Annotated in this window: 103 protein-coding genes, 3 tRNA genes, 1 other RNA gene and 1 riboswitch (1 of these 108 running past the window's edge); of the genes, 34 read left to right on the plus strand and 73 right to left on the minus strand. The window is 51.2% G+C overall.

Features of this window, described 5'->3' with window-relative positions:
- Positions 1 to 788 precede the first annotated feature (788 nt).
- The 3 genes from PsAD37_RS25165 to PsAD37_RS25180 form a co-directional block, all read right to left on the minus strand.
- A complete protein-coding gene (locus PsAD37_RS25165) occupies positions 789 to 1,154 on the minus strand; it encodes a hypothetical protein (protein ID WP_063298426.1) in 366 nt (121 codons plus the stop codon).
- A 198-nt stretch (positions 1,155 to 1,352) separates the two neighbouring features.
- Positions 1,353 to 2,729 (minus strand): sodium:solute symporter, encoded by a 1,377-nt coding sequence (locus PsAD37_RS25170; protein ID WP_063298427.1) that lies wholly within the window; start codon positions 2,727 to 2,729, stop codon positions 1,353 to 1,355.
- A 263-nt stretch (positions 2,730 to 2,992) separates the two neighbouring features.
- Entirely contained in the window at positions 2,993 to 5,278 is a 2,286-nt protein-coding gene (locus tag PsAD37_RS25180) for an FdhF/YdeP family oxidoreductase (protein WP_063298429.1), read from the minus strand.
- 479 nt (positions 5,279 to 5,757) lie between these two features.
- Between PsAD37_RS25180 and PsAD37_RS25185 the strand changes: the two genes are divergently transcribed.
- Entirely contained in the window at positions 5,758 to 6,813 is a 1,056-nt protein-coding gene (locus tag PsAD37_RS25185) for a helix-turn-helix domain-containing protein (protein ID WP_063298430.1), read from the plus strand.
- Here PsAD37_RS25185 and PsAD37_RS25190 read toward each other — a convergent pair.
- The 10 genes from PsAD37_RS25190 to fliI form a co-directional block, all read right to left on the minus strand.
- A complete protein-coding gene (locus PsAD37_RS25190; protein WP_063298431.1) occupies positions 6,810 to 8,645 on the minus strand; it encodes an SLC13 family permease in 1,836 nt (611 codons plus the stop codon). The two genes, PsAD37_RS25185 and PsAD37_RS25190, sit on opposite strands and share 4 nt — an antisense overlap.
- Before the next feature lie 449 nt (positions 8,646 to 9,094).
- Positions 9,095 to 10,141: a 4-hydroxyproline epimerase gene (locus tag PsAD37_RS25195; RefSeq protein WP_063298432.1), complete on the minus strand. Its 1,047-nt coding sequence runs from the start codon at positions 10,139 to 10,141 to the stop codon at positions 9,095 to 9,097.
- A gap of 86 nt (positions 10,142 to 10,227) precedes the next feature.
- Positions 10,228 to 11,463, minus strand: coding sequence for an FAD-binding oxidoreductase (locus PsAD37_RS25200; protein ID WP_063298433.1), 1,236 nt, complete (start codon positions 11,461 to 11,463; stop codon positions 10,228 to 10,230).
- Positions 11,445 to 12,362: a dihydrodipicolinate synthase family protein gene (locus PsAD37_RS25205; RefSeq protein ID WP_063298434.1), complete on the minus strand. Its 918-nt coding sequence runs from the start codon at positions 12,360 to 12,362 to the stop codon at positions 11,445 to 11,447. Before PsAD37_RS25205 ends, PsAD37_RS25200 begins: the two co-directional genes overlap by 19 nt.
- 192 nt (positions 12,363 to 12,554) lie before the next feature.
- Positions 12,555 to 14,054 carry a glycerol kinase GlpK gene (gene glpK, locus PsAD37_RS25210; RefSeq protein ID WP_063298435.1) on the minus strand — a complete coding sequence of 500 codons (1,500 nt, stop codon included), beginning with the start codon at positions 14,052 to 14,054 and terminating at the stop codon, positions 12,555 to 12,557.
- Between the two features lie 326 nt (positions 14,055 to 14,380).
- A complete protein-coding gene (gene glpD, locus PsAD37_RS25215) occupies positions 14,381 to 15,904 on the minus strand; it encodes a glycerol-3-phosphate dehydrogenase (protein ID WP_063298517.1) in 1,524 nt (507 codons plus the stop codon).
- 307 nt (positions 15,905 to 16,211) lie between these two features.
- A complete protein-coding gene (locus tag PsAD37_RS25220) occupies positions 16,212 to 18,485 on the minus strand; it encodes a mechanosensitive ion channel domain-containing protein (protein ID WP_063298436.1) in 2,274 nt (757 codons plus the stop codon).
- Positions 18,486 to 18,623: 138 nt separating this feature from the next.
- Positions 18,624 to 19,064 carry a paraquat-inducible protein A gene (locus PsAD37_RS25225; protein ID WP_063298437.1) on the minus strand — a complete coding sequence of 147 codons (441 nt, stop codon included), beginning with the start codon at positions 19,062 to 19,064 and terminating at the stop codon, positions 18,624 to 18,626.
- A 237-nt stretch (positions 19,065 to 19,301) separates the two neighbouring features.
- Positions 19,302 to 19,709, minus strand: coding sequence for a flagellar export protein FliJ (gene fliJ, locus PsAD37_RS25230; RefSeq protein WP_063298438.1), 408 nt, complete (start codon positions 19,707 to 19,709; stop codon positions 19,302 to 19,304).
- A gap of 30 nt (positions 19,710 to 19,739) precedes the next feature.
- The gene (fliI, locus tag PsAD37_RS25235; protein ID WP_063298518.1) at positions 19,740 to 21,065 is read right to left on the minus strand and encodes a flagellar protein export ATPase FliI; all 1,326 of its coding nucleotides are present in this window, start codon (positions 21,063 to 21,065) and stop codon (positions 19,740 to 19,742) included.
- 373 nt (positions 21,066 to 21,438) lie between these two features.
- Here fliI and ctrA point away from each other — a divergent pair, with 373 nt between their 5' ends.
- Positions 21,439 to 22,128 carry a response regulator transcription factor CtrA gene (gene ctrA, locus PsAD37_RS25240; RefSeq protein WP_008551652.1) on the plus strand — a complete coding sequence of 230 codons (690 nt, stop codon included), beginning with the start codon at positions 21,439 to 21,441 and terminating at the stop codon, positions 22,126 to 22,128.
- Between the two features lie 154 nt (positions 22,129 to 22,282).
- Positions 22,283 to 23,128, plus strand: a complete 846-nt coding sequence (locus PsAD37_RS25245) for a DMT family transporter (protein WP_082827065.1) — start codon at positions 22,283 to 22,285, stop codon at positions 23,126 to 23,128.
- 3 nt (positions 23,129 to 23,131) lie between these two features.
- Here PsAD37_RS25245 and PsAD37_RS25250 read toward each other — a convergent pair whose 3' ends face one another.
- From PsAD37_RS25250 to PsAD37_RS25285, 8 genes are all read right to left on the minus strand, one after another.
- A complete protein-coding gene (locus PsAD37_RS25250; RefSeq protein ID WP_063298440.1) occupies positions 23,132 to 24,136 on the minus strand; it encodes an MBL fold metallo-hydrolase in 1,005 nt (334 codons plus the stop codon).
- 314 nt (positions 24,137 to 24,450) lie between these two features.
- Positions 24,451 to 25,377: a protein-glutamate O-methyltransferase CheR gene (locus PsAD37_RS25255; protein WP_063298441.1), complete on the minus strand. Its 927-nt coding sequence runs from the start codon at positions 25,375 to 25,377 to the stop codon at positions 24,451 to 24,453.
- Positions 25,374 to 26,630 carry a chemotaxis response regulator protein-glutamate methylesterase gene (locus tag PsAD37_RS25260; RefSeq protein ID WP_063298442.1) on the minus strand — a complete coding sequence of 419 codons (1,257 nt, stop codon included), beginning with the start codon at positions 26,628 to 26,630 and terminating at the stop codon, positions 25,374 to 25,376. Before PsAD37_RS25260 ends, PsAD37_RS25255 begins: the two co-directional genes overlap by 4 nt.
- A gap of 3 nt (positions 26,631 to 26,633) precedes the next feature.
- Positions 26,634 to 26,999: a PleD family two-component system response regulator gene (locus tag PsAD37_RS25265; RefSeq protein WP_057461955.1), complete on the minus strand. Its 366-nt coding sequence runs from the start codon at positions 26,997 to 26,999 to the stop codon at positions 26,634 to 26,636.
- 31 nt (positions 27,000 to 27,030) lie between these two features.
- Positions 27,031 to 27,528, minus strand: coding sequence for a chemotaxis protein CheW (locus PsAD37_RS25270; protein ID WP_057461956.1), 498 nt, complete (start codon positions 27,526 to 27,528; stop codon positions 27,031 to 27,033).
- A complete protein-coding gene (locus tag PsAD37_RS25275; RefSeq protein WP_063298443.1) occupies positions 27,525 to 30,278 on the minus strand; it encodes a hybrid sensor histidine kinase/response regulator in 2,754 nt (917 codons plus the stop codon). Before PsAD37_RS25275 ends, PsAD37_RS25270 begins: the two co-directional genes overlap by 4 nt.
- A 149-nt stretch (positions 30,279 to 30,427) precedes the next feature.
- Positions 30,428 to 31,084, minus strand: a complete 657-nt coding sequence (chpT, locus tag PsAD37_RS25280; RefSeq protein WP_063298444.1) for a histidine phosphotransferase ChpT — start codon at positions 31,082 to 31,084, stop codon at positions 30,428 to 30,430.
- A 92-nt stretch (positions 31,085 to 31,176) separates the two neighbouring features.
- The gene (locus PsAD37_RS25285) at positions 31,177 to 31,650 is read right to left on the minus strand and encodes a hypothetical protein (protein ID WP_208860350.1); all 474 of its coding nucleotides are present in this window, start codon (positions 31,648 to 31,650) and stop codon (positions 31,177 to 31,179) included.
- Positions 31,651 to 31,893: 243 nt separating this feature from the next.
- Here PsAD37_RS25285 and PsAD37_RS25290 point away from each other — a divergent pair, with 243 nt between their 5' ends.
- Positions 31,894 to 32,490 (plus strand): DUF1134 domain-containing protein, encoded by a 597-nt coding sequence (locus PsAD37_RS25290; RefSeq protein WP_153039858.1) that lies wholly within the window; start codon positions 31,894 to 31,896, stop codon positions 32,488 to 32,490.
- Positions 32,491 to 32,595: 105 nt separating this feature from the next.
- Entirely contained in the window at positions 32,596 to 33,915 is a 1,320-nt protein-coding gene (locus PsAD37_RS25295; protein WP_063298446.1) for a hypothetical protein, read from the plus strand.
- Between the two features lie 152 nt (positions 33,916 to 34,067).
- Here PsAD37_RS25295 and PsAD37_RS25300 read toward each other — a convergent pair whose 3' ends face one another.
- Positions 34,068 to 34,880: a DeoR/GlpR family DNA-binding transcription regulator gene (locus tag PsAD37_RS25300; RefSeq protein WP_063298447.1), complete on the minus strand. Its 813-nt coding sequence runs from the start codon at positions 34,878 to 34,880 to the stop codon at positions 34,068 to 34,070.
- A gap of 304 nt (positions 34,881 to 35,184) precedes the next feature.
- On the opposite strand from PsAD37_RS25300, the gene PsAD37_RS25305 reads away from it, so the two are divergent.
- Positions 35,185 to 35,442 carry a hypothetical protein gene (locus PsAD37_RS25305; RefSeq protein WP_063298448.1) on the plus strand — a complete coding sequence of 86 codons (258 nt, stop codon included), beginning with the start codon at positions 35,185 to 35,187 and terminating at the stop codon, positions 35,440 to 35,442.
- 190 nt (positions 35,443 to 35,632) lie between these two features.
- Here PsAD37_RS25305 and PsAD37_RS25310 read toward each other — a convergent pair.
- The 4 genes from PsAD37_RS25310 to PsAD37_RS25325 all read right to left on the minus strand — a co-directional run bounded on the left by PsAD37_RS25310 (position 35,633) and on the right by PsAD37_RS25325 (position 36,445).
- Positions 35,633 to 35,707, minus strand: a tRNA-Glu gene (locus tag PsAD37_RS25310).
- 69 nt (positions 35,708 to 35,776) lie between these two features.
- Positions 35,777 to 35,851 (minus strand) — tRNA-Glu (locus PsAD37_RS25315).
- A 72-nt stretch (positions 35,852 to 35,923) separates the two neighbouring features.
- A tRNA-Glu gene (locus PsAD37_RS25320) sits at positions 35,924 to 35,998 on the minus strand.
- Positions 35,999 to 36,088: 90 nt separating this feature from the next.
- Complete coding sequence (locus tag PsAD37_RS25325) at positions 36,089 to 36,445, minus strand: hypothetical protein (RefSeq protein ID WP_063298449.1); 357 nt, start codon at positions 36,443 to 36,445, stop codon at positions 36,089 to 36,091.
- Here PsAD37_RS25325 and PsAD37_RS25330 point away from each other — a divergent pair.
- From PsAD37_RS25330 to PsAD37_RS25340, 3 genes are all read left to right on the plus strand, one after another.
- Positions 36,444 to 37,493 carry an RluA family pseudouridine synthase gene (locus PsAD37_RS25330; RefSeq protein ID WP_063298450.1) on the plus strand — a complete coding sequence of 350 codons (1,050 nt, stop codon included), beginning with the start codon at positions 36,444 to 36,446 and terminating at the stop codon, positions 37,491 to 37,493. The two genes, PsAD37_RS25325 and PsAD37_RS25330, sit on opposite strands and share 2 nt — an antisense overlap.
- A 150-nt stretch (positions 37,494 to 37,643) precedes the next feature.
- On the plus strand, positions 37,644 to 38,537 hold the full coding sequence (gene rpoH / locus PsAD37_RS25335; RefSeq protein WP_063298451.1) for an RNA polymerase sigma factor RpoH: 894 nt from the start codon (positions 37,644 to 37,646) through the stop codon (positions 38,535 to 38,537).
- 261 nt (positions 38,538 to 38,798) lie between these two features.
- Entirely contained in the window at positions 38,799 to 40,862 is a 2,064-nt protein-coding gene (locus tag PsAD37_RS25340; protein ID WP_063298452.1) for a CHASE2 domain-containing protein, read from the plus strand.
- 72 nt (positions 40,863 to 40,934) lie between these two features.
- Here the strand turns inward: PsAD37_RS25340 and PsAD37_RS25345 are convergent, their stop codons facing one another.
- The 4 genes from PsAD37_RS25345 to PsAD37_RS25360 all read right to left on the minus strand — a co-directional run bounded on the left by PsAD37_RS25345 (position 40,935) and on the right by PsAD37_RS25360 (position 46,117).
- Positions 40,935 to 41,873, minus strand: coding sequence for an ABC transporter substrate-binding protein (locus PsAD37_RS25345; RefSeq protein WP_063298453.1), 939 nt, complete (start codon positions 41,871 to 41,873; stop codon positions 40,935 to 40,937).
- Between the two features lie 26 nt (positions 41,874 to 41,899).
- On the minus strand, positions 41,900 to 42,610 hold the full coding sequence (locus tag PsAD37_RS25350; RefSeq protein WP_063298520.1) for an ABC transporter permease: 711 nt from the start codon (positions 42,608 to 42,610) through the stop codon (positions 41,900 to 41,902).
- 173 nt (positions 42,611 to 42,783) lie between these two features.
- Positions 42,784 to 42,891, minus strand: a riboswitch (TPP riboswitch).
- A gap of 129 nt (positions 42,892 to 43,020) precedes the next feature.
- On the minus strand, positions 43,021 to 44,787 hold the full coding sequence (locus PsAD37_RS25355; protein ID WP_063298454.1) for a hypothetical protein: 1,767 nt from the start codon (positions 44,785 to 44,787) through the stop codon (positions 43,021 to 43,023).
- A gap of 37 nt (positions 44,788 to 44,824) precedes the next feature.
- The gene (locus PsAD37_RS25360) at positions 44,825 to 46,117 is read right to left on the minus strand and encodes an adenylosuccinate synthase (RefSeq protein WP_063290209.1); all 1,293 of its coding nucleotides are present in this window, start codon (positions 46,115 to 46,117) and stop codon (positions 44,825 to 44,827) included.
- Between the two features lie 367 nt (positions 46,118 to 46,484).
- Between PsAD37_RS25360 and PsAD37_RS25365 the strand changes: the two genes are divergently transcribed.
- Entirely contained in the window at positions 46,485 to 47,405 is a 921-nt protein-coding gene (locus PsAD37_RS25365; protein WP_063298455.1) for a DMT family transporter, read from the plus strand.
- 68 nt (positions 47,406 to 47,473) lie between these two features.
- Here the strand turns inward: PsAD37_RS25365 and PsAD37_RS25370 are convergent, their stop codons facing one another.
- From PsAD37_RS25370 to ruvC, 18 genes are all read right to left on the minus strand, one after another.
- Positions 47,474 to 48,520 (minus strand): M42 family metallopeptidase, encoded by a 1,047-nt coding sequence (locus PsAD37_RS25370; protein WP_063298456.1) that lies wholly within the window; start codon positions 48,518 to 48,520, stop codon positions 47,474 to 47,476.
- A gap of 144 nt (positions 48,521 to 48,664) precedes the next feature.
- A complete protein-coding gene (serA, locus tag PsAD37_RS25375) occupies positions 48,665 to 50,263 on the minus strand; it encodes a phosphoglycerate dehydrogenase (RefSeq protein WP_063298457.1) in 1,599 nt (532 codons plus the stop codon).
- Positions 50,264 to 50,392: 129 nt separating this feature from the next.
- On the minus strand, positions 50,393 to 51,565 hold the full coding sequence (locus PsAD37_RS25380; RefSeq protein ID WP_063298458.1) for a phosphoserine transaminase: 1,173 nt from the start codon (positions 51,563 to 51,565) through the stop codon (positions 50,393 to 50,395).
- Between the two features lie 282 nt (positions 51,566 to 51,847).
- A complete protein-coding gene (locus tag PsAD37_RS25385; protein WP_063298459.1) occupies positions 51,848 to 52,639 on the minus strand; it encodes an outer membrane protein in 792 nt (263 codons plus the stop codon).
- Between the two features lie 268 nt (positions 52,640 to 52,907).
- Positions 52,908 to 54,257: a phosphoglucosamine mutase gene (gene glmM, locus PsAD37_RS25390; RefSeq protein ID WP_063298460.1), complete on the minus strand. Its 1,350-nt coding sequence runs from the start codon at positions 54,255 to 54,257 to the stop codon at positions 52,908 to 52,910.
- 254 nt (positions 54,258 to 54,511) lie between these two features.
- Positions 54,512 to 56,434: an ATP-dependent zinc metalloprotease FtsH gene (gene ftsH, locus PsAD37_RS25395; protein ID WP_057461975.1), complete on the minus strand. Its 1,923-nt coding sequence runs from the start codon at positions 56,432 to 56,434 to the stop codon at positions 54,512 to 54,514.
- Positions 56,435 to 56,704: 270 nt separating this feature from the next.
- Positions 56,705 to 58,030 (minus strand): tRNA lysidine(34) synthetase TilS, encoded by a 1,326-nt coding sequence (tilS, locus tag PsAD37_RS25400; RefSeq protein WP_063298461.1) that lies wholly within the window; start codon positions 58,028 to 58,030, stop codon positions 56,705 to 56,707.
- Positions 58,014 to 58,901: a tol-pal system protein YbgF gene (ybgF, locus tag PsAD37_RS25405; protein ID WP_063298462.1), complete on the minus strand. Its 888-nt coding sequence runs from the start codon at positions 58,899 to 58,901 to the stop codon at positions 58,014 to 58,016. Before ybgF ends, tilS begins: the two co-directional genes overlap by 17 nt.
- 218 nt (positions 58,902 to 59,119) lie before the next feature.
- On the minus strand, positions 59,120 to 59,602 hold the full coding sequence (gene pal / locus PsAD37_RS25410) for a peptidoglycan-associated lipoprotein Pal (RefSeq protein ID WP_063290216.1): 483 nt from the start codon (positions 59,600 to 59,602) through the stop codon (positions 59,120 to 59,122).
- 141 nt (positions 59,603 to 59,743) lie between these two features.
- Positions 59,744 to 61,081, minus strand: coding sequence for a Tol-Pal system beta propeller repeat protein TolB (gene tolB, locus PsAD37_RS25415; RefSeq protein WP_063298521.1), 1,338 nt, complete (start codon positions 61,079 to 61,081; stop codon positions 59,744 to 59,746).
- Between the two features lie 55 nt (positions 61,082 to 61,136).
- The gene (locus PsAD37_RS25420; protein ID WP_153039859.1) at positions 61,137 to 61,457 is read right to left on the minus strand and encodes a cell envelope integrity protein TolA; all 321 of its coding nucleotides are present in this window, start codon (positions 61,455 to 61,457) and stop codon (positions 61,137 to 61,139) included.
- A gap of 94 nt (positions 61,458 to 61,551) precedes the next feature.
- Complete coding sequence (locus tag PsAD37_RS25425; protein ID WP_063298464.1) at positions 61,552 to 62,493, minus strand: hypothetical protein; 942 nt, start codon at positions 62,491 to 62,493, stop codon at positions 61,552 to 61,554.
- Positions 62,494 to 62,499: 6 nt separating this feature from the next.
- A complete protein-coding gene (gene tolR / locus PsAD37_RS25430; protein ID WP_057461980.1) occupies positions 62,500 to 62,958 on the minus strand; it encodes a protein TolR in 459 nt (152 codons plus the stop codon).
- A gap of 3 nt (positions 62,959 to 62,961) precedes the next feature.
- Positions 62,962 to 63,747, minus strand: a complete 786-nt coding sequence (gene tolQ / locus PsAD37_RS25435; protein WP_063291532.1) for a protein TolQ — start codon at positions 63,745 to 63,747, stop codon at positions 62,962 to 62,964.
- Between the two features lie 245 nt (positions 63,748 to 63,992).
- Positions 63,993 to 64,454, minus strand: a complete 462-nt coding sequence (ybgC, locus tag PsAD37_RS25440) for a tol-pal system-associated acyl-CoA thioesterase (RefSeq protein ID WP_063298465.1) — start codon at positions 64,452 to 64,454, stop codon at positions 63,993 to 63,995.
- Between the two features lie 9 nt (positions 64,455 to 64,463).
- The gene (gene ruvB, locus PsAD37_RS25445) at positions 64,464 to 65,510 is read right to left on the minus strand and encodes a Holliday junction branch migration DNA helicase RuvB (protein WP_063298466.1); all 1,047 of its coding nucleotides are present in this window, start codon (positions 65,508 to 65,510) and stop codon (positions 64,464 to 64,466) included.
- Positions 65,510 to 66,124 (minus strand): Holliday junction branch migration protein RuvA, encoded by a 615-nt coding sequence (gene ruvA, locus PsAD37_RS25450; RefSeq protein WP_063298467.1) that lies wholly within the window; start codon positions 66,122 to 66,124, stop codon positions 65,510 to 65,512. Before ruvA ends, ruvB begins: the two co-directional genes overlap by 1 nt.
- Positions 66,121 to 66,621, minus strand: a complete 501-nt coding sequence (ruvC, locus tag PsAD37_RS25455; RefSeq protein WP_063291571.1) for a crossover junction endodeoxyribonuclease RuvC — start codon at positions 66,619 to 66,621, stop codon at positions 66,121 to 66,123. The genes ruvA and ruvC overlap by 4 nt, the downstream gene beginning before the upstream one ends.
- 144 nt (positions 66,622 to 66,765) lie before the next feature.
- Here ruvC and PsAD37_RS25460 point away from each other — a divergent pair, with 144 nt between their 5' ends.
- From PsAD37_RS25460 to PsAD37_RS25470, 3 genes are all read left to right on the plus strand, one after another.
- The gene (locus PsAD37_RS25460; protein ID WP_063298468.1) at positions 66,766 to 67,521 is read left to right on the plus strand and encodes a sulfite exporter TauE/SafE family protein; all 756 of its coding nucleotides are present in this window, start codon (positions 66,766 to 66,768) and stop codon (positions 67,519 to 67,521) included.
- Positions 67,522 to 67,708: 187 nt separating this feature from the next.
- Positions 67,709 to 68,470, plus strand: a complete 762-nt coding sequence (locus PsAD37_RS25465; RefSeq protein ID WP_208980554.1) for a sulfite exporter TauE/SafE family protein — start codon at positions 67,709 to 67,711, stop codon at positions 68,468 to 68,470.
- 130 nt (positions 68,471 to 68,600) lie between these two features.
- Entirely contained in the window at positions 68,601 to 69,098 is a 498-nt protein-coding gene (locus tag PsAD37_RS25470; protein WP_057461985.1) for an Lrp/AsnC family transcriptional regulator, read from the plus strand.
- A gap of 4 nt (positions 69,099 to 69,102) precedes the next feature.
- Here PsAD37_RS25470 and PsAD37_RS25475 read toward each other — a convergent pair whose 3' ends face one another.
- From PsAD37_RS25475 to ssrS, 5 genes are all read right to left on the minus strand, one after another.
- Positions 69,103 to 69,687, minus strand: a complete 585-nt coding sequence (locus PsAD37_RS25475) for a hypothetical protein (RefSeq protein WP_063298469.1) — start codon at positions 69,685 to 69,687, stop codon at positions 69,103 to 69,105.
- 158 nt (positions 69,688 to 69,845) lie between these two features.
- Complete coding sequence (locus tag PsAD37_RS25480; RefSeq protein ID WP_063298470.1) at positions 69,846 to 70,589, minus strand: YebC/PmpR family DNA-binding transcriptional regulator; 744 nt, start codon at positions 70,587 to 70,589, stop codon at positions 69,846 to 69,848.
- Positions 70,590 to 70,824: 235 nt separating this feature from the next.
- Positions 70,825 to 71,661 (minus strand): TIGR00282 family metallophosphoesterase, encoded by an 837-nt coding sequence (locus PsAD37_RS25485; RefSeq protein ID WP_063298471.1) that lies wholly within the window; start codon positions 71,659 to 71,661, stop codon positions 70,825 to 70,827.
- Positions 71,662 to 71,903: 242 nt separating this feature from the next.
- Positions 71,904 to 72,497, minus strand: a complete 594-nt coding sequence (locus PsAD37_RS25490; RefSeq protein WP_063298472.1) for a 5-formyltetrahydrofolate cyclo-ligase — start codon at positions 72,495 to 72,497, stop codon at positions 71,904 to 71,906.
- 157 nt (positions 72,498 to 72,654) lie between these two features.
- Positions 72,655 to 72,814: non-coding RNA, 6S RNA (ssrS, locus tag PsAD37_RS25495), on the minus strand.
- Between the two features lie 268 nt (positions 72,815 to 73,082).
- Here ssrS and nagE point away from each other — a divergent pair.
- Complete coding sequence (nagE, locus tag PsAD37_RS25500) at positions 73,083 to 74,501, plus strand: N-acetylglucosamine-specific PTS transporter subunit IIBC (RefSeq protein WP_063298473.1); 1,419 nt, start codon at positions 73,083 to 73,085, stop codon at positions 74,499 to 74,501.
- Here nagE and PsAD37_RS25505 read toward each other — a convergent pair.
- The gene (locus PsAD37_RS25505; RefSeq protein ID WP_063298474.1) at positions 74,498 to 74,935 is read right to left on the minus strand and encodes a cell division protein ZapA; all 438 of its coding nucleotides are present in this window, start codon (positions 74,933 to 74,935) and stop codon (positions 74,498 to 74,500) included. The two genes, nagE and PsAD37_RS25505, sit on opposite strands and share 4 nt — an antisense overlap.
- Before the next feature lie 5 nt (positions 74,936 to 74,940).
- Complete coding sequence (locus PsAD37_RS25510) at positions 74,941 to 75,237, minus strand: DUF4164 domain-containing protein (protein ID WP_063298475.1); 297 nt, start codon at positions 75,235 to 75,237, stop codon at positions 74,941 to 74,943.
- Positions 75,238 to 75,793: 556 nt separating this feature from the next.
- Here PsAD37_RS25510 and tkt point away from each other — a divergent pair.
- The 9 genes from tkt to PsAD37_RS25555 all read left to right on the plus strand — a co-directional run bounded on the left by tkt (position 75,794) and on the right by PsAD37_RS25555 (position 84,797).
- Positions 75,794 to 77,794, plus strand: coding sequence for a transketolase (tkt, locus tag PsAD37_RS25515; protein ID WP_063298476.1), 2,001 nt, complete (start codon positions 75,794 to 75,796; stop codon positions 77,792 to 77,794).
- A 124-nt stretch (positions 77,795 to 77,918) separates the two neighbouring features.
- Positions 77,919 to 78,926, plus strand: a complete 1,008-nt coding sequence (gap, locus tag PsAD37_RS25520) for a type I glyceraldehyde-3-phosphate dehydrogenase (protein ID WP_057461993.1) — start codon at positions 77,919 to 77,921, stop codon at positions 78,924 to 78,926.
- An 81-nt stretch (positions 78,927 to 79,007) separates the two neighbouring features.
- Positions 79,008 to 79,418, plus strand: a complete 411-nt coding sequence (locus PsAD37_RS25525) for a hypothetical protein (protein ID WP_063298477.1) — start codon at positions 79,008 to 79,010, stop codon at positions 79,416 to 79,418.
- Positions 79,419 to 79,559: 141 nt separating this feature from the next.
- Positions 79,560 to 80,750, plus strand: a complete 1,191-nt coding sequence (gene pgk / locus PsAD37_RS25530; RefSeq protein WP_063298478.1) for a phosphoglycerate kinase — start codon at positions 79,560 to 79,562, stop codon at positions 80,748 to 80,750.
- A gap of 213 nt (positions 80,751 to 80,963) precedes the next feature.
- Positions 80,964 to 81,605 carry a thiamine phosphate synthase gene (locus tag PsAD37_RS25535; RefSeq protein WP_063291524.1) on the plus strand — a complete coding sequence of 214 codons (642 nt, stop codon included), beginning with the start codon at positions 80,964 to 80,966 and terminating at the stop codon, positions 81,603 to 81,605.
- Between the two features lie 4 nt (positions 81,606 to 81,609).
- Positions 81,610 to 82,692 (plus strand): tetratricopeptide repeat protein, encoded by a 1,083-nt coding sequence (locus PsAD37_RS25540; RefSeq protein WP_208992087.1) that lies wholly within the window; start codon positions 81,610 to 81,612, stop codon positions 82,690 to 82,692.
- A gap of 177 nt (positions 82,693 to 82,869) precedes the next feature.
- Positions 82,870 to 83,082, plus strand: coding sequence for a hypothetical protein (locus PsAD37_RS28975; RefSeq protein ID WP_208980557.1), 213 nt, complete (start codon positions 82,870 to 82,872; stop codon positions 83,080 to 83,082).
- Between the two features lie 285 nt (positions 83,083 to 83,367).
- Positions 83,368 to 83,934 (plus strand): elongation factor P, encoded by a 567-nt coding sequence (efp, locus tag PsAD37_RS25550; RefSeq protein ID WP_057462058.1) that lies wholly within the window; start codon positions 83,368 to 83,370, stop codon positions 83,932 to 83,934.
- A 68-nt stretch (positions 83,935 to 84,002) separates the two neighbouring features.
- Positions 84,003 to 84,797 carry an inositol monophosphatase family protein gene (locus PsAD37_RS25555; protein ID WP_057461997.1) on the plus strand — a complete coding sequence of 265 codons (795 nt, stop codon included), beginning with the start codon at positions 84,003 to 84,005 and terminating at the stop codon, positions 84,795 to 84,797.
- A 130-nt stretch (positions 84,798 to 84,927) separates the two neighbouring features.
- Here PsAD37_RS25555 and PsAD37_RS25560 read toward each other — a convergent pair whose 3' ends face one another.
- The 4 genes from PsAD37_RS25560 to PsAD37_RS29560 all read right to left on the minus strand — a co-directional run bounded on the left by PsAD37_RS25560 (position 84,928) and on the right by PsAD37_RS29560 (position 89,315).
- Positions 84,928 to 87,447, minus strand: coding sequence for a hypothetical protein (locus PsAD37_RS25560; protein ID WP_208992088.1), 2,520 nt, complete (start codon positions 87,445 to 87,447; stop codon positions 84,928 to 84,930).
- A gap of 22 nt (positions 87,448 to 87,469) precedes the next feature.
- Positions 87,470 to 87,919: a hypothetical protein gene (locus tag PsAD37_RS25565; protein WP_208985877.1), complete on the minus strand. Its 450-nt coding sequence runs from the start codon at positions 87,917 to 87,919 to the stop codon at positions 87,470 to 87,472.
- A gap of 246 nt (positions 87,920 to 88,165) precedes the next feature.
- Positions 88,166 to 88,582 (minus strand): SAM-dependent methyltransferase, encoded by a 417-nt coding sequence (locus PsAD37_RS25570; protein ID WP_063298480.1) that lies wholly within the window; start codon positions 88,580 to 88,582, stop codon positions 88,166 to 88,168.
- A 10-nt stretch (positions 88,583 to 88,592) separates the two neighbouring features.
- On the minus strand, positions 88,593 to 89,315 hold the full coding sequence (locus PsAD37_RS29560) for a DMT family transporter (RefSeq protein ID WP_342633604.1): 723 nt from the start codon (positions 89,313 to 89,315) through the stop codon (positions 88,593 to 88,595).
- A 261-nt stretch (positions 89,316 to 89,576) separates the two neighbouring features.
- Here PsAD37_RS29560 and PsAD37_RS25580 point away from each other — a divergent pair, with 261 nt between their 5' ends.
- Positions 89,577 to 90,173: a TetR/AcrR family transcriptional regulator gene (locus PsAD37_RS25580; RefSeq protein ID WP_063298481.1), complete on the plus strand. Its 597-nt coding sequence runs from the start codon at positions 89,577 to 89,579 to the stop codon at positions 90,171 to 90,173.
- A 134-nt stretch (positions 90,174 to 90,307) separates the two neighbouring features.
- On the plus strand, positions 90,308 to 90,832 hold the full coding sequence (locus PsAD37_RS25585; protein WP_063298482.1) for a DUF2938 domain-containing protein: 525 nt from the start codon (positions 90,308 to 90,310) through the stop codon (positions 90,830 to 90,832).
- 90 nt (positions 90,833 to 90,922) lie between these two features.
- Here PsAD37_RS25585 and PsAD37_RS25590 read toward each other — a convergent pair whose 3' ends face one another.
- Together PsAD37_RS25590 and PsAD37_RS25595 are read right to left on the minus strand one after the other, a co-directional pair.
- Complete coding sequence (locus PsAD37_RS25590) at positions 90,923 to 91,390, minus strand: MarR family winged helix-turn-helix transcriptional regulator (protein ID WP_063298483.1); 468 nt, start codon at positions 91,388 to 91,390, stop codon at positions 90,923 to 90,925.
- Positions 91,383 to 92,489, minus strand: coding sequence for a hypothetical protein (locus PsAD37_RS25595; RefSeq protein WP_063298484.1), 1,107 nt, complete (start codon positions 92,487 to 92,489; stop codon positions 91,383 to 91,385). Before PsAD37_RS25595 ends, PsAD37_RS25590 begins: the two co-directional genes overlap by 8 nt.
- A gap of 233 nt (positions 92,490 to 92,722) precedes the next feature.
- On the opposite strand from PsAD37_RS25595, the gene PsAD37_RS25600 reads away from it, so the two are divergent.
- Entirely contained in the window at positions 92,723 to 93,493 is a 771-nt protein-coding gene (locus PsAD37_RS25600) for a metallophosphoesterase family protein (RefSeq protein ID WP_063298485.1), read from the plus strand.
- A gap of 206 nt (positions 93,494 to 93,699) precedes the next feature.
- Here the strand turns inward: PsAD37_RS25600 and PsAD37_RS29340 are convergent, their stop codons facing one another.
- From PsAD37_RS29340 to PsAD37_RS25615, 3 genes are all read right to left on the minus strand, one after another.
- A complete protein-coding gene (locus PsAD37_RS29340) occupies positions 93,700 to 94,020 on the minus strand; it encodes a hypothetical protein (protein WP_063298486.1) in 321 nt (106 codons plus the stop codon).
- Positions 94,021 to 94,552: 532 nt separating this feature from the next.
- On the minus strand, positions 94,553 to 95,500 hold the full coding sequence (locus PsAD37_RS25610) for an IS110 family transposase (protein WP_063298487.1): 948 nt from the start codon (positions 95,498 to 95,500) through the stop codon (positions 94,553 to 94,555).
- Positions 95,501 to 95,805: 305 nt separating this feature from the next.
- Positions 95,806 to 96,519, minus strand: a complete 714-nt coding sequence (locus PsAD37_RS25615; RefSeq protein ID WP_063298488.1) for a hypothetical protein — start codon at positions 96,517 to 96,519, stop codon at positions 95,806 to 95,808.
- Between the two features lie 308 nt (positions 96,520 to 96,827).
- Between PsAD37_RS25615 and PsAD37_RS25620 the strand changes: the two genes are divergently transcribed.
- Positions 96,828 to 97,826, plus strand: coding sequence for a hypothetical protein (locus PsAD37_RS25620; RefSeq protein ID WP_063298489.1), 999 nt, complete (start codon positions 96,828 to 96,830; stop codon positions 97,824 to 97,826).
- Positions 97,827 to 97,829: 3 nt separating this feature from the next.
- On the plus strand, positions 97,830 to 98,864 hold the full coding sequence (locus PsAD37_RS25625) for a peptidoglycan -binding protein (RefSeq protein WP_063298490.1): 1,035 nt from the start codon (positions 97,830 to 97,832) through the stop codon (positions 98,862 to 98,864).
- A gap of 445 nt (positions 98,865 to 99,309) precedes the next feature.
- Here the strand turns inward: PsAD37_RS25625 and PsAD37_RS25630 are convergent, their stop codons facing one another.
- A complete protein-coding gene (locus tag PsAD37_RS25630; protein WP_063298491.1) occupies positions 99,310 to 100,419 on the minus strand; it encodes an NADH:flavin oxidoreductase in 1,110 nt (369 codons plus the stop codon).
- 97 nt (positions 100,420 to 100,516) lie between these two features.
- Between PsAD37_RS25630 and PsAD37_RS25635 the strand changes: the two genes are divergently transcribed.
- Positions 100,517 to 101,419 carry a LysR family transcriptional regulator gene (locus PsAD37_RS25635; RefSeq protein ID WP_063298492.1) on the plus strand — a complete coding sequence of 301 codons (903 nt, stop codon included), beginning with the start codon at positions 100,517 to 100,519 and terminating at the stop codon, positions 101,417 to 101,419.
- A 470-nt stretch (positions 101,420 to 101,889) separates the two neighbouring features.
- On the opposite strand, the gene PsAD37_RS25645 is transcribed toward PsAD37_RS25635, so the two are convergent.
- From PsAD37_RS25645 to PsAD37_RS25660, 3 genes are all read right to left on the minus strand, one after another.
- Positions 101,890 to 102,132 carry a hypothetical protein gene (locus PsAD37_RS25645; protein ID WP_063298493.1) on the minus strand — a complete coding sequence of 81 codons (243 nt, stop codon included), beginning with the start codon at positions 102,130 to 102,132 and terminating at the stop codon, positions 101,890 to 101,892.
- A 797-nt stretch (positions 102,133 to 102,929) separates the two neighbouring features.
- Complete coding sequence (locus PsAD37_RS25655) at positions 102,930 to 103,649, minus strand: DUF1013 domain-containing protein (protein ID WP_057462016.1); 720 nt, start codon at positions 103,647 to 103,649, stop codon at positions 102,930 to 102,932.
- Positions 103,650 to 103,834: 185 nt separating this feature from the next.
- Complete coding sequence (locus PsAD37_RS25660) at positions 103,835 to 104,842, minus strand: NAD(P)H-quinone oxidoreductase (protein ID WP_084408122.1); 1,008 nt, start codon at positions 104,840 to 104,842, stop codon at positions 103,835 to 103,837.
- Positions 104,843 to 105,007: 165 nt separating this feature from the next.
- On the opposite strand from PsAD37_RS25660, the gene PsAD37_RS25665 reads away from it, so the two are divergent.
- A complete protein-coding gene (locus PsAD37_RS25665; RefSeq protein WP_063298495.1) occupies positions 105,008 to 105,202 on the plus strand; it encodes a DUF1192 domain-containing protein in 195 nt (64 codons plus the stop codon).
- 444 nt (positions 105,203 to 105,646) lie between these two features.
- Positions 105,647 to 106,171: a DUF1465 family protein gene (locus tag PsAD37_RS25670; RefSeq protein WP_063298496.1), complete on the plus strand. Its 525-nt coding sequence runs from the start codon at positions 105,647 to 105,649 to the stop codon at positions 106,169 to 106,171.
- A 117-nt stretch (positions 106,172 to 106,288) separates the two neighbouring features.
- On the opposite strand, the gene rpmE is transcribed toward PsAD37_RS25670, so the two are convergent.
- A complete protein-coding gene (gene rpmE / locus PsAD37_RS25675) occupies positions 106,289 to 106,513 on the minus strand; it encodes a 50S ribosomal protein L31 (RefSeq protein WP_008551475.1) in 225 nt (74 codons plus the stop codon).
- Between the two features lie 262 nt (positions 106,514 to 106,775).
- Here rpmE and PsAD37_RS25680 point away from each other — a divergent pair, with 262 nt between their 5' ends.
- On the plus strand, positions 106,776 to 108,578 hold the full coding sequence (locus PsAD37_RS25680) for an ABC transporter transmembrane domain-containing protein (RefSeq protein WP_208992089.1): 1,803 nt from the start codon (positions 106,776 to 106,778) through the stop codon (positions 108,576 to 108,578).
- Between the two features lie 103 nt (positions 108,579 to 108,681).
- Here PsAD37_RS25680 and PsAD37_RS25685 read toward each other — a convergent pair whose 3' ends face one another.
- Both PsAD37_RS25685 and PsAD37_RS25690 read right to left on the minus strand, forming a co-directional pair.
- Entirely contained in the window at positions 108,682 to 109,473 is a 792-nt protein-coding gene (locus PsAD37_RS25685; protein ID WP_063298497.1) for an SDR family NAD(P)-dependent oxidoreductase, read from the minus strand.
- Positions 109,474 to 109,575: 102 nt separating this feature from the next.
- Positions 109,576 to 111,489: a propionyl-CoA synthetase gene (locus PsAD37_RS25690; RefSeq protein WP_063298498.1), complete on the minus strand. Its 1,914-nt coding sequence runs from the start codon at positions 111,487 to 111,489 to the stop codon at positions 109,576 to 109,578.
- A 203-nt stretch (positions 111,490 to 111,692) separates the two neighbouring features.
- On the opposite strand from PsAD37_RS25690, the gene PsAD37_RS25695 reads away from it, so the two are divergent.
- The gene (locus PsAD37_RS25695; protein ID WP_063298499.1) at positions 111,693 to 112,451 is read left to right on the plus strand and encodes a sulfite exporter TauE/SafE family protein; all 759 of its coding nucleotides are present in this window, start codon (positions 111,693 to 111,695) and stop codon (positions 112,449 to 112,451) included.
- 85 nt (positions 112,452 to 112,536) lie between these two features.
- Here the strand turns inward: PsAD37_RS25695 and PsAD37_RS25700 are convergent, their stop codons facing one another.
- A complete protein-coding gene (locus tag PsAD37_RS25700; protein ID WP_063298500.1) occupies positions 112,537 to 113,109 on the minus strand; it encodes a hypothetical protein in 573 nt (190 codons plus the stop codon).
- Positions 113,110 to 113,577: 468 nt separating this feature from the next.
- Here PsAD37_RS25700 and PsAD37_RS25705 point away from each other — a divergent pair, with 468 nt between their 5' ends.
- Positions 113,578 to 115,224: an acyl-CoA synthetase gene (locus tag PsAD37_RS25705; protein WP_063298501.1), complete on the plus strand. Its 1,647-nt coding sequence runs from the start codon at positions 113,578 to 113,580 to the stop codon at positions 115,222 to 115,224.
- 62 nt (positions 115,225 to 115,286) lie between these two features.
- On the opposite strand, the gene PsAD37_RS27950 is transcribed toward PsAD37_RS25705, so the two are convergent.
- Positions 115,287 to 115,343, minus strand: partial view of a YdcH family protein gene (locus tag PsAD37_RS27950; protein ID WP_082596622.1) — the 3' portion only. Its footprint extends 114 nt past the window's final position; 57 of the gene's 171 nt are visible here — the last part of the coding sequence; its start codon lies off the right edge, out of view; its stop codon occupies positions 115,287 to 115,289.

Raw genomic sequence — 115,343 nt, forward strand, 5'->3', positions numbered from 1 at the left:
CTTTGGTGTTCTGAAAAACGTAAACTAAGTCAGCTATTCCGTAACAGTGACTTGTTACCAAACCACTCGCGAATAACCGCCGTCCACGTTTCTCTTTCTTCTTCCGTATTCAATTGTCAATGAACAGAGACTTACGCCTCAATATCCAGACTTACAAGATCTCTTAAAAACCCCGTAAATCCTTCTGTTTTTGTGCCTCCAGAACCGCGCCTCAGTGGCCCGCCCCGGTGGCGTGAAGCGGGTTATAGGGATACCAGACCGACCCGTCAACACGCAAACTCCAAAAAAACAAAACAATCGGGCAAAAACTAAAATTCAAACAATTCAATAACTTCATATATCAACCCACACACCACCACCAGACACCCTAAAACCGCAGAAACAAGCCAATAACAACCAAACAAACAACAAAAATTAACAAAAACAAAATTTGCACAGACGGGGATATCCAACTTTTTCAAACGAAACTCACACCCTCAGCACACCAAACCACCGCAAACGTCCCTCTGATACTTCAGCGACTCGCTCAGCCGCCCGAAACCGCCCTTCACCGGGTTTGCGTTCTTATGCGTTAGTCTTCGTTATTTCGGTGTGAGACGCGCGATCTTGCGTTCCTATGTCAGCAATCGAGGCAAAAGCCCGATCCAGTCGCCCGCGCCTACAGCTCCAACCGATCCCAACTTATGCCCCTCCTCGTCAGGCCCGCCCCAGACAGCCCAAACCCGACTTATGCCCGCCTCACCAAAATCTACCGCAGACCATGGCCGCCTGTCCCAGCAGAACCAGCCTCACCGCCCCGGCAGGTCCACGGTTACCGTCTCACCGCCATACCCATGAACACTGTCCCTGGCACGAACCACCACCCGCGACATCCCTGCCGGAATCTCAACACCACTCAACGAGCGTGTGAACGGCTGCTCATTCACATGCGGATGCGCCAGCACCCGCACGGCCAGCACTTTACCGTCTTCCGAAAGCACCTCCCATGCATCGGCATAGTGGTCCCATCCTTCATCACCATGGCGCACGGTCACATCAAACCGATAGGACCCATCCGCTTGCGGGGTCACATCCGCTTTCACCACATCGGCTTCACCCGCCAAAACCTGTGTCGCCAGCAAACTGAGGAATAGTCCAGAAAGAACAGCACGCATAAAAGCCTCCTTTAGAGCGCGTTCCGGTTGTATGGCTTCCATCAAACCCGATGAACTCGCTCCACCAAATAAATCAATGCATGACGCGCGACTATAAAGGCACGCATCAAACTCCAAGTTTGCAGCGAGGCTAATGCACCACCGCCAACCTGCAAGCCACAAAACCTCAAAATATCTTGAGCAACCAGCCGCTCTCACTCAGTCATGTATATAGATGGGAGATTTGGGCACGGATAAGAACACAACCAGATTGGCGAACACACCAATCACCAGTCCGGGCAGATCAAAAGGCGAGTTGAGCCCGCTCTGCCACAACACCGTAGCAACCACTCCGGTCACAGCACCTGCAAGAAAAGCCGTGGTCCCACGGCGCGTGCCATAGATAGCAGCCACCAGCGGCACCAGCACAATCGGCGCCCAATAATTGTAGGCGTAAATCAGAATATCCAGAATGCTCTCTATAGAGACGGCAAACACAATAGAGAGCAGCCCCACAACCAGCGTTACCAGCTTGGCGATGAACAGCAGGTTCTCCTCACTCATCGCCTTGCGCTGCAAAGGCCGCCAAACATCATTCACAAACGCAATACTAGCTGAGTTGAGATAAGAGTCGGCGGAAGACATCACAATCGCGATCACACCGGAAAATACCAGCCCCTTCAGCACAGGCGGCATAACACTCACAATCACAAAGCTCATGGCATTGTTAGGGTTCAAATCCGGGTCCAGCGCAAAGGCCACCAAACCAATGGCTCCGGTGATCGCGAAGAACAGAAAAGAGAACAGCCCGGAATAGAGCGTACCCCGCGCCGCAGCGCTCGCCGTCTTCCCCGCCAGCAACCGCTGCATATAAGGAGGCACAAGCGTCTCGCCAAACATAAAGACTAGAATAAGCCCGATCAGCCCCATCCAGCCAAAGTCCGGCCCGGGCAGAGCAAGATGGTCCGGCGGCACCGCCGCAAACAGCGCATCAAAACCGCCAATCTGATAAATGCCAAAGCCCAGCACCAGCGGCATCCCAATCGCCAGAATAACAAACTGCACCACATCGGTGTAAACCACCGCCCGCATACCGCCCAGCGTCGTATAAAGAATGACGATACCGCAGCCGATCCCGATGCCCCAGAACCGGTCCAGCCCAAAAAACACATTGAAGATGACGCCAATTGCACCAACCTGCGCACCAACAATGCCGCAACACAGCATCAAACCGCACACGCCCGTGGTTATTCTGGCCAGCTTGCCATAGGCCTTGCCCATAACATCACCAACCGAAACCGCATCGGGGAAAGCCTTCATCTTGGGCGCAATCAACGTGGCAACCGCGATCTCTTTACAGCTGAAGCCCCACAGCGCCACAATGTTAGCAACGCCATACAAAAACACCTTTTCTGCATTGCCGGTAGAAAAGCCCCCGCCAATAAAAGAGGCAGACATGGTGGCGAAAATAACAAGAGACCCAAACTCACGCCCCGCCGTCGCATAATCCTTCAACCCCCGCTGTATCCGGCCACCCCAAAGCCCCACCACAAGTATGCCAACCAAATAGCCAGCCACGATAATCATATCGATCATCAGCAGGGGTTCCTTTTAGACAACAACAAACGCAGGCGCGCCGTACCTCTAACAGGAAGACATTACATGAGAGTGAGACAGACCATTAAAAGGCGGGGTTTGGGAAGTGATCGCGGCGAGAACAATCGTTTTAGTATTGTATGCGAAAAGCAGAGTGTTGCTGACTTAATGCGAATGTCTAAAGCTGACCCCAAGCAAATTTACCCCGCTGCGAATGCTGCTGGCCCTTTATGTCTCTGCTCGAACAGCAGTGTTATGTGACGCTAAGACTTCTTAGTTTCCTGATCTATCAAAACTCTTACAGGGATCGATTTAGCTGCTGGTGTACCACTGATTTTGTCGTAATACCCAAGCGGCAAAAGCGGGTTGAGTTCCGGATAATAGCCGGCCACAGCCCCTCGGGGTAGGGAATAATCCACCACCGTCAATCCGTTGACCCGCCTATGCATGCCGTCATTAAAGATTGTCTCGACGGCAACAAAGGAACCATTTTCCAACTCGCGCTCTGCGCGATCCTCAGCATTCATAAACAACACCATTCGCGTGTTGTAGATACCGCGATAACGGTCACTGTTACTATAAATTGTCGTATTGAACTGATCATTGGAACGGACAGTCGCTAACCGCAACATATCCGGGTCATGAACTGGATCATCTGAATTTAATCCATCAAAAGTAAGGAAGTTTGCCTTCCCGTTTGGAGTGTTCCAAACAAGTCGTCTCGCCGGGACATCCAGATAAAAGCCCTCAGGAATGCGAATCTTCGACAGAAAGTCGCTGTAAATCTCCGGATAAACTTCTGAGATTTTTTCTCGGATCAAATTGTAATTCGTGATGAAACTTCCCCAGTTCACCACGCTATTTGGAAGAGTTGCCATAGCCATTCTGCACACAATTTCGACTTCTGACTTCAAATATTGACTTGCTGGCTCTAAAACTCCTCTAGACGCAGAAACCTTTGACATTGAATCTTCGGTTGTCAAAAACTGTTCACCGGCGGAAGTACCGATCTTTTCGGAGCGTGCGATTACGGGAAGGATCAGGGCATCTTTGCCGTGGACGAGGTGACCACGGTTGAGTTTGGTTGCAATACCAACAGTGAGGGAAAGCTTACGCATGGCACCATAGGAGCGTTGAGTATCTGGAATGGCACGAACAAAATTGCCGCCCATCCCGATGAAGACCTTAGCGTTCCCTTTCTCCATCGCTTCTACGGCTTTAATTGTATGGTGCCCATGTTCACGAGGCGGCTCAAAATGGAATACTTTCTTTAGCTGTTCGAGATAAGCCTGCGAAGGCTGTTCATCGATACCAACTGTCCGGTCTCCTTGAACATTTGAATGACCGCGGATCGGTGCAATGCCTGCTCCTGGCTTGCCAAAGTTCCCCAATAACAACAGTAAGTTTGCCACCTGTTGTAGAAGGTGTGATCCTTTCTGATGCTGAGTAAGGCCCATTCCATAACAAATCATCGTTGCTTTAGACCGGATATAAACTTCTGATACACGTCTGATTTGCTCTTCAGAGATGCCTGAAATGTCGGTAATTTCATCCCAATTCTGGCTCAAAACATCTTCTTGCAATGCAGTGATGCCTACTGTGTGACGCTCTACGAACGCCCAGTCGATTATTTGCTCACCATTGGCATCGCGTTCAAAAATGACCTTCATCATGCCCTTGAGCATTGCGAGGTCCCCACCAATACGGACTTGAACAAAGTTGCTCGCGATTTCAGTTGAGCCCAATGTCGCCATTTGCACAACGTCTTTAGGATTAGTGAAACGGATCAACGCACGTTCGGGCATTGGATTGACCACGATAACAGGTACACCCCGTTTTCGCGCTCGAATAAGATTGGCCATCATACGAGGTGAATTTGTACCGGTATTTTGACCTATAACGAAGATTGCCTGAGTACTGTCAAAATCTTCCATCACCACAGTGCCCTTACCTACACCAATTGATGGCGGCAGGCCTCGGCTTGTTGGCTCATGGCACATGTTTGAGCAATCTGGAAAATTATTAGTGCCAAACTCGCGCGCAAAAATAGAATAGAGGAATGCAGCCTCATTGGAGGTGCGTCCTGACGTATAAAATTCCGCTTGATTTGGATTGCCTAGAGCTCGCAGGTGTCCGCCAATCAGATCAAAGGCTTCATCCCAGTCACAAGGCACATATTTATCTAGTTCCTCACTATAACGCATGGGTTCGGTTAGCCGACCTTGCATTTCCAACCAGTGATCAGATTCTTCCATCAAGCTAGATACAGTATTCGCGGCAAAGAACTCGCGTGTTACTCTCTTTTTCGTTGCTTCGAAGGCGAGTGCCTTTGCACCATTCTCACAAAACTCAAATTTACTTCGACACACCGGGTCAGGAAAGGCACAACTAGGGCACTTAAAGCCTCCAGGCTGGTTCATTGAAAGGAGTGCTTTCGAACCTTTGCTGAGACCACTTTGCTCCATCAATACCTTGAGCGTGGCCCTTGCAGCCCCCCAACCGCCTCCTGGTTGCTCAGTTTTTTGGATCTTATTTTTCTTCTCCGTCATACCAAGAGGCTCACTTTTTCTTACCGTAGATGTGTCTACCTACAAAGCGGTGATTTTGAATACAACAGATAGTAAACCATATATAATTAAACCAGAGATAATGTGTAATATAAAATATGCAACTGTATTTTTAAATAATACCATCAGCTTCGGCCTCATTATAAAGTTAAATTCGTCATCATTCTCAATATAAAGACAACAACATATTTTTTATCTTAAATATTAGAGTACTTATCAGAGATGCACTATTTTTCTAACTAAACTAAGGCAATCATAGTTACACAGTACTAACATTCCCCGCAGTACCTACACCTGTCACAGTCTGACGTACGTCATCCGGGAAACAAACAATTCCAGCATCAACTCCGCGTTCTTAGAAAAGCATCTACTAAATTATATTTCTGCCTGCAGTTGTGTGCTTGTCAAATACATCACATAGTATGCATGTCTAAAGCATTCATGCAGCAGGAGGCGGGCCGTTGAGTGAGGCAATTCAAACGGAACCGATCGTCGGCCTACCAAGAAACTCATTTTCATTAGATTCCATCCGGCGAAAAGACAGATTTGCGTTTTGGCGAGAGAGCTTAGCCTGTCTTTGCGAGGCAGAAATACACCGCGGCGAAGATCAGCTCGATTTCTTTGGTGATATCAAATCTGTGCTGTTCGATTCCCTCATGCTCTCTCAGGTGACAGCACAAGCCCATATCGCCAACCGCACCAATGCGGCCATGGCACGAGATGGCGTAGATCATTATTTGCTGATGGTTCATGATGAGGGCGACGCCGAGTTCTATGCCGGGCAAAAGAGCGTCAACCTCAACAAGGGCGACTGCATTTTTCTGGATTTCTCACAGGAAGGTGGCTCAATCGCCGGCAGTTACAGCAATCGCTCCATTCTGATCGCACGCGAGCAACTTGCGCCCCTGCTGCACAGCCCGGATGACAGCAACTTAAAAACACTCCCGGCGGCTCACCCACTGAATGTGATTTTGCGCGAACATCTCTCGTCAGTCAGCGCCCAGACCAGCAAACTGAACATGCAGCAAGCCCAGCAGCTCGTGCCCGCAACCATGGGGTTGATTGCTGCGTGCCTGAATGGAATGCCTCATGAAAGCGAGGCAGGACAGGAAGGTGTTAATCTGGCCTTGATGACCCGCGCCCGGCGCGTTGTCGAGGCAAACCTGACCAACCCGAACCTGTCTCCGGACTATCTCGGCGGCGCCATAAACGTATCGCGCAGCAAACTCTATGAGTTGTTTCTGTCCTTCGGCGGCGTCAGCAAATACATCCGCGACAGGCGCATGAAGGCCGTCTTGCGCGCACTGCTAGACCCGCGCAACGCCTACAGAGCAACCTATCAGGTGGCTTTGGATTTTGGCTTCATGAATGAAAGCAGCTTCAGCCGCATGTTCAAAAAATACTTCGGCTTCTCCCCTCGCCAGGTGCGCTCAAAATCCTTTGAAATCACCGCAGCCGCTCAGGGAGAAATCAAGCAAGGCCGACAATACGAAGACTGGATACTGAACCTCAGCTAGAACGGCAAAAACACCGGAATAAGCGGGGTGGCAATCGCCAGCGCCATGATCTGCAACGGCACGCCAATCACCACGTAATCCTTGAACCGGTAGTTCCCCGGCCCCATCACCAGCGTGTTAATGGGCGAGGCCACAGGCGTACAAAACGCCGTCGAAGCCGCAATCGCAACGCTCATGAGGAATGGCTCAGGCTGCACCCCCATAATGGACGCCACCTCAAACGCAACAGGCGCAATCAACACCGCCGTCGCCGTGTTCGACGTAAACTGGCTGAAGACAGAGGTCAGCAAAAACAAAGACATCAGCATCACATAAGGGGAGCTATTGCCATAAAGCGCAACAATCTGATCCACAATCAGCAGCAACCCACCCGTTTTCTCAAGAGCGGTAGCCATGGGGATCATCCCCGCAATCAAAATCAAACTGGGCCAGTTGATAGAAGTGTAAGCCCGATTAACCGAAACACACCCCACGCACACCATTGCCGTCGCCGCCAAAACAACCGCCGTCACGCTCGGCACCACACGGAAGATGATGAGCGCCAGCATAAGCGCCAGAATACCAAGCGCGACAGGCGCCAGCTTGCGCCGGGGCAGATAGTTCTTAATCTCCTCCGGAAACGCCAGCAACAGAAAACTCTCCCGCGCCGCCTGCAGTTTGCTGATGTTCTCCCAGTCCCCGACCACAAGCAACTGGTCCCCAAACTTCAGCTCAATGTTCCCAAAGTTCCCGTGCAGAGTTTCCCCCTTACGGATAAGCCCGACAACGCTCAGGTTGTGGTTGGTCCTAAACCCGGCACCACTGATCTTTCTACCGATCAGCTTGGAATCCGGCGCCACAATCAAATCTGCCATGCCAAGCTCACGCGCAGAAAGGTGATGCCCCTCCTCGCCCATCGGCAACAGTTCCAGCCCAATGCAGGCAAACACATCCTCGCTGATAGGCTCCTGCATCACCCCGAACACAATATCATCAGCCTTGAAGGCACGGTTTGTCTGCGTCGACGTCACCTTCAGCCGCTTGGTCGTGGTGGAGGTATACTCCAACCCAAACAGTGTAAGCCCAACCCGCCGCCGCAGCTTCGCACTCACAACAGTCTGCCCAACCAGCTCAGAATCCTCACGGACCCGCAGGCGGACAATCTTGTCCTCAATATCATAGGCTTCCAAAAACCCCTGCAGCGTCCGGCGCCCCTGCTCGGTCGCCCCTTGCGGTCGCTGCTGACCACGCAAAAATAGGCGGCCATACACCAGCATGTAAATCACCGCCACAATGAGAATGACGAGCCCGATCGGCGTGAAGATGAAGAAGTTGAACGGCTCCATGCCAGCATTTTGCAACTGCGCATTGGCAATCAGGTTGGGCGGTGTCCCGATCAGGGTAAGCATCCCCCCAATCAGTGCCCCATAAGCAAGTGGCATAAGCAGCCGCGAAGGAGAAAGGTTGGAGCGGCTCGCAAGGCGGATAGCAACCGGAATAAAGATCGCCCCTGCCCCGGTCACACTCATAACAGACGCCAGCGCCGCAACCGTCAGCATCAACAGCACGATCAGCTTCCACTCCTGATCCCCCGCAATCTGAACGATCTTGTCTCCAACCGCATAAGAAATCCCGGTTTGAGCCAGCGCCTCACCAACAATGAACAGCCCGGCAATCAAAATGACAACGGTGGACCCGAAACCCGAAAGCATTTCAGCAGGCGTCAGAATACCAGACAGCCCAAGCGCCAACATCACCATGATTGCAACAAGGTCCAGCCTCAGCTTGTCGGAGACAAACAGGATGACAGCTGCAAACAATACGAAGAAGGTGAAAAGCATTTCCCAAGACATCGTCTTAGTGTCCTTCGAGAAGTAAATCAGAGGGTTCTGGCCGCAGAATCTGTACGATGTATACGAGGCATATTCGGCAGATCTTAATAAGACAGGAAGTCTTATAGGCCACCGCTTAGTTTATCGAGATGTCTAAGTAAACAATTTATTGAGAGCCTTCGTATTCCCAGCTGTGGAAACAGCATAAGTTATTATGCATATACTTAGTCTGGATCCATTAGTTGCTATCCAGATACCCTGACGAAACTTAACTGAAGTTTACCAGCGGCAAGTTAAAAGCCACATCCTGCTTCCTAAAGGGCAGAGACCTGCAGTTTACATCACCAAGTAATCCAGCTCGATTTACAGGATCGCACACGGCACTTCCATCACAAAAAGAGGCGCAGCCTGTCTTGGCCACGCCCTTCACTGGTAGAATACAATCCAAAGCTAGGTCTCTACGACCTCAATCATTTTCCGTAAGTCCCTTTCTCCGGAAAGTGCTTTACGCCGTCGGCGGCCAGCTGGAAGCCGGTCATATAGGGGTCGCGGTCATCGAGGAAGAGGGTGTTGTAGCCGGTTTTGCGGGCCCAGCCTTCGATGGTTGGGATGATGCCGTCATGGCCACCCACTTTGGTTGCTTCCTTCACACCGCCCACAAACACAGAGCCGATGATGGATTCATGGCGCATGGTGTCGCCAACCTTTAGCTCACCTTTGGCGTAAAGATGCGCGAGGCGAGCAGATGTGCCGGTCCCGCACGGGCTACGGTCCAGTGCATTGTCGCCATAAAACACCGCATTGCGCCGATCCGCAGCCTCAGAGGTTGGCTTGCCAGTCCATTGAATGTGGCTGATACCGTGAATGCGTTCATCTTCGGCATGGGTCACGGAGTACTTCTCATTCAAAGCAGCCCGCAACCGCGGACTCCAGTCGAGCAACTGTGAGACACCTACATTCTCAAGGCCCGGAAAGTTCTCCTGTTCCTCAACAATGGCGTAGAAGTTGCCGCCATATGCCACGTCAACGCTGATCTCACCCACACCCGGCAGGTCAACACTCAAACCAGTCTCTGCCAGATAGCTTGGCACGTTGGTCAGACAAACACTCTCAACATATCCGTCTTTTTCAAAATACTCAGCAACCACAAGACCAGCAGGCGTATCCAAATACACCTTGCCCGGCTCTCGAGGCTCAATAAGCCCCTCTTCCAGCGCCATAGTAATCGTACCGATGGTGCCATGCCCACACATGGGCAAACAGCCGGATGTTTCAATAAATAGCACTGCCACATCACAGTCAGGCCGTGTTGGAGGAAACAGCATGGAGCCGGACATCATGTCGTGCCCACGCGGCTCAAACATCAATCCGGTTCTGATCCAGTCATAGCGCTTGAGAAAATCCGCCCGCCGCTCCAGCATATCATTGCCGCGCAAGGCTGGCGTGCCGCCCGCAACCAGTCGCACGGGGTTACCGCAGGTATGCCCATCAACACAGAAAAAACTCTTGGAGACCAAGCTCCCCTCCCCTTATTCCATGGCATCAATGCAGGATGCCGGCGGTCAACCGATGGAGCCCTCTCTCTCCCCCGGCAAAACCGCGCTTAAAATCGTTGAGCACTGTAAAGTGTGCAATCTATTTTTGGTGTTTCACCGCAAATCAGGTCACTGACCAGCTCAGCCGTAATAGCTGCCTGTGTGAGCCCATGATGACCATGCCCAAACGCATAAGTCACGCGGTCGCTTTGTTTAGAATGCCCAATCACCGGCAAGGTATCCGGCATAGAAGGCCGATGTCCCATCCAGCGAATGCCGTTTTCACGGTTCAGGCCGGGTAACAAACGAGATGCCTTCTCGGCCATCGCGTCAGCCCGCTTCCAGTTGGCTTCCATCTCCAGCCCGCCAAACTCAACAGCGCCGCCAACCCGCAATCCGTGAGAAAGCTGCGTCACTGCAAAGCCAAGTCCTGGCACCATAACAGCATGCTTCAAAGCAACATTCGGCTCGGAAAACGTGGTGTTGTACCCACGCTCCGTCTCCAGCGGCACCTTGTCTCCCAACTGAGCCGCCAGCGTCTTGGACCACGCACCACAAGCAATCACCGCATGATCGCTGAGGATTTGCTCTTCACCTTCCAGATGCAGAACAATGTGATCGCCCTGCGGCTGAATATGAGAAACCGAGGACTTGAGGATCTTGCCACCGTTGCGCTCAAAAGCCTCTGCAAGGCTCAGGCACAGAGCATGCGGATCATCAACACTCATCCATCCCGGCACCAGTGCTCCGCCAACAACATTCTCAGAAAAATCGGATTCTAACTCACGGATCTGGTTGCCATTGAGCTCTTCAACCTCGATGCCATGCTCACGTTGCTCCTGCCAGCCTTTGCGAACACCCTCAATCTGACTGCGCTCGGTATAGACCTCAAGACAGCCCTTCATAAACACATGATGTCGCGTGACTGAGGATTGCCACAGCCGTTCCCATGCAGGCAACGAAGCCTTGTTGATCGCAGCTTTGCCAAGAACGCTGTGTTTCAGTTTGTCAGGAAGCGATGCCCGCGAGAACCGCAGCATCCATGGCAGGATCTTGAGTGCATAAGCAGGTCGCACAGAAAGTGGCCCCAGCGGGTCTAGCAACCAGCCGGGTATTTTCCGCCAAATGCCTTTGGATGCCAAAGGCGCAACATCAGTCCATGCAATGCCAGCCGCGTTCCCACGGCTGGCCATTTCACCCGGACCATTGCGGTCAATCAGAGCAACCTTGTGGCCTTCTTGCTGAAGGCGCAGGGCTGTTGCCAATCCAACAACCCCGGCTCCGATTACATGGATGTGTCGCATAGCTCTTTAAGCTCCGGCAGTTCCGGGCGGCATGCAACTGCATCTTCCACCACCTTGATGACACGCGCACGCTCCGCACCGGACAAAGCCAGACGTGGCGCACGAACACGGTCATTAGAGCCGATAGCAACCATCTCTGCCAACTTGATATTTTGGACTAGATTGGTGGAGACATCCAAGTCCAGCAGCGGACGGAACCAGCGGTAAATCTCAAGCGCTTCCTGATAACGCCCAGCTTTTGCCAGCTTGTAGATCGCGACAGTTTCGCGTGGGAAAGCCACAACAAGACCAGCAACCCAACCATCAACACCCATCATCAGGCTCTCAAGCGCAAGGTTATCAACACCGGTCAGCACCTTGAAACGATCGCCAAAGCGGTTGATCACTTCTGTTGCGCGGCGAATGTCATCGGTGGACTCTTTCATCGCAACAATAAGCGGCTCGTCTGCCAGCTCAGCGAACATGTCCAACGTCACATCAACACCGTAAGCAACTGGGTTGTTGTAAACCATCACCGGAACGCCACCAGCTTTCGTAACTGCTTTGATGTGAGCCACAGTCTCATGCGGTGCAGAGCGGTAGGGCACGCCCGGCAGAACCATCAGACCATTTGCACCAGCAGCTGCAGCATCCGCTGCCGCTTTCATCGCACGGCGCGTAGAGCTCTCGCACACGGTCATGATGACGTGTTTGGACCCACAAACCTTTTTGGCAAGCTTGAGAATTTCGATTTTCTCTTCTGGCTCCAGCGCCATCGCTTCACCAAGAGAACCACAAACAATAATGCCATCGCAGCCGGCGTCCATCTGCAGCTGGAAGCAACGCTCCATCTCTACAAAATCAAGCTCATCGTTCTCTGTAAACTTTGTTGTGACAGCCGGGTAAACACCAGTCCACATTTTGATTATCCTCACCTGTGATATATTACAGGCAATATGACCCTCAAACCCTCAAAGGTCAATACTGTGATATATCTGAAACCAATTAATCCAGAACCACAGTGGAAAAGCAATAAATTCAGCAGGTTAATAACGCTGCGGAAAGTGTGTAACCGGCAATCCGACACTTCCCGCAGCACAATATCATGAAGTTCAGGAGGCCTGAGAACGAGTCCGGGAAACAGCGTCATGCCAACCGGAGAGTCGCTTCTCACGCTCGGTTGCGTCCATGTTCGGCTCAAAACGACGGTCCAGATGCCAGCGCTTGGAGAATTCCTCCATGCTCGGCCAAACACCCGCCTTCATACCCGCAAGCCACGCAACGCCAAGTGCGGTGGTTTCCTGAACAACAGGGCGATCCACCGGACGGCCAAGAATGTCCGCAAGAAACTGCATGGTCCAGTCAGAGGCAACCATGCCGCCATCAACGCGCAGCACGGTGTCACCATTCAGCGGAGAACCCATGTCAGAAGACTTGGAGTTGATCAGATCAACAGTCTGGTAGCCAACACTTTCCAGTGCCGCCCGTGCAATCTCGTCCTGACCGGTGGAACGCGTCATGCCGAAAATCGCCGCGCGGGCTTCAGGATCCCAGTATGGCGCACCCAGACCAACAAACGCCGGAACCAGATAGACATGGCTTTCCGGGTCAGCATTCTCAGCCATCAACTGCGTCTGCGCAGCGGTCTCGATGATCTTCAGCCCATCACGCAGCCACTGCACGGCAGCACCCGCAATAAAGATGGAACCTTCCAGCGCATAAGTCGTTTTGCCGTTGAGGCGATACGCAATGGTAGAGAGCAACCGGTTCTTGGAATAAACCAGCTCTTCACCGGTGTTCAGCAATGCAAAACAGCCAGTGCCATAGGTGGACTTCACCATGCCCTGCTTGAAGCATGCCTGCCCAACCGTTGCCGCTTGCTGGTCGCCAGCCACGCCATAAATCGGCAACTCGGCACCAAACAGATCAGCTGTGATTGTGCCGAAATCATCCGCACAATCTTTCACGTCCGGCAGCAGGCTCTTTGGGATGTTCAGCAGAGCCAGCAGCTCGTCATCCCAGCAGTTTTCGCCAATGTTATAGAGAAGAGTACGCGAAGCGTTGGTCGCATCAGTCACATGGGACTTGCCGCCTGTCAAACGCCAGATCAGCCAGGTATCAACGGTACCAAACGCCAGTTCACCAGCTTCTGCCCGCGCACGCACGCCCTCAACATTGTCCAGAATCCAAGCAACCTTGGTGCCGGAGAAATAAGGATCAAGCAGCAGACCTGTCCGGCTAGTAAACAGTTCCTCATGACCCGCCGCTTTCAACGTGCTGCAGAAGGCAGAAGTTCGCCGGTCCTGCCAGACAATCGCGTTGTAAACCGGCTCACCCGTCGCGCGATCCCAGATCAGCGTTGTCTCACGCTGGTTGGTAATGCCCACACCGATAATCTGCCCTGCAGCAAGGTCAGCACCGGATAAAGCCTCACGGCATGTGTCAACAGTCGTCGTCCAGAGGTCATCAGGATCGTGCTCTACCCAGCCTTCATGCGGAAAGTGCTGCGGAAACTCCCGTTGCCCGACACCCACACTTTCAAAACTGTCATTGAAAACGATCGCACGCGTTGACGTCGTCCCCTGATCAATGGAGAGCACCCACCCTGTCATTTATTCCTCCCGGAAGAGGGTTCCCCTCTTCGAAAATCCAATTTGGCACCAGCTATTTTTCTGAGGCGCCGAAACAATCTACAGCGCGTTCCGCTTGATTACTCACAATCAAGCGATAAGAATTCGCTTAAGCAAACAAATTAGAGCACGGCACGTAAATGAGAATGCACGTGATGTGCTCTAATGATGAACGTAGAATGTCACTTACCAAAATATAAGGGTCAAAACACCAAGATAACGACCAACCTTTGTGTATACCATCCCATACAAGGCGCCATGACATAAAACAGGCCCTGCCTTTCTCTAGGAAAAACAGAGCCTGAAACTTAACCAGCCATGCGGCTCGCTTCAAAGTAGCTGGCAAGGTAATGCTCCAGCACACCTGCTGCTTCCTTCGGCAGATGCAATCCCAGCTTGGAACGCCGCCACAAAATGTCTTCCGCAGTCACAGCCCATTCCTGCTCAACCATCCAGTTGACCTCGCAGGCATACAAATCGCCGCCAATATGTGCGCCCATCTCAGCAGTGGTTTTCGCATACCCGAGGATCTTCATGGCATCAGAGCCATAGGACCGCACCAGACGATAGGCATGATCATGCTCAAGGAACGGATAAGCTGATTTCAAAGAAGCAACCTTCGCGCCAAAGTCACTCGGCTCAAAGTCACCGCCCGGCAGAACGCTGTCCTTGGTCCAGCTGTTCTTCTTGGCAGCCTGCGGCAGATAATCCGCCAGCTTCTCCAACGCATGTTCAGCAAGACGGCGATATGTGGTGATCTTGCCGCCAAACACGCTCAGTAATGGAGCCTTGCTCTCACCCTCATCCATCTCAAGAACATAATCACGCGTCGCCGCACGCGCTTCGCTCGCACCATCATCATAAAGAGGACGCACACCGGAATAGGTTCGCACAACCATGTCCGGGGTCACTTCTTTAGAGAAGTACTCACTCACCGCGCTGCACAGATACGCAACCTCATCATCAGAACAGGAAACACCTGCCGGATCACCCTGATAGTCAACGTCAGTGGTCCCAATCAGCGTGAAATCATTCTCATAAGGGATCGCGAAGACAATACGGCCATCCGCATTCTGGAAAATGAAGCTGCGATCATGGCCAAACATCTTCGGTACAATGATATGGCTGCCCTTCACAAGACGCACATTCGCCTGACTGTTCAGCCCAATCGCGCCTTTCAAAACGTTAGACACCCAAGGCCCAGCCGCATTCACCAGCGCTTTCGCATGCACCAGCTCGTTCTTGCCGCTCACGCTATCACGAATTTCAATCTCCCAACCACCAGCGGTACGGGAGGCGCGAACAACTTCAGTGTTACGGCGAATTTCAGCACCACGCGCAGCAGCATCACGCGCATTCAGCACAACCAGACGCGCATCATTCACCCAGCAATCGGAGTATTCAAAACCGCGTGTGAAAAGAGACTTCAAGCCATCATTGAACGGAGCACTGTCCAGCGGCACAGTCTTCGTTGCCGGCAAAAGCTTACGACCACCCAGATGGTCATACATGAACAGGCCAAGGCGCAGGAACCACGCGGGACGCAAGCCTTTATGATGCGGAAGAATAAAACGAAGCGGCCAGATGATATGCGGCGCCATATTTAAAAGAACTTCGCGTTCCTTCAAAGCTTCACGAACGAGACGAAACTCATAATATTCCAGATACCGCAGTCCGCCATGGATCAGTTTGGTAGAGGCCGAAGAGGTCGCGCTTGCAAAATCAGTCTTTTCCGCCAGAAAAACTGAAAGTCCTCGTCCGGCAGCATCACGAGCAATGCCGCAGCCGTTGATCCCGCCCCCTATGACAAATAGATCATAGCTCTTACTCATGGTCTTGCTCATGACTGGCCCCTCAATGTCACGGTTCTCGCCAGTGAATCCGTGAAAGCACGCATATTCATTACGCCGAACCTATTCGAATATTTTCGAAAGTCAACGAAACCTATTATCATATATATGTATTAAAACGAAACTCCCATAAGCAAGCGAAAAAATCGTCTTTTGGGCTTATTTCTCTCGTCAATTTGTTTAACACAGGGCAACAGCAAAAAGGCGCATTCGTAATCAAAACGAACGCGCCTTTTTCATATGAAACCGAAACTGCGTTGTTTCGGTATCTGTTTCAACTCAGATCACATCAATTGGGACCATCGTCCGGCGGAATGTTCTCTCCCTCTCCACCAGACCTTTTGGCACCCTGTGCTTTTGTCTGCGCACCTTTCTGCTCAACCTGAGGCACATCCTCTGGCTTGCTGTCCCCTGCCACATGGTAGGTCACTTGCGGGAATGGAATATCGATACCGCGCTCATCAAACACGACCTTCAGGCACTCATTATAAGCCCGTCCGATTGCCCACTGGCTTCCTGGCAAGGTTTTAATACGCGCCCGGATGTTGATGGCAGAGTCACCAAACGCAGTCACACCATGCATTTCCAGCTCGCCAAGGATCGCAACATTGTGCGGCGTTTCCTCCAACCGGCGGAAGGCTTCTTGCATGGCTTCTTTGGCAACTTCAATATCAGTGCCATACCCAACACCCATAACCGACACCGCATAAGCGAAGTCGCGGGTGGAGTTGGAAACGCTGGTCACAGAAGAGAATGGAATGATGTGTGAGGTACCATTGAGATCACGCAGGCTCACGCTGCGAATGCTCAATCGCTCAACGGTTCCGGAAATTCCACCAACCTCAACAAAGTCTCCTTCGTTCATCGCATTCTCAAGCTGAATAAAAGCACCAGTGATCACATCCTGTACCAGCTTTTGCGACCCAAACGAGACCGCCAGACCAACAACACCAGCACCAGCAATCAACGGAGCAATCTGAATACCAAGCTCAGACAACGCCAGAAGCGTAAACATCACAATCATCAAAATGGAGATTGCATTGCTGAACAGCTTGAACAACGTCTTGGTTCGGCCGGAAACGACTTTTCCTTCACGCTCAAGAATGCGCAGGTCTATCCAGGACATAATCGTCAACCAAAGAGCAAACCCAATAAGGATGACAATGACAGCAGACATGATGGAGTTCGCAAAGGTAATACCGTCACCCGACCAGATCCACTGCCAGAAGCTGCCAACACCCCAAACTTCCAGAACACCAACAATCACACAAAGACCGACAATAACGCGCAGCACCACGCAAACAGTCGGCAGGAAGGAGTTCAAGCGGCTTTCAAACGTAGGTAGCACATGATCCAGCGCATCATAAAGGTTCACCCCCTTACGGATCACCCTCGTCAGCAACATCATGATGCCCAGCCCGATGAAGATGACAAGCAAGGACATAGCGCTGGTTCTGGCAATATAGTTGATGGCATCAAGCGGCGTACGCAGCCATGCAACCATGATTGCAAACACATAAAGCAACGCTAGCAAATGCCAGCCAAAGCCGAGCCCCTTAAAGAGCTGAACTGAGAAATTGGAGCCTCGAAAGCTCTCAGCATACCCGCGAATAGCGTGACGCACCCGCAACCGTGACCGAAGAATAATTGTCACAAGATAAACAAGGCAGACCAGCACAACAGTGACTCTCACACTGCCCGCCAGCTGCGCAGAGAAATTCACCCCAACCATTGGCACGGCCAAACGAATGCCAAAGCCAAGGATTCCGACAATCATAATAAGGTGCCGCGACCAAAAAACAGCTTCCTGATCGGAAAATGGCAACAGACGGAAGGCTGATCGATGCGGTGCAAACACAAACCGGATCACCACCCGCGACATCTCAATCAGGAAAAAGGCATTGATAGCAAACAACTCGACATTGTTGACGCTCTGAACCGTTGGGTCCGTCGAAAAAATGTAAGCCGACAGATAGCCAGCGCCAGACGCAACCCCAACAAACACGGCATCAAAACCGGAGGTAATCGCCAGCAGTCCAACACGGAAGAACAGCGGGTGCCGGTCTACTCTCTTCTCATACCGCCGCATATAAGCGGTTGATATCTTATGCAAAATAATCAGTACGATATACGCAGGCAACAGCACCCGGATGATGCTGAAAATGCCATCCAACAACCGCGAATGATCCACTTTAGACTGGCCATCCAGCAAGTCCTCATAACCGGATAGCCCTGTGATGATGAGCGTACCAAAGTCATAGAAACTCGAAACACCATCCTGCACATAAGTCCCGATCTGCGCCGCAATCGTTGCTTTGGCAGCCGGGTTTGCTGTGGCCGTGGGTGCCCCGGAACCAGACGAGCCATTGGCCTGCTGCTCCTGCAGAATTTTAATAAGCGCCTCACGCCCCTTCGGGTCTTCAAGCACCTTGATCAGGGCTTGCTTGGCCTGCTGCACATCAGCCCCACCCTCAGCAGCGGTGGAGGAGGTTTGAGCCTGCGCAGTACTGGCAAAACTGAGAAAGACCGCAGCGAATGCCGCAATAAGAAACCGGAAAAACATGGATCACCCAGAATGAAAACGAATAAAATTCAAGCGAACATTACTGCTTTACACCATAAACGAGAAGATCCAGTGAAGACAAACCGACAAAATAACCCTGCGCAATCAGAGTTTTTGACAGAAGAAAGCATGCATGTGTTATCTGGCAACCCGCTCAACCATGAATGCAGCAGTAGCCGTTGAAAGGGTAGCAGCAGCGTAAAACCACAATCCCGGCAAAACCTGAGCACTGGCAAGGCCGCTCGTCTTGGCTGCAAAAATCACCAAGGCCACCAGCATCACATCCATCATGGACCATTTCCCAAGATAGCTGAGCGCCCGAAGCCACTTGCTGGATAACCGATGCAATGCGGAAATACCGAGTACGAGAATCTTCAGGGCAGGTAGAAAGACAGAAAACACAAAGACAAGCCCGGCAATTGAAACCTCACCTTCGTCATAGAGCCCACTAATCACCTGCAACAGGCTTGGCGTATCCTCCAGAAAATAAAGGCGCTCCATACTCAACAACGGCAATGTCAGACCCAGACCAAACGAAAACGCGGCAATTGGGATTAAAAAACCAAGTAAAACAGGCATTAAGGCTCCTGAAGCGTCTTTCCGAAAATTGGACACTGCTCAAATCTCAGCGCGAGATCTGGACGCGACAGCCTATAAATAAACATTGGTGAAATGAAAGCAACCACGAGGTATCGCACCGCGAACAAGCACAGTGCGATCAATAAAGGATTATGAAGAGGTTAAGACCAGTTCGGGTTGTCAGAGTATCGGGTCATTCCGTCTAAGAACGAGAGACACTCCTAACCTCGGGAAGAATTAGCGACGCGCCATCCGCCCCGCAATATCGTCCATTCCGTCTTGTTCAATCGCATCCATGGCAGCACGTTGACGCATTTGGTCACGTTCATCCATCAACTCGATCTTTTTCAACTCAGAAACAGCGTCAGTCAGATCGTCCTGCGCTTTCTCAAGCTGAGACTTCAATTCCTCAGTCGAGTGCTTCAGGTTATCTCGGCGCTGTGCAGCCGCGCGAGCGAAAGTCGGATACGCAAAATGGCTGATATCATCAATACCAACACGCTTTTGCTCCTGAACAATCTGGTTCTCCAGATCTTCAGCCATTCGATCAAAATCACTCAACATCGTTTCAATCTGAGTCACCTGACGGCGCTTCTCATCAACATTGAACTTCTTAAGCTTCAAAAGGCCTTCACGATTCTTCATACGCAATACTCCCTTTACCGGAGAGTGAGCTTACGCCTGAGTCATTTCCAAAATATGAGCAAGCTGGAAATATCCCTCTTCAATTGTAGTTTTTTCCCCCTTCGTTTGCCCTAAATACGCTTCGAGGGCGTCATTTTTGGCAATTGCCTCATCAACAAGGGGGTCTGCACCTTCTTTATAGGCACCCAGACGGATCAGTTCTTCCATGTCCGCATAAGCAGACATCAACTGCTTGGCACGTCGAAGAATCACTAAGGCTTCTTCAGGTACACAACGCGGCATGGTTCGACTGACGGATTTTAGCACGTTAATAGCCGGGTAGCGACCACGCTCTGCAATCCCACGCTCCATAACAATGTGCCCATCCAAAATACCGCGAACAGCATCAGCCACAGGCTCATTATGGTTGTCGCCTTCCACCAGCACAGTAAAGAGAGCCGTCACTGCGCCTTTGCCAACAGCACCTGGTCCAGCGCGCTCCAGCAATTTCGGCAATTCAGTAAAGACGGTTGGCGTATACCCTTTAGAGGTCGGTGGCTCACCAACAGAAAGACCAATCTCACGCTGCGCCATTGCAAAGCGCGTAACAGAGTCCATCATACAAAGAACGTTCTTGCCCTCATCACGGAAATATTCAGAGAGAGTAAGAGTGAGATAAGCCGCTTCCCGGCGCATCAAAACGCTTTCGTCAGACGTTGCGACAACAACAACAGATTTCGCCAGCCCCTCTTCGCCCAGATCATCCTCGATGAATTCCTGAACCTCACGTCCACGTTCACCGATAAGACCGATAACAGACACTTCTGTTTCCGCGTTACGTGCAAGCATGGACATAAGGACCGATTTACCCACGCCAGACCCGGCAAAAATACCGAGGCGCTGCCCCTGACAACACGTTACAAAACTATTAAGGGATCTCACACCCAGGTCGATCGGGCTCCCAACACGGGCTCGTTCTGCAGCCGGAGGTGGTGAATCACGTAATTTTCTTGGGATCGAACCGAATGGAAGAGGTCCTTTTCCATCGATCGGTTCGCCTAAAGCGTTAACAACACGCCCCAGCCAGGCACTCGATGGATGGACAATACTCTCGCGTGAAATCAGCTTCGCCTTGCTACCATGACGCACACCATCGAGCTCGCCAAATGGCATACAAAGCGCTCTTCCGTCTCGAAATCCGACGACTTCAGCTTGAATTGACGCTGCGTTCTCCCCTATTTCTATTAGTAGACGTGCGCCGACGCTCATGGCGTAAACAGGCCCTGCAACTTCAATCAGAAGTCCCTTAACTGCTTCTACTCTCCCGTAAATTTCGGTTGGGAGGCATGATTCGATTTCTGCAAAAAGCGAGTCCAAAACAGATTCCCTATTAATCATTTTCGTCGTTGGTAACCGATCGTTTACGCTTCTGCTTAATGTTATTGGGGAGACTTTGAATGGCGTATAGCCCTTTCAAGGAAACGAAGCGTCTAAACATGGCTTTCAGTAGCACTTGATTCGATTGAAAGCCAACCGGTCTCAAATTGGTGAACAGGAAAGGTTACACCCTTGAATTCTAGGTTGTACCCAGAGAACTGTTCTACGTGAGAGTAAAACGCTTGCGGTAGCGATTCGAGTTCTGTTAACCATAAACTCATTCAATTGAGTCGGGTTTATAGTATTCCTTCGCAACGGTTTGTGTTTTTGGGCCGGCGCGACTGCCCAGGAAAGGCAACACGAGGGGATTAACATGCGTGTATTGTTGATCGAGGACGATAGTGCTACTGCACAAAGCATTGAACTGATGCTCAAATCCGAGAACTTTAATGTCTACACGACAGATCTCGGCGAAGAAGGCATCGACCTCGGCAAACTGTATGATTATGATATTATCATGCTGGATCTGAACCTGCCGGACATGTCCGGTTATGAGGTACTACGCACACTGCGAGTATCCAAAGTGAAGACACCTATTCTTATTCTGTCCGGTTTGGCTGGCATTGAAGACAAGGTCCGTGGCCTTGGGTTCGGCGCTGACGATTATATGACGAAGCCATTCCACAAGGACGAGCTGATTGCACGTATTCATGCAATTGTGCGTCGTTCTAAAGGTCATGCCCAGTCTGTTATTGTTACCGGCGACCTCACTGTTAACCTCGACACCAAAACTGTCGAAGTTGCAGGTCAGCGCGTACATCTGACTGGTAAAGAATATCAGATGCTAGAGCTTCTTTCCCTTCGTAAGGGCACAACCCTCACCAAGGAAATGTTCCTCAACCACCTCTACGGTGGCATGGACGAACCAGAGCTCAAAATTATCGATGTGTTTATTTGTAAGCTGCGCAAGAAGCTCGCTTCTGCAACAGCTGGCAAAAACTACATCGAAACAGTATGGGGCCGCGGATACGTTCTGCGCGAACCAGAAGAGAAAGCAGCTTAATAGCTTTATCAGCTAACTTTCAAAGAGTTTCAGTAGAAGCCCTGCTTGGTAATCACCACGCAGGGCTTTTCTGATTCTGGCTTAATCAGGATAGCGCTCCGGATAACGCCTAAGTGTATTGCCCATCATGGGTCTTTGTTGCCATGGTACGGCCATGAGGCTTTTTATTCTTACATCTATTGTCATGGTCGCATTTGCCGCCAACTCAGTTCTGAACCGTCTTGCTCTGGCAGACGGAGAGATTGGGCCATCTGCATTTGCCAGTATTCGCGTTACTGCTGGCGCACTCATGCTTCTGGCACTCATCTTCTTTCGGGGCGGCAATAAACTCTCACTCTCAAAGCCCAACGTCACAGCAGTCCTTGCGCTGAGTGCCTACATTCTTGGCTTCTCGCACGCTTACATCTCCCTTGATGCTGGCTTCGGTGCGCTTTTGCTCTTCGGAGCCGTGCAAATCACCATGTTCATCGGTGCATTCATTCAGCGCGAAAACCTCACACTCCAAAAATGGATCGGCGCAGCACTCGCATTCTCTGGCCTCGTTTACCTTCTCTCCCCTTCAAACACAGGCATAGACCCGCTTGGAGCAGGATTGATGACAATTGCCGCCATAGGCTGGGGGATTTATTCCATCATCGGCAGAGGTGCGGCAAACCCGCTCAAAGACACAGGAATGAACTTTCTCTACGGTGTGCCAATCATCTCATTGGCACTGCTTCTGTTTCCGGACACAACCACCATCACAGCTCCAGGCGTTCTCCTTGCCATCATCTCCGGTGCCATAACCTCTGGACTTGGATATGCTCTCTGGTACGCAATCATTCCGCAGTTACAGACAAGCACGGCAGCAGTTGCTCAGCTCACCGTGCCAATCATCGCAACAGCCGGTGGAATTGTTTTCCTTGCAGAAGCCATCGATAGCCGCTTCATCATCGCCACCACATTGGTGCTCTGCGGTGTTGGGATTTCCGCCTACCGGAGAAAACCCAACACACCCTGACAATTACTCAGGCCTGTTCTGCTCATCCTCATGGCCAAGCTGCAGCTGATAAGTTGCGGGAACAAACCGAAAGCCCTCTCCCACGGCTTCAACAAAGCCCATGGCAGGGAACGGCATGTGGTAGCCAATAAACGGAATACGTTCTTCCGCAATCATCCCAAAGATACGCCGACGCGTTTCCGCCGCACGCGCTTTATCGATATCAAACACGACACGCCAATCAGGATAGGCCAGTGACCATACAAAGTGGTTGGCTGTATCAGCTGTGAGCATCAGCTTGCGTCCATTGACTTCAACCAAATACGCCATATGCCCGGGTGTATGGCCATAAGCCTCAACGGCAGTGATACCGGGAACAACTTCTCTGCCCGGATCGATAAAGTCGAACTTGTCTTTGAGCGGCAGAACATTTTCAGCAAAAACGCGAGCGCTTCCATTGGCGGCTGGACCAAGCTTTTCCCAGTAGTTGAACTCAATCGGACTCGTAACATATTTCGCATTCGCAAAAGTCGGAATACCGTTTTGCATCAACCCGCCCGTATGGTCCGCATGCATGTGTGTGAGCACAACCACATCAATATCAGCTGGCCGGATGCCTGCTGTCGCAAGCGCCTTAAGCAAATTCCCGCTTTGGGGCTGAGAAAGAACGCTTCGTCCAGTATCAAACAAAACGAGTTTATCACCTGTGTTCACCAGAACCGGTGTGAAGAAACCTCGGAACTTGTTGGAGGAGATAAAGTGATCATGGCTCGCTTTTTCAAACACCTCACTCGTCTGCTCCATAGCAAACGTGTCCTGCGGGTGCTCAGCAACAAAGGTGCCATCGAGTAAAGCGTAGACCTTGAACTCACCAAGCTGAAATTCAGTTGCAGGCGCACGCTGATCGGAACTTTCAATCGGAGTTTCTGCAGCAGCTTCCAAACTCCGCATCCCTGTTGCAAGCAATCCACCTGCACCCAGAGCAAGGGCACCTCGCCGGCTCAATTTCAAGAAATCACGAGAACTCATCACTCACACTCCATTAGCCTGACACACCACAAACAAAGGTGGTCAACAGTCACAAACTATCGGGAAACTCTAAGTATCGTTTGGAGAAATTTACTCGCATTGAACTTGAATTGCGACTGACGACAACCAGTCAAATAGTAAATCTTCGTTCAAAAAAATGAGAGATTCAGCTCGTATTCCGAAAGGCAGCTCCGGTTTTCGGATGAGAACACGCATAAAATAGAGAGTGAAAGCTTGGGGCTTGAATGCTTATGAACGCAGCAAAACCTAAAGAAAAGGCCAGCAAATCTGCTGGCCTGTTTCATTTTGTATCCCTAAAACCGGGAACCACTTGCTAAGGACTGAATGGTAGGCCGCGTTTTGGAAGGTGTGGTCGAAGGCTTTGCTGTAGAGCGTGAGAAGCTGGAAGAACCAGTCGGACGGCTTGCTGCCTGCTTTTTGCGGTATACACCACGCAGATTTGGATAGGGCTCAAAGCCATCCGTCAAACCAACCACAGTTTCCGCAGCACCAAGCACGAGGAAACCGTCATCCGGCAACTGCCGATAGATACGGTTAAGCACATCAATCTTCGTCTGCTGATCAAAGTAGATCAGCACGTTACGGCAGAAGACAACGTCAAACTCACCAAGGTGGCTGAAGTTTTCCAGCAGGTTCAGCTTACGCCACTGCACCATAGCCCGGATTTCCGGAGCCATCTGCCACAGTTCGCCCTGCTGCGAGAAGTACTTCAACAGCATCTGAATAGGCAGACCACGTTGAACCTCGAACTGGCTGTAGATACCAGTACGGGCTTTTTCCAGCACTTCAGTGGAAATGTCAGTTCCCAGAATTTCGAAACGGAATGTACCAATCTTGGCCTTGTCTTCTTTCAGATACATGCTGAGAGAATAAGGTTCCTGACCTGTAGACGCCGCCGCACACCAGATGCGCGCACTCCGGCGTGTTTTGCGTGCCTCAAGCAAATGAGGAAGCATCACATTCCGGAAATTCTCGAAAGGGCTCTTGTCACGGAAGAAGAATGACTCATTGGTTGTCATAGCTTCAACCACATCATTCTGCATAGACATGGAGCCCGGCTTGCTGATCGCAAGAATAAGCTCACTCAGTCCATTCAGGTTATGACGTCGAGCAACTGGCATCAGTCGGCTTTCGACCAGATACTGCTTTTCATCGGAAAGAACGAGGCCGCTACGGGATTTCAGAAATTTCTTCAAGAAATCATATTCAGAAGTCATCATCGCGCGGCTCCTTTTAAGATACGCTTGACATGTGCACCAATCTGATCGAGAGGCACGATACCGCTGCAGTTCCCAGTGCGGGCAGCAGCACCTGGCATTCCCCAGACAACACTGGAGGCCTCATCCTGCGCGATGACACTACCGCCTTTACCTGCAATGACATTGACGCCACTTGCGCCATCACTGCCCATGCCGGTTAAAACGAGTGCCAAACACGCGGTACCGAAAACTTCGGCTGCACTTTCAAAAAGTGGATCCACAGATGGCTTACAGAAATTGACGGGAGCTCCGTCTTCGAGCAACGAAACCGCCTGCCCGTTCTGCTTGCCGATTTTCAAATGAATTCCGCCTGGAGCGACATAAACGTGCCCAGGTTTCAATACATCCATGTGCTCAGCTTCTTTTGAAGGAAGCTGAAGTTGCTTATGTAAATGCTCTGCCAGAATTGTCGTGAATGTACGCGGCATATGCTGCGTAATCACAACAGGCACTCTCAGCAAACCATCGCGTGCATCAGTCAGCACACGCTGGAGCGCTTGTGGCCCTCCGGTAGAACTGCCAATCACAAGAGCCCGCGGCACGACCGAAGAATACGATCTGAGCGTAATCTCCTGCTTTCCGGCAGCGTTTAGCCCTGTCCCACGAGGTCGTCGCAACGCCGCACGTGCCTCAGTACGGTCTGCCAGGGCATCATTCTGCTTTTTGTGCGGATCATTGACGATCTCAGCACGCATTCTGCGAACAGGTTCTACTGTGGTTCTGGTCCGCTTAACGCGCTTCCCACCGCGCCCAAGCAACCGCAATTTTTCCAGCAATTCTCTCTGAAACTCAACCGCACCAGCTGTTTGGCCAGTCGTCTCAGGCTTGGCGACATAATCGGTGGCACCAAGAGAAAGAGCCTTCAAACTCACTTCAGCATTCCTGCGCGTCAGCGTAGAAGCCATCACAATGATAAGATCGCGTTTTTTCTCAAGAAGTTTAGGAAGAGCTGTCAGGCCATCCATCACGGGCATTTCAACATCCAGCACAACCACATCAGGATTGCTGCGCTCAATGTCTTTTACAGCCAATTCGCCATTACGGTGGGTTGCAGCAACTTCCAACTCTGGATCAGCTTCAATCCACCTGCTGAAAAGCCCACGAATAACAACGGAATCGTCTACGACCATGACCCGGATAGGTGCCATCTGACCAGATCTCTCTGACTTCGGCTCCTCAACTTTTGCATACATGCCCAGCCGGCCCATATCCATTACTTAGACCAATCCAACTTCCTGAAATTTCGCTGAAAGAATCTCCCGATCAAACGGTTTCATGATGTATTCGTTCGCACCGGCCCGGATAGCCTTGGTGATATGAGCAACGTCATTCTCTGTCGTACAGAAAACAACAATTGGGTCTTCCCCGCCGTCTTCCTCACGAAGCTTGGCCAAAAATTCCAGCCCGTCCATGACAGGCATATTCCAGTCCAACAGAACCGCATCCGGCATTGACGCTTTACAAGCATCAAGTGCCTTCTGTCCGTCCTCAGCCTCGGTGATTTCAAATCCAATGTCCTCCAGAATGCGGCGGGCCACTTTGCGGATTACGCTGGAATCGTCAACAACCAGACACTTTTTCATTAAATCAGCTCTCTCGCTTCGAAGGTATGCTTTACGCAGCTTTAGGTTCAATCAGGGAGCTGAGCAGACGGTCCACGTCAAGAACCACCATCAATCGCCCGTCCAGACGATGAACCCCGCCAGAAATTTCGGCCCAACGGAAATCAAGGTTGGATGGGTTTGCTTCCATCTCGTTTCTTGGCAAGTTGAGTACCTCTCCTACGGCATCAATAACAAGGCCATAGGACTCCCCTTTGTACTCAATACCAACAGCCATCATGCCTTGGTCAGCATCATTTGGCTTGAGATGAAGCTTACGACGCATATTGATAGCAGTTACAATGCGTCCACGCAGGTTCAACACCCCCTCCACTTCAGGCGGAGCCAAAGGAACCTGCGTTACTTTTTCAGGAACAAAAACATCATGCACCTGCGATATCGGCAGACCGAACAACTGGCTGCCAATCACAACAGTCACATACTGGATGTGATCGGCACTGCCCTGACGGTTGTCATCACCGTCGACTGTGGTGAGTTTATGAGCGGTCATGCTGCAACCCCGAATTCATTGGTCAAAACATCTTTGAGCGCTGCCAACAGACCCGGACGGTCAAACTTGGCCACATAATCATCGAAGCCGGCCTGACGGCCTTTTTCGATAGAAGCCGGTGTCACAACAGCAGACAGCGCGATGATTGGCATATGACGGAAGCGGGTATCACGGCGCAGGCTCTCACAGAACTCATAGCCACTGATGTCCGGCATTTCGATATCAGTCACAATCGCAGCAAAGTCAGTGCCTTTTTCCATCAACTCGTAGCCACTTTGAGCGCTTGAGCAAACGGTGACATCGTAACCGGCAGCTTTCAGAACAGGTGTCAGCATGTTGCGGAAGAAGGCGCTATCATCGAGGAAGAGAAGTTTTCTCACCTTCGTTGTCGTATCGATTTCCTTGCGCATGAACCAGTCATCAAAGGCCAATGGCAGGTAGTGGCCAAGGTCAATAACTTCAGTTGCACGCTCGCGAATAATTGCAGAACCAAGTACACCCTGACGCTCAGATACCACTTCGATTGTCATCCGGTCTTCAACAATGTCTACGATCTGATCAACAACCAGACCCATTGAACGACCATTGTCAGAGAACACCAGCATCGGCTGAGTTCCCTCAGACTTATGACGATCGCCCTCATTCACGTAAACCAGAGGCATCAGAGAACCGCGATACTGCACCAAATCACGGCCATTGGAGTGTTCGATCTTGTTAACATCGAATTCTTCAAGGCGTGTCACCAGCGACAGCGGCACAGCTTTCGGCTCTTCAGAACCAGCACGGAACAGCAGCAGTGAAATTGGAGCATCAGCGTCAATCACATGAGCTTCCGCATTTTCGTACTCATCTTCAACTGTATCGCTCAGAGTGCCAGAAGCATGGCTTGCCATTGCACTTGCAACACCGTTCGGATCAATGATCATGATCACAGAACCATCACCGAGAATGGTGTTACCGGAGAACATGTTGATGTTGCGGAGCATGGAAGACATAGGCTTCACAACGATCTCTTCGGTGTGGAACACACCATCAACAACAACACCGAAGGACTGGCTACCGACCTGCATCACAACGATAAAGCCGTTGTCTTCATCAAGGTCAGCCTCTTCAGTCTGACCAAGCAGTTCCGACATATGCACCAGTGGCAACAGCTTGCTACGCAGGCGCAGGACAGGCCGGTCTTTAAGCCGCTCGATGCGATGTTCAGAATTAGACTGAACACGAACCAGTTCAACAACGGACAGCTGTGGGATCGCATAACGGTCACCACCAGCTTCCACGATCAGTGTGGAGACAATGGCAAGCGTCAGTGGGATCTTGATGATGAAGCTGGAACCGCGACCTGGTGTCGAGCGCAGATCAATAGAGCCACCAATCAGCTCAACGTTGTTGCGCACAACATCCATACCAACGCCACGACCAGACACACTGGTCACGTTAGTCGCGGTAGAGAAGCCAGCAGCAAAGATGAACTTGTAGATCTGATGATCTGCCATCTTTTCAAGTTCAGCTTCGGTGGTCACACCGTTCTTAAGCGCTTTTTCCTTGATCTTCTCAAGGTTCAGACCACGACCATCATCCTTCACTTCGATGATGATATGTCCGCCTTCATGATAAGCAGAAAGGGTGATGTTACCCTTCTCAGGCTTACCAGCAGCCACACGATCAGCAGGATCTTCCAGACCGTGGTCGGCAGAGTTACGGATCATATGTGTCAGCGGATCTTTGATGAGTTCCAGAACCTGACGATCAAGCTCTGTTTCCGCACCAATCATCTCAAGACCGATAGGCTTATCGAGTTCCTGAGAGAGATCGCGAACAATACGTGGAAGCTTCTGCCATGCATTCCCAATTGGCTGCATACGGGTCTTCATGACCCCTTCCTGCAACTCACCGGTAACGTTGGACAGACGCTGAAGTGGAACCTTGAATTCGCTGTCTTCATGACGACGAACAATTTCCAGAAGCTGGTTGCGTGTCAGCACCAGTTCAGAAACCATCGTCATCAGGTGTTCCAAAGTCTCAACATTCACACGAATGGACTGGTTGGAAACACCCTGACTGGAGGCCTTACCCTTAGCGCTTGGGTTCTTCGGCTTGGCAACTTCTTTCTGAGAAGTCTTCGCTTCCGCAAAACTGGGAGCAGCAGCGCCAACTGGTTCGCCGTCTTCCTCAGTTTCTTCTTCAACAGCAGGCAGCTCAATCTCAACTTCAGCTTCCTGGAAAGCACGTTCAAGATCATCAAGAGAAACTTCACCAGGACGCAGAGGCCGCTCCAGCACCTGATAGATGTCGGTACCGACTTCTTCCTCAGCAGCTTTTTCTTCCGCCATTGCTGCCGCCATTTCGTCAGCCATGTCGTCATTATCAGCGCTTAAGGAAAGGCGTTCCAGCTCATCAATCAAATCACGGTCCGTGCCATCAGGCTCAGTACCGTTGGCAGCCTCAAGATCCGCAAGGATATCTTTAATGCGATCAATAGAAGCAAGGACAAGTGTAACCGCTTCGTGTGTCACAGGAACACCGTCGCGGAACTTGCCCATCAGGGTTTCAGCAGCATGAGCAATCGCTTCCAGACGCGGCAGGCCCAAGAACCCACAGGTGCCTTTGATTGTATGCACTAACCTGAAAATGTTATTTAGAATGGTGGCGTTATTCGGCTCTTGCTCGAACTTCACCAACTCAACGTCTACAACATCCAGGCTTTCATTGGTCTCAGTGAGAAACTCTCTGAGAAGATCGTCCATGGCCCGCACCCACTCAATGCTTAGGGGAGCCTCAAAAACCGAGACTCCTAAATTTCACTAAGGTTGAGTGTTAAGCGAAACGGTTAACATAGGTTGAAAGATTGTAAGATTCATCCAACCTACAATAACTGGTTGTTTTTGACAGAGGATCAAACAGGCTCTGAAACTTGAGTATTTGCCTTGCATATGACGGCGTCACCGTCTTTCAGGAGTTCAATATTTAGACCCGCTTCACCTGCCAACAAAACCGCATAGATCGGTTGAACAGTGTGGGCATCAATGCGTTCTGGCTCCTGACCGGAAAGAATCTCTCTTACAACCTGAGGGATTCGCGCATTCGTTCCTTCAGCTTTAAGGAGAAAGTTTGGAGCACCCTCATCCCCTTCCATATTGATGGTAATAGTACCACCCCGTGGAACACACTGATTCATGAGCAGCAGCAGGTTCAAAATCAGTTTGACCTGATTCTTAGGCAAAAGCAGACGCGGCATGGTCCACTCCAGATTCGCCTTTTCATTGCTCATGTATCCAGTCGCAACTTCCTGCGCATCGCCCAGATCGATTGAAGCACCAGCAGACCCGGCTGCACCAAAAGCAAGACGGGCAAACTGAAGCTTTGCAGAAGCCTGACGCGCTGACTTGCGGATGAGATCCATCGCAAAGTCTGCCATGTCCTCATTGCCTTCTTCATCCAGCACTTCCAGACCGTTCGTGATCGCCCCGACTGGTGAAATGATGTCGTGGCACACACGGCTTGCGACGAGTGCGGCAAGATCAAGAGATGACAAATCTTTAAATACTGACATAACCGCTCCAGAACATTGGCCAATGGCCCTATGATTGATTCGAGATGTGGCGAAAAAGGTACAATCCTGCTGGTTTAATTCCAAGCTGGACATCATTGATATGGACCGCATTTTACATCTCGTGCACGACTTTGTGCCTTCGCGAGCAAACTCTCCGGTGCTGTCAGAAACAAAGCCCGGTGTTCACGGCTCTGAAACAGCAATAATCGCTGGTTATAAACAAGGTAGATTTTCGCCAATCCCTCAGCTCGGTAGCCTTGCGCAAGTGAGAGGGCATCGCATCCCTGAAATAATGGGGCATAGACCTCTGGAGCATGCCGAAATGCATCTCGGTTGCCCTCGTTGCTAAACGCCCAAACGCGTCCTCCCCAAGACAGCGTCAGGTCCTCACGCCCCTTTTCAGGAGTTTCCGAGACCTGATAGGTCACTGGATCACACATGGAGAGCGTGTAGGTGAACCGCTCCTGCGCAGCCGCAATAACTGAGGTGGCGCACAAAAAAACGATAGAACTCCATAGAATCTTGCCAGTTTGCGCAAATTTTCTGTAGAAAACCTCAGAAATCATGGGAATGTCCATCCAGAGTCCGAATCACCTGCATTAACTAAAGCAGCAAGTTCGACAACAGATACAAAATTCATGACTGCAGGCCAACGGGATGTACATCATTTACCCAGCTATACCATGATTAACCACTAGGTAGATGTAAGACCCTATAACTTGTTGTACCTAAAAGTTGCACTATGCCCTTAACATTTGAATTGCTCTGAACAATCCAAATTCTCGGGTTTCTTAGAAGGAGACGTTGGCATGATGACGAGCCTGTTCGCCAATCTGCGCAACAAAGCTGCAATCGTCCTTTGCGCCAGTTTCGCACTGCTGGCGCTCAACACAAATTCATTTGCGCAATCATCCGTTGATCAGTCGCGCTACCACCAGAAAGATATCATCACGGCAGGTGGCGAGTTTTTCGGTTCCATCTCCACCGGCCTCGCAAAAGTTGTTGAGCGCGCAGTTCAACAGTATGGCGAGCCAAACGGATATATCCTGGGGCAGGAAGGCTCAGCAGCGTTCTTCGCAGGCGCTGCTTATGGCGAAGGTACACTGTACACCCGCAACGCTGGCAACCATCAGATCTTCTGGCAAGGTCCATCCCTGGGCTTTGATGTTGGCGGTGACGGCGCCCGCGTTATGATGCTGGTCTACGATCTGCCAAGTGTCGATGCCATCTATCGCCGCTATGTTGGTGCTAAGGGCTCTGCCTACCTCGTTGGAGGCTTCGGCATGCAGGTTCTTTCCAACAACGATATCTTCGTTGTGCCTGTTCGTGCAGGCGTTGGCGCTCGCCTTGGCCTCAACATGGGCTATTTGAAATTTACTAGGAAGCCAACATGGAATCCTTTCTGATATAACTAACCCTACGTTAGTTATATTTTGGCAAGTTAGTGTGTGAGAGAACGCATTTAAGTCTGTAGCAGTCCCTCACACCGTTCAACAGATCAGGCATAGTTTGTGATTGAAATTGCACTATACATTGCACTGGGTTTCTTCCTTGCGAGCATTCTAGCGCTCGCCGCCCTCCCCTTTATCTGGGGCCGGGCTGTACGCCTCACGCGGAAAGCGATTGAGACGTCCAACCCCATAAGCTATGCCCGTGCCACAATGGCAAAAGATGCGTTACGCGCTCAACATGCCATTGCGATCCGCCAAATGGAGGTTCGCCTCGAAGGGATGACGGGAAAGCTAGCAGAGAATACATCTGCACGTTCTGCAGCTGAAGCCGAACTCGCGGAACTCAAAGAAGAGCTCAGCGTTGTTCAGCTCAAGTCAGCCCGCGAACGGAAGAACATGGCCCAGAAAGCAACACGCTTCCTCCGCCGCCGAAATCCATCCGAACCAATCCCGTTCTCCGCTGATGATCGCATCACAACAGAACCGGAAACAGACGTTCAGGACGAAGCTACAGCACAAACTACAGATGCGGTCACCTCCGCCGAGATCATCAAACTCAGCAAACAGGCTGCTGCAGATAAAACACGTGAGTTGGATGCAGAGCTGAAAGAAGACCCAGTTGCGACCAAACCGATAGGTCCGATTGATACTTCTGACCTTCAGGACATGGACAACCCTCTGGCAGAGTTGGCAACGCAAATTTCCCAACAAGTTTCAGAAATGACCGCAGAGTCTGAAACCAAGCATCAGCCAACGTCCCCGGCAGAAGCCGCCGAACTGGCTTCACGGTCTTTCACCAAACTGAAGAGCCGCTATGGGTCGCTGGAACGAGAGCGCGATAACCTGAAGCACGCGCTTCAACTCGAAAAAGCGGCGAACGAAAAAACTGCCAAGCGCAGCACCAGAAATCCGAACATTAAAACGCCCGAGCCTATGAAAAGCCTAGAAAACGATCTGGACGAAGCAAAGAAAACCATCGAGCAGCTGACAAAGCAGCTTGAGGAAAGAGCGAACAGTTCCTCTAAGATCGAAGAAGCCGTCGATCTGCGCAATGAACTGAAAGATCTGGCGGCTCAGATCACAGCAAAGGCAATCTCGGAGAACCCTCCACTCTCCGAAAAGTACGATGAAGTCCTGAACGATCTCAGCACGATCGCAGCAGGCGCTCCAAAAGCAGACGCGCCAAAACCGAAACCGGCACGTGCCAAGCGCGCTCCAGCAAAGCCTCGCACCCGTAAGCCAGCTGCTGGAAGTAAGACAGCCGCATCAAAAAGCACTCCGGCTGCAAAGGCCGATGATGCAGCACCCGCGCCTCAGTCCGATAAAAATCTGGCGGAGCGTATCGCAGACGCTAGAAAAACCGGAAGCTCAAGCGGTTAAACCCAAACAACTTGATCCAAAGACAAAGGCGCCAAAAGGCGCCTTTTTTGTTTTCTTGCAGATCGATCCCCGTTTACGGATAAGAATACGCGGAAAATATAAAGCTAGAGCTTGATGCGTGACATACTCTCGATACAAATTCCAATCAGAAGTTAGTCCTCTGTCGTACTTCGCGAGCCATTGCCCGGCTCATTCTGAGCCTTACCAGCCACTTCTACCAGCCGCACCTCATTGTCAGCCAGCAGCTGCCGATAGTCCTGCGAAACCAGAGTGTCTGTCACAAACGTATCCACCTGAGCAATATGGCCGATGCGGACTGGTGCCGAACGCTCGAACTTTGTCTGATCGGCCACTAGAATAACGTGTCGTGCGTTCTCAATGATCGCCTGTGCCACGCGCACCTCACGATAATCATAATCCAGAAGCGCTCCGTCACGATCCAGAGCAGAAACACCTATCACAGCATAATCAACCTTAAACTGGCGAATAAAGTCTGCAGCAGCCTCACCAACAATGCCGCCGTCAGTCGCGCGCACCAGCCCACCAGAAATGATGACTTCATTTTCTGAGAACGGGCGCAGCGTACTCGCCACATTAAGGTTATTGGTAATGATCATCAGGCCACTGCGCTGGATGAGTGCCCGCGCAACCGCCTCTGTGGTCGTTCCGATATTCACGAACAAAGAAGCTCGATCCGGGATCAGGTCCGCTGCCGCCTGCCCGATAATCTCTTTTTCTTTGCCTGCCAGATCTTTACGAGCAGAGTAGCCAAGGTTTTCAACGCCAAATGCCAAAAGTGCACCACCATGCACACGGGTCAGCAATCCTTGGTCGCTCAACTCTTTCAGGTCTTTACGTATTGTCTGAGGAGACACAGAAAACCGTGTGGCAAGTTCATCAACTTCCACCTTCCCGGTCTCTCGGGCAATATCAAGAATAGAGTTGTGGCGCGAAACCAGCATCATGAATCAAGTCCGATAATTTTTTTGTACATTGCCATCAGTCAATAATCTGCGATGTTTCACAGTACTATAGCCAAAAGCACAGAAGCATCCAGACGACTATTAGATGAGTTCAAAACAAAAGTCCTCTTGCCTCTGCTCCCCTACTCTTAGTATTAATACGTCACAAAAAGGGGACAAGCTGCAACTTTTTCCATCTTTGTCATGATACCGCCCAAAGAAGCCCGTTAAAGCTCACGCGGATCAATACACTGTCTTATCAAAGTTCAGCTAAAAAAGCGAAGAGGGACAAACTGTGACTCGCGTAATGGAACGGCCATACAGTGCCAATAGGTTTGCTGGCAAGAAACCGGCTGCGCTGAAAAGCAAACTCCAGACTGCTGAGGCTCGCGTCGAAGTTCTTGATGACATCGATGCACTGAAAGAAATGAATGCTCAAATCAGCGAAAGCCTGGCAAAAACCGTCAGCAATGAATCTCAGACAGACGAAAAACTCTGGGCTGATGTTGACGGCGATAAAGAAGATCATCACCTGGGTGCAGGATTAAACGGCCGCTGGTTCTAAATCACACCCAGCCTGCCTGCTGCAAAACACGAACTCACCATTACGAAGTGCTGCATCTCCCCATCCAGGGGGAACCACATCAGGCCTTCCTCTTTGCAAAATCGCGGATCACATAGCTCAGACACAACGCCAACATTGTGAGGAAGACTCTGCGTGCAATTTGTCAATAATGTATTGTGGAGATAAGGAGTGGTACGCCCAAGGGGAATCGAACCCCTGTTTCCGCCGTGAAAGGGCGGCGTCCTAACCGCTAGACGATGGGCGCTCACAAAGTGAGAGAACTCTTTCAAGCTCTGTCTTCGAGCAGATAACCACTCGGCATTGAGATGACATATGGTACGCCCAAGGGGAATCGAACCCCTGTTTCCGCCGTGAAAGGGCGGCGTCCTAACCGCTAGACGATGGGCGCTCACATAGTGAGAAGACTTTTCATAGTCTTGTCTTCAAGCAGATAACTGCCTGATATCGCAATAGAAGCCTTTGGTACGCCCAAGGGGAATCGAACCCCTGTTTCCGCCGTGAAAGGGCGGCGTCCTAACCGCTAGACGATGGGCGCCTAGGCTTCGCTTTCGCGATGGACGGGGGTATATTGGCTAATCCCCCACTTGGCAAGCCCCCACCTTGAAAGAAAAGGGGGTTTATCCACCTATCTCGCAACAAAATCCGTACGTGCGATTTTTCGTCCGGTGACAGGATCAACATAGACCAGAGCCTGCGTCGGACCTTCTTTGATCAGCATCACCAGATTTCCGTCCATCTGAGTAACAGATATAACCTGTGCTTCAGGGCCAATCGCAATTGTTGCTGCAATACTATCTGCGCTAACATTGGAATTGCTGGCGTTAATCTTATAGAAGATAGCCGCAAAGACAGCTAATAAGCCAAGCACCATGACAAGGCTTGATCCCATCAGGAGGCGACGTAACTTCCCTTGAAGCCTCAAAGCTGCTGGATCAAGTTCGTTCTGTACAGTCTCATCGCTGTCAGTATTAGGATCACGCATGAACGATAAATCTCCTGAGGGCACCCAGCCACTCACAAACTCTGTAATTGCCGACGAGCAGCAACCAACAGTCATCACCCCGGAACCGGAAGATACCGGTCGCCGCTTGGATGCTGTGCTTGCTGCGCATATAGATGACTTCAGTCGCAACCGACTTCAAGCCTTGATCCGGGCTGGTCAGGTTCAAATTGGCCAGCGCACGGTGCTGGAGCCTAAATATAGAGTCTGTGCCGGAGATACAATCACTCTTATTGTTCCAGAGCCGGAAGCCGCAGAACCGCAGCCAGAGGTCATCCCGCTCAATATTGTTTTTGAGGATGACGACCTGATCGTCATCGATAAACCTGCGGGCCTTGTTGTGCATCCAGGTGCCGGGAACCCAACGGGCACACTGGTCAACGCCTTGATTCACCACTGCGGTTCATCTTTGTCTGGGATTGGCGGCGTCAAGCGCCCTGGCATCGTTCACCGCATCGATAAAGACACAACAGGTCTGCTCGTTGTTGCTAAAAACGACATGGCCCATCAGGGCCTCGCAGCTCAGTTTGCCGACCATGGCAAAACCGGCCCACTGGAGCGCGCCTATAAGGCTCTTGTCTGGGGTGCCCCAACAGCACCAAAGGGTACAGTAGACGCCAACCTCGCCCGCTCAACTGCAAACCGGCAGAAAATCTCGGTGCTGAAAACCGGCGGTCGCCACGCCATCACCCACTGGCAGGTGCAGGAACGGTTTGGCCCTCAAGACGCAGCACCCGTTGCAAGCTTGATCGAGTGCCGTCTGGAAACAGGCAGAACCCACCAGATCCGCGTACACATGTCCCACATCGGAAATCCGCTAATAGGTGATATGGATTACGGTTCCGGGTTCAGAACTAAATACAATAAATTCCAAGAACCACTGAAAACCCAGTTGGCGGACTTCAAGCGACAGGCCCTACATGCGGGACTTTTGGCGTTTGCGCACCCAAGAACGCAGGAATTCATGAAGTTTGAATCGGAGTTACCTGCTGATTTTGCTGGTATTCTTCAATCATTACGAAAAATTTAGGCCAAAAACATTGCCGATCTGGTAGCGTTTTGGTCACAATGTTCCCATATAGACACTTCAGGTGCGCTTCATCTGAAGGCACCAATGTGTGTTTGCCGAAAAGCCTGATCCTTCGATCAGGCGGGAACACCAAGCAAGGAGGGGTGCTTTATGGCCCGTAACCTACCAGCCCTCACGGGCGGCGAAGGCGGTTTAAGCCGCTATTTAGATGAGATTAGAAAATTCCCGATGCTTCAGCCGCAGGAAGAGTACATGCTCGCCAAGCGCTACCGGGAACACGACGAACCTAAAGCTGCTGAAAGACTTGTAAATTCTCACCTGCGCCTCGTTGCAAAGATTGCAATGGGCTACCGTGGCTATGGCTTACCTCTAGGCGAAGTTATCTCAGAAGGTAACGTCGGTCTGATGCAGGCTGTAAAACGTTTTGAGCCAGACAAAGGCTTCCGCCTGGCAACCTACGCCATGTGGTGGATTAAGGCTTCCATTCAGGAATACATCCTGCGCACATGGTCGCTCGTTAAAATGGGCACCACAGCAAACCAGAAGCGCCTGTTCTTCAACCTGCGTCGCGTCAAAGGCAAAATTCAGGCGTTTGAAGATGGTGATCTGCGTCCGGATCAGGTCCAACACATTGCGACAACTCTCGGTGTAACCGAAAAAGAGGTTGTTTCCATGAACCGCCGCCTGGGTGGTGACTCTTCCCTGAACGCGCCTCTGCGCTCCAGCGAAGGTGAATCCAGCGAGTGGCAGGATTGGCTCGTGGATGATACCGAGAGTCAGGAAGCTATTCTTGCTGAGAAAGAAGAATACGACGTCCGCCGCGATATGCTGAAAAACGCAATGGGTGTGCTGAACCCCCGCGAGACCCGCATTTTTGAAGCCCGTCGTCTTTCTGAAAGCCCGATCACTCTGGAAGAACTCTCGACCGAGTTTGGCGTAAGCCGCGAGCGTATACGCCAGATTGAAGTGCGTGCTTTTGAGAAGGTTCAGAAGGCTGTTCAGGAAAGCGCCATGGCAATGGCAGGTCATGAGGCAGGTGCATAGAGTGTGCTCCCCTCACGGGGCTACCGATTTCTCAGGTAAGGCTAAAACTTAAAGCAACTCGCGCAGTCAACACGGCTGCAAGGCGCTTTAAGACGCCCAGCTGCATAAAAGTTGAGTTGAATTAACTTAAAATACAAATTAACTGTAGGAACACCCTTTTAAATAAACAGCCAAGCTTGTCGTCCCCTCAGAGCTTTCCTAAGGTTAATGATGAGGGGAATTTATGTGAGTTGGGTCACTTCCCCTTTTGGGGGGAATTACATGTTCGGCTCTAGCTGGCTGTCACAAACCAACCGTGCACTTGCGGCGGTTGTATCCTGTCTATTCATTGCAATAGCAATACTGGTCCGCACCCTATACCCGCTGGTACTGGATAACGTCGGATATCTCAGCCAAAACGCGCTGCAATTGGCATGGCCAAACACAACTTCTACGCCGCCAGTTTACACGATCCATCTTACGCCAGAATCAATCCAGCAAACGCAGGAGCCGATGTATCAGCGTCTGGAGCTTGCACAAATCCTTCAAAAGCTGGGGGAGTATAATCCCAAGCTTCTGATTATAGATGCAGACTTCAGAAAAGCCGATCCGACCTCCCCCACCTTAAGAAGCAGAATCTACGACGATCTACAGCCCTCCTTGCGGGCAACTTATCCAAATCACGACCTGCTCTTACAAACCATCATCTCTCATTACCCAGTCCTGCTTAGCAGAGCGTTGAGCGAGGCTGTAGCTGAAAAGCCACCTCTTTCCAACTACATAAGGTTCTCGCAGGCCACAGGATATCAAAGCGACACCCAATACACACACGGTTCAAATGCGCTGCTCTATCCACTTCAACTCCAAAGCAACACGGCACAATTACCATCCCTCGCATTAGCGGCATGGAGCCTGACTAATCAGACAAACACGCAGCCGTTCCAGGTCACGCAAACAGAAAATGGCTATCAGCTGAAAAGCACTGATCTCCAGGTTCCTGTCACTGCAGAGACGGAAATGCTGGTATTCAAAACAAGCAATGCTAGCAATTCCATCTTTGCGGCGGACGATGTCTTAAAGGACAAAGTATCCTCCAGACTCTGGCCACCAGCTTCTGGAAGCCACTTCGTCATCGGCACTCAGGGCAGAAGTTCAGAACGACATGCTCAGGCACTGCAAACACTTCAGTCTGGCAACTTCCTCAATATCCCTACATGGGCGCAATACGCTGAAATACTGGTATTAATCGGATTTGGCATCGCCGTTGCGATCATCTCCGCCGCACAAGGTTTCGGGTTAAGTCTGGCACTTACAGGCGTCGCTGTCTTGGTCATCAACGGAGTTGCATTCCACCAGTTCGCTCTGCAAAACATCGTCCTTGAGCCATTTTTCCCATCCCTCATGATCCTGCTGATATTCGCTTTCTCCTGCGCAATCCGGCGTGTGACATTCAAGAGTCACAGAAACCAAACAACTGAACGTTTTGCAGGAATTCTTTCTCCCAAACAGATGCAAAAGGTACTCGCGAAATCAGAGCAGCTCCCTCTGGAGGGCCAGCAACGTGAAATCACGAGCCTCTCGACCCGCTTGAGGCACTTTCACCGATATTATGAGGGGTTGTCTCCTCAGGATCTAGCAGGCTTCTCCAACGGCTTCCAAACAGCTCATCTCGATGAAGTACATATCCACGATGGTACATTGAACACGCTGAGCACATCCGGCCTGAATGCTTACTGGAACGCGCCGCTCGACGATCCATTCCACGCTGCTCATGCCTGTCGAACAGCGATTGAAATGCAGAAGCAAATGAAGCGCTTCAATCTCAAGGACCGGTTCAATTTCAACCACAAAAATATGAAGGATCACGCGGTCACAATCGATATCGGCATCTCAACCGGACTGGCAACGCTTGGCGAAACAGGTACACGGCGTCATTTCAGATATGCGCCACTCGGCAAATGCGTTGATTTAGCGGAAGATTTGGCCTGTCATTGCAAAGAAGCTGGTCACAGCGTTCTTATGTGTGAAACGACACGCGGTCAGATGCCTGAACTGGCGGCATTGGAGACAATTCCAGTCAAAACCAGCCGTTACCAGATGCGTTCGTTTGCGTTGCTAGGTGATCCATCACTTGCCTTCTCAGAAAACTTCCTCAAGCTGAAGAACGTCCACTGCAACATGATCTTCGCGCTGTTTGAGGAGAATGACAAGAAGAAAGCCCTGACGCTAGTAGATGAATGCAAATCACTCTCTGAGGGCGAGTACGACACTATCTATGCTGCTTTTGAGAAATACATCCTCAGCGATCTGGCTCAACACGAAGCGGTCAAGGATGCAGCGCAATAACGGCATTTGGCCTACAAATAAAAAGAGCCCCCGAAACTCGGAGGCTCAAATTTTAGTTTAGACCTATACCGGTTAGCGCAGTTCAACCGCGTAGGTTTCAACTGGAGGCGCTGTTTTAATGAGCCCCTGCTCAATCAGAAAGTTTGCAAACCGTTCATAGCGACCATTGTCCAAAGCAGCTGGACGGCTGGCAAAACGCGGCAGAGTATCCGCCCAGGCACGCTTGTTCAGCTCATCATCCAGATTTGGATAGACCTCAAGGAAGCTCTTCCAGGAGTCCTGCGGATTATTAAGCAGATAAACAGTAGCCGCTTCAATCGCATTGATGAACTTCTTCAAACGCGGATCATCCAGCTTGTCTTTGTGAGCCACATAAATCAGCTCATCATAGACTGGCACACCGTTCTCTTCAGGATAAAACGCGCGGCCTTTCGCACCTTCAATCTCCATCTGGTTCAGCTCGAAGTTACGGTAACCACCAATCACCGCATCAACCTGCCCAGCCATCAGAGATGGTGAGAGAGAGAAGTTCACGTTTATCAGCTCCACATCGTCAGAACTCAGACCTGCATTGGAAAGCATCTTCCCAAGCATGGCGTTCTCAAACCCGGATGTGGAATAACCAATACGCTTGCCTTTCAGGTCTGCAATCTCCTTGATCGGACCGTCTTCCAAAACAATTAGCGTGTTCAGAGGTGTAGAGACCAGCGTCCCGATCCGCATCAGCGGCATGCCCTCATCAATTTGCGGGTGCAGTGTCTGCTGGTAGGAAACCGCAATATCACCCTGCCCAGCAGCAACAAGCTTCGGCGGCATGGAAGGATCAGCAGGCTCAATCAACTCAACATCAAGGTCTTCTTTCTCAAAGAAACCCCGTGCCTTGGCAACCACGATTGGTGCATGGTCTGGGTTCGCGAACCAGTCCAGCAGCACAGTCAGCTTATCCGCGGCCTGCACCTGAAGTGTGCTCGCAAGCATAGCCGCACCAAACAACATACCTAGTTTTTTCATAAGGTTACGTCCTCATACTCTGAGACCTAGATCTCTTTCTGCCAATAGATCATCCGAGAAGTAGCGAACTCAACAACTGCCCGTAGGCTCAACACCATCACCGCAAGCAAAATCAGCGCCGCAAACATCGTCGCTGTTTGCATGCGTGCATTGGATTGCAACATGATGAAGGCCAGCCCCCCTTTAGCACCAACCCACTCTCCAACCACCGCCCCAATAGGCGCGAAGACCGCAGCAATGCGCATACCAGAGGCCAGAGACGGCAAAGCGGCTGGAATGCGAATGTAGCGAAGTGTCTGCCAGCGGTTCAGGCCGTGCAGCTTACCAAGATCAAGCAGTGACTGATCAGTCCTCCGCAAACCATCGAAGAAAGTCGAGGTCACAGAAAAGAAGATCACAATCACAGCCATCACAACCTTGGAGGCCAGTCCAAAGCCGAACCACAGCACCAAAAGTGGGGCTATTGCAAACACAGGAAGAGATTGGGTTGCTGCAATTGGAGGCAGCAGAAACAGGCGTATCCGATCAGACATTGCCAGCAAAACAGCAAGCACGGCCCCAGCACTCACGCCAAAGAGAAAGCCGAGAACGGTCTCCCAAGCGGTAATGCCTGCATGATGCAGCAGAAAAACGCCCTGATTGAGAAAAGCGGAAAAAACTGTCGCCGGACCTGGCAAGAGAAACGGAGGAAACTCTCCAATCCGAACCACACTTTCCCAAATGGCGATAAAAAGCAAAATCCCGAAAAGACTTCGGAGAATTCGTTTCAAAGCTCGCTTCAGCATGTAGACTCCCAACAATGGCATTGGGCATCACAAACAGGCGGAAGAACGGAGCTACATTAGCTCTCTGGGATGTTTTCAGCACAGGATCTCCCGTTACAACAAATGCAAACATGGAGATCCGGGAAGAATGGCTCAGGTCCCGTCCCTTCGCCGGCATTACCCGGATCAGGTTCAAAGGGTTTAGCTCATCGCAATCTCAGCTTTTCGAAAGAAAAGCACCCCTCGGAATAGCAAGGAACATGCGCGTTTCTGCTGAAGGATGCAAGCAGATTTTACTCTGACGGACGACAGCATAATGAAAAAGGCCTCAACTCTGAGAGAGCCAAGGCCTTTGAAATCTAAGCTAAACAGCTGAAACTAGATTACTTCCAGCTCTTGATTGCCTGTGCTATAACTTTGTTGCCGGTTGTACCTTTTTCAAAGGTCAACATTGCACGGCGACCGCTGTTGTACAGCAGTGGAACATCAATCCACTCACGCTCAGCAAGACGCTTCAGGTTCTTCGCTTTTTCTTCATCACTGTCAGACAGCGCAATCCAGAAGAGAGTGTCAGAAACCTTCACGGCAGCACCATCAAGCGGATCACCTGCTTCGGACTCTGTCTTCTTCAGGATCAGGCCAGGCACCTTCTCAACACCCTTTCCATCAAACCCTTCTGGGAAGATGAAGTTCAGCTCAAGCAAATGACTCGCTGGCAAAGACCGATCGCTATTCGGCTTCAATGTCATCTCAACAGAGAAGTTACGAGATGGCAGCGTCGCAACAGCCTTGATGACAGAATCGCCGTTAGCTTCATCCAGTGACCAAACAACGTTCCCGCGTGATGCAGAACCTGCGGCACCCGGCGTCAAGGCCTCTTCGTAAAGTATGCTCTGTTGTGCAACAGGAGAAACCGCAGCTTCCGTTCCAATGGTTTCAGCTGGCGGAACAGAGTTGGTCTCAACTGCAGTACTTTGCTGTGCAGGTTCCGTCACCGGCAGAACCTGCACAGAAGGTGTGTCTTCTGCCGGCGCTGCTGGAGCTTCGACCACACGCACGACTGGAGGCTCAGTTACTGTCTCGGTTGGCGCTGCGCTGGACGAATTCCGGGTAATCCGGGTCGTCTGCACCCGTGTCGCATCCGGAGAAACCTTTGCCCCTTCATCAGATGGCAACAGGCGGTCGGTGTTCTTCTTCGGCGTGCGTTCCGGCTGAACCCGAAGCGGCTCATCTTCATTAGAAGGTGCGCTTTCTGGCGCAACAGTCTCACCGGTTTCAACTGGAAGCACTAAAGAGAGAATAACATCGCGCAGACTATAGACACCTGCGGTAACACCCAAGATTATCAGTATGACCACAATTATACCGACAATACCCGATGTATTGGAAGGCTTCAGCCCTTCTTCCTGCTCAATCGCATCGCCAACGCGCTGCGCAACGGCTGGTTTGCGGGAGGAAGCAGGTTTTCGGCTTGTCTTTGGCTTAACCTTGGCAGGCTCATCGATCTCAGGACGCGATTTACCTTTTGTTTCCAGCTTAGTCCGCCGTGCCTCACCCGGCACCCAAGAGCGCTCTTCTGCGCTCGTCTCGACAGCACCTTTGGTTGGCAGAGACGCAGCAGGTTCACCCGTCTCTTTGTCATCCATAGAGCCAAGGTCAGGCTCTTTGCGCTCGCTGGCAGATTCAGGTAGCTGATCACGCGCCATCTGATTGGCCTGATGAGCGGCGTTGCCGAGGCCCTGCGCAGCACGAACCGCCTCTTTAAACACATCTGCTTTAGCAGCAGGTGCTTTTGGCTCATCGCGCGCTGGAGTATCGGCCTTTGTACCTGCCTTAGGCGTATCTCCAGCAGGTGAAGATGCAGCAGAGATTTCTGGAACAGCAGATTTTGGAGCACTTGGAGCTTGGGTGGTTTTAGACCGCCCCAACCCGAGAGACTCACGAGCAGCTTCCGCTTCGACCTTACGAATGGCCTCTTCAAGCTTCAGCTGCTCCTCAGTGATCTGGGAGGGAGACAGAGGTGGGTCGTAACTTTTAAGTTGCTTTACAATTGCATTCCGCGCGCGTTGATAAACTGCCCGCCGTGCAGAACCTGTGTTCTCTTGTAAACCAGCTACCGCTTTTTTTAGAACGGAATTGTAGTCCGCCATTTAACTGCCCATTGCCCCCAGAGCTTCATATCAAGACTTAATCCTGGAATGGATTCTGAACCAGGATTGTGTCATCACGTTCAGGGCTTGTTGATAACAGAGCAACCGGAGCACCAATCAGCTCTTCAACATGCCGAACGTATTTCACAGCTTGTGCTGGCAATTCTGCCCAAGTCCGTGCGCCTTTGGTCGTTTCCTTCCAACCAGGCAGGGTCTCATAAATAGGAACAACCCGCGCCTGAGCACCTTGAGATGCCGGAAGGTAATCGATTCGCTCACCATCTAGCTCATAACCAACACAAATCTTAATTTCATCCAGTCCGTCCAAAACGTCAAGCTTTGTCAATGCAATCCCATTGATTCCGCTGGTGCAAACGGTTTGTCGGACAATCACTGCATCAAACCAGCCACACCGACGACGACGACCAGTGTTCGTTCCAAACTCGTGCCCGCGAGTACCGAGGAACTCACCAACTTCATTCTGCTGTTCGGTTGGGAACGGACCTTCACCTACACGAGTGGTGTAAGCTTTGGTGATACCCAGAACGTAATCGATGGAGTTTGGTCCCAGACCACTACCAGCAGCAGCCTGACCCGCAACTGTATTGGAGGAGGTTACAAACGGATAAGTGCCGTGGTCGTTGTCCAGCAGCGCGCCCTGCGCACCTTCAAACAACAAACGCTTACCTTCACGACGCGCTTTGTCCAGCATGTACCAGGCTTTATCCATGTACGGCAGGATCTTATCAGCAACGTCTTCCAGCTCTTTGTAGATGGTCTCAGCAGAGATCTCATCGCGACCCAGACCGCGCAGAATAGCGTTGTGGTGGGTCAGCAGACGATCAATCTTGGCTGGCAGCGTGCTCATGTTTGCCAGGTCCATCACGCGAATTGCACGACGACCGACTTTATCTTCATAAGCAGGGCCGATACCGCGTTTGGTGGTACCGATTTTGGTACCTGCCGGGCTTGCATCTTCACGCAAAGCATCAAGCTCGCGGTGCAGGCTCAGAATAAGAGTAGCATTGTCAGCAACACGCAGGATTTCCGGGGAGATCTTAACGCCCTGCTCTTCAAGACGTGCAATCTCAGCAACCAGTGCATGAGGGTCAATCACAACGCCATTGCCAATGACAGAGAGTTTCCCACGAACAACACCAGATGGCAGCAGTGCCAGCTTGTAGCTCGTTCCGTCAATTACAAGCGTATGACCTGCATTGTGTCCGCCTTGGAAGCGTACAACGACGTCGGCTTGCTCAGAGAGCCAATCGACAAGTTTACCCTTACCTTCGTCACCCCATTGTGACCCAACTACGACAACGTTGGCCATGATTCTTCAGCCCTCCTGCGGCTGCCAGCGTATTCCTAAAATACGCCGTCATACGATTTGCTATTTCTGTATAAAGTGGCTTGCCAGCTCAGAATACAAATCGTGAGAGACAACATAAGAAACCCCGGCGTAAGAGCCGGGGCGCAGTTACAGCGCCTTATAATCTGTCAATCTCTTAAATACGAGCCCTTTTCCTTCAAAATTAGGCCAAGACTGTAATTTTTGCGATCAGAGTGAACCTCTGTTGATTGTTTTACTCGCAAATCGGGTGGTACAGCCACAACAGCAAGTGATATTACTAGCTCAAGTTCCAATTTCTCATTTTTTGCAATTCCTGCAAGAAATTTCACTAAGTTGAATACGCTTTATGAACGCACAAAAACTTGACTGGCTGGGCTGGTCTATTCTTCTCTTATTAGGCACCTTGTGGGGTGGCGCATTTTTCTTTGCCAAAGTCGCAGTCGCAGAATTCAATCCCATCACACTTGTTTTCTTAAGAGTAGCAATCGCAGCAATCGCCATGTGGGGCTTCTTACTCATCTCAAAGCAGTCCATACCGCTCTCTACAAAATGGATTGGCAGCTTCCTCCTGCTGGGCTTCTTAAATAATGTAGTCCCCTTCTCCCTCATCTTTTGGGGTCAGCAATACATTGCCTCCGGATTGGCATCCGTACTCAACGCCTTCACACCCATCTTCACGATGATTGTCATGCAGGTCCTCAGCAATGAAGAGAAGCTGACAGCAACCAAGCTCGTCGCGGCAGTGATCGGTGTTGTCGGAGTTGCCATCATGGTTGGCAGTGACGCATTGAGCGGTGCCAGCAATCAGGTTTGGCCTCAGCTCGCAGTTTTAGGGGCCGCTCTCTCATATGCATTCGCCGCATTCATCATCATGCGCCTCAAAAAGCTACCACCTGCAGCTCTGGCAACTGGCCAGCTCTCCGCTTCAACGATCTTGCTGATACCTGCGCTCATTTATACAGCGCCAACTCAGCAACTGATAGAGGCATCCGCTTCAACATGGGCAAGCGTTCTCGTTCTCGCTCTCGCTTGCACAGCTTTTGCTTACATTCTGTATTTCCAGCTTTTCAAACTCGCAGGAGCAACCAACGCAGCTTCTGTCACACTCGTAATTCCGGTCAGCGCAATCATTCTGGGCGCAATTTTCCTGAATGAACGTCTCGAAGCCAACCACTGGATCGGTATGGCAGCAATCTTCATTGCACTGCTACTGATTGATGGCCGCTTAACCAGCAGATGGATAGGCAAAAAACAAGTAATTGCATAACAAAAAAGCCTCCAGTCCCTACCGTAATGGGGATCTGGAGGCTTCTTAATAAGCAGCGCCTGACTGTATCAGCAACGCTTCAGATAAGCCGCCAGAATATCACGTGCAGCCAGCAGGTCGCTCTTATCAATCATCTCGGTCACTGTGTGCACATAACGTGTACCAACCATGATGCCAACAGCCTTTGCACCAGCAGCGGCTTGCTGAGCTGCTGCCCCATCCTGCCCACCACCGTTTAACATGGTGCGCTGGTATGGAATTTCTTCTTCAATAGCCAGATTTTCGATTTCTTTCACAAGTTCCAGGTCAGCAATGAACCAACCGTCCTTCACGTGAAGCCCAAAACCCTTGCCTTGCTCAGTCGTTTGATCTTGCTCTGGCACCCCAGGTGTATCGCAAGCAAGCGTGATATCAACTCCAAGGCCAATATCCGGTTTAATGGCATAGGCCGCAGTCTTCGCACCGCGCAGCCCAACCTCTTCCTGACAGGTAAAAGCGACATAGATTTCGCAGGAATGATCCGCCTCGCCAAGCGCACGCATAGCTTCAATGCCAAGCCAGCATGCAACCCGGTTATCCATCGCTTTGGAGACAACCTTTTCACCCATCTCGATCAGCGGCTCATCAAGAGTGACCATGTCACCAACCTTGACCACTTCCCCGGTCTTCTTACCTAAACCAAGATCAATAATGAACTCAGTGACTTGAGGGATCTTTTTTCGCTCTTCAGGTGATGCAATGTGAACTGGTCGCCCAGCCGGATTCATTACAGCCTTCAGATCGCCCTCATCTGTGGAGACCAACACACGACGGGAGAAGAGATTGCGTGCATCAAAACCTCCGACCGGCTGTACATAGACAAAGCCTTTCTCGGTGATATGCGAAACAAGGAAGCCAATCTCATCCATATGGCAGAGCAGCATAACCTTCTTTGGTTTATCACCATTTTCAGGCGCCTTGCGTGCATCACGGCGACAGATAAGAGATCCCATTGCATCCGTTTGAACATCATCAAACAGGCCTTCAATCTCTTTCAGAATTATCTCGCGTACTCGATGCTCATGCCCCGGGACACCAGGGGTTTCACAGAGACGGCGCAGCAGATCAATATTCATAATAGCTTTCTACTTCGAAATGGAACCAGCCTGCATCATGGCGCCAAGTTCAAAGATAAGCAATTTCCACCAGTCTCATGACCACCGGAAAAAGAAAAGGCGGTCCGAAGACCGCCTTTTCCTAATCTATACCTATAAAATAGCTTAGCCCTGCTGAGGGAAATGCAGAAGCTTCGCCTGGTTCACCTGCGCAATCGCAGCAATTTCATCCACGGTCGTCTCAGAAATTTCGCCATCAATCTCAACAAGACAGATCGCTTCTTCACCTTCAACCTTACGGCCAAGGTTAAACGTCGCAATGTTGATCTTTGCATCACCAAGAATGGAGCCCAGCTGACCAATAAAGCCCGGCTTATCCTGGTTGGTCACATAGAGCATGTTCTCGCCAAGCTCTGCTTCCATGTTGATGCCTTTGATCTGAATAATACGCGGCTTCTGATCACCAAACACCGTACCAGCAACAGAACGTTCCTGACGCTCAGTGATAACAGTCAGGCGAATATAGTTCTCATAAGCACCATGTTGTTCGCGGCGAACATCTTCAATCACAATGCCGCGCTCTTTGGCAACTTCGGGAGCAGAAACCATATTCACCGTCTGCAGCAGAGGACGCAGAACACCTGTAAGTGCAGCTGCGGTCAAAGCCTTGACGTTCATTTCTGCAACATCGCCTTCGTATTCAATACGAACCGCTTTGATGCCTGTCTCTGTCGCTTGACCAGCAAAAGACCCAAGCTGCTCCGCCAGCTTTACAAATGGAGCGAGGCGTGGCGCTTCTTCCGCAGTAATGGATGGCATGTTCAGAGCGTTGGAAACCGCGCCGTTGACCAGATAGTCAGACATCTGCTCGGCAACCTGCAGCGCAACATTTTCTTGAGCTTCAGAAGTGGAGGCACCAAGGTGAGGCGTGCATACGAGGTTTGGAGCACCAAACAGAACGTTCTCTTTAGCTGGCTCAACCGTGAATACGTCAACCGCAGCACCCGCAACCTTGCCACTATCCAACGCAGCACGCAGCGCATCTTCGTCAACCAGACCACCACGTGCACAGTTGATGAGGTAGACACCATCTTTCATGGTCTCGATTGCATCCGCATCAATAATGTTACGGGTACGATCAGTCAGCGGGGTATGCAATGTAATAAAGTCAGCGCGCTTGAAGAGGTCTTCCAGCTCAACCTTCTCAACACCAAGGTCAATAGCACGTTCATGAGACAAGAACGGATCGAACGCAATCACCTTCATTTTCAAGCCGATAGCTCGGTCCGCAACAATAGAACCAATGTTACCGCAGCCAACCAGACCCAGTGTTTTTGAGGTGACTTCGTTACCCATAAAGCGGGATTTTTCCCACTTGCCAGCCTGCGTGGAAACATCCGCAGCCGGGATCTGACGGGTCACCGCAAACATCATCGCAATCGCATGTTCAGCAGTCGTGATGGCATTGCCAAACGGCGTGTTCATCACAACGATACCCTTGGCAGTCGCTGCCGGAATATCAACGTTATCGACACCAATACCAGCGCGACCGATAACCTTCAAATTGGTCGCTGCTTTGATGATCTTTTCTGTCGCTTTGGTCGCAGAACGGATCGCCAAACCATCATATTTACCAATGATTTCAGCGAGTTTTTCTTTATCCTTGCCAACATCTGGCAGGAAGTCGACATCGCAACCGCGTTCTTTGAAAATCTGAACTGCTTTATCAGAGAGCTTATCGGAAATAAGAACTTTAGGAGCCATCGGGCTAACCTTTCAAGTCAACGAAGATACCCTCCCATTCATGTGTTGCGGGAGCCAGATACACTTCTTGCGTCAGGTTAACCGGTCACACTGGGCGACCGGAACTTTTTCGTTCAAAAATAAGGAATTTTAAGCAGAAACCAGCTTTGCTTTTTCAGCAGCAAAAGCATAATCCAACCAAGGAATAAGCGCTTCTACATTGGCAGTTTCAACCGTCGCACCACACCAGATCCGAAGACCGGACGGCGCATCACGGTATGCTCCAATGTCGAATGCCACCTCTTCTTTGTCGAGCAGATTCACAATCGCTTTGGCAAATGCAGCTTGTGCTTTGTCATCAAGCTTCGTGATTTCCGGATCAACAATCTTCAGACAAACAGAAGTATTGGAACGGGTTGCCGGGTCAACTGCCAGGAAATCAACCCAATCAGTTTTCTCAGCCCAAGTGGAGATTGCAGCGGTATTTGCATTAGCACGAGCAATCAGTGCTTTCAGACCACCCAATTCTTTGGCCCAACCCAAAGCATCCAGATAATCTTCTACGCAAAGCATGCTCGGCGTGTTGATGGTTGCGCCTTCAAAAACACCATCGATCAACTTGCCGCCTTTAGTCAGACGGAAGATCTTCGGCATCGGCCATGCAGGCGTATAGCTCTCAAGGCGCTCAACAGCACGAGGTGACAAGATCAGAATGCCGTGCGCAGCTTCACCACCCAGCACTTTCTGCCAAGAGTAAGTCACCACATCCAGCCTATCGAATACCAGCTCCTGCGCAAAAGCAGCAGAAGTCGCATCGCAGATGGTCAGACCTTTACGATCTGCCGGAATAAAATCACCATTCGGCACACGCACACCTGAGGTGGTACCGTTCCAAGTGAAGACCACATCGTGGTCGAAATTTACAGAGTTGAGGTCTGGCAACTCGCCATAGCCAGCTTCAATCTTGCGTGCATCCGCAAGCTTGAGCTGCTTCATGACATCGCTAACCCAACCAGACCCGAAGCTTTCCCAGGCAACCATATCAACTGGGCGCGCACCAAGCAGCGACCACAGTGCCATTTCAACGGCACCAGTATCAGAAGCAGGAACAATTCCGATTTTGTAATCAGCAGGCACTTCGAGGACTTCACGTGTCAACTCGATAGCTTCTTTCAGCTTCGCCTTACCAATCTTTGCACGGTGAGATCTGCCAAGAGGCGCATCTGCAAGGATTGCAGGTGTCCAGCCCGGACGCTTGGCACATGGACCCGAAGAAAAGTTCGGGTTTACCGGTTTTGTGGCCGGCATTGTCGTATTCGTCATAATGACTACCCTTTCAGATAGGTGCCCCTCGTTGGGGAGGGGTGTCCCACCGACGGGTCTATGCGAAACGACTTATCTCGTCAACAAATGTTTTTTTGCAGAGCAACATTCAATCAATTAAACGCTGCGTACGATTAGATATATTTTGTATACTCACCCAGTGGATAACCAATCTTTCAATTCTGCATATCCTCTGGTTTTGCTCAAAAAAAGAGCCTGTCGCAGGACAGGCTCTGGAACGTTTTGGTCAGAAGTTAAACTGGAGACGCTCCAGTCTATGACCTAGTATTTCGTGACGATCGGCTGATCATATCCACCACTGGAAGACCCACCAAATTCATAACGCAATCCAACACGCACTTCATGCGCTACAAGCTTGTCATACTTGATGCCGGAAACTGTCCCATTACTTGCAAAAGACTTTGTTTTCACCGCACCAATGTTTAGATAGCGGTATCCTGCATCAATTTTCCAATTATCATCGATCTCATAGGACGTCCCCGCCATAAGAGCCCATGAGAAATTCCACCAATGCCCTTTAGGATACTTGACTCTGGTACCATCTGGATTGATAGCACGGACGTTCTTTGCGTTCACGTAAGATGCACCAACGCCAGCTCCAACATATGGAGTGAAGCCATTGTAATACCCCAGGTCAGCATAGACATTCCAAAGAACAGTCCAGACATCGAGTGTCGCGAACTCATCTGAGGTACCGGAGGTACTACAAACACCGATACACTCAGCCGTTGCTGTAAAGTCAGCATCCCATTCATAGTCTAGTGTTACATCTGTGCGAATGAAATCATTCACACGATAACCAACACCAACACCAACAATTCCCGTTGGCTCTAATTCTTCATCATTAAATTTGATATGGGAGAATTTCGCTTTTGGATTCTGATAGACCTTGTAGCCAATATCACCACGCAAATACCATCCACCACCGATTTCCACTTGTGTGAGCTCTGGCTCTTCTACGAATACAGGTGCTGGGAGATCGGCTGCATAAGCAACACCAGACGAAACCAGCGCAGCTGCGCTCAATGTCAGCACCTTACTAAAATACTTCATGCTTATGTCCTCTCAAACGGCACCTGTCACGCAAGATGATTGCCCTTAAATAAAAACTAAGCACTTTTTACAGAGAAAGAATTACCTATAAATTAACCAGTATTATTAACCCTAATATTTATTATTAACAAACAACGAACAGGCACAAACCAAGCAAATGCTAGAAAGTTAATTTGCATTTACTTATCCACCTCTCAGACTTCAAAACAAAGAAAGCGGACATCAGAAGATACCCGCTTTCAAAACTCGATAAATTAAATAATTTCAGTTAGCTAGCTGCAGCCTTTTTAACTGCGTCAACAATGCTATCAACCACCTTGTTCAGAAGATTTGCATCATCTGCCTCACCCATCACACGAATGAGCGGCTCAGTACCAGAAGCACGAATAACAAGACGCCCCTGTTTACCAAGCTTCTCTTCTCCAGCCTTAATAACCCCCTTAACAGCCTTATCTTCGAGAGGTTTACCACTCGCATAGCGCACATTCTTAAGGACCTGAGGCACTGGAACGAATCGATTACAAACCTCTGAGACCGGCTTTTTCATCTTCTTCACGCAAGCAAGAATCTGTAGCGCAGCTACGAGGCCATCACCAGTCGTGCCAAAGTCAGACATCACAATATGACCGGACTGCTCACCGCCAACATTGAAGCCACCTTCACGCATCCGCTCAACAACATAGCGGTCACCAACCTTGGTGCGTTCAAGAGAAAGGCCATGCCCTTTCAGGAACCGCTCCAAGCCTAGATTCGACATCACGGTAGCAACGATGCCGGGCGCCGAGAGACGGCCATCTGCTTTCCAGGATTCAGCAATCACGGCCATCAGCTGATCACCATCAACCACCTTACTATTCTCATCCACGATGATCACACGATCAGCGTCACCGTCCAATGCGATCCCGATGTCCGCCCTAACCTCATGAACCTTCTTGGCAAGCGCTTCAGGAGAGGTAGAACCACAATCCTTATTGATATTGAAACCATCTGGATCAACCCCAAATGGAAACACTTCCGCACCCAGTTCCCAAAGGATCTCTGGAGCAACGTTATAAGCAGCACCATTTGCACAATCGATCACAATACGCATGCCATTTAAGTTCAGGTCACGCGGCAGCGTTCGCTTTGCGAACTCAATGTAACGATCACGCGTACTATCGATGCGGGTGGCACGACCAATCATTGCAGGATCTGACAAGTTCAGACTCATATCGCTATCGATCAGTCGTTCAATTTGAAGTTCCACTTCGTCAGATAGCTTAAATCCATCTGGGCCAAAAAACTTAATGCCGTTATCCTGAAAAGGGTTGTGACTTGCGGAAATCATCACCCCAATATCCGCACGCATCGAACGTGTCAACATCGCAACACCGGGCGTTGGCATGGGTCCGAGCAAGAAAACATCCATGCCCATTGCAGTAAAGCCCGCTATCAATGCATTCTCAATCATATAGCCAGAAAGGCGCGTGTCTTTACCGATAACCACGCGATGGCGATATTTACCGCGGCGGAACACCACACCAGCAGCCATCCCAACTTTCAGCGCAACTTCCGCGGTCATTGGCCATTTGTTTGCAGTACCGCGCATTCCATCGGTGCCAAAGTATTTTCGCGACATTTATTATTTCCCTGAACTCTCAAATGCGGAGCGCAACGCTCACGATAAATCCAATTGAAGTGGTGATACATGTTTGTCCTCGCCTAGTCCTGTCAAATGATGTGTCTAATTATTACGGTTCACCTGCTATTTGACGCAGTAGCAAAGCCGAATTTTCATCAAGACAAAAGCCAAACAGTTGGGCCGAAATAGCAAATGCCCGACTGAACAGCCGGGCATTTTATTTTTCAAAGTGCCTTCAAGAAGACTGGCTATTAGCTCTGAGGTTGTGGGTTAAGCCCATCAGAAGCTTCACCGCCGTGCTTCTTTCCGCCAGCGGTGGGTACACCAGTAGAACGCGGAGTGGATGGACTATCATCACCGGTATCACGCACAGGCTGCTCACCATCAAGCATCTTGCGGATTTCATCACCGGAGAGCGTTTCATACTCCAACAAACCCTGAGCAATCAGATGCAACTGATCTTCATGCTCTTTCAGAACCTTATTCGCGGTCTCATAGCCCTGATTGACGAAGCTTTTTATTTCTGCATCAACCATTTTCTGGGTTTCATCAGAAACATTCTGGCTCTTCGCAACAGAGTGACCAAGGAAGACTTCTTCTTGGTTCTCACCGTAAAGCAACGGACCAAGCTTATCGGACATACCAAACTGCGTCGCCATAGCCTTTGCAAGCTTGGTTGCCATCTGGATATCGCCGGAAGCACCGGAAGTAACCTTCTCATAACCGAAGATCATTTCTTCAGCCACACGGCCACCCATAGCAACAGCAAGGTCAGCTTTACACTTCGCACGGGTCAAAGAAACCTGATCTTTCTCAGGCAACCTCATCACCATACCCAGTGCACGACCACGCGGAATAATCGTTGCTTTGTGTACTGGATCAGACGCAGGCATGTGCATCGCAACCAGCGCATGACCAGCTTCGTGATAAGCAGTCAGCTTCTTCTCTTCTTCGGTCATGACAAGCGTACGGCGTTCCGCACCCATCATCACCTTGTCTTTAGCATCTTCAAACTCGGCCATGGTGACTAGACGCTTGGACCGGCGTGCTGCAAGAAGCGCAGCCTCGTTCACAAGGTTCATCAAGTCAGCACCAGAGAAACCAGGCGTACCGCGAGCAAGTGTATGCACGTTTACATCTGGAGCCAATGGCACTTTACGCATGTGAACTTTGAGGATCTTTTCACGGCCAGTGACATCTGGATTTGGCACAACAATCTGACGGTCAAAACGACCCGGACGTAGAAGCGCAGGATCAAGCACGTCAGGACGGTTGGTAGCCGCGATGATGATCACACCTTCATTAGCTTCAAAACCATCCATTTCAACAAGGAGTTGGTTAAGGGTCTGTTCGCGTTCGTCGTTACCACCGCCAAGGCCTGCACCACGGTGACGGCCAACAGCATCGATCTCATCGATGAAGATAATGCATGGAGAGTTCTTCTTCGCCTGTTCGAACATGTCACGAACACGAGAAGCACCAACACCAACAAACATTTCAACGAAATCAGAACCGGAGATGGTGAAGAATGGGACGTTCGCCTCGCCTGCAACTGCACGGGCTGTCAAGGTCTTACCAGTTCCTGGAGGACCAACAAGCAAACAACCGCGTGGGATACGACCACCAAGACGCTGGAATTTCTGCGGGTCACGCAGGAACTCAACAATCTCTTGAAGGTCTTCCTTCGCTTCGTCAATGCCCGCAACGTCTTCAAACGTCACGCGGCCAGAAGCTTCAGTCAGCAGTTTCGCTTTGGATTTGCCAAAGCCCATAGCTTTGCCACCACCACCTTGCATCTGACGCATCACAAAGATCCAGATACCGAGGATCAACAGCATCGGTAGCCATGAAATCAAGGCTCCAAAGAGAGAGAAACTCTCGGAAGGTGGCTTCGCGTTAATCAAAACGCCTTTGGTTTGCAGCACATCAACATATTTGGCATCACTAGGCGCATAGGTCTGGAATGTACCGCCATTGCTGTATTTGCCGGTAATCTGTTGTTGTTGAATCGTGACCTCACGGATATCGCCTTGCTCAGCTTGATTGATAAACTGAGAATAAGCAATTTCATTAGTGTTACTTCGTGAGGTCGGGTTCTGAAAGAGCTGGAACAGCGCTATCAGCAACAGACCAATAATCACCCAGAGGGCAAAATTCCGGAAATTGGTGTTCATTTCGATCCCTTTACCGCAAGGTGGCGGCGATCCTCGCACGTGTCTCTGTCAAGATCATAGCGAGCCCTAATGGGCTTTCTACGTTTTCCTGAGAATGACACAGATTCTTTCTCAGTTTTCTTAAGGCCAACGGAATTTTGCCGGTTACCCCTGAAAATTCAGGATTGATGTTCCGTTAATTCCGACTTTACCAGCCCAGACGTTCAAATTGCATTCCTCTAAAGCATAAATGCATAGATTTAACAGAACGCCAGCAAAACCAAGATTTATTCAAAATGTTCTGCTCACTGGGACCATCGAAATTCCGTAGGTCCTCGATCTTACATCAGCATCAGCTGTTGTTCGACCAATCTTCTTCCAAGGCATGTAGGATACCCCACCAACAAAAACAATAAGCGGAGCTGTCAGAAATGCTGTTTTCAGCCAGTTAGCAGGAATTTCTAGCTCAAAATCTCCACAAAGCTCTTTTTGAACATAAGTGATTTTGAAGCCTTCTGCAGAATGCGCTGCTTTATAACGCCAGCGATCATCCCATATTCCCTCATCTCCTGGCTTAACCTCAATCTCTGGCAAGCCAGCCCTTCCAGCCTCCCGAAAACAAAACCAGATAGATTCGTCACGTGGTTTTGCCAGCGCAAATCGAACCCCGCCAAGAGTGGCCGCCCTGCTCCCATCTTCTGCTTTCAGAGTCTCATAAAGCCCTTCAAGCTTGGCAAGGCGCGGCATATAAGGAGCGCCGGAAATGTAGCGAACGAGTCGACCAACCAGCCTCAAGCCAATTTCATCGGGAATGTACTCCAGACACGAACTGTCAAAACGGACTGGTCCGGCACTATGAAACGTACAGGATTTCTCAGCTACTTCATCCACCCAAACATCAATCGCATCAGCAGTACGGGCCATGCGTCGCGCCGTGTCGGAAAGCTTCGCCGCAGTTAGCCCAAGTTCGTCAAGCTCCTGCTGCGCTTGGCGAAATTTCACACGCGTAAACTGCTCATCTTCATTAGAAGGATCTTCAAACCATGGCACCTGGGCAGAATGCAAAAGCGACTTAAGCCGAACCTTGCTGATTTCGAGCAGTGGACGGCAAATCTGAAACCCGTCCAACTCGCGGTCCTTACGAATACACGCAAGACCATAAACCCCACTGCCCCGCGCCAAACGCGTCAAAAACGTTTCTGCCTGATCTTCCAGATGATGGCCTAGAAAGAGCCCCTCACATCCATGGTCTTCAGCAGCCTGTCGCAAAAGAGCATAGCGCGCATCCCGGGCTTCCGATTGGATGTTTGAAGACGGTTTCTCACCAATCCAATGCAATGTCTCATGTGGCACTTCAATGCGCCGGCAATACTGCGCAACGCCTGCAGCTTCGCTGGCGGCCTCAGCACGCAAACCATGATCGACTGTGAAAGCATAAAGTTCAGGAGCAGAAAACCCCAGTTCCTGCGTCCACTGCTTCAAAAGATAAAGCAGAGCCATAGAATCAGCACCGCCGGACACACCAACGGCGATCCGGCGGAAAGACTTATACTCTCCGAAAAGCTCATTCAGCTCATCGGAAGAAAAGAGAGCAACTTGATTAGAGGCAGTTGTCACGTTTTTGTTGAACCTTGGCCTGCTCCAGCACAGCAGGGGCTGCAAACTGGAAATTGGCGAGAAGCTGCTCGTAAGTTTCACAAGCAGCGGGCGCATTCCCCATACCTGTAAGGGCAGTCCCCAATTTCAGCAAGCTTTCAGGAGCCAGTTCACTCTCAGGAAAATCAGTATAGCTTTTTAAAAAAGCTTGTGCAGCGTTCTCATACTGACGCTGAGCCAGCAGGCTTTCGCCAAGCCAGTGCTGCGCATTCGCAGTCAGCTCATGATCAGGATACATACCAAGAAACGTATCAAAGCCCTCAGTCGCAGCTGGGTAGTTGCCGCCAACCATCAGACCATAAACAGCATTGTAGTCCGACTGCGGGTCACCGCTCAGCAGTTCATTCACGCTGCCAGAGAACTGAAGAGAGCCAGAACTTGGTGCAGGTGTGGAACCGGTAGGCGCAGCGTTGTTGCCGCGTGCAATCTGAGAAAGATCCAACGGACCGCTGTTCGTTCCCTGTGCAGGCGTATTCAGCGTAGAAAGTTGCTGAGACCGATTTGTCGGAGCCGTCGTGCTCGGTTGCTGAACAACAGGAGGCTGGACAACGCGAGGTGTCTGGCCCGGATTTTCCAACTGCTGCAGGCGGTACTCAACGTCCTCCTGAGAACGGCGCAGAGCGTCTTCAGTCAGACGTAGTTTGTGATTGAGCTCTTCAACCTTGCCTGTCAGCAAGCGAACCTGCTCTTCAAGTTGACCAAGGCGAGCAGTGTTCTGTGCGGTTTCATTATTTTTGGATGAACCGAAAAGCTGCGCAGATGCTGGTAAACTTGTAGAGGTTACAAGCGCAAGAACAATAAAGCTTGTTGCAATACGTCGATAAAGAGCCATCAATTATCTCCTGAGACACCCTACAGGGGCCGGGTCGGAATTTCTCATCTCTTGGCAAGAGGAAAAGACGAAAATAGGGCACACATTCAGTGTTTCTCTCCTATTTGCGGCTTCTCCCCGACCAATTTCCGTTCTCCTACAAGTTTGCAGGAGTTTCAACAAAAAAGGCTCCCCCAAATTAGAGAAGCCTTTTCCAAATTTCAGCGAGTCAAACTCAATTACTGACCGTTCAGAACTGTCACAGCACGACGGTTCTGGCTCCAGCAGGAAGCCGCATTACAAACCGCAACCGGACGCTCTTTACCGTAGGAAAGAGTCTTGATGCGGGTTGGGCTAATGCCTTTTGCAACAAGGTATTCCCGAACGGCAGCTGCACGTCGCGCACCCAGTGCAATGTTGTACTGGCGGGTGCCGCGCTCATCAGCGTGACCTTCAATAGTAATTGAGTAGTTTTTATAGTGTTGCAGCCACTGAGCCTGCTTATCCAGCACTGCACGAGCAGAACCATCAATGGAGCTCTGGTTGTTGAGGAAGAATACACGATCCCCAACATTCACAACGAAGTCCTGTCCAGAGCCAGCTGCAACAGAACTATTGCCACTGGTCAGTTCAGGGCGTGTCTGCGAACAAGCTGCTGCGACGAGACACACAGCCACCACAGCAGCGAAACGCGCTCCGCGCGCGAACAGCGTCTTTGACATTTATAGAATCTCCTGTCCCTCAAACCCCGAGGGTTAAAAAAGCCCTAGACCAACTTGGTTAAGGGTAACTTGAATTTATTGGTTAATGAAGTGCTAATGACCCCAATTTCCCGCGAGAAATTGGGGGTCTCAGTTTCATGATTAGTCGAGCAACGGAGACCATGCCGGATCTGATGCAAAGTTTGGCGTCTGAACCAGCTGTTCGTTATAGCCGGTCAGGTCAACCGTCCAGACTTGAGGACCACCCTGCTCGCCCACGGTATCGCGGAAGAACGTCAGTACACGTCCGTTTGGAGACCAGGCTGGTCCCTCATTGTGATAGCCTTCAGTGAGAATACGCTCACCCTTACCATCTGGGCGAATAACGCCAATCATAAAGCGTCCCTGATGCACCTTGGTAAAGGCAATCAAATCACCGCGCGGCGACCACACAGGCGTTGAATACTGTCCTGGCCCAAAGGATATGCGTGTCGCACCGCTTCCATTTGAGTTCATCACATAAAGCTGCTGAGAACCGCCACGGTCACTTTCAAACACCACCAGGCTCCCATCCGGTGAGAAAGAAGGACTGGTGTCGATAGCGGCTGTATTGGTCAGGCGCGTAGTCCGGCGTGTCCGGAGATCCATGAGATAAAGGTTCGCATTGCTGCCCTGCTGCAAGCTCATGATGACCTTTTGACCATCAGGAGAGAAGCGCGGCGCAAACGTCATACCTGGGAAGTTCCCAAGAACCTCACGCTGTCCGGTTTCAATGTTGAACAGGTAAACCTGCGGATTACCGCCTACATAAGACATGTAGGTCACTTCCTGAGAGACAGGAGAGAACCGAGGTGTCAGCACAAGGTCATCACCACGGGTCAGATAGCGCACATTCGCGCCATCCTGATCCATAATTGCCAGACGCTTACGGCGCACATCCTTCGGTCCGCTTTCGTCAATAAAGACCACGCGGGTATCGAAGTAGCCTTTCTCACCAGTCAAACGCTGGTAAACCGCGTCGGAAATGATGTGTGCCAGACGGCGCCAGTTTTCCGGTGTGGTAAAGAACTGCTGGCCAATCAACTGCTGACCGGCAAACACATCCCACAAGCGAAATTCTGCCCGGATCTGTCCGTTTGCCTGCTGCGCGATAGAACCAGTCACCAAAGCCTGAGAACCAATGGTTCTCCAATCGCCAAAGCGCGGCATGGTGCCCACATTCATTCCCTGCTGAATATGCGCTGTCGGATCAATCGGGCGGAATAAGCCCGAGCGCTGCAAATCCGCTGCAACAACTTGAGAAATCTGCCCTGCCACGTCTTCCTGCAAGCCGGAACCTGCAAAGGGAGAAATTGCAATCGGCATAGGTTCAACGTTGCCCTGAGTAATATCAAGTTCAATCAGGGCATATGCAGGTTGAGAGATCGCAGCAACAGTAACAGCAGCAGCCACAAGGCGACATGCATGACGCCACAGCTGCTTGACTCCTGTTGTACGCATTGGGTTAAGCCCCATCACAAAGGACATAGACCTAAGCTCCTTTCAATCTCAATACCTAATATCCACGCATATCGCGAAGATCAAAATTCAGTGTGACTGTCTTCCAGGTTTCATACTTTTCAGCCGGAAGAGAGTAAGGCGCACAGCGGGCTACGGCTCTCACCGCACTTGTTGCAGCCGCTTTGTACTCAGGAGACTTTCCTGAGCTTAACACCTGCGGGGTTCCTACAAGTTCGCCTGATCGACTAAGATCAAACTGCAATCGCACCACTCCATCAGATCCGTGAGGAGGAATCCAACAACCGGCAATTTGATCTCGAAAAACAGCTAACTCGTCGCTGGTTAACGGCAGCAAAGAAGTACCGCTATCAGCCATGGCGGCACATCCAGAGAGAACACCTGTAGCGAGGACTAGTCTCGCCCCTACCTTAACCCTTTCGATACCCAAAGCTTTTCTCATAGCTATCCCGTCAGTATCCAAGCATGTCGCGAGGAGTAAAGTTCATGATAACAGTCTCCCACGCATCGTATTTCGCAATAGGCAGCACGTCTTGATAAGGTCCACAACGTAGGATTGCCCGCACTGCTGCGCCAGCTGAAGCCGCAAAAGCAGGATGAGAACTTGAGTTCAACACACGGGGCGAACCATCGACCTCTCCGGCTCGTGTCAGCTTAAACTCAACACTCACATTCAATTCGTGAGCATCCAGAGCTCCAACAGCTGGGTTCCAACACTGCCCGATCCGCCCGCGAAGCGCATCCAGTTCAGACTGGCTCATCTTCACGTTGGTCTGACCCAATTCGGATCCAAGAGAAGCCGGTTTTGCAGACTTTGCAGTCCCGCTCGACTTCGCATTCGTTTTGTTCAGCAAAGCCGCCATCTTCGAGTTAAAGTCTTCCTTCTTCTTCGGCTCTTCCTTCTTCGGCGCTTTAGGGCGCGCTGGAGGCTTTGGCTTGGAACGTGGACGAACTTTAACGACCTGCTTCGGCTTTTCTGTTTTCTCGACTTCAGGACCAAGTTCTGCAGTCTCCGCAGGCGCCTTTTCTTTCGGCACTTCCTTTGGGGCTGGTTCTGGCTCAGCTGGTTCCGGTGGCGGCGGCGGTGTTTCAGCCTGCTGCACTTCCTTCTTCGCTTCCTGAACCTTCTTCACCTCTTTCTTAGCTTCACCGGTCTTTTTCTCCGGTTCTGGCTTTTCCGCAGGCTTCTTGGTCGGCTGCAACGCAGCCTCTTTGATTTCCTTCGCTTCTTTTGTGCCCAGCTGCAGCTTTGTCAGCTCGCTCACAGGCACAAGATCCACGGGCAGTGAATCCACCGGGGCAGTGTTCAGCTCTTTGCCCAAGTTAAGCGAAACCGCTCCGGCAACAAGCACGACCACGTGAACAACTAGCGATGCGATAAGGCCTGCACGCATTCCCGGTTAACCCTGCTCCTCTAGAGTGACGAGCCCAATGCGCTTGTATCCAGCAGCATTGATGCGACCCATAACTTTCATGATGATTCCGTAATCAGCATCCTGATCACCACGCACGTAAATACGCTCGTTGTAACCATTCTCGGCAATCGCACCGAGTTTCGCGATCAACTCATCAATAGGGATTTCGGTATCCTGAATGAACACGCCCCCATCAGACTTCACCGAAATCGCTATCGGCTCAGTGTCACCTTCCATCGCTTTTGCGCGAGTTTCAGGCAGGTCAATCGGCACGCCGACAGTCAGCAAGGGAGCTGCCACCATAAAGATGATCAGCAGTACCAGCATCACGTCCACCATCGGCGTTACGTTGATCTCGCTCATCGGTGCGTGAGAATGCCTGCGGCGACCACGTCTGCCACCTGCACGACCACCACCACCAGCTGCTCCAGTGCTCATACCCATGGTTTATCCTCGCTCATCAATGCGGCGGGACAAAATGGCGGAAAACTCGTCTGCAAAGCCTTCCATACGCGCGGCAAGCTTGCCGGAATCACTCTGCAGTTTGTTGTAAGCAATAACCGCCGGAATAGCTGCAATCAGGCCCAAACCGGTCGCAAAAAGCGCCTCGGCGATACCTGGAGCCACAACGGCAAGGTTGGTATTCTTGGAAGCTGCAATGGAGGTAAATGCATTCATGATGCCCCAGACCGTACCAAACAGACCAACAAATGGAGCCGCACTGCCGATTGTTGCAAGGAACAACAGACGTTTTTCAAGACGCTCAACTTCACGGGAGATGGTCAAATCCATCACGCGGTCGATACGCTGCTGCAGGCTGGCAATCGCAGGCTTATCCCCTTCATGAGAGCGCTTCCACTCACGCATCGCAGCCACAAACAATGCGGACATGCCGTTATTCGCACGGGAGGATAAAGACTTGTAAAGCTCTTCGAGAGATTGGCCGGACCAGAACACATTCTCAAAACGGTTCATCTGGCGACGAGAGCGACCGTACAGAACAATCTTGTCAAAGATAATCGCCCAGCTCCAGACAGAAGCAGCGATCAGACCGATCATTACAATCTTGACGACGATGTCTGCTTCCAGAAACAACGAAATGTAGGACAAGCCCGAACCCGGAGCTGCACCCAGCTCAACAGATTGCACGTCCTGAGCCGTTGCAGCCAATGGCGTCAACAAAGCCGCCGCTGCGCTCATGGCCACAACGAGTTTCATCACCTTAGAGTTCATGTAATAAGGACCTCTTGCCCTGATAACCCAAAGACCTGTCCACGGTAGAACCCCTGCCATGGACACAACCAGTCTATTAAACATTTAGCAGCCTTCCTGCCTGTCGAATTTGGCGAAACTTCGACTACAGCCAGCATTGAAGGCATAAATGAAAAGACCTGTTTAAGGTTACTGAAGGATTAAAAGGTTTCCAGTCCCGTTTACTTTGAATGAATATTGGTGATTTTTCGCGATGATTATCGCGCTTATTCGCCGTTCATTTGGGCGACTAGATCCTTAGGCAATCTGCGTGGTTTCCCGTCCGCAGAAATGGCCACAGCAGTCACACGCGCTTTGTTCAAAACTTCGTCACCACGCATAATATGCTGACTTATGAACAACCGGGCACCCTTTACCTCACCGATATCCGTATGAACTTCAAGCACATCATCGATTCGTGCAGGCTTAAGAAAATCAATGTCCATATGGCGCACAGCAAAGGCCAGCCGCTCTCCATGCATACCTGAATCCAGTTCATGATGATGCACACCGCGCATACGCAGCAGCTCAGTGCGGCCACGCTCCATAAACTTCAGATAAGCCGCGTGATAGACGACCCCTGAAAAGTCGGTATCCTCATAATACACACGCACCGGCAAAATATGTTCACTGCCGTCAATTCGTCCTGTCAGATCAGGCCAGTTTGCCTCAGTTTTTTTATCACTCATGTCTGAAGGTCAGTCTTCACCGTGTTGAAAAAGGGTCATCTGAGGCGCATGCGGGCTCTCCGGCACTGCCAGACCAAGGTGCCTGAACGCAATTGGTGTCAGAATCCGGCCACGTGGCGTCCGTTGCAGATAGCCATTCTGGATGAGATAGGGCTCGACAATCTCTTCAATCGCATCCCGCGGCTCAGAAAGCGCAGCAGCAATCGTCTCGATACCAACAGGACCACCTCCAAAATTCATGGCAATCTGCTTCAGGTAGCGGCGGTCGAGACTATCAAAGCCAGCGCTATCCACTTCCAGCTGCCGCAGAGCACGGTCTGCAAGACCAATATCAATATCAACATCTCCGGCCACAATCGCGAAATCACGCACACGGCGCAACAAACGACCGGCAATACGCGGTGTTCCGCGTGAGCGTTTGGCGATTTCAGTCGCACCGTCATCACTCATGCCGATACCCAGCAAACGCGCCCCGCGTTTCACAATCAGCTCAAGCTCTTGCGGTGTATAAAACTCAAGACGCACCGGAATACCAAACCGATCCCGCAGCGGCGTGGTCAACAAGCCAATACGGGTTGTCGCAGCAACCAGCGTAAACTTGGCCAGATCAATCTTCACAGACCGCGCAGCAGGCCCCTCACCGATGATCAGGTCAAGCTGATAATCTTCCATGGCCGGATACAACACCTCTTCAACCGCTGGGTTGAGACGGTGGATCTCATCAATGAACAGAACATCCCGGTCTTCCAGATTGGTCAGCAAAGCTGCAAGGTCACCCGCTTTTGCGATCACGGGACCCGAGGTCGCACGGAAATTGACCCCAAGCTCACGCGCCATGATCTGCGCCAGCGTCGTCTTGCCAAGGCCGGGAGGCCCAACGAACAACACATGATCCAGCGCTTCATTGCGGGCCTTGGCAGCACCAATAAACACTTTCAGGTTTTCACGCGCCTGCGCCTGCCCGGTAAATTCATCCAGCGTTTGTGGACGCATACCACTATCAATTTCGTCACCCCGGATTTCTGGAGTAACAAGGCGATCCTCACCCTCAGTCATTATGCAAGTTCCTTAAGGCCAAGGCGAATGAGCGTCTCAGCGGTTGCCTCTTCCCCTGCACTCTTCATAGCCGCCGCCACAGCAGCAGAGGCCTGAGCAGGCTGATAGCCAAGGTTGGAAAGAGCAGACACCGCATCAGCCACAGGCCGGGATGCCACATTTTCCGCAACGCTTTGCGAAACGGCAATAGTATCACCTTCAACAGAGGCAAAAGCAGGCGCCTTGTCTTTCAGCTCAGTCACAATGCGTTCCGCAACGCGCTTGCCAACACCCGGTGCCCGTGTGATCGCAGTCTTATCGCCCAGCGCGATCGCGTTCGCCACTTCAGTCGCGCGCATGATGCCTAAAATGCCCAGCGCAACCTTTGCCCCGACACCCTGAACGGTCATGAGTATGCGGAACCATTCACGTTCGTTGTCCTCGGAAAAACCGAAGAGCTTGATCATGTCCTCACGGACCATGGTCTCAATGGCCAGCACAGCAGCTTCGCCGACACGCGGCAGTTGCTGCAACACGCGAGAGGGGCAATGCACCTGATAACAAACACCCTGCACATCCAGCAGTACAAAATCATCGCCGTAACTGTCGACGACACCCTTGAGTTTCCCGATCATTTCAAACGCGCCTCCGCTGCGGCCAGACGGCCCGTTACACTACCCCGGTGATGACTATGGCAGATCGCAATCGCCAGTGCATCCGCCGCGTCGTCCGAGTTAAACGTCGCCTTCGGCATCAACACCTTCACCATCATACGGATTTGCTCTTTTTCCGCATGCCCGGTTCCCACCACAGTCTTTTTCACCAGGTTCGGAGCATATTCTGAAACCACGAGATTGTGCAGAGATGGCACAAGCAGAGCGATCCCCCTCGCCTGCCCCAGCTTAAGCGTAGCTCCGGCATCCTTGTTCACAAACGTATTCTCAACCGCAGCCTCGGAAGGATCATAGCGTTCAATCACTTCTTGCAAGCCAGTGTACAACTGCTTGAGCCGTTCTGCGAGGGAGTACTTGCTGTTGGATTGTATCGTGCCGCTTCCAATGAAGCTGACGCGATTACCTTTGGCATCAATAATGCCCCAACCAGTGTTCCTGAGGCCAGGGTCAACACCCATGATTCGAATTGAATGATCCATAGAACAAACCGGTAACGAAAAATCTCCGAAGACGCTAGCCGGTAACCTCAACCAATCGCTTAATCCGTTAAAATTCAGGAGTAATCCACGCGTTCCTGCAAATCCTGCAGGTAAGGACCCGGTATGATTGAAGCATTGTCTGCACACTCTGCCTTGCAGTTGTGTCTGGTGGCTGGAGCCATCCTTTTGGCAGGTTTGATGCGCGGATTTGCCGGGTTTGGCTCAGGTATGGTCTGGATCCCCCTCGCTGCGCTGGTCATCGGCCCAAAACTCGCTGCCGCCACACTTCTCATCCTCGACACCGTCATCGCACTGCCACTCATTTTCCCGGCAACCAAGTTGTGCCGATGGAAAAGCGTCGTGCCTGCCGCCATTGGAGCGATTCTAGCTGTCTCTGTCGGCGCATGGATCCTCGCCAACGCACCACCCTTTATTCTGCACTGGGGCATATCCATCGTAGTGCTCGCGCTGCTGGCCGTCCTCATGTCCAACTGGACCTATTCAGAGGAACCCAGCCGCAAGCAGAACCTCGGTGTCGGGGCACTCTCCGGCCTGCTTGGCGGCTTCAGCCAGATGCCGTCCATCCCTATCTACACACTTTGGGCCACCGGCCCCCATCCACAAAACATAATCCGCGCCAACATGATCGTGTTTATCGCGATAGCCGACGTCTCCGCGTATGCCTCTTACGCTTACAACGGCCTTTTCACAAAAGAACTCATCCCGGTCCTGATCATCGCAGGTCCAATCTATCTGGGTTGTCTTATGTTTGGTGCGAAAGCCTTCAAAAGCGCACCACCTACGTATTTCAAATGGGCTGCAAAAGGCATCATCTTCCTCGCTGCGGTCGTTTCCCTGCCATTCTTCCACGACCTCTAGCCATACCTGCCTCACTCAATTTCCCGCAGTTTCACAAGGCTAAAGGGCAAATTGCGATGTTCTCCAGAGGGTAATTGAGAAATTCTCGACAATTCCTCCAATTGTCCCGATTGGAGGAAGGCACCTTCGTAACTTATAGTCCGCACAACTAGGAAGCCTAAAACCAACCTTCTCAGCAGAGGCATATATGCTCCCAGACGTCGCAGGACTCGAATCCCCGGCCTTCTTGATGGTGTGCGCAACTATAGCGCTTGCCGGGTTAACCCGTGGGTTTGCGGGCTTCGGAGCCGCGATGATCTACATGCCCATCGCCTCCGCCATTATGGAGCCAAAGCTGGCCGCCGCCTCCCTTCTCATGGTCGATGCAACAATCTCACTCCCCATGGTGGTCTCAGCCACCAAAATCTGCGACTGGAGAACGGTCCTTCCAGCAGCAGGAGGGGCAGTGATCACAGTATCTATCGGCGCATGGGTACTCACGAATGCCGATCCCTACGTTTTGCGCTGGGTTCTGTCCGGTGTGGTACTCCTCCTGCTAATCATTTTGATTTCGGGATGGCGCTACACCAAGGCACCCAACAAGCGCACCTCCTTTGGGGTTGGCGCAGTTTCTGGTCTGCTCGGCGGCATGACACAACTGGCTGGCCCTCCGGTCATCACCTACTGGATGTCAGGGCCCCTGCCCGTCAGCGTAATCCGCGCCAACCTGATCACATACTTCTTCTTCACCAGTTTCGGCTCATTTGCGGCGTTCTGGTGGAATGGTCTGATCACACAGGAACTGCTGCTCCTCTCACTCCTGATCTGCCCGGCATACGGCCTGAGCATCTATTTGGGAGCCAAAGGGTTCTCACTATCAAGCGGTCGGTCGTACCGCGCACTCGCTTATTCACTCATATTGGGAGCTGCCATCACAAGCATGCCAATTTTGGATGGAATTCTCAGATAATCTAAGACCACACACACACGTTGATAACGGCCAAGAGAAGCCTCAGGCAACCAACACGGCTTGCGAAACAAAGAAAAACAGCTTAGTTTCCGCAATAATATCCCTATAAACAGACGAAAAAACCAGATTTATGCCAAAATCATCGCTCGACAAGATTGACCTAGAAATCCTGAAAAATCTTCAGGAGGACGGCCGCCTGACCAACGTAGAGTTGGCAGGTAAAGTCGCCCTATCCCCATCTCCATGCCTGCGCCGCGTCAAAAACCTCGAGGACAGCGGTGTGATCAACGGTTATCAGGCATCCGTGAATCGCAAGACTGTTGGTCTTGGCATGACGGTCTTTGTTGAAATGCGCGTAGGCAAACAAAGCAAAGCGCAGATCATGTCAATCATTGAGCGCGTCACCTCTCAGCCAGAAGTCGTGTCGTGTCATCTGGTCTCAGGCCAATCCGATATCCTTGCTGAGATTGTTGTTCCAACGCTGGAAGCCTATGACGTATTCCTCTCTGACTTCCTGATGTCGCTGGACGGCGTCGAAGATGTACGGTCCAACTTTGCAATCCGCACACTCAAAGCAAACGGCGCATTGCCACTACAGCATCTGGAATCCATTATCGACGACGATTAATCAATCACGAGGCGTCCTCGTTGTTACCTGAACCGGTAACGATCTGCGCCATACTGACCAGCTCGGAAATCCTGTCCTGAAGGAAGTTGCTGTTTTGAGCGATGAGCAGCATCTGCCTTTGATAAAGGCAAAACAAGTATGCACCAATACAAAGCCCCAATCCGATAAAGGAAAGGGACTGCCCGAGCAAAGCAAGGCCGATGTAGAGCAAAGGTGGGAACACAGTCACAGTGACTGAACACAGGGATACCCACCACTCTCCCTTATGAAAACCATTGATCGGCATGGTTAGAATAGCAGCTGTCGCAATCAGACAGCGCTCTTTCATTGTCCGGGCAATGTTCACTGCCTGCCGCAGATACAGCGCCGTCAACAGGCCAGTTATCGTCAGCACATACGGCGCACTGAGCATACAAAAGCCGTAGACCCGTGCCACCAACGGTGCCCTCTCCTCCCAGACACCGGAAGGCGTTTCCAGCACGGCACCAAGAACCAGCAGAGCGGCATAAGCAATCGCCAGCAAATGCAGCCGCCATGCTGAGCCGATAGCATGCTCAATCACGCGAACCTTGTCGTTTTCCTCACTCACGAACCTGCCTCAACCCTGATCATAGTCGCAAAAAGGTTTCACAGAGCCCCAACGAAGCCAACTCCATTGAAATCAGGGGCACCCTCACAAAACAAGCACGCAACAAAAAAGGCGGCACGCAAAACGCACCGCCTTTAAAACTTAATCAGAAAACAGGCTTAGCCGAGCTTTGCCATGATTTCCTCTGAGATATCGAAGTTAGAGAAGACGTTCTGCACGTCATCATCATCTTCCAGCGCATCCATCAGCTTCATGATGGTGCCAGCTTTCTCTTCGTTCACTTCTACAAGATTCTGCGGCTTCCAGATGATCTTTACAGACTCAGCTTCGCACAGCGCTTCTTCCAGCACCTTGGAAACGTCGGAGAGATCCTCGAAGGCACAGATAATGGTGTGGCCGTCTTCATCGCTCTCAACGTCATCAGCACCGGCTTCAATGCCAGCTTCCATGACGGTGTCTGCATCACCAGCTTCAGGCTTGTAAACAAGCTCGCCAACACGATCGAACATGAAGGAGACAGAACCGGTTTCCCCCATGGATCCACCGTATTTGGTGAAGTAGGAACGCACATTTGCAGCAGAGCGGTTTTTGTTGTCAGTCAGGACCTCAACAATAATCGCGGTGCCACCTGGGCCATAACCCTCATAGCGAATCTCGGTATAATCAGCACCCTCACCAGCCTGAGACTTTGCGATCGCGCGGGCAATGTTGTCCTTCGGCATGGACTGGGCCTTCGCGTTCTGCACAGCAAGGCGCAGGCGAGGGTTTTTGTCCGGGTCAGGATCACCCATCTTCGCAGCAACGGTAATCTCTTTGGAAAAGCGAGAGAACAGTTTGGAACGTACAGCATCCTGACGTCCCTTGCGGTGCATGATATTTTTGAATTTTGAATGTCCGGCCATAGGTCTTCCCGGCTTGTGTTTGCAAATAAAACTTATAGCTCAAAGGAGCGCTCACCAAGCCGCTGATAGCTTGGACAGCGCTCTCCCCGACACGTATGTCGCCAAAACGTCGAGCAAATTTGATGAAAGCTTATAAGACGCTTACACGACAAAATCCAGAGCAAGAAACCGCGAGAGAGCTCCCGACCTTCCTCTTCCCTACCAATCAACGTGTAAGCATGACGTTTATTCAGGCTTAGCTGTTTGCTGCGCTTGGCCAAAATGGTGGGATAATCTGCGACAAACGCCCGCCAATCCGTACTGGAGAGACATGCTTGGCCAGACCCGTGCGGTCATCCGTCTCAACAGCAACACCACAAACCGTTGCTTCACCCAATGCAGGTGTAAAACGGCTGCCATTCACTTTGCGCAGGAAGCGGTTGACCGGTTCTTCCTTATCCATACCCAAAACAGAATCGTAATCGCCACACATGCCCGCATCGGACATATAGGCCGTGCCGCCCACCAGAACCTGATGATCAGCAGTCGGAACATGCGTATGGGTGCCAACAACCAGAGAGGCACGGCCATCACAGAAATGACCCATCGCCTGCTTTTCAGAGGTCGCTTCGGCGTGCATATCAATAATGATCGCATCAGCCATAGCGCCCAGCGGGCAGTCTGCAAGAATTTTGTCGATAGCAGCAAACGGACAATCCAGCGCATCCATGTAAACGCGGCCCATCACATTCACCACCAGCACATCAGCACCATTTCTTGCACGGTAAAGGTTTGCGCCCTTACCCGGTGTACCTGATGGATAGTTTGCAGGGCGCAGCAAGCGGTTCTGACGCTCGATATAAACAAGCGTATCGCGCTGATCCCAAATGTGGTTGCCAGTGGTAACAACGTCAGCACCAGCATCCAGCACATTTTCAAGAATTTCTTCGGTGATACCAAAGCCTGCTGCGGAGTTTTCGCCGTTCACAACGACAAAATCCAATTGGTTGTCTTCAACAAGTTGAGGCAGTTCATCAGTCGCAGCGTTGCGACCAGCGCGCCCAACAAGATCCCCAAGAAACAGCAGCTGCATTTATACACCCTTTCAGACGTATCCCCGAAATGCCCGCTCGGCTTTCTATCAGGACACGCACAAAACAAACCGTAGAACATGGCGCGTAATTGCATTTAAACGCGAGGCATGCCCTGCCACGTATTCCAGACCTAAGGCTTTATAATGAAAGAATACGCGCACATCATTTGGACCAAAGCAGACCCGCCAGCTCTCGAGCATTTCATGCAAATCGCAGAAGGCCCAGTGCCTGACAAATCACTCTAATCACCAGCTTTCAGAAGCCCATGATCTGTCAGGATTCCATCCAATTGACGATCATGCGGTTCCATCGGAACCTCTTCTACCTCTTGAACCGCAAATGCAACCCCAATCGCAGTGAGATCGGTAAGTTTTTCCAGATCACTCAATGCACGGTCGTAAAAACCTTTGCCATATCCGATGCGGTTGCAATCCTGATCAAAGGCAGAGAGCGGCACCAGCACCACATTGGGGTGTACAACCTCTGCCTCTGGTCCCGGTGCCATACTACCAAAACCCGCCGGTTCCAGCGGTCCGCCTTTATCCAGACGGCGAAACTCAAGATCATCACCAATGACAACAGGAAGACATAAAGAACAGCCGGTCTTCGCCAATGCATCCATCAGCGGACGTGGATCAACCTCATCACGAATAGGCCAGAACCCGGCAACAACCGATCCCGGTTCCACCCCAAGCTCACCAGCATACCCTACAAGATCAAGCGACCGCTCAATCCGCTCTATAGGCGAAAGAGTTGCCCGCGCAGCAAGTCCGGCTTTCCGCACGTCTCGCTTGGCAAGTTTACAATCCGCATTCTCGGTGTCTTGAGACGTCAACACGCACCTCACTTCTATTGAATGGCGCATTTCCGAAAGGATTGGATCGCTTTTCGGGACACAATACGCATGAACGATGCGCATTATGATGCAGCCTGCGAAAAATCGCAAAGCAAGAGAGCATCACTGAAATGAGAGAGGAAAACAAAAAGATAAGAGCGCGCCACAACAGCCGTTGGAGAGTGTGCAATCCCGGAGAACCTACTATGTAGGTGGGTGCCGTGTCCCCAAGCCCACGAGCGAGGGAAGGAACAGCTCCCAAAGGAATGCGTAAGGCCCCGGGGATATGTGTCTCCTGACGAACCGCGCAGCAACGCAATGGGTGATATAGGCCAGAGCGAATAAAATTACCAGCCCCTCAGATCCAACCTTCGCATTAAATCAAGCGTAACCCACTGTCATAAACAAATATCACCAGCCCATATGCGAGTGCTTTTTTAAGATTACTAACTCGATCACAGAGAACCTTTCATAACGCAGGGTCATGTTCTGCAGCTTCTTCATAGTTTTCGCGTAAATAAAGACACATGAAGAGGAAGTCGGACTTCAAGGCCCCTGGGTTTTATCGAGAGGAAGGAAAGTTGAATGTCAAACAATGCGTTTGCAGGCGTTCAGAAGCTCGGGCAATCCTTAATGCTGCCAATTGCAGTGCTGCCAGTCGCAGCGATCCTCCTGCGCATCGGACAAGCCGATCTTCTTGATCTTCCCTTCGTTGCCTCTGCCGGGAGTGCAATTTTCGCCAATCTGGGCATGCTGTTTGCCGTAGGTATCGCAGTTGGCTTTGCCAAGGAGAACCACGGTGCAGCAGCTCTGGCGGGTTTGGTCGGCTTTCTCATTGCACAACAAGGCGCTGTTGAACTAGCAGGGCTCAGCCAAGAACAAGCTCTCAAGATGGAAGGCCGTATTGCAGTCCCGGTCGGGATCATCATGGGCATCACGGCAGGCCTGCTCTACAACAAATTCCGGGATATCAAACTTCCTGATTACCTAGCCTTCTTCGGAGGCCGCCGCTTTGTACCCATCGTGACCGGTATGGCGGCACTGCTCGTTGCCGCCCTCTTTGGCTATGGCTGGCTTTGGTTTGACAGAGCTCTAATCTCCCTCACAAACACAATCACGCATATGGGTGATGTGGGCTTGTTCCTCTATGGCGCTTTGAACCGGTTACTGATCGTCACAGGCCTTCATCACATCCTGAACAACATCGCCTGGTTCATTCTGGGCGACTATATCACCGCCTCAGGAGATGTTGTCACCGGCGACCTGAACCGCTTTTTCGCGGGAGATCCAACCGCCGGAGCCTACATGGCCGGCTTTTTCCCGGTCATGATGTTTGGGCTGCCCGCCGCATGCCTTGCCATGTACCATTGCTCAAAGCCAGAAAATCGCAAAGTCGTAGGAGGCATACTGCTCTCTATGGCGCTCACGTCATTCCTGACCGGCATCACTGAGCCGATCGAGTTTGCCTTTATGTTCCTGGCTCCTGCACTTTACGTGATCCACGCAATCCTCACGGGCGTCTCGATGGTTGTAATGAACGTGCTGGGCGTGAAGCTGGGTTTTGGTTTTTCAGCAGGTTTGTTTGATTACCTGATCAACTACGGCATCTCCACGAAACCACTCCTGTTAATCCCGGTTGGAGCAGCATTCTTCGCCATCTACTATTTTCTGTTCGTGGCAACCATTAAGCTCTTTGACCTGAAGACCATGGGTCGTGAAACTGAAAAAGTGGATAAAACAGCGGACAACCTCTCCGCAACAAACAGCAAAGCGCATGCTTATCTGGAAGCCTTGGGTGGCTCAGCCAACCTTTTGGAAATAGATGCCTGCGCAACTCGATTGCGCCTGAAAGTGATAGATAGTGATGCCATCAATGAAGCGGTTTTGAAACAACTCGGCGTTCACGGTGTCATCAAACCTGCAACTGGCTCGGTCCAGGTGGTTGTTGGCCCAATAGCGGACCAACTGGCAGGCGAGATAAAGGAAGAAACAAAGAGGTCTTAAGCCGCACTTTCGTCTTCGCGCAACTCGCTGTCCATATCAGTGCTCAACTGTTCAATCTTGTCTGCGCTTTCCAGCAGGCGCGCAACAATTCTGGCTTCTTTCTCACGGTGCTCTTTCTCAAGCTCCTCAATACGGCTCAGATAACGTTGCTCTTGCGCAGCTAGGCGCCCTTCAACAGAAGCCTCAGCCTTTCCGAGTTCTTCGATACGCCCTTCAGCAGCGCGCAATTTCCGCTCAACTTCGGCAAGGTGATCCGTCACCATGATGCCCGCCATCACGGTTAAGCGCTGATCGCCAATCTCACCAAAATTCTCTCTCAGGCTACTGATGCTGTCGTCAAAACGCTGAGCAAGACCGAGAAGCCGTTCTTCCTCACCATCATCACACGCCATGCGAAAGCTGCGATCATTGATTGTAACTGTAATCTGCGCCATTGATCTTAGCTCTCCTGTCCGTCGAGAACAGTACGAATGGATTCCATGGCAGCAACAAGGCGGCGGGAAACATCTTTGTTGACATCTTCAAGTCGCGAACCACGCGCCTCGGCCTGATCAAGCTTTGATGCCAGCTGTGTTCGATCCTCACCAATTCTCTGCAAGTCGTTTTCTAACGCATCAAGGGTCTTGTCACGGGACGTCCTGCGATGAAGCGCCCCTTCAAGCTTCGTGATGGAGGCAGTAATACGATCCAGCGCATGATCCAGATCTTGCCCACTATCCATCTTCACCTCTGACATCTACCTGTATCCGTACTCACCAAAACATCAGTCACCATTGGGAGATGGCAACCCGACCTAATCCCGTCTAGGGAAGCGGAAGACAATTATCCATTAGCTGGAGGGAATCGTCGAGCTTTATTCACATAATATCTTAGGAATATGCGAGAACCATCTCATTTATCAGTGATTACAGAACTTACAAACGCCTTCGACTCGAAAAATTACCCCACGCAACATTCGTGAACAAAACACAAGCTCCGCCACCATAAAAATCTAATGAACACGCATTTTACGCTAAGCAAATTCACTCATTAAAGAGACCTTGGCAACATAACTTATGTTGACAAATGCTATTCAAATTTCAAAAGCGCTCAACTTACGCAATAAACGGCACCAGAAGAGCTCAGTTTCATTGACTCAACTTTCTGACCTGCTATGTCTCCTTCCGTTATTCGTTCGTGGACAACTGCCAATTCGCATTAGTCTGGGGCAAAGACTATGGCACCTGTCATCGAATTTACACTAGCTATTAGTAAAGAACCGGCTGCCCTGCCGGGTCGACAGCGGGAATAAGATGACCGATCTCGAAAAGCACTCTCGCATGGCGAATGCGATACGCTTTCTTTCAATGGACGCCGTTGAAAAAGCAAAATCTGGGCACCCTGGACTTCCAATGGGTGCAGCCGATATCGCAACGGTCCTGTTTTCCAAGTTTCTGAAGTTTGATCCGAACTCCCCGAAATGGGCAGACCGTGATCGCTTTGTGCTCTCCGCAGGGCACGGATCCATGCTGCTGTATTCCACACTCTATCTGCTGGGATACGAAGACTTCTCCATTGAACAGCTTCAGCAGTTCCGCCAGCTCGGCGCACGGACATGCGGCCACCCGGAATACGGTCATGGCGCAGGCATCGAGACCACCACCGGTCCTCTCGGACAGGGCCTTGGCAACGCAGTTGGCATGGCAATCGCTGAGCGTCTGCAGGAAGAGCGTTTCGGCAAAGATCTCGTAAACCACTACACCTACGTTCTCGCAGGTGATGGTTGCTTGATGGAAGGTATCTCTCAGGAATCTATTTCTTTGGCAGGCCACCTCAAGCTGAACAAATTGATCCTCATCTGGGACGACAACGGCATCACCATTGATGGTTCCGTAGATCTGTCAGACAGCACCGATCAGATCGCACGCTTCAAGGCATCCGGCTGGAACACCATCTCCATCGATGGTCATGATCCGGAAGAAATCGAAGCAGCGTTGACTGAAGCTCGCAAGAGCGACAAGCCAACAATGATTGCGGCGAAAACCACAATCGGCTTCGGGTCTCCAAACAAATCCGGCACCAACAAAGTGCACGGTGCTCCTCTGGGCGCTGAAGAAATTGCAGCAACCCGCGAAGCTCTTGGCTGGTCTGCTGAGCCGTTTGAAGTACCAAGCGACGTTCTTGATGCATGGCGCATCGCAGGTCTGCGTTCCGCAAACGCTCGTAAAGAGTGGGAACAGCGCTTCAACGAAGCAAACCCTGAGCAGCGTGGCGAGTTTGAACGCCGTTGCCGTGGCGACCTGCCATCCGGCTTCGACGCAGCAATCGACGCCTACAAGAAAGAGCTTGCAGACACCCAGCCAAAAATGGCGACCCGTAAGGCGTCCCAGGCTGTTCTGAAAGTGATTACAGGTGCTGTGCCAGAAACCATCGGCGGCTCTGCTGACCTGACTGGTTCCAACAACACCAACACCGAACATACACCACCAGTCACTCCGGACGACTTCTCCGGCCGCTTCATTCACTGGGGCATCCGTGAGCACGGCATGGCTGCAGCAATGAACGGTATGGCCCTGCACGGCGGAGTTATCCCCTACTCTGGTGGCTTCCTGATCTTCTCCGATTACTGCCGTCCGTCTCTGCGTCTGGCAGCCCTGATGAAGCAGCGCGTCATTCACGTAATGACCCACGACTCCATCGGTTTGGGTGAAGATGGTCCAACACACCAGCCTGTGGAGCACTTCGCTGCTCTACGTTGTATCCCAGATCTGCAGTTCTTCCGCCCAGCGGACATCACTGAGACCCTGGAATGCTGGCAGTTGGCAATGAAAGCCACTGATAATCCAAGCGTTTTGGCTCTGACCCGTCAGAACCTGCCGTCCCTTCGTCCTCACTACGAAAGCGAAAACCTGTGTGCCAAAGGCGCATACATCATCGCTGATTGTGAAGAAGAAGCGACCGTTACTCTGTTCGCAACCGGCTCCGAAGTTGAGATCGCAGTCGACGCGAAAAAAGAGCTCGACGGCAAGGGAATTGCGACCCGTGTGGTCTCCGTCCCGAGCTTCGAACTCTTCGAGCAACAATCTGACGCATATAAGAATGCCATCATTGGTGGTAGTCCGGTGAAGATCGCTGTGGAAGCGGGCGTTCGTATGGGTTGGGATCGCTTTGTCGGTTCTGATGGTGGTTTCGTAGGCATGTCAGGATTTGGTGCCTCCGCCCCTTACCAGGAGCTCTATGAGCATTTCGGGATTACTGCCGATGCAGTGGTCCAAGAGGCAGAAAAGCGCCTTGGCGATAGCGATAACGCCTAAAGCTGACTAAATGAAGCTTCTGGCTCCTCTCAGCCAGAGGCCTCTCAGAAGACGGCCGGCAAGAGCTGGCGAATATATAAAACGAGGGCGTTTTTTAAGGCGCCGTACCGAAAGAGGTTCTTAAATGGCAGTCAAGGTAGCCATCAATGGCTTTGGTCGCATTGGTCGTAATGTTCTCCGTGCAATCATTGAATCCGGTCGTACCGACATTGAAGTTGTAGCAATTAACGACCTCGGCCCGGTTGAAACGAACGCACACCTGCTGCAGTTTGACTCCGTACACGGCAAGTTCCCTGCAAAAGTGACCGTAGACGGCGACACAATCGATTGTGGTCGTGGTCCAATCAAAGTAACCGCTATCCGTGATCCTAAAGAATTGCCTTGGGGTGAAATGGGTATCGACGTTGCGTTGGAGTGCACCGGCATCTTCACCGCAAAAGAAAAAGCTTCCCTGCATCTGGAAGCTGGCGCAAAGCGCGTTCTGGTTTCTGCTCCTGCAGCAGGCGCTGACAAAACAATCGTTTACGGCGTAAACCACGACACCCTGACTTCTGAAGATCTGGTTGTTTCCAACGCATCTTGCACCACCAACTGTCTGTCTCCGGTAGCTTACGTTCTGGACAAACTGGTTGGCATCGAAAAAGGCTTCATGACCACCGTTCACTCTTACACCGGTGATCAGCCTACTCTCGACACAATGCACAAGGATCTGTACCGCGGCCGCGCAGCAGCTCTTTCCATGATCCCAACCTCCACAGGTGCTGCTAAGGCTGTTGGCCTGGTTCTGCCTGAGCTGGCTGGTAAACTGGACGGCGTTGCAATCCGCGTACCTACTCCAAACGTTTCTGTTGTTGACCTGACCTTCATCGCGAAGAAAGAAACTTCCGTAGAAGAAATCAACGCAGCAATCAAAGCAGCGGCTGAAGGCGAACTGAAGGGCGTTCTTGGTTACACCGAAGTGCCAAACGTTTCTTGCGACTTCAACCACGACCCACACTCTTCCATCTTCCACATGGACCAGACCAAGGTCATGGAAGGCACAATGGTTCGTATCCTCACCTGGTACGACAACGAGTGGGGCTTCTCCAACCGCATGGCGGACACCGCTGTTGCGATGGCAAAGCTCATCTAATCCTAAAATCTCAGTATTGAGTGATAGAGGCAGCTTTGCAAAGCTGCCTCTGTTCATTGCTCAAGATGCGGATGCTTCAAAATGCGGTTTATAGGTCTTTGGATAGTTCTTTTAGGCTTTCTGGTTGGATGTGCTTCTGCACCTTATGGCACTAAAGGAAACCCAAAGCTTCTTGTCTTCGAAGACGTAGACTATAAACCTGAAGGAGCTCCGATTATTTTCAAGGCTTATCGAGAAGCTGCTGAGACTTGTTGGACCGGGCCGAGTGGAAAATTCCCAGAGTATGTTGTCAATAAAAAGAAGACAAAAGTCAGCGAATACGGGAATTTAGAAATTACTTTTGACTATCGAGACCAGCCAGATAAAGAAGCGCTGACAATCAGAGTCTTTGCCAGCACGCGTCTTGTTCAGGGATGGGGTCCAGAAGTTAAAGGACCACTCGGGAAATATATCGGGAAAATAGGGAAGCGTGTCAGCAATCTGTGTGGTTAGTCGCCAAACAACTATTGCTATATCTTCTTGCCATTTTTCACGCTTGCTCAACCCGATTTTGTGGGTTCCATAGTCCAAGTTACAGCCTCTGGCAGTGTTTTTGATAACTGATCTGATTTCAGATCAAGAGAGAACACAAACATGTCTTTCAAAACTCTTAGCGATGCCGAACTTTCCGGCAAACGTGTTCTGGTCCGCGTAGACCTCAACGTCCCGATGAAGGATGGCATCGTTACCGACGCCACCCGTATTGAGCGTGTCCTGCCAACCATCCGCGAAATCTCCGAGGCTGGCGGCAAAGTCATCCTTCTCGCACACTTTGGCCGTCCAAAAGGCCAGGTCGTTGCAGAGATGAGCCTCGCGCCTGTTGCTGGCCCTGTTGCAGACCTGCTTGGCAAACCAGTTGCTTTCGCTACAGACTGCACCGGTGACGTAGCCAAAGCCGCCGTTGATGCAATGGCTGACGGCGACGTTCTGCTTCTGGAAAACACCCGCTTCTATGCTGGTGAAGAAAAGAACGATCCAGAATTTGCAAAGGCACTGGCTGCAAACGGCGATCTGTATGTAAACGATGCATTCTCAGCAGCACACCGCGCGCACGGTTCCACCGAAGGCATTGCAAAGCTGCTTCCTGCATTCGCAGGCCGTACCATGCAGGCAGAGCTGGAAGCGCTCGGTTCCGCACTTTCCACGCCTGAGCGTCCGGTTCTGGCAGTTGTTGGCGGCGCAAAGGTTTCCTCCAAGATCGACCTGCTCGAAAACCTCGTGTCTAAAGTAGACATCCTGGTCATCGGCGGCGGTATGGCGAACACCTTCCTTGCGGCTAAAGGCGTGAACGTCGGTAAATCCCTGTGTGAGCACGATCTGGCTGACACAGCAATCCGCATCATGGCGGCAGCTGAAAAAGCAAACTGCGAAATCGTTCTGCCAACAGATGCTGTTGTTGCATGGGAATTTGCAGCCAACACCAAGAACGAAACTGTTGCTCTCGATGTAATCCCTGCAGACGCAATGATGCTCGACGTTGGCGCAGCTTCTATCGAAGTTGTGAAAGCAAAAATCGACACCGCGAAGACCCTCGTTTGGAACGGTCCTCTCGGCGCATTCGAAATCGCACCATTCGACAAGGCAACTGTTGCAGCAGCACAGCATGCAGCAGCACGCACCAAAGAAGGCAAGCTGAAAACTGTTGCTGGTGGCGGCGACACCGTTGCAGCCCTCAACCACGCAAAAGCAAGTGAAGATTTCTCTTACATCTCCACTGCTGGCGGTGCGTTCCTTGAGTGGCTGGAAGGCAAAGCACTACCTGGCGTTGTTGCTTTGGAAGCATAAGACAGTTAGTTCTTACATTATTCTGGATTGAGGGGCCTTTTTGGTCCCTCTTTTCGTTTTATTCTCGCTTTTGCCTAGAATTTGACACAGCCTCTTGAAAAAGAGATCAAGACGCTGTTTAGAACTTATCCCAATGAATGGGCCAGAGGCTTGACGTAGGTTACACTACCGCCATGATCTCTTTTTACTGGAATTTTATCAGGAGCAACCTCAGTGCATCCGCGTCTGTATCTTGTCACACCGCCAACCTTTGACCTCGACGAATTCGAAGGACAACTCAATCAAGCTTTGGAAGGTGGCGACATTGCGAGCCTGCTGATCTCCATGCCGGACGCAAACGAAAGCGACCTGCAGGCGGCTGCAAAGCGTCTGGTGCCACTGGCACAGGCCAAAGAAGTTGCTGTTCTGATTGAAAACAACACCCAGATCATGGGTCGCTCCGGCGCAGATGGCCTGCACGTTTCCGGTTCTGATAAAGATCTGGAAGAAGCCATGCAGTCCTTCTCGGAAGATCGCATCATCGGGCACGCTGGCATCAAAACACGCCACGAAGCAATGACTGTTGCTTCTATGGGCGTCGATTACATGTTCTTCGGCCTGCTTTCACTCAATCAGGAAGAAGAGCCACATCGCAAATCACTGGACTACGGGCACTGGTGGTCTGAAGTGTTCGAAACGCCATGTGTCATCCTGGCGGGCACCTCAGTTTCCTCAGTTGACACCGCAGCCCAAACTGGCGCTGAATTCGTAGCAGTACGTGAAGCTGTCTGGAATCACCCTGAAGGGCCAAAAGCAGCTGTTGAGCAGGCCAATGCAATCCTCTCAACACACACACTGGCGGAAGCTGAGGACTGATATCTTGAAGTTGTCTGGTTCTATCAAACTCGTAACTGTCGCAGCTGTGACCGGTCTGCTCGGCTTACAGGGCATGGCTGTTGCACAAACAACTCCGAGCGGTGGAACCACACCTCAAGGCGCAAGAACTGTTGATCCGTATAATCCAAACGGATCAATCCTGCTGCCCTCTCCTCTCTCAAAAGCACCATTCATTCCGCAGGTTTCTCCAACGCCGGAGACCATAAAAGGCGATCCGGCCTATGGTGCATTCCAGCGCGGGTGGTATCTGACAGCTCTGGCACTGGCAACCCGTCAGGCAGAAGCTGGCATCACCAGCTCCAAGACGCTGCTCGGTGTGCTTTACGAATCCGGCAGAGGTGTCCCTCAGGATCTGCCATTGGCCGCAAGCTGGTATGAGCTCGCCTCAAATGATGGCGATCCGCAGGCAGCATTGCGCCTCGGCCTGCTCTATCTGGCTGGTGCTGGCACAACAGCTGACAAGGACAAGGCAGCCCAGCAACTGGAAAAAGCTGCTACTGCCAATATTCCCGAAGCACTCTACAACCTCGCCCTCCTTCATCAGGAAGGCAAAGTCCGCCCGAATGATCCCAAGCAGATCAAAGACCTGCTGGAACGCGCATCAGAAACCGGTGATGCCGACGCTATGCTGGAACTTGGCATCTACCTAAAGGACGGCCCGGAAGAAATCCGCAACCCTCTCCGCGCTGCCTTCTGGATGGGCCGCGCCGCCCGTCGTGGACTAGTTCCTGCGCAGATTTACTACGCAACCCTACTGTTTAAGGGCGAAGGCCTCGTCCCGAATGAGACTGAAGCGGCAGACTGGTTCGAGCGCGCAGCAACCAAAGGCAACCCAATCGCCATGAACCGCCTCGCCCGCATCTACGCCAATGGCCGTGGTCGACCGGTTGATCTGATTGAAGCCTCTGCCTGGCAGTTCCACGCAAGCCGTCAAGGCATTCTGGATAGCGAGTTGGAAGCGATTTCCAATTCTCTTTCTCTGGAACAACAAGAGCAAGCTAGCAAACGCGCAGCAGCAATCGGAATTAAGATTGGTGCATCTCCAGTACTCCAATCAACCCAATAAATCTCAACTGCAGTTATTTTGACGATAAACCTATGAGTTTTTGTGTAAAATTATCAAAATATACAGTATAGGAAACAAATATACTCCAGCACACATCACTTCAACTCACAAACACTCAGCTTCGCGCAACGTCAGACGATTAATTTACTCAAGTCTTTTAATCGAAAAAGAAAACCCATGAAGCAAATAAGTATATTCATCAGTCGCTTGGCGCTAGCCTTAGGAATTGGTGTAATTTCATTTCTGACATTTGGAGAAATGGTCAGAACTGGCTTACTTGATATTGGCGCTACCACCGCAATAGCTGGGCTAGGCAAGGTGGCGACTTTCGTTCTCAGCGTCGTCTTTGTTGAACAGATTACCAAGCGCAGAAGCGATAAAAAGCCCTAAGGTTGTCCGCACTAACCTTGTGGATATGCACCGGAATGTAGGTTCACGGTGAGCATCCGCTCTTTTTCCTTGAAAATCGCGCGAAATTATGTTGCACAGACCTCCAGACAGGCTGCGATCCTAGGCCCAGCGCCAATCCGTGCCAGCCTTTGCTAAAGCATATCCCTGACAAGGACCAACCGGACCTCAGATCAGGATACGCATGAAAACAAAAGTTAAGAATGTGGCGCGTCAATCCAAGTGAACGCGACATACTCTGAACTTATCAAACTGATTGGTAGTTCTATGAAACTCAATGGCAACGAAATTAAGCCGGGCCACGTGCTTATGCACCAGGACACACTTTGGGCTGCGGTTAAAGTTCAGCACGTGAAGCCAGGCAAAGGCGGCGCATTCGCTCAGGTCGAAATGAAAAACCTGCTCGACGGTCGCAAACTGAACGAACGCTTCCGCGCAACTGAGTCCGTTGAGCGTGTTCGCCTTGAGCAGAAAGACTTCCAGTTCCTCTATGAAGAAGGCGACATGCTGGTATTCATGGATAACGAAACATATGAGCAGCTCGAACTCCAGAAGGAATTCGTTGGTGAGCGCGCAGCATTCCTGCAGGACGGCATGACCGTCACTGTTGAACTGCACGAAGAAAAGCCAATCGGCATTTCTCTCCCAACCCACGTCACTCTGGAAATCGTCGAAGCTGACGCAGTTGTAAAAGGCCAGACCCAGTCTTCCTCTTACAAACCAGCAGTTCTGGAAAACGGCGTACGTTGTATGGTGCCTCCATTCATCACCTCTGGTGAGAAGATCATTGTAGACACCGACTCTGTTGAATACGTTCGTCGCGCAGAGAAATAATCTTAAAGCAATAAAGATGAGGCAGCATACGGTTGCCTCATTACCCATTCAGGAACGGTGAATAAAAAATGGCACGTACGGCCCTTCTAAACGTAATGGTTCAGGCTGCGACAAAAGCTGGTCGCTCTCTGGCACGGGACTTCGGCGAAATTGAAAACCTGCAAGTATCCCGCAAGGGCCCAGGTGACTTTGTCTCCCAGGCAGATCACAAAGCAGAAAAAATCGTTCGTGAAGACCTTCAAAAAGCACGCCCGACCTACGGCCTGCTGATGGAAGAATCCGGCGAGATCGAAGGCACAGACGGTCAGCACCGCTGGATCGTTGACCCGCTCGACGGCACAACAAACTTCCTCCATGGTATTCCGATCTTTGGTGTTTCCATCGCTCTGGAACGCGCAGGTCAGATCGTAGCAGCCGTGATCTACAACCCGATCATGGATGAGCTCTACACTGCAGAAAAAGGCGCTGGCGCATTCTGTAATGACCGCCGTCTCCGCGTTGCAGCACGTAAAGACATGACTGACTGCCTGATCGGCACCGGCATTCCATTCATCGGCGTTGGCGACCATGGCCGCGCGCTGAAGGAAATCCGTCACGTGATGGGTGAGGTTGCAGGCATCCGCCGCGCTGGTGCAGCTGCACTGGATCTGGCATGGGTTGCCTCTGGTCGCCTCGATGCATTCTGGGAAAACGGTCTGCATCCTTGGGACATGGCAGCAGGCGTTCTGCTTGTGCGTGAAGCTGGTGGCTTCGTGTCCGATGCCAACGGCAAAGACGACATGTTCGAAACCCGCTCCATCATCGCAGGCAACGAATTCACACATCTTCAGATGCGTGAACTGCTGGCAAAAGCTAAAGCATAAGGCTTACAGCGCCCAAACCTAAGAATTCCAAAAGGCAGCTTGCTTCGGATCACTCCGGCAAGCTGCCTTTTTTGTTGTCCTCTGGAGCGTGTTCCGTTTGATTAGCTTCAATCAAACGACAACAACTCACCTACATCCGCACCTGAAACTTCTTCGCAAGCACCTTCACAGCGGCATCTTCGCTCAGGCTTGCAATGGCTTGAATTTGTGCAGGCTCATCGAAGAAGCACTTCATCACTACAATCGCTGGTGATTGATCCCAATGCGCTCTGTCCACATGTGAAATCTCTTGCATGAGCCGCTGATGGAACCGGTGCAGAGCAAACTTTGTGCTGTGCTTGGTCAGTGTATCAATCGCATGTCTCTTGATTTCCGCAACAACAGTGCTTCGCCGCGCAGAGCCCCCCTGCCCAGTCGTAATATTGTGCTTCCTTGCATATTTCTGCATGGCATGCTGATCACCCGCAATCACCTTCTGAAGCTGTTTGCTTTGATAATGATGCACGCCCCATCTGATCAACCGCGTGGCAACAAAGGCCACTGAGCCCAAAACAAACGCTCCGCCAATCGCAGCCCCAACGGGCCCAGCCGCAGCTGCAACGCCAGCCGCCGCAACGCCTCCAGTGGCCGTCGCAACAACACCCGCAACGCCGCCTACAGTCAGCGCAGCAAATCCAAGCCCGTCAACCGCAGACAAAACAGCCTTACCAATCTTGGTGTTTCGCGCCTTGGACTGATTGTTCGCGATGGTCTTTGTAATCATCGCCAGCTCCGCGTCCCGCGGTTGTGAAACCTTCCGCGACCCGTCCAGCCCTGAAACTGGCACTTCCTGTCGTTCCGCGAACAAGCGATGCAGAGCCTGGGCCTTTTTACCGGTCTGATGGTGCTTAAAAGCTTTGATAGCCGTGACACTGGCATCATAAGCCGACAGACCAACTGCAAGCACACCAACGCCTGCTCCAACAGTACCAGCGGCATAACCCAACCCGGTCGTAACCAGAGAAACCCCTTCAACATTTGAGGTCAAAGCTCTTTCCGCAATCGCCATGCCATCAGCAACCATGGCAAGCCCCCACACTTCTGCAGAGAAAATACTCACATGCATCTGTTTGTGGTAGTCATCTCGCATGGCCTTCGCCAGGTCAGCATTTTTGCCGTAATTGGCAACAAGCCCGGTCAGTGTTTTATGAGCCCGATCAGCCTCTCGCACTCTCTGCTTAAGTGCGCCCTCAAGATGATCCAGACCACCTTTCAAATGCGCGCTGTCACTGGTGGAACTCTCACCGTAATGCAGCGCCACTTCATTGCGCAAAGCGGTCAGACACTCAGTCTCTCCAGCAGTCCCCTTCTCAGCTTTGACGTAAGCCTCCAAAGCAGCAGTCGCACGCGGCGATAAATCCGGAAACACGCCGTGCAGGGCAACCCCAAGTCCATTCTGAGAAACCTTGCCTGCTTTGACCGCCTGAGCCAACGAATCCAACAATGTCAGAGGAGAACCACCGCCCTTCTGCACATCCTTGACCATGCGGGACAGCGCAGCCACTTCAGCAATGTCCTTTTGCGCCTCAATAAACTGGGCCCCTTCAGAGTGAAAGGTATCCAGCGCTGCATCTGCGGCCTTCATGCTGGTGTAAGCAGAGCGTGCAGAGATCAGACTCTGGATCGCCCCCAAAGCATAATAGAAGCTGGTGAACCCAAAGCGGCCATAGGCAACGCCGTCCGTAATCGGTATTTCACCACGGAAAATCTCCGCACGACCATTCACGGCTCCGTTGATCAACGGCGTGACATTGTGAGGGAACTTGCCCAGAACGTTCCTCACAAGCCCCTCTGTCTGTACGCCCTCAACAGCAGCTCCTCGTGCAGTCACACGGGAGGGATGATACCCGGCGTCCTTGTCCTGCCCACCCGCAATCTCAGAAAGCTGCTTGGTCCGGACTTCATTCCATTCGCTCTGGCTGGCACGCAGCTGCGACTGCGCCCTGCCACCACCAAGCGCACGATCAAGCGCGGGTTGTCTGTCCTCAATATGGCGCTGCAAATCTTCAACAACTGGACGCAGAACCCGCACAGTCTGCCGGTTCGGCGTCGCGCCTCGTGCAACCCTTTTGAAGTGATCGACCAGAGTTTGTTTGGTCTCAGCCTGTTCAGGGTCAGAGAACGACACAGCCCCCAACTGCTTATGAAGGTCTGCAGCCCGCTCTTTCGTCAGCAAGCTTGGGTCTTTTGCAAAGGCCTGCAGCTCCTGCAGCATCCGGTTCTCAGCACCTACACCAGCAACCTTGTCACCAAACCGGGCCGTCTGGCCCAGATAATCACGTTGAACAGGCTGAAGTTTAAGGCGAGCATCCAGCAGCGCTCGCTCCATGGAGGAGATACCTTGCCCTGCTTCTGACCGTGCATTTTGCCCGGACACGCCAGAAGCAGGAACACGCCGGGGCTGAAAACTTGCCAGAGAAACCCTGCTCTGCTGTTGAGGCGCCCGCCGCTCATGCCCACCAGCAACAGGCACTGCACAAAGCCGGTAAGGCATCCTCGCAGACTGAGTATTGGACCGCGCCCTTTCCGGTCTGGTCTCTGTCGACCCAGAAGCCAGACTGACATTCGAACTGGCCGTGCTGGCCTGCGTTGATATTCCGGTATTCCTCATAGTGGCGTCCCTCCCAAACCACTCAGACCAAAATATGCTCTGAGGACCACTGGCTTTCTGCGTCTCCGGCGTTGACCAGCGAATGGCGCAGCTGCAAAGCCTCACCAATAAAGCTCTTCAAAGCCTCCATCAGGTGTTCAACCGGATCAGTCATTTGCAAAAGGAGGTGTTGCCGCACAGCATAGCGCTGCTGGGCATCGAGTATCAGGCCACAGGACGTCAGTTGGCCCACACGAGCCAACAGGGTTTTCAGTTGAGGCAATTCCAGATCATTTTCTGGAAACACATCAGCTTCCAGCTGAACCTCATAGCGCCGTTCCTGAAACCGCGCCCAAATCATTGTCGTAAGATGATGTTCATCAGAGTGAAGGGCAACCTGCCCAGCTCCGTTCGGCGCCAGAGCAGGCAATTGAAGCTCCGCCGCCAAGCCATCAAATAGGTCTTGTAATTCCGTTTCCTGACATCGCTCCAAAATGCTCTCCCAAACAACTGCATGAAGCAAAAGCGAACAGGACAAGCCTAGAGAAGCAGTTGATGCACAAGTGTATCGAAGAGCACAACCACACCGCCAAGTTGATATTTTATTTCCCTACAATTCTAATCATTGAAATAAAATAACCCAAACTCAATGAACGGTGCTGAAAAGAAGCAACGTGTATGGATGCTCTCCTCACACGTTGCCTATCAGCCATGCGTAAACTCAAAGCAAAAGGTCTTCCTAAGGCTTTGGTCTTGCGGCTTCATGCAAAATTGCGGGTTTAATATCAAGCAGTTTGGTCTCGTTCAGGCAATCAAGACCCCGAACAGTAATCACACCATCTCCGATACTTAGAATTGGCAATTGAGAGACTGCAATAGGGTTGGGCCGATGAGGTGAGCGAAGCGCGAAACTCCCAATAAGGTCATCAGTTGAGTGCCTGCACCCTTTCTGCTGGATGAGAGATCTTTGCGTATTTTCGAACCAATACAGCAACATAATCGCCTGCCCCGGCTGAAGGCCCTTTAATCCTGCCCAATAGTCTTGTTTCAAGATGACTTTGCATTCTGGCCCTTCAGGCTGAATGTTGTTCGGGCAATCCTCAACATCAAAATACGGGGTTTCAATATGCCCGATATAGATAAGTTCTCCAGTCATACTATGCTCCTTAAACTTCTTCCCTGCCGGAAATCACTACGTAAATAAGGATCGTCACGACGATAATCGTGCCACCGATGAAGCTTTCCTGATGCGGTATCTCACCAAAAAAACCGAAGGCAAAAAGAGGGGCCAGCACCGTCTCTATCATCAGCAACATGCCAACCTCAGGCGCTGTGATATAGCGCGTCGCAACTTGAGAAAGGACACGACCAAATGGAGCGGTAAACAATCCCATCAAGCCCATAATGACCCATGTGTTCAGGCTGTAAGTAGACGGCGCAGCAAGAAAAAACATAGCCACCGCCAACAGGAAACCACCAACACCAACACTCGCCATGCGGCTGACACCTTGATACTTGCGCAAGAGTGTCTGGTTGAGAGACAAACACGTCACCGCCAGTCCTGCCAGTACATCCCCCATAAGAGTTCCGGACCCAAACGAACCGGAGACAACAATTGCAATTCCAATCATTATCGAAATGATAGAAATCCACGTTGTGCGTTTCGTCACCTCCCCAAGAAAAAGCCAGCTGAACGCAGCAGCTAATGCTGGTGAGATACTGAGGATAACAAAAGTGTTGGCGACCGATGTCAGCTTGATGCTCAGCACCAGCGAAGAAGCACTCCCCAGCATCAACAAGCCGGAAAACAAGACTGGCCATCCGCTCGCCCGCAACGCCCCAATCAACCCGCGCTCATCTCGCATCTGGATAAAGAATGGCATTGAGATAGCTGTAAAAAGCCCGAATAAGAATGCTGTATCAAACCCGAATACCGGATGAAGATCGGGTCAAAGCTCATCAACACAGCACCCAGCAGGGTGATAAGAATTCCGGATACTCTCAGATTTTTCTGGTCTAATGTGTACCCTGTTAGATAAGACCTGATGTATACCTTCAATAATCATACCGCTAAGTATGATTTATGCAAACACACGCGAATGTCAACAAAATCATACCATGTAGTATGATTTTGTTGTAAAGGGCAAAGTATGGGGAAGATCGAGCAAAACAAAGAGAAGAAGCGTCGTGCGATTCTGGAAGCAGCACAACACGTGTTTCTCTCAGAGGGCTATATACTGGCCAGCATGGACAAGATCGCTGATCAGGCTCAGGTCACAAAGCAAACGGTTTATCGCTACTTCTCCTCTAAAATCGACCTGTTTCAAGCAACCTTGATGCACATGGGATCCGATTCAGAAGACAACTTCTTCGATCATCTAAAAAAGCCTGACAGAAAGGATGCTCTGGAAGGTTTTGGTGTAAGTTTCATCCATGCGCACTTATCCAGCAACCACCTAAGCACATTCCGCTTGCTGGTGGCCGAGAGCGCAAAAGCACCCGAAATAACAAGCACCTTCTTCTCGGTCGGCCCCAATGAAACCGACACAACCCTCGCCGCGTTCTTTACCGACAGGTTGGGATTGGCTGAACCAGACACCGCCGTCCGGCTCTGGACGTCAATGCTGCTTGGCTTCAGAGACTGCGTCTTGATGGGAATGCCCCGCCCTTCTGATCAGCAGATAGAACAGCATGTTAAAGCCGCCACAGAGCTGCTGTTAGCCAACACGGCCAAGCAACAAGCCTAGGCAGCCCAAAGGCAAGATAACGAGCACTATTAACCTGAGAGAAATTATCCATTTAAATTTAGAGAATGCCCTTGACCTCAAGTCGACTTGAAGTGGCACTTTGCCGCCAACTCCTTATCAGGAAAGGCAAAGTCATGCACACAACAAGTCTTCTGATCAATGCTATACTGCTTGGCATTGGCGCAACAATTTTCATGGATCTGGTCGCTTGGGTGCGCCTGCGTTTTTTCGCGATCCCATCTCTGGATTACCGGCTGGTGGGTCGTTGGTTGCTGAGCATGCTGCGCGGGCAGTTCCAGCACCAAAACATCATGCAGAGCTCTCCGCAGCCGTTTGAACGCTCCACCGGATGGATCGCCCACTACGTCATCGGCGCTGTATTTGCGTTCTTTTTACTGGCTGTGACCGGGCCCACCTGGCTGCAAAACCCAACCATCCTGATGCCCCTCATAATCGGTCTGCTTTCAGTGGGCTTCCCCTTCTTCTTCATGCAACCAGCGTTCGGTTTTGGAATTGCTGCCTCCAAAACGCCAGCGCCAACAATCGCAAGAACGAGAAGTCTTATCGCCCATCTTTCATTCGGAGTAGGCCTTTACCTCACCGGACTGTGCCTCAGCCTACAGCGTATCGCCGAAAAGTGGGGACCGGTTTTCGGATAAAGATACGCAAAAACAATGGCTTAAGCAGTTCAGATGTTTCAACCTAAATGCGAACTGCTTTATTGCTGCTAACCGGAGCAACATCTGCTGCTACTTCTCCTCATCCCGCAGCTGATCAATCACAGCACGAAACTCACTGATGCCCGGCAACAGCGCAGAGACCTGCTCAGGTGGAAACCGCTCAGCCAGCTTTTGAAACAGCGGCTCCAGCTGCTGCACAGCATCATCACGAAACTGCCGCCCCTGCGGTGTCAACCACACCCGCTTGGAGCGCCCGTCATCCGGGTTGGGGCGCAGTTCCACAAAACCATGCTTTTCCAACCCGCCCAGCGTATGCGTCATGGTTGTTTTCGCAACTTGAAACGACCGGGCAAGCTCCAGCGGAGTGGCGCCATCAAACCCACGGCTCAAATGGCTGGTCACCCCAAAATGCGAAACCAGAAGACCCTTTGGCAGCCGCGCTTCCAAAAACGCGGAGCCAATCTGGTTTATAATCCCTGCCTCAACGAACATGGAAAAAAAAGGTGTCAGATCGCGGGACAGGGTATCGTCAGACATTCGCCACTCGTGTTTCCAAAGGCCAGCGCGGGCTGGGATCAATTTTGGGACCATACCCCAATCGCGCAAGCATTTGAACAGTCTCACCCGGACCTGCCAGCATTTCGTGCACTGCAGAATAATGCTCTGCCATTTCAGGAAACTCCTGCAGTGCCTGACTAACCGGCTGCATGGAAAGGCCCAATCCAGCAGCTGCCAGTTGCAACCTGATCCAGTCATACCCTGCTTTAATCTGATCGATCCGCAAGTTGCCCGGACTGGTAACCACCGCATATGCCTGTGTCGCGTTCATCGCATCCCGGATCATATTCCGTCCCTGCTGAAAGCTTGAGCTGGTCTGATCTGCCTGATCTTCGCGGCTTAACATCCCAGCCAGCATCAGGCTCTCCAAAAACGGACCACTTAGCGCAATGCCATCCGGGTTCGCTTCAATCTCAGCCTTACCAAACCGCATCAGATCAACGCTTTCCATCATCACACGTTGCGTTGTCAGCTCAACATCCATCGCCTCCCACGTCAGCTTCCGCAGGGCCGCAACCTCCGCCTTGTCGCTTTTGATCGTGGCATAGTCAGCCAAAACCGCCTGCGCTTCTGCTGAAACAGACACATCCTTATAAGCGTTACGATTGGTATGTCGATCAAAAACATATGCGAACAATGGATCCGGCTTGCCCCCCTTCGCAAAGTGAGCCGTTGCAACGGGCCCGCCTTCTCCCAGTGGAAACAACTCCGTCTGCACAGCGTATCCATCTTCCGCTGCAGCCATCCGCAACAACTCCAGAAAACACCCCATGCCAACGGTCAGCTGACGGTCAAACGGATCAGTCTCTGGCAAATTCAGTCTCTTGTCGCGGTAGATAACCAGCATATCGCTTCCACGCAATTCGGCCACCCAAGGCTGACGATTGTGAGGGTTCGGCGCAAGCAAGGCATAGGACAGCGCCTTCATCCGCGGCTCAGAGTAAGCGCCAGCGGTGTCCCAAGGAGCCAACGCCCGGGTTGGACGACGTGTCGCCAGAAATCCACCAGCTGAGGCAGTCGCTGCCACAACCACACCACCACCCATTAGGCCAATCATCTTGCGTCTGGAAAGCTTCATCGTTCAACTCCATTTAGTGCGATATCGAACTATAAACATACCGCTACACACAAAACAAGTGCGATATCGTACTATTTTGATCAAACCAGTTCTAACCACCCATCAATCAGAGCCTTTCCCACAGCCCCAAAGCCAACAAATTGAGGCTGTGGGTTTGCTCCTCATTTGTTTTCTTAAAGTAGATTGGACCACCAGTGACCGCGACACAGACAAGCATTTGGAACGGGACGACCATGCAAAACACCCATCCAACTCTTCCGCAAGGGAAACGCATTTATGCGACGGGAGACATTCACGGCAGGCTCGACCTGCTGGAAGTCATGGGCAAAGCCATTGAGAGTGACCTGAAAAACCGCCCGATCACGGACCCGATCTCAATCTTCCTTGGCGATTACATCGACCGCGGCCCGGACAGTCAGGGCGTCATTGATTTCCTTGTCGATCACCACCACCGCACCCCGCGCCAGATCTGTCTGAAAGGCAATCACGAAGCCTCGCTTCTGGAGTTTCTGCAAGACGCTGGCACGCTTTACCACTGGGAGGATCTGGGCGGCACCGAAACCCTGCTCTCCTACGGCCTTTCCATTCACGATCTCATGGGCTCAGCAGGCGCTGAAAGCGTGCAGACCATCTTCAAGGAAAACCTCTCCAAGCTGCACCAAACGTTCTTCGAATCCCTACCCCTCCACTACCAATGTGGAGATTACCTGTTCGTCCACGCCGGCATTCGCCCAGACGTTCCGCTGGAAGAACAACGCGCAGAAGAACTCATGTGGATCCGCGGTCCTTTCCTCAATTCGCAAGAGGACTTCGGCGTCTTCGTCGTCCACGGCCACACCCCGGTCGAACACATCGATCGCCGCTTCAATCGGCTCGACGTGGACACCGAAGCCTACGCCTCAGGCCGCCTCACCTGCGCGGTACTGGAAGGCACGGACATGAAGTTCATCACTGCCACCACCGACGGCTGGGAACTGTTCGACTTCATTCCCACACACAAGTAGTCCCCAAGCACAGCAAAGCACTGGCCTGCGGAAGGATGACAGTTCCGCAGACCAGCAGGACACCCATTGAGGGCTGAGCAAGGGTGTATATGCGTATCGCCGAAAAGTGACATCCGGTTTTCGGATAAAGATACGCAAAAGCAGTTCAACGAACAGGTGAACAGCTTTTGCAACCCGTCCTTCAGGTGCCGATCACAGTGATCGGATCAGGAAGGCACTGTCAGGTTTATTGGCTGCGGATGAGCGACACCGCTCCCGGCGAATCCCCGCAAAGCACCCGCTGGCTTCGTGTGGAGATGCGCTTTGGATAGTGTTCCGCAAGCCTGTTCTAAAGCCTCCAGGCACTCTCGAAAGGCATAATGCAAAGTGAGCAAAGCATCCCGCCCACTCGGTTCCTGCATCCTCTCACACAGCACAAGCTGCTGAATATACGCAAGGTTCTGCAAGTCCGAGACAGCAATGGCTACTTCGTCAATTTCATTCTGAAGAGTATTTGTGGCGCTACACGCGCATGCGGATTCGGTCATATTCAAAGCCTCGTTGTTGGCTATTGAAGGACCGCAAGACAAACGAGCTTTCGACGGCCCGCTGGCGAGCGGGAGATTCGAAACCTGACAACGACAGGCGAGTTTATTCCCTCCCGAAGGAGGTGTTGTATTCACCGCCCTCCCGCTCATAGCAAAGGCTTCGCGCGCTTAGATAAAAGCACAAAAATCCGCCAATTACGGGAGCGGATACCGCACTGAGAGGTTTCAAAGCCTCACAAATGAATGTGGAATGAATCACGCACCTTGCCAAACTGCAACTTCTAGCAAGTGTGCGTAACGAGAGGATTGTCATCCCCCTGCATCACCACTAACCCACCGCCGTCATCCCGCGCAAACGAAGTGCGACGCGGGAACCAGAGCCCCACGCGCAAACCTCACAATACGGCTCTGGATACCGAAACAGCGCTACGCTTGTCCGGCATGACGATAGGGACATAGCTCTCAGGCTACAACAACAGACATTGCCTCGCTAACAAACTGCCGACTGTCAACAACGCCCCCCACGGTGTCATCAACTCATTGCAGTAATTTTGTCTCTCATTCTTGCATTTAGGATGACGATTATCTTTCTCATGAGGGCTGATATGGCGACAATGGGCTTCTTGCCATTTGCAGTAAGACGTTGATAGAAATCACGAAGTAGCCCGCTAAGGCGAGAGGCACATAAGGCGGCCATGAACAGGTTCTTGCGTACTTCTGGCCGTCCACCACGCATCTTCCGATATCCTCGCAATGTACCGCTGTCATTTGGATGCGGCGCAAGTCCTGCCAGAGAAGCAGCCTGTCGGCGTGTGAGGGATCCCAGTTCCGGCATGGTTGCCAATAAAGCAATGGCCGTGCGCGGTCCGACACCGGGTAAGGATTGATACACCACCATTCGCTCAGACAGATCCGTATTGTTCTGAATAAGGCTCTCGATCAGCTGGTCGAGCCGTTCAAGCTGGCGCCTGATGCAGGCCAGGACAATCTTGCAGGAGTGTTTGACACTGGCACATCCGGGAGCCTGAACCCTGTTCTTTTCCGCCACCTGAATATCCATCAGATCCTGACGACGGGCCACCAGTGCAGCAAGATCACTTTGATGTTTATCACTCAACTCATAAAGAGGTAGGCCCCGCCAACGGTCAGCTCCATAGGCAGCAAGTGCCTTAGCATCGATACCATCGGTTTTGCCAAGGCGGACGAAAGACCTTGCGAAGGCTTTGACTTTCAGCGTGTCAGCACGGTGGCATGCAATCTGCGCTGCACATAACTCACTGACCAACAGGGCCTCATAGCCACCGGTGGGCTCTAGCACCACCAATGTATCTGGCCTCAATTGTGCCAACAGTTGACGAATGGAGCGAGAGGCATTGGCAATCACCTGGACTGTCTGTTTGCCATGCTCACACAATGCCAGCGTATCTTTTGAAACATCAATGCCGATAACACAGGAAGGAATGGTTTTAAGAAAGGTCATAGGAGTGATACCCTGATCGTGCTTCGGATTGTTTGCGGGCGTGCAAGCAGCGGCCCAATCAACTCTCCAAGCGGGAAAAGGAAGCGGCAGAGAGCCTTGATGACAGCGGGTGAAAGCCCGATCCCGGCTCGGACGCCTGCCACTGGTCTCCCGGAATTGCGGTTCGGGAGACCAACTCCACCCTAACACACACACCCACTAACAATCCCGGGCGAAGCATAGCGAAGATCCGGGATCTATATTCACACCAGTCACGACCTTTACGATCTACTTTGGGTATCATTCTAAAACTTCGCGAGTGCAGCTTAAATTTGCTCATTCGCTCCCATGTTAAGCAATGCGTTCTCCAATGGGTACGGAACTTTTCCGTACCCATTCTTCTTCCTCCTGGCCCAGTCAAAGAGAGAGCAAACAGACGAATAAACAGACGCGATCTCTTCAACGTCAGACAACAAAGAGTACCCCCAATCATCAGTTTGCATCATCATGCTTGAAGCACGTGTATGCATTGATTGAATGCTGCTGAAGATTTGCACTGCTTTTGCTTGTTCTACGCTGTAAAAAACGACCGCTTGTGCCAACTTATCGGCACTGTCTCTCGGAAAATCAGGCACTCTAAAATTAGCTTCTCTGATTAGCTCATGGCTTACCAAACATGATAAAGTCGGCTCTCTCTGATCATGAGCAAGCACCCAAAGATCTTGATAGGCATTAAATAACGCTTCCAAATATAAGCAAATATCAGAAAGATAAAACGAAGACATTGAGCGCTTCGCCTCTGCCTCTCGTTTAGATCGAACCCGTTCAAGAAACAAAGCGATGAGAGCAGCGGCAACAGCACCAAAGGCCGCAAAAATCGTCCCAAAGGCAGAGACATAATCTACCCATGGGTAGTTTTTGAAGGTTACATGCAATGCATAGCCATCAAGGAGTTGCAAATACACAATCCCTACAATGATCATCATCCAAAATATGTAACCAGATGCGATTGCAAATATGACCCAGGCTAATAAGCGCATTGAAAATCCATCAAAATAGTAACTAACCGAGTTTTACAGGATGTTTCTGCGTAACAACTACCCTGTGCTCCAACAAAATGCACAACTCCCCCACCATGACCACATCCCGTCCAAAACACGGCAGCACGCGCACAAAAATACGATTTATTTAAAAACTTACGCTTTTCTTGCCCAATCGCAGCGATTTGCGGTTTCCTATTAACCGGAAATCGCGTTATCTAAAGACATCATTAACTTTAAAGCGGGTTCTGCTTGATTGGTCTGACCAGACAAAGAGAAGCCGCTTTGCTTTAGATGTACGCAGGATAATGGCACGCGACTACGATCCCTACAGTCTGTCGAGCCCACAGGTTTACCTGTGGCGCATGATTATTTTTCTGGTTCTGGCAGGCTTCATTGCCTTTGTCCTGATCGGGCAAATCACAGCAGCCTTCATGGCAAACCCCGCATTGAACGGCCTGATCGTAGGCGTCGCAGCACTGGGTATACTTCTGTCGTTCAGGCAGGTCCTGCGAATTTTCCCGGAAGTATCATGGGTTAACGGCTTCCGCCTCGGCGATCCACGCCTAGAGGTACGCCGCCCGCCTATCCTTCTGGCGCCAATGGCAACCCTGCTTGGCAACAAAGCAGGCGACATGACCATCTCGCCAACCACCATGCGCTCCATGCTCGATTCCATCGGCATGCGTTTGGATGAATCCCGCGAGATCTCACGTTACCTCACCCGCTTGCTCATCTTCCTCGGTCTGGTCGGTACCTTCTGGGGCCTGATGCAAACCGTAAGCGCCGTGGCAACCACCGTCAGCACGCTGAATGCAGCAGGCGGCGATGCCAACGTACTGTTTGAAGATCTGGTCTCTGGCATCACCGCACAGATGACCGGCCTCGGCATCGCGTTCTCCTCCTCCTTGCTTGGTCTGACCGGTTCCCTCGTTCTGGGCTTCCTCGACCTGCAGGCAGGACAGGCCCAAAACCGCTTCTATCAGGAGCTGGAAGACTGGCTCTCCACCCTGACGGATATCGATCCCGATGAGCTGGGCAACGGCACATCTGCTGATATGGCGGCAGACCTGCGCGTCACCCTCGACAAACTGCGCAAGTCTATGGAAACAAAAGGCGCTGAGCCGGATGACAATTCCAACGCCGCCATGAGCAAACTGGCAGAAGGCATTCAGGGCCTTGTCCAGCACGTGCGTTCCGAGCAGAAGATGATGCGCGAATGGGCTGAGGCCCAGTCCATGCAACAGCGCCGGATTGAACGCTTCCTGAAAACGCTCACCGCAGAGGTAGAGCGGGAGAAGGAATAAAGCATGGCTGGTGTACGCACACGCAGGTCTCAAAACAACTCAGAGGATTACTGGCCGGGTTTCGTGGATGCCATGTCCGCACTCCTGCTGGTGTTCATCTTCCTGCTCTCCATCTTCATGATTGCGCAGTTCTTCCTCAGCCAGCAGCTGTCTGGCCGGGATAAGGTGCTCAACCGCCTCAACCACCAAATCGCAGAGCTCACAGAGCTGCTGGCGCTGGAAAAGGCGAGTGTTGGAGATCTGGAATCCACTATCTCCTCCCTGCAATTGGGGCTGGATCAGACAGCAAGTGAACGGGATCGTCTTCAGGGCCTGCTCAACGAACGGTCCGGCCAGATTGACGAGGCAGGTGGCGCACTGGCATCCCTGCGTGCAAAGCTGGAAGGCGAACAACAGATCAGCGATAAGGCTCTGGCACAGGTAGAGCTGCTCAACCAGCAAATCAGCGCCCTGCGTCGCCAGATCGCTGTGCTGGAAGACGCACTGGACGCCTCAGAAACACGTGACAGAGAAAGCCAGACCCGCATTGCAGACCTTGGCAAGCGGCTCAACGTCGCCCTCGCCCAGCGTGTACAGGAACTGTCACGCTACCGCTCAGACTTCTTTGGCCGCCTGCGCGAAATCCTCGCCCAGCGTTCTGATATTGAAGTTGTTGGTGACCGCTTTGTGTTCCAGTCCGAGGTGCTGTTCTCCTCAGGTGATGATGAGGTCAACCCGCAGGGCAAAAACCAGCTGGATATCCTCGCAAGCGCCATTTTGGAACTTGAGGGACAAATCCCGTCAGAGATCAACTGGGTCCTGCGCGTGGACGGCCACACAGATGCCCGCCCACTCTCCGGCACCGGTCGCCTGCGCGACAACTGGGAACTCTCAGCCGCCCGTGCAATCTCGGTGGTCAAATACCTCATTGCCAGAGGCGTAGAACCAGACCGCCTGGTCGCCGCCGGCTTCGGCGAGTTCCAACCCCTCGAAGAAGGCACCAGCACCGAAGCCAACGCCAAAAACCGCCGCATCGAGCTAAAGCTCACACAGCGGTAGGGGCTGAAAAAACTTGAGAATGAAACAGCCGTTTGAAATCATCCTCAAGCGCCTGTTTTTTTGTTCATTGAAATAGATTTTATTGATGCAAAACTGCCGCCCCTCAGGGCCACTGAACAACCGATGTACGAATAAAGCCGTCATTCGCTGCGTCCTAAAAGTTCTGCTCAGCAAGTTGAATCTGCAGCGTGGAGGGCCTAAGAGGTCATCGGAGTACTTCTCGCTGAGGTTGAAACAGGCACACTCTAAGGCTTCTACACTCACCCTCATGAGTGATCTGGAATTACCCAGCTGACCGAAAACGACTTGTTACACCCGCTAAGACCGATGGTATTGCGTATGGCCATTAAGCCATTTTAGTTGGAATTATATTATCCTCAATCCTGGACTAAGGAACTGACGGCACCCCTCTTGTGGAGAGATGCCGTAAAGAGAATGTTCTAAACTAGATTTCGGCACGGGCAGAAAAGTAAGCATTCGCTGTCTCTAGATCAGCCAGAGGCGTGAACATTTCAAAATCAAACGGACGCCGTGCTTCGTTCTTTTGCAATTTCACAGGCCAATTCTGCGTAACAAGCGCGTCTTTACCAATCGCCACAAAATCACACTCATCTTGCAGGATCATTTTTTGTGCGATTGCAGGATCACCTAGGCCGCCATTCGCTATGACAGGTAAACCGGTAAGATTTTTTGCATGTGCAGCTAAAGACGCTCCATGTTGAAATGCCGAGGCCTGAGCAACAAATTCTGTAGTGTGTACGTAATCAGCACCACTCGCTTCAACCGCCTCGAAGATAACCTTAGCGTCGTCTCTTTGTCCTGCCCATTTGTGCTCGAAGTCGTTGACCTTGCTCTGTGATAGACGTACGCCAACCGTAAAGTCGCCCCCGACAGCATCCCGAACAGCTTCTAGAACCTCGCATGTCAGTCGTGCGCGTTCAAATATGCCTTGGCCGTATTGGTCACCACGCTGGTTTGCGTAATCGGTTAGGAACTGATCCAAAAGATAGCCGTTGGCACTGTGAATCTCGACCCCGTCTGCACCGGCCTCCTGAGCACGTTTAGCCGAGTCTGCAAAACCGCAAATTGCAGTCTTAATCTCAGAAACCGTCATTTCAGAAGGGGTAGGATACATACCAGAACCCCGATAGAACTCCATTTGATGACCTTTAGGCTGTACGGGGGAAGGGCCACGTGTCTCATTAGAGAAGCGATTAAATTGTGACAGGGCACCAGCATGCATTAATTGCATAATTATTTTTGCGCCTGTTGCCTTCACGCCTTTGATTAACTCAGCCCAACTTGCGGCTTGCGTTTTATCAGTGATCCCCGGCTGGAACTGGTATCCCTGACTAAAGTGTTGGTCAGTGTAGACACCCTCGGTAATGATTGCTCCAAAGCCGCCCTTGCCAAATCTCTCATAATACGGCTGCATAAGAGGGCCAACGCAGCCTGAAGCACTTGCACTGACGCGCGTCATTGGAGCGACAAGAGTTCGGTTGCGTAGCTCTAGCTTCCCAAGTTTTGCGCTTTCGAATAACTGAGAGTAGGTCATGGTATCTCCGTTTGCTGGTAGTCAATCGGGTATACCTCTTCCTGCTAGTATGTTAATTGGATGCAATGACTAATCACCTTTTCCAATTCGTTATATAATGACAAGCGAGAACCTATCAGATCTACTCGGTATTTTTCGGGTTGTTGTTGATTCTGGAAGCTTTTCAGCTGCCGGACGCATTCTCAATATCTCACCTGCCTGGGTTGCCAAGCAAGTTACCCGGTTAGAGGCTGTTTTAGGCGCTAGCTTATTGATCCGTTCAACCCGTGCTTTGCGTCTTACAGACGCCGGGCAGGAATGCTACCGAACCGCAAGTATTGTTGCCGATGAGCTGACATGGTTGAAGGACAAGCTTTGTGCAGACTCGAAGGCCATTACGGGCGTTGTACGGCTCAATGTGCCCTCAATAATTGCTCAAGATGTTATAGCTGAGCACATTTCTGAGTTTCAGATGAAATATCCGAGCATAAAACTGGACATAGTTGTATCTGATAGCTTTTCTGATGTCTTGAATGAGGATGTAGATATCATTTTTAGGGTCTCCAGAGCCCTTGAAGACAGCACAGCTGTTACACAGCAAGTTTCGTTTGTGCCACGAGTACTTTGCGCCTCAAAAGACTACCTTTCCCGTACTCCAAAAATTGAAACAAGCCATGACGTGAAAGGCCATAAAGCTCTTGTGTTCGATAGCCCGCAGAGTTCTTCTGAGTGGTTTTTGCGCTGTCGCGAGGGGCAGGAGTGGATTGCGCCAAACGTCGTGCTGCGCGCCAATAATAGTTTTGTTTTAAAACGAGCAGCGATCAGCGGCGCGGGTATCGCTTTTCTGCCTAAAGTGATTGTAGAAAGTGAACTAATAACTGGTCAGCTGATCCATTTAGACCAAATAGAAGATGCTGACCCCTTTAAATTGTTCTTACTGCGCGCGCCCAGAAAACATCTTCCCAAGCGTGTTCAAATTGCATGGCGCTTTTTTGCCCAAGCTTGCAAAGACAAAACATAATGGGTGTAGCGCAGCGGTTCTGTATAGGTGGTTGATGGCCTATGGTTGTGATGGAATAGATGCTTCACCTACAACACTCTCAGGTCAAATTGACTTATTTATCCCTTAAGTACTGACGTCACACACTCATTGATCGTTTTTGTACTAGCACCATAAGCACGACAATGCTTTATGTTAGCTTCAACACAATGATAAGGTAGACTAAATCAATGGCAGATCGTTTTGAACGCCACCGCCAAGCGTGGACCCCTGAGGAAATTCGGAAGCTGCATTTGCTGGCGACAAAGGGGATGAGTTTAAAGGCCATAGCCAAAGCTCTCACGCGTTCTGAAGAATCCACCAAGAATAGAGCGAAGCAAGAAAAACTGAAGATCTCAAAAGCCCGCTGACTTCTTACGCTCAGGCTTTCACAAAAGATACTTTCTTGCCAGCCTCCGCCAAATTGATACGCAAAGCCCACCTCACTGCGCTCACGGACACTTTCTTCCCTCAATCCGGCTATCACACACCTTCACACCGGACAGATAACACGCCCACTTCACAATCTCTGCCTTACCCACCTTTGAGCGCCAGGACTTGATGACAAAGTAGGTGCTGTCATTGCCCAGCAAAGCTTTGGTCAGCACTGTCTCACTTTTGGAAGCTGGCGTGGTGGTGCAGCTGGTAAGGAAGAGGCCAAACTCGTAGCCATTCTCACGCTCCTTTCCTGGCAAGCGCTCTTCTTGTGTCTTACAGAAACTCCTATAAACTTACGAGGAACTTAGGAGGACCAGCGAGCGCCATGTCAGCACAAAAGTATATCAAGTTCATGTTCCTATCCGAGTTAGCGATAGCGCATGCTTTTTCAGCTTACCTAAAGGCTCGGCGCACACGGAAGAAAAAACAACCTCAGGTCCGCGAGCCGAATATTAACTGCGAGAATGGCAACGCAACACAGGCAACAAGTAGCAAGCGCGATAGTACGACTAGCATCGATACCGACTTAGATCTGCCTTCTAAACAGATTTAGGGCGCAGTTTTGAACTCGTCGGGTAGTACATATGAGGCTTAGGTTTTAGCGTTGGTTAAAATCGTTGCATTGATGGATGCAGATATTGTGATCCAGATTAAAAACAAACGATCCTTATTACAGCTTTGAAAGCGTTAGCCTCGCTACGAACACACACTCAAGCCAGACAAAATCACAAGCCATATTGAAGTTATAGCATAACCCTTAGCAACGGGAATAACTTCCCCGGTAGCAGTTAGCTGCATTCTACCAGCGAAAACTCAGCCCCCGTCCAGTCTGAAGCCAATCAACACAGCAACGCGGCCAGAACGTAAAAAACGCAAAATAACGCAAAGTTTCACATAGCAACGCAAACACGAAAAAAGCCGCTCCCCAACAGGCAGCGGCTTTTCATGTTATCCAACAAAGGCAGGGCAAGCTCTTTTAGAGTTATGCCCCTTCCAAGCGCGTTCCATTTGATTGAGTTCAATCAAATGATAAGAATTCGCTCTAAAGACGCTCTTAGCGCTCGTCTTCGTCCTCATCGCTGTCACCAGTGGATTTGAAGTTCGCGAACACAGCATCTGCATCCACGGCTTCTTCAACTTCACGGGTCTTCGGCGCAGGTGTCGCAAACGCAGCAGCCATTGCTTCTTCGCTTGTTGTTTCATCAACAGGCAGAAGGGATTGCGGCTCTTCACCCTCAATCGGTTTCGGAGCGTTCTTCGCAGCTTTCTCAACTTCGATGTCCAGCTCTATCTGAGAACTCAAACCCAGAGTGACCGGATCCATCGGATCAAGATGCGCAGAGTTCCAATGCGTTCTCGTACGGATTGCTTCAATCGTCGGCTTGGTTGTGCCAACAAGACGCATGATCTGAGCATCAAGCAGCTCAGGATGGTAACGTACAAGCCACAAAATTGCGTTCGGGCGATCCTGTCGACGCGAAACAGGGGTGTAACGAGGACCTTTGCGCTTGTTCTCAGGAACACGCACTTTGGACTCGAAAATCTGCATACGGTAGCGCGGATCGTTCGACGCTTTTTCAATTTCGTCACGGGTCAGCTGACCAGCCAGAACAGGGTCCATACCCTTGATGCCCTGAGCAGCTTCACCATCAGCGATCGCCTTCACTTCAAGCGGATGCAGCTTACAAAACGCAGCAATCTGATCAAAGCCAAGAGCGGTGTTATCTACCAACCATACGGCTGTTGCCTTTGGCATAAGCGGCGCGTTGGACATTGTATAAATCCCTCCTGAGTGCTCCACAGCCTAATCAAAGGTGGCGAAGCCGAATTCCATAAGAGTTTTTGGGAAACTTGAGCGCACTATACGCTCACATTTTCCCAAAAGCAAACCAGATCAACACGGGCCTCCACCATCTTTAGGAAACCTGTGAGAATTCAAAACCGGCCTATGCACTTTCCCTAGCCAACCTTGAGGATGATCTTTCCGGTATGGCCGGAACCTTCCATCCTGTCATGCGCGGCCTTTACATCGCTGATATCAAAGACCTTATCCAGAACCACCTTGACGCGGCTGGTTTCCAGCAATGGCCAGACCTTCTCACGAAGAGCATCAGCGATCTGACCTTTATACGCGTTGGTCCGTGGCCGCAGTGTTGAACCGGTGTGCGTCAGCCGCTTCATCATTAATCGGCTAAAGTTGACATTTTCCGAAGGTCCATGAAGCGTCGCAATCTGGCAGATACGCCCGTCAACCGCTGCAACAATCCAGTTCTTCTCAACGTAATCACCGCCAACCATATCAAGGATCACTTCAACCCCCTGCTTAGCTGTGATGTTACCAATCTCTTTCACAAAATCGGTCGTCCGGTAGTTGATCACATAGTCCGCCCCAAGCTCGCGAACCGCCTGAGCTTTTTCATCAGACCCAACCGTTGTAAACACCTCAGCACCGAAGGCCTTTGCCAACTGAATGGCTGTTGTCCCGATCCCGGAAGACCCGCCATGAACAAGGAACTTCTCACCAGACTGAAGCCCCAAACGGTCAAAAACATTAGACCACACCGTAAAGAAGGTCTCTGGAATGCCAGCGGCTTCCTCCATAGATATCCCCGCCGGCACATGCAAAACATGCGCAGCAGGCGCAACACAATACTGCGCATACCCACCACCCGGCGTCAGCGCACAAACCCGCCCCCCTAAGCTCTGAGAAGCAACACCTTCTCCCAACTCCACAATTTCACCGGAAACTTCCAATCCCAGCAAAGGAGAAGCCCCGGGAGGTGGCGGATATGCTCCCGTCCGCTGAATGACATCCGGTCGATTGACACCCGCAGCATGAACCTTGATCAGAACCTCACCCACACCAGGCCTAGGTACATCAACCTCTGCAATTTCAAGAACTTCCGAACCCCCGACGCCATTCATAACAACGGCTTTCATTTGTGCTGAACGATCATCTACTGTCATAAGCTGCCTCGATTTTTGCAAATAGCGAAACTGCTGCTTGCTCACCTTCTCAATTAGGTAAAGAATAGTTGGCAACAAGTGCCCGTCTACCCCACCAAAGGTGAATTCTCGCTTTTGTGATGAAGAGAATACCCCAAAGGCCAACACAAGGAGTTCATAAACGCTATGGGTTTATTCAATGATGATGACACACCTCGCCCAGCAACCTCCGGGGTAATGGTGGGAAAGCCCCTCACGAACCTTTCAATCCACGAATTAAATGAGCGTCTTGAGCAGCTTAAGGCAGAGATCGTGCGCGTTGAGAATGAGATCGAAACAAAATCAAGCGCCAACTCATCAGCTGAAAGCTTCTTTAAGTAATCAAACAAAGTTTAAAACAAAAACTTACTCAAATTCATATAAATGCAAGCTACAAATTGCAAATAAATTAATTGGATACTTATAGTTTACCTATAGTTAACCATTTTAAATTAGAACCTAGTTATTCCAGTTGATCTGGAACCAGAGTGAACATTCACTCTGCTTGACGCCTCCCTGTTAAAACACCTCAGAGCCGCACCGATGCGGCTCTTTTTTTTCTGCTCAGGCAACACCCAATCACGGTTTAATCACTCTATTCACAACCATGAGTTGGCACGGGCTTTGCTCCGCTCAGATTGAAGTAAGATCTCTTGCTCCATTTCGAGACAGTTTTATTCTTTCCAAAAGGCTCACATCAATTTTCGAGCCGTAATTGTTTCAGACTGGGATTTTAAAGGACGCGAGTGAGAGAAACCTAACGCAGTTATTGAAGGGATTTTTAAGATGGGTGAATTCAAAACTGAAACAGGGCCAGAGAACACCTTCAACTTTGCGCAACGGCTCATGTCCTCCCAAAACTTCACGGAGCTTTTCCGCGAAGGCATGGGCCTTATTGAAGACACTGCATCCTATCTTGATGGTCCGGGAAGGAAACAGAGCAAAGCTCTTGGCTCCGCCGCGTCTCTCGCCTACGCAACCGAGTCCATGCGCCTCACCACACGCCTCATGCAGATGGCATCTTGGCTTCTGCTGCAACGGGCAGTCAATGATGGTGAGATTGTACAAGCAGAAGCTCAGAATGAGAAAAACAAGATCCGCGTCGATAATGCGACCAAGGAAATGCAGAACCCGGCCTGGCCAGACCTGCCTGAAACACTTCGCACCCTGATCGAGACCTCATTCCATCTGCAAAGACGCATCAAGCACGTCGATAGCATGCTCAAGGAGGAGCTCCTGCGCAAGCAAGCGGCAAACACCTCCAATCCAGTGGGTGATCAGCTCTCTCAAATCACAGCAGCGTTTAAATAGCCTGATAAGTTTCGCTAGCGTCGAACTCCGCTAGCAACCCTGCGCACTCCTCAAACGCGCACAAAAAAACCCGAAGCAAACGCTTCGGGTTTTTTAATTTCGCAAACTTCAGAGCAATTATTTGCCCAGGAAGCCACCAAACTTGTTGGTGAAGCGGGACACGCGACCGCCACGGTCCATGAGCTGACGGTCACCACCAGTCCATGCTGGGTGGGAGCTCGGATCGATGTCGAGCTGCAGGGTGTCACCTTCTTTACCGTAAGTAGAACGGGTGGTGAATTCGGAACCATCAACGAGTTTTACAGTGATGGTGTGGTAATCTGGATGAATGTCCTGTTTCATGACTAAACTGTCCTGTCAGCAACGGCTGAGCCGCCTCAATCAAAAGATGGGCTTAGGGCTGGCCTGAAGCATCGGTAGAAAGAAGCCGCACTTTTCCAAGAACGGCACAATTGTGAAGGGGTCTATACCCCATCCAAACCGAGGAAACAAGAGGGTACAGCCCGCAGAAAACCAGAGAAAGCGCTTGCAATTAAAACTATCGGGACACATCTACTGCATCATACGATAAACTTAAATGATTTCGCAGATATCCGGGGGTGGCATGAGCCAGCGGGACTCAAACAATCGGGAAAAGACCTTGCGTCCACTCGCAACACTTTTCCCTTATCTTTTAAGGCACAAAGCCCGTCTGGTTCTGGCAACCTTTGCTCTGCTGGCGGCAGCTGGCCTCACTTTGGTACTGCCAATTGCCGTCCGCTACATGGTTGACTACGGTTTTACCGGCGACAACCCCAACTTGATTGACGACTATTTCATTGTCATTATTTTTGTAATCGCACTGCTCGCTCTCACCAGCTCTCTTCGTTACTACATGGTCATGATGATTGGTGAGCGAGTCGTGGCAGATCTGCGATCAGATGTGTTCCGTCACCTCACATACTTGTCTCCTTCGTTTTACGACAAGACGAAGTCCGGTGAGATCATTTCGCGCCTGACAGCCGATACGACCCTCATTCAGTCAGCTTTCGGAGCCAGTGCATCTATTGCCTTGCGACACCTGCTGATGTTCACTGGCTCAACAACCCTGATGGTCATCACCAGCCCGCGCCTCTCCTTGTTTGTGCTGCTTGCAATCCCACTCATTGTCTTGCCTCTGCTTGGCTTTGGCCGTGCGGTTCGCAACAGAACCAGCCATGCACAATCCACTCTGGCAAATGCAATTGCTTACGCAACAGAAGCGCTTGGTTCCATTCGCACACTGCAGGCTTTCACCAATGAAAAGAGCGTTTCAGACAGGTTTGCAGGAGATATCGAGACAACCTACGAAGTCGCTCTCATTGCCACCCGCGCTCGCGCATTCCTGATTGCTACAATCATCCTGATCATCGCCTCAAGCATTGTGGCAGTACTCTGGGTCGGCGCACTGGACGTGATTGATGGCCGTATGAGTGGCGGTCAGCTCACACAGTTCCTCATTTATTCCATCATTGCTGCCGGGGCTATGAGCGAACTCTCTCAGGTATGGGGCGAACTGGCAAAAGCCGCTGGTGCAGCAGACCGCATTACAGGACTGTTGCATGTCCCATCCGAAATCAATGCACCAACCAATCCAGTCGTTCTCCCCTCTCCTGCCATTGGCGAGCTCGAGTTTGATGATGTCGACTTCCATTACCCAACAGCAAAAGAAGCTGGCGTCCTGGAGGGTTTGAACCTCTCCGTCAAGAAGGGCGAAACAGTTGCGATTGTCGGCCCGAGTGGCGCTGGCAAGTCCACGCTGTTCCAGCTCTTGATGCGATATTACGATCCGGTTGCAGGTAAAGTCACACTCGACGGCATCGAGCTTAACTCTGCTGATCCACGAGACTTACGCGAGCACATCGCTCTGGTCCCTCAGGACACCGCTATTTTCGGTAGCTCAATTGCAGAGAACATCGCATTTGGCAAAGAGGTCGCGTCCAGAGAGCAAATTGTTGAAGCTGCAAAGTTCGCGTTGGCTGATGACTTCATCAACAACATGAAAAACGGTTATGACACACTCATTGGCGAGCGCGGGGTAACTCTCTCAGGAGGCCAACGACAGCGGATCGCGATCGCTCGTGCCATTCTGAAAGACGCCCCTGTTTTGCTGCTGGACGAAGCCACCAGCGCACTGGATGCCGAAAGCGAGACCATTGTTCAAAAAGCGCTCGATAAGCTTATGGAAGGCCGGACCACGCTGATTATCGCACACCGTCTGGCAACGGTCCTCAAAGCAGATCGTATCGTTGTGATGGACGGTGGGAAGATCGTGGAAGAAGGCACCCACAACACACTGGTCGCTCAGAACGGCCTTTATGCAAAACTCGCCAGAATGCAGTTTGAGATTGGAGCAGAAGCGCTCAACTCTCAGGAAAAAGCAAGCTAGGGCGCACTCCCGAAAAGCGTTTCTGGTTTTCAGACAAAAACACTCATAAAAAAGCCGCGCTTTCATCAAGCGCGGCTTATTCAATTCTATCTATCTGCGAAGCTTACTCAGGCTCACTCACATCCACTGTATAGTTCAGCGGCATGCGCGCACCATCAGCATAAATGGTCTGCCCGGAAACATAACTCGCATCTTCTGAAGCGAGGAACGCAGCAATGCTAGCCACTTCAGCAGGTTGTCCCAAACGGCCAAGCGGAGTCCGGGAAAGAACCGTTTCCATCTTGCTCGCATCCTGCACAACGCTCTTGAGCATCTGTGTCTCAATGGAGCCAGGCCCAATACCGTTCACACGAATGCCGTGCTTTGCCAACGCCACAGCCGAAACGTGCGTCAGCTGGTTCAAGCCACCCTTGGAGATCGTATAAGGAACCTGATCAGGGATCGCCAGAACACTGTTTACGGAGCTGATATTGATGATTGAGCCAGCAGAACCGCCCTCTTCAACTTTCTCAACCATATGCCGTGCAACAGCTTGAGAGCACAGGAATGCACCCTTCAAGTTGACACGTAAAACCCGGTCAAAATCATCTTCAGAAAGCTGAAGAAAATCACCAGCTGCTGTAATGCCAGCGTTATTAACCAGCACATCAATGTCGCCAAACTCATCCAGAGTGTTTGCAACCATATTGCGCACATCAAGGCGAACGCTGACGTCGCAATGGCAGAACGCCACATGCCCAAACTCGGAAAGAGCTTCCTGAGCCGCTTCACCGGCCCGCTCATCGGAGTCGGAGATCATGACTTTGGCGCCATCTTGCAAAAAACGCTGCGCAATAGCGTAGCCGATGCCTTGAGCGCCACCGGTTACAATCGCAACTTTCTTCTCTAGTTTCACTTTGAAGTTACCTCTGGCAATGCCGAAATTTCGCCGACCATAATCTCAAAGCCTAAACATGTCGATGCACTTCTCCAGTAAAACTGCTTAGCTCCTCTGAATTTAGCTAACAGATGCCACTCCGCGAACAGAGATCGCTTCAGCAATTTCCTCGAGAATAGCAGGATCATCAATTGTTGCTGGCATCTTGAACTCTTCACCATCTGCAATCTTCCGCATGGTCGCTCGAAGGATCTTGCCAGACCGCGTTTTGGGAAGGCGCTCAACGGTAATCGCCAGCTTAAAGGCAGCAACAGGACCAACCTTTTCACGCACCAGAGCAACCAGCTCTTTCTCAATCACAGCAGTTTGTTTTTCAACACCACTCTTCAGAACGACAAAACCACATGGCAACTGGCCCTTGAGATTGTCGGCAATCCCGATCACGGCACACTCAGCCACATCCGGGTGCTCAGAAAGAACTTCCTCCATGCCACCCGTAGACAAGCGGTGCCCAGCCACGTTGATAATGTCATCGGTACGAGCCATGATGAAGAGATAGCCGTCATCATCCATAAGACCAGCATCTGCCGTCTTGTAATAGCCGGGGAACTCTGTGAGATACGCTTCCTTGAACCGGTCATCAGCATTCCAAAGTGTTGGCAGCGATCCCGGTGGCATCGGCAGTTTCACGACAATGTTGCCAAGTTCACCCGCTCCAAGCTCATTACCTTCGTCGTCCAGCACATGCATATCATATCCCGGCATCGGGACAGTGGAACTGCCCAGCTTGATGGGCAGCTTACCAAGGCCAAGAGGGTTACCAGCGATGCACCAGCCAGTCTCTGTCTGCCACCAATGATCGATGACAGGTACACCGAGCAGGTTCTCTGCCCACAAAATGGTATCTGGATCGGCTCGCTCTCCCGCAAGGAACAGCGACCGCAGCCCAGCAATGCTGTACTTCGCCAGCTCCTTACCTTCCGGATCTTCTTTCTTGATCGCCCGGAAAGCGGTCGGCGCAGTGAACAGCGAAACCACGGAATGCTCTGAGATCACCCGCCAGAACGCGCCAGCATCCGGTGTTCCAACCGGCTTACCTTCATAAAGAATAGTCGCGGCCCCATGAAGCAGCGGCGCATAAACTATGTAAGAGTGGCCAACCACCCAGCCCACATCAGACGCAGCCCAGAACACTTCACCCGGATCAATGCCGTAAAGGTTCTCCATAGACCACTTGAGCGCAACCATGTGCCCGCCGTTGTCACGCACCACACCTTTCGGCTGTCCGGTCGTACCAGAAGTATAGAGCACGTAAAGTGGATCAGTCGCAGCAACAGGAACACATTCAGTGGTCATCTTCTCTGCCACCGCAGTTTCCATCAGCTCGCCCAGATCAAAGTCACGGCCTTCAAAGAGGCCAGCAACCTTTTGCTCGCGTTGCTGAATAAAACAGAAATCAGGTTTATGAGAGGACAGTTCAATGGCGCGATCCAGCAGCGGCTTATATTCAACCACACGCCCCGGCTCGATGCCGCAAGACGCACTGATGATAGCTTGAGGCTTACAATCTTCAATACGAACAGCAAGCTCTTGAGCCGCAAAACCGCCAAATACAACAGAGTGGATCGCACCAAGCCGCGCGCAGGCGAGCATTGCAAACGTCGCTTCAGGGATCATGGGCATATAGATCAGCACCATAGTGCCTTTTTCAACGCCCTTCTCACGCAGCAGCGCAGCCATGGCGCCCACTTGCTCCTGCACTTCAAGATACGTGTAGGTGCGCTTCTCACCAGTCACAGCACTGTCGTAGATGATCGCTGGCTGTCCTGGGCGGCCATGCTCTACGTGGCGATCAACACAGTTGTAGCAGGTGTTGCACTCACCGCCGACAAACCATCGTCCATATGTTCCTTGCGAAGCATCGAATGTCTTGGTGTAGGGCGAGAACCAGTCAATGCCCTTAGCAGCTTCATCCCAGAAGGCTTCTTTGTTTTCTTTCCATCCATTGTAGATGTCGTGGTATCGGCTCGTCATAGCTGCTCTCCTCCTATGCACCCCTGCATAGTACCTGTCCACAGGTTCGGCTAAGACTGGGCCCTGAATGCCCTAAAGGCAAGTTTTGCTATATTAGAAAATCGGCTTATAACTAAAGATGACCCTATAGTTTTCAACCCGCCTATTTCTTAGTTTCCTCTTAAATAAAAAGGACTTGCCTGCACCACTGCGGGAAACAAATCATGCTGCCAATTACTGATCCCTTCTTCTACCTCTGTGCAATACCCGCTGTTTTCATTGTTGGCATGGCCAAAGGAGGATTCGGAGGCGGCCTCGCCCTTGTCGGTGTGCCGCTTATGTCATTGGCAATTCCACCTGTGCAGGCAGCAGGAATACTCCTCCCGATCTTGCTAGTCATGGATGCAGTCGGTCTTATCTCTTACCGGGCCATCTTTTGCAGGAAAACACTGGCCATTCTCATACCAGCTGGCCTGACAGGAACCCTGATCGGCTATTTCGCTGCAGCCTACATCTCTGAAACCCACATCAGACTGGTCACTGGTGCAATCGCTTTGGTCTTTGTGCTCGATTATTGGTTCAACAACAAAGCCAACAAACCGCCAAAGCCTCAGAATGTGCTTTTAGGAGGGTTCTGGGGCACTGTTTCTGGTGTCACCAGTTTCATCGCACACGCAGGCGGCGCCCCTTTTCAGATGTATGTCCTGCCACTCAGACTGGCACCACCAGTCATGGCAGGCACCGCGGTTATCTTCTTTTCGGTCGTAAATTTCTCAAAAGTGCTGCCTTACTTCGCCCTTGGCCAGTTTGACGCCAAGAACATCGCAACATCTCTTGTATTGCTCCCGCTTGCCCCTCTGGCGACATTGGCGGGAATCAAGATCGTAAAACACATCAACAAAGTGCTGTTCTACAAGATCACGTATACAGCCCTGTTTGTTATCGCACTCAAACTGATTTGGGATGGCGCATCAGGTTTCTAATGCGATGCAGAAATAGAACAAAGCGCAAGCCAGCAGCTAGCTCACTCAATGACTTCGTTGCTTTGCGTTGAGCAATTTACGGATCTCAGTCGCGCTCACCCAAGCCATCATAAAGCACGCGCTTGATCAGACCAAACGGCCCGTCGACCTCGAAAGCAGCATCCGGCATTGTCTTCCAGGTCACTCGGTTATGAAAGAAACCAGAGGGATCGGTCAGATCCAGATCCCCACGCGCGGGCGAAACAATCCGATATCGAACTTGCTTTGCGTTATAGGTATCTGATGGATTACCCGCATATTCTGAGCTTGGCGGCTGCCCTTCGACCCACGAGAAGAAATAGGTACGCAGCTGATCTGCCATACTACCTGTCGAATTGAGCTGACCAAAGTTGAGTTGGAGCCCGACAACCAGACAAACAGCTGTCGATATGGCCCAAAGATACCAATGATCGCGGAAGTGACTCAGAATGACTGCGCGATTGAGATACAGCTGGATCAGAACAGGGAATGCCACCAACAACACAAACCACTGCGCATCCTGTGATCGTTGTGGTCCGAGGGTGAAAATATAACCCGTCAGAGCCACGGTAATCGCGCAGAAAACCACGCCAAAGAATAAGGCGATCTTCCCCTGTCGATTTGGTGTCACTACGGTCATGCGAGCCCTGCTTGTTCATCACTCGCCGTATCAAACGGGTCGCGATTTATTCTTTTATCAGACAGGTCGACATTACAAATCGAAAGGCAAACGGGGAAGACTTCTGAGGTGTTGCAAATTGTCGCGAGCGTTTGTCTTGCCCAAAAACGCAACAAGATTTCACCTTTGCCGTTAAGTTAAGGCACCAGTTGCAACCACCGCATTTAAATTCGCCGAATATATCGACACCAATCCACAAAACATCTCAAAAATACTTATAGTTGAAAGTCTAATAACAAGAAGATCCTCAGACTAACATCTAAGTCATCTGAACTACCCCCTACGCCTATACTCAGATATATCAAAATATGCGACACTCTTAATTCCAAGCTCTTCATCGGAGCCAATAACTATCTTGGGAAAGCTGATAGCCAGTTCAACGGATCTTCGCAGTTCTCTTGAGCGGAAGTTGAATGCCTGGGGAATTTCATGAAAAACAATAGTCCAAACACATCATATTTCGACAAAGACCTCCCAAAAACTGAAGCAAATTACACGCCATTAAGCCCACTCAGTTTTTTGGAGAGAGCTGCAAAAGTTTTTCCAAGCCACACAGCCATCATTCACAGCAAGATTCGTAGGTCCTATAAGGAGTTCTATGAGCGCTCTATTAAACTCGCGAGCGCCCTGAAAAAGCGTGGTATCGGCAAGAATGACTGCGTGTCTGTCATGCTGCCCAACACACCACCCATTCTTGAAGCTCATTACGGCGTACCGATGGCTGGAGCCGTTCTCCACGCACTCAACACCCGCCTTGATGCCGCTATAATCGCATTCCAGCTAGACCATGCAGAGAGCAAGCTCGTAATCGTTGATCGTGAGTTCTCGAAAGTCATGGCCGAAGCATTGGAACTGGCAGCGGTGAAGCCGGAAGTGGTGCTTTACGACGACAAAGAATTCCCTCAATCAACGCCCGCAATTGGAGAGTTGGAATACGAGGAGCTGATTGCCAGCGGTTCCGCTGATTTTGACTGGCAACTTCCCGCGGATGAATGGGATGCAATCACACTCAACTACACGTCGGGTACAACAGGAAACCCGAAAGGTGTCGTTTATCATCATCGTGGTGCTTACCTTCTTGCGCAAGCAAACATCATCACCGCAGCCATGGGCAAAAAACCGGTTTATCTCTGGACACTGCCAATGTTCCACTGCAATGGCTGGTGTTTCCCATGGGCCTTGTCCCTCGTTGCCGGAACGCATGTCTGCCTTCGTCAAGTACGACAAGCCCCTATCTGGAATGCCTTGGCAGATGAGAAAGTCACACACCTCTGCGGTGCTCCAATCGTAATGTCCACACTGCTCAACACCCCCGAGGACCAAAAGCGCAAACTCACCCATGATGTCGAGTTTTTCACCGCCGCAGCACCACCGCCTGAAGCTGTTCTTGCAGCGATGGCACAGGAAGGTTTCAATGTTACCCATCTCTATGGGCTGACAGAAGTCTATGGCCCAGACGTCGTCAACGAATGGCACGACCATTGGAATGAACTTCCAACATCAGAACAAGCTGCATTGAAAGCCAGACAAGGCGTTAATTACGTCGCTTTGCAGGATCTCGCTGTTCTCGACCCCGAAACCATGAAACCAGTCCCTGCTGATGGAGAAACCATTGGAGAGGTCATGTTCAAAGGCAATGTTGTGATGAAGGGGTATCTGAAGAACCCCTCCGCAACACAGGAAGCCTTCAACGGCGGTTGGTTTCACTCAGGTGACTTGGGCGTTCAGCATGAAGACGGATACGTCCAGCTCAAAGACCGCTCCAAAGACATCATCATCTCAGGAGGTGAAAACATCTCATCCATTGAGATCGAGGAAGTTCTCTACAAACACCCGGAAATCTCATCAGCAGCAGTGGTTGCCCGTCCCGATGACAAGTGGGGCGAAACTCCCTGTGCATTTGTGGAGCTGAAAGAGAACAGCAGTGTGACGGAAGACGATATCGTAACCTACTGCAAACAGCATCTGGCCAGCTTCAAATCACCAAGAACTGTTGTCTTCACAGACCTGCCGAAAACCTCAACAGGCAAGATCCAGAAGTTCGTACTGCGCGAAGAAGCAAAAAAGATCGGCTGACCCTAAACAAAAAATGCGCCGCTAAAAGCGACGCATTCTCTATTCGGTTAAGAAAAAGGAAGCTACCCTGTCACTCGTATTCGCGAGATCTCATCCTTAAGCTTCAACTTTTGCCTTTT

It is taken from the genome of Pseudovibrio sp. Ad37 (assembly GCF_001623075.1).
In the GTDB taxonomy this organism is placed as follows: Bacteria; Pseudomonadota; Alphaproteobacteria; order Rhizobiales; family Stappiaceae; genus Pseudovibrio.

Excerpts from the sequence above, each read along its gene's own strand:
- PsAD37_RS25165 (WP_063298426.1), bottom strand. The coding sequence starts at position 1,154 with ATGCGTGCTGTTCTTTCTGGACTATTCCTCAGTTTGCTGGCGACACAG.
- PsAD37_RS25170 (WP_063298427.1), bottom strand. The coding sequence starts at position 2,729 with ATGATCGATATGATTATCGTGGCTGGCTATTTGGTTGGCATACTTGTG.
- PsAD37_RS25180 (WP_063298429.1), bottom strand. The coding sequence starts at position 5,278 with ATGACGGAGAAGAAAAATAAGATCCAAAAAACTGAGCAACCAGGAGGC.
- PsAD37_RS25190 (WP_063298431.1), bottom strand. The coding sequence starts at position 8,645 with ATGTCTTGGGAAATGCTTTTCACCTTCTTCGTATTGTTTGCAGCTGTC.
- PsAD37_RS25200 (WP_063298433.1), bottom strand. The coding sequence starts at position 11,463 with ATGCGACACATCCATGTAATCGGAGCCGGGGTTGTTGGATTGGCAACA.
- PsAD37_RS25205 (WP_063298434.1), bottom strand. The coding sequence starts at position 12,362 with ATGTGGACTGGTGTTTACCCGGCTGTCACAACAAAGTTTACAGAGAAC.
- glpK (WP_063298435.1), bottom strand. The coding sequence starts at position 14,054 with ATGACAGGGTGGGTGCTCTCCATTGATCAGGGGACGACGTCAACGCGT.
- glpD (WP_063298517.1), bottom strand. The coding sequence starts at position 15,904 with ATGAGTAAGAGCTATGATCTATTTGTCATAGGGGGCGGGATCAACGGC.
- PsAD37_RS25220 (WP_063298436.1), bottom strand. The coding sequence starts at position 18,485 with ATGTTTTTCCGGTTTCTTATTGCGGCATTCGCTGCGGTCTTTCTCAGT.
- PsAD37_RS25225 (WP_063298437.1), bottom strand. The coding sequence starts at position 19,064 with ATGCCTGTTTTACTTGGTTTTTTAATCCCAATTGCCGCGTTTTCGTTT.
- fliJ (WP_063298438.1), bottom strand. The coding sequence starts at position 19,709 with ATGAAGAATCGTGAAGGCCTTTTGAAGCTTAAGAAGTTCAATGTTGAT.
- ctrA (WP_008551652.1), top strand. The coding sequence starts at position 21,439 with ATGCGTGTATTGTTGATCGAGGACGATAGTGCTACTGCACAAAGCATT.
- PsAD37_RS25245 (WP_082827065.1), top strand. The coding sequence starts at position 22,283 with ATGAGGCTTTTTATTCTTACATCTATTGTCATGGTCGCATTTGCCGCC.
- PsAD37_RS25250 (WP_063298440.1), bottom strand. The coding sequence starts at position 24,136 with ATGAGTTCTCGTGATTTCTTGAAATTGAGCCGGCGAGGTGCCCTTGCT.
- PsAD37_RS25255 (WP_063298441.1), bottom strand. The coding sequence starts at position 25,377 with ATGATGACTTCTGAATATGATTTCTTGAAGAAATTTCTGAAATCCCGT.
- PsAD37_RS25260 (WP_063298442.1), bottom strand. The coding sequence starts at position 26,630 with ATGGATATGGGCCGGCTGGGCATGTATGCAAAAGTTGAGGAGCCGAAG.
- PsAD37_RS25265 (WP_057461955.1), bottom strand. The coding sequence starts at position 26,999 with ATGAAAAAGTGTCTGGTTGTTGACGATTCCAGCGTAATCCGCAAAGTG.
- PsAD37_RS25270 (WP_057461956.1), bottom strand. The coding sequence starts at position 27,528 with ATGACCGCTCATAAACTCACCACAGTCGACGGTGATGACAACCGTCAG.
- PsAD37_RS25275 (WP_063298443.1), bottom strand. The coding sequence starts at position 30,278 with ATGGACGATCTTCTCAGAGAGTTTCTCACTGAGACCAATGAAAGCCTG.
- chpT (WP_063298444.1), bottom strand. The coding sequence starts at position 31,084 with ATGTCAGTATTTAAAGATTTGTCATCTCTTGATCTTGCCGCACTCGTC.
- PsAD37_RS25285 (WP_208860350.1), bottom strand. The coding sequence starts at position 31,650 with ATGATTTCTGAGGTTTTCTACAGAAAATTTGCGCAAACTGGCAAGATT.
- PsAD37_RS25290 (WP_153039858.1), top strand. The coding sequence starts at position 31,894 with ATGATGACGAGCCTGTTCGCCAATCTGCGCAACAAAGCTGCAATCGTC.
- PsAD37_RS25300 (WP_063298447.1), bottom strand. The coding sequence starts at position 34,880 with ATGATGCTGGTTTCGCGCCACAACTCTATTCTTGATATTGCCCGAGAG.
- PsAD37_RS25305 (WP_063298448.1), top strand. The coding sequence starts at position 35,185 with ATGGAACGGCCATACAGTGCCAATAGGTTTGCTGGCAAGAAACCGGCT.
- PsAD37_RS25330 (WP_063298450.1), top strand. The coding sequence starts at position 36,444 with ATGAACGATAAATCTCCTGAGGGCACCCAGCCACTCACAAACTCTGTA.
- PsAD37_RS25325 (WP_063298449.1), bottom strand. The coding sequence starts at position 36,445 with ATGCGTGATCCTAATACTGACAGCGATGAGACTGTACAGAACGAACTT.
- rpoH (WP_063298451.1), top strand. The coding sequence starts at position 37,644 with ATGGCCCGTAACCTACCAGCCCTCACGGGCGGCGAAGGCGGTTTAAGC.
- PsAD37_RS25340 (WP_063298452.1), top strand. The coding sequence starts at position 38,799 with ATGTTCGGCTCTAGCTGGCTGTCACAAACCAACCGTGCACTTGCGGCG.
- PsAD37_RS25345 (WP_063298453.1), bottom strand. The coding sequence starts at position 41,873 with ATGAAAAAACTAGGTATGTTGTTTGGTGCGGCTATGCTTGCGAGCACA.
- PsAD37_RS25355 (WP_063298454.1), bottom strand. The coding sequence starts at position 44,787 with ATGGCGGACTACAATTCCGTTCTAAAAAAAGCGGTAGCTGGTTTACAA.
- PsAD37_RS25360 (WP_063290209.1), bottom strand. The coding sequence starts at position 46,117 with ATGGCCAACGTTGTCGTAGTTGGGTCACAATGGGGTGACGAAGGTAAG.
- PsAD37_RS25365 (WP_063298455.1), top strand. The coding sequence starts at position 46,485 with ATGAACGCACAAAAACTTGACTGGCTGGGCTGGTCTATTCTTCTCTTA.
- PsAD37_RS25370 (WP_063298456.1), bottom strand. The coding sequence starts at position 48,520 with ATGAATATTGATCTGCTGCGCCGTCTCTGTGAAACCCCTGGTGTCCCG.
- serA (WP_063298457.1), bottom strand. The coding sequence starts at position 50,263 with ATGGCTCCTAAAGTTCTTATTTCCGATAAGCTCTCTGATAAAGCAGTT.
- PsAD37_RS25380 (WP_063298458.1), bottom strand. The coding sequence starts at position 51,565 with ATGACGAATACGACAATGCCGGCCACAAAACCGGTAAACCCGAACTTT.
- PsAD37_RS25385 (WP_063298459.1), bottom strand. The coding sequence starts at position 52,639 with ATGAAGTATTTTAGTAAGGTGCTGACATTGAGCGCAGCTGCGCTGGTT.
- glmM (WP_063298460.1), bottom strand. The coding sequence starts at position 54,257 with ATGTCGCGAAAATACTTTGGCACCGATGGAATGCGCGGTACTGCAAAC.
- ftsH (WP_057461975.1), bottom strand. The coding sequence starts at position 56,434 with ATGAACACCAATTTCCGGAATTTTGCCCTCTGGGTGATTATTGGTCTG.
- ybgF (WP_063298462.1), bottom strand. The coding sequence starts at position 58,901 with ATGGCTCTTTATCGACGTATTGCAACAAGCTTTATTGTTCTTGCGCTT.
- pal (WP_063290216.1), bottom strand. The coding sequence starts at position 59,602 with ATGTCAAAGACGCTGTTCGCGCGCGGAGCGCGTTTCGCTGCTGTGGTG.
- tolB (WP_063298521.1), bottom strand. The coding sequence starts at position 61,081 with ATGCGTACAACAGGAGTCAAGCAGCTGTGGCGTCATGCATGTCGCCTT.
- PsAD37_RS25420 (WP_153039859.1), bottom strand. The coding sequence starts at position 61,457 with ATGGCTGATAGCGGTACTTCTTTGCTGCCGTTAACCAGCGACGAGTTA.
- PsAD37_RS25425 (WP_063298464.1), bottom strand. The coding sequence starts at position 62,493 with ATGCGTGCAGGCCTTATCGCATCGCTAGTTGTTCACGTGGTCGTGCTT.
- tolR (WP_057461980.1), bottom strand. The coding sequence starts at position 62,958 with ATGGGTATGAGCACTGGAGCAGCTGGTGGTGGTGGTCGTGCAGGTGGC.
- tolQ (WP_063291532.1), bottom strand. The coding sequence starts at position 63,747 with ATGAACTCTAAGGTGATGAAACTCGTTGTGGCCATGAGCGCAGCGGCG.
- ybgC (WP_063298465.1), bottom strand. The coding sequence starts at position 64,454 with ATGAGTGATAAAAAAACTGAGGCAAACTGGCCTGATCTGACAGGACGA.
- ruvB (WP_063298466.1), bottom strand. The coding sequence starts at position 65,510 with ATGACTGAGGGTGAGGATCGCCTTGTTACTCCAGAAATCCGGGGTGAC.
- ruvA (WP_063298467.1), bottom strand. The coding sequence starts at position 66,124 with ATGATCGGGAAACTCAAGGGTGTCGTCGACAGTTACGGCGATGATTTT.
- ruvC (WP_063291571.1), bottom strand. The coding sequence starts at position 66,621 with ATGGGTGTTGACCCTGGCCTCAGGAACACTGGTTGGGGCATTATTGAT.
- PsAD37_RS25460 (WP_063298468.1), top strand. The coding sequence starts at position 66,766 with ATGATTGAAGCATTGTCTGCACACTCTGCCTTGCAGTTGTGTCTGGTG.
- PsAD37_RS25465 (WP_208980554.1), top strand. The coding sequence starts at position 67,709 with ATGCTCCCAGACGTCGCAGGACTCGAATCCCCGGCCTTCTTGATGGTG.
- PsAD37_RS25470 (WP_057461985.1), top strand. The coding sequence starts at position 68,601 with ATGCCAAAATCATCGCTCGACAAGATTGACCTAGAAATCCTGAAAAAT.
- PsAD37_RS25480 (WP_063298470.1), bottom strand. The coding sequence starts at position 70,589 with ATGGCCGGACATTCAAAATTCAAAAATATCATGCACCGCAAGGGACGT.
- PsAD37_RS25485 (WP_063298471.1), bottom strand. The coding sequence starts at position 71,661 with ATGCAGCTGCTGTTTCTTGGGGATCTTGTTGGGCGCGCTGGTCGCAAC.
- nagE (WP_063298473.1), top strand. The coding sequence starts at position 73,083 with ATGTCAAACAATGCGTTTGCAGGCGTTCAGAAGCTCGGGCAATCCTTA.
- PsAD37_RS25505 (WP_063298474.1), bottom strand. The coding sequence starts at position 74,935 with ATGGCGCAGATTACAGTTACAATCAATGATCGCAGCTTTCGCATGGCG.
- PsAD37_RS25510 (WP_063298475.1), bottom strand. The coding sequence starts at position 75,237 with ATGTCAGAGGTGAAGATGGATAGTGGGCAAGATCTGGATCATGCGCTG.
- tkt (WP_063298476.1), top strand. The coding sequence starts at position 75,794 with ATGACCGATCTCGAAAAGCACTCTCGCATGGCGAATGCGATACGCTTT.
- gap (WP_057461993.1), top strand. The coding sequence starts at position 77,919 with ATGGCAGTCAAGGTAGCCATCAATGGCTTTGGTCGCATTGGTCGTAAT.
- PsAD37_RS25525 (WP_063298477.1), top strand. The coding sequence starts at position 79,008 with ATGCGGTTTATAGGTCTTTGGATAGTTCTTTTAGGCTTTCTGGTTGGA.
- pgk (WP_063298478.1), top strand. The coding sequence starts at position 79,560 with ATGTCTTTCAAAACTCTTAGCGATGCCGAACTTTCCGGCAAACGTGTT.
- PsAD37_RS28975 (WP_208980557.1), top strand. The coding sequence starts at position 82,870 with ATGAAGCAAATAAGTATATTCATCAGTCGCTTGGCGCTAGCCTTAGGA.
- efp (WP_057462058.1), top strand. The coding sequence starts at position 83,368 with ATGAAACTCAATGGCAACGAAATTAAGCCGGGCCACGTGCTTATGCAC.
- PsAD37_RS25555 (WP_057461997.1), top strand. The coding sequence starts at position 84,003 with ATGGCACGTACGGCCCTTCTAAACGTAATGGTTCAGGCTGCGACAAAA.
- PsAD37_RS25560 (WP_208992088.1), bottom strand. The coding sequence starts at position 87,447 with ATGAGGAATACCGGAATATCAACGCAGGCCAGCACGGCCAGTTCGAAT.
- PsAD37_RS25570 (WP_063298480.1), bottom strand. The coding sequence starts at position 88,582 with ATGACTGGAGAACTTATCTATATCGGGCATATTGAAACCCCGTATTTT.
- PsAD37_RS25580 (WP_063298481.1), top strand. The coding sequence starts at position 89,577 with ATGGGGAAGATCGAGCAAAACAAAGAGAAGAAGCGTCGTGCGATTCTG.
- PsAD37_RS25585 (WP_063298482.1), top strand. The coding sequence starts at position 90,308 with ATGCACACAACAAGTCTTCTGATCAATGCTATACTGCTTGGCATTGGC.
- PsAD37_RS25590 (WP_063298483.1), bottom strand. The coding sequence starts at position 91,390 with ATGTCTGACGATACCCTGTCCCGCGATCTGACACCTTTTTTTTCCATG.
- PsAD37_RS25595 (WP_063298484.1), bottom strand. The coding sequence starts at position 92,489 with ATGAAGCTTTCCAGACGCAAGATGATTGGCCTAATGGGTGGTGGTGTG.
- PsAD37_RS25600 (WP_063298485.1), top strand. The coding sequence starts at position 92,723 with ATGCAAAACACCCATCCAACTCTTCCGCAAGGGAAACGCATTTATGCG.
- PsAD37_RS29340 (WP_063298486.1), bottom strand. The coding sequence starts at position 94,020 with ATGACCGAATCCGCATGCGCGTGTAGCGCCACAAATACTCTTCAGAAT.
- PsAD37_RS25610 (WP_063298487.1), bottom strand. The coding sequence starts at position 95,500 with ATGACCTTTCTTAAAACCATTCCTTCCTGTGTTATCGGCATTGATGTT.
- PsAD37_RS25615 (WP_063298488.1), bottom strand. The coding sequence starts at position 96,519 with ATGCGCTTATTAGCCTGGGTCATATTTGCAATCGCATCTGGTTACATA.
- PsAD37_RS25620 (WP_063298489.1), top strand. The coding sequence starts at position 96,828 with ATGGCACGCGACTACGATCCCTACAGTCTGTCGAGCCCACAGGTTTAC.
- PsAD37_RS25625 (WP_063298490.1), top strand. The coding sequence starts at position 97,830 with ATGGCTGGTGTACGCACACGCAGGTCTCAAAACAACTCAGAGGATTAC.
- PsAD37_RS25630 (WP_063298491.1), bottom strand. The coding sequence starts at position 100,419 with ATGACCTACTCTCAGTTATTCGAAAGCGCAAAACTTGGGAAGCTAGAG.
- PsAD37_RS25635 (WP_063298492.1), top strand. The coding sequence starts at position 100,517 with ATGACAAGCGAGAACCTATCAGATCTACTCGGTATTTTTCGGGTTGTT.
- PsAD37_RS25655 (WP_057462016.1), bottom strand. The coding sequence starts at position 103,649 with ATGTCCAACGCGCCGCTTATGCCAAAGGCAACAGCCGTATGGTTGGTA.
- PsAD37_RS25660 (WP_084408122.1), bottom strand. The coding sequence starts at position 104,842 with ATGACAGTAGATGATCGTTCAGCACAAATGAAAGCCGTTGTTATGAAT.
- PsAD37_RS25665 (WP_063298495.1), top strand. The coding sequence starts at position 105,008 with ATGGGTTTATTCAATGATGATGACACACCTCGCCCAGCAACCTCCGGG.
- PsAD37_RS25670 (WP_063298496.1), top strand. The coding sequence starts at position 105,647 with ATGGGTGAATTCAAAACTGAAACAGGGCCAGAGAACACCTTCAACTTT.
- rpmE (WP_008551475.1), bottom strand. The coding sequence starts at position 106,513 with ATGAAACAGGACATTCATCCAGATTACCACACCATCACTGTAAAACTC.
- PsAD37_RS25680 (WP_208992089.1), top strand. The coding sequence starts at position 106,776 with ATGAGCCAGCGGGACTCAAACAATCGGGAAAAGACCTTGCGTCCACTC.
- PsAD37_RS25690 (WP_063298498.1), bottom strand. The coding sequence starts at position 111,489 with ATGACGAGCCGATACCACGACATCTACAATGGATGGAAAGAAAACAAA.
- PsAD37_RS25695 (WP_063298499.1), top strand. The coding sequence starts at position 111,693 with ATGCTGCCAATTACTGATCCCTTCTTCTACCTCTGTGCAATACCCGCT.
- PsAD37_RS25700 (WP_063298500.1), bottom strand. The coding sequence starts at position 113,109 with ATGACCGTAGTGACACCAAATCGACAGGGGAAGATCGCCTTATTCTTT.
- PsAD37_RS25705 (WP_063298501.1), top strand. The coding sequence starts at position 113,578 with ATGAAAAACAATAGTCCAAACACATCATATTTCGACAAAGACCTCCCA.